This window comes from Bartonella sp. ML69XJBT (assembly GCF_028618515.1).
In the GTDB taxonomy this organism is placed as follows: Bacteria; Pseudomonadota; Alphaproteobacteria; order Rhizobiales; family Rhizobiaceae; genus Bartonella.
The window spans coordinates 1-86,464 of record NZ_JAQITB010000008.1; the positions used below are offsets into that span (position 1 = coordinate 1).

The 86,464-nt window shown below is 37.5% G+C and carries 68 protein-coding genes, 5 tRNA genes and 3 pseudogenes; 39 read left to right on the forward strand and 37 right to left on the reverse strand.

The window, feature by feature from the left end; genetic code table 11:
- The coding region (locus PVV68_RS04010; protein WP_273782676.1) for an integrase family protein at positions 1-766 on the reverse strand (766 nt) is incomplete at its 3' end.
- 735 nt (positions 767-1,501) lie between these two features.
- A complete protein-coding gene (gene recG, locus PVV68_RS04015) occupies positions 1,502-3,610 on the reverse strand; it encodes an ATP-dependent DNA helicase RecG (RefSeq protein ID WP_273720667.1) in 2,109 nt (702 codons plus the stop codon).
- 387 nt (positions 3,611-3,997) lie between these two features.
- On the opposite strand from recG, the gene dnaE reads away from it, so the two are divergent.
- Complete coding sequence (dnaE, locus tag PVV68_RS04020; RefSeq protein WP_273720668.1) at positions 3,998-7,486, forward strand: DNA polymerase III subunit alpha; 3,489 nt, start codon at positions 3,998-4,000, stop codon at positions 7,484-7,486.
- A gap of 188 nt (positions 7,487-7,674) precedes the next feature.
- Here the strand turns inward: dnaE and PVV68_RS04025 are convergent, their stop codons facing one another.
- Together PVV68_RS04025 and PVV68_RS04030 are read right to left on the reverse strand one after the other, a co-directional pair.
- Positions 7,675-8,922: an FAD-binding protein gene (locus PVV68_RS04025; RefSeq protein ID WP_273720669.1), complete on the reverse strand. Its 1,248-nt coding sequence runs from the start codon at positions 8,920-8,922 to the stop codon at positions 7,675-7,677.
- A gap of 33 nt (positions 8,923-8,955) precedes the next feature.
- Positions 8,956-9,204 (reverse strand): zinc-finger domain-containing protein, encoded by a 249-nt coding sequence (locus PVV68_RS04030; RefSeq protein WP_273720670.1) that lies wholly within the window; start codon positions 9,202-9,204, stop codon positions 8,956-8,958.
- Between the two features lie 310 nt (positions 9,205-9,514).
- Between PVV68_RS04030 and PVV68_RS04035 the strand changes: the two genes are divergently transcribed.
- The gene (locus PVV68_RS04035; RefSeq protein WP_273720671.1) at positions 9,515-11,695 is read left to right on the forward strand and encodes an RNA degradosome polyphosphate kinase; all 2,181 of its coding nucleotides are present in this window, start codon (positions 9,515-9,517) and stop codon (positions 11,693-11,695) included.
- Between the two features lie 6 nt (positions 11,696-11,701).
- The gene (gene ppx / locus PVV68_RS04040) at positions 11,702-13,213 is read left to right on the forward strand and encodes an exopolyphosphatase (RefSeq protein WP_273720672.1); all 1,512 of its coding nucleotides are present in this window, start codon (positions 11,702-11,704) and stop codon (positions 13,211-13,213) included.
- Between the two features lie 546 nt (positions 13,214-13,759).
- On the opposite strand, the gene rnd is transcribed toward ppx, so the two are convergent.
- Complete coding sequence (gene rnd / locus PVV68_RS04045; protein WP_273720673.1) at positions 13,760-14,914, reverse strand: ribonuclease D; 1,155 nt, start codon at positions 14,912-14,914, stop codon at positions 13,760-13,762.
- Positions 14,915-15,049: 135 nt separating this feature from the next.
- On the opposite strand from rnd, the gene aspS reads away from it, so the two are divergent.
- Positions 15,050-16,840: an aspartate--tRNA ligase gene (gene aspS / locus PVV68_RS04050; RefSeq protein ID WP_273720674.1), complete on the forward strand. Its 1,791-nt coding sequence runs from the start codon at positions 15,050-15,052 to the stop codon at positions 16,838-16,840.
- A gap of 993 nt (positions 16,841-17,833) precedes the next feature.
- Positions 17,834-20,083, forward strand: a complete 2,250-nt coding sequence (gene parC / locus PVV68_RS04055) for a DNA topoisomerase IV subunit A (RefSeq protein WP_273720675.1) — start codon at positions 17,834-17,836, stop codon at positions 20,081-20,083.
- A gap of 96 nt (positions 20,084-20,179) precedes the next feature.
- Here the strand turns inward: parC and PVV68_RS04060 are convergent, their stop codons facing one another.
- The 10 genes from PVV68_RS04060 to rpe form a co-directional block, all read right to left on the reverse strand.
- Positions 20,180-21,436, reverse strand: coding sequence for a multidrug effflux MFS transporter (locus PVV68_RS04060; RefSeq protein WP_273720676.1), 1,257 nt, complete (start codon positions 21,434-21,436; stop codon positions 20,180-20,182).
- 69 nt (positions 21,437-21,505) lie between these two features.
- The gene (gene grxD / locus PVV68_RS04065; RefSeq protein WP_273720677.1) at positions 21,506-21,838 is read right to left on the reverse strand and encodes a Grx4 family monothiol glutaredoxin; all 333 of its coding nucleotides are present in this window, start codon (positions 21,836-21,838) and stop codon (positions 21,506-21,508) included.
- Between the two features lie 99 nt (positions 21,839-21,937).
- Positions 21,938-22,171 carry a BolA family transcriptional regulator gene (locus tag PVV68_RS04070; protein WP_273720678.1) on the reverse strand — a complete coding sequence of 78 codons (234 nt, stop codon included), beginning with the start codon at positions 22,169-22,171 and terminating at the stop codon, positions 21,938-21,940.
- A 64-nt stretch (positions 22,172-22,235) separates the two neighbouring features.
- The gene (gene purL, locus PVV68_RS04075; RefSeq protein ID WP_273720679.1) at positions 22,236-24,446 is read right to left on the reverse strand and encodes a phosphoribosylformylglycinamidine synthase subunit PurL; all 2,211 of its coding nucleotides are present in this window, start codon (positions 24,444-24,446) and stop codon (positions 22,236-22,238) included.
- A 290-nt stretch (positions 24,447-24,736) separates the two neighbouring features.
- Positions 24,737-25,408: a phosphoribosylformylglycinamidine synthase subunit PurQ gene (gene purQ / locus PVV68_RS04080; protein ID WP_273720680.1), complete on the reverse strand. Its 672-nt coding sequence runs from the start codon at positions 25,406-25,408 to the stop codon at positions 24,737-24,739.
- A 12-nt stretch (positions 25,409-25,420) separates the two neighbouring features.
- On the reverse strand, positions 25,421-25,660 hold the full coding sequence (gene purS, locus PVV68_RS04085; RefSeq protein WP_273720681.1) for a phosphoribosylformylglycinamidine synthase subunit PurS: 240 nt from the start codon (positions 25,658-25,660) through the stop codon (positions 25,421-25,423).
- A 78-nt stretch (positions 25,661-25,738) separates the two neighbouring features.
- Positions 25,739-26,503 (reverse strand): phosphoribosylaminoimidazolesuccinocarboxamide synthase, encoded by a 765-nt coding sequence (gene purC / locus PVV68_RS04090; RefSeq protein ID WP_273720726.1) that lies wholly within the window; start codon positions 26,501-26,503, stop codon positions 25,739-25,741.
- 178 nt (positions 26,504-26,681) lie between these two features.
- A complete protein-coding gene (locus tag PVV68_RS04095; protein ID WP_273720682.1) occupies positions 26,682-27,230 on the reverse strand; it encodes an alpha/beta hydrolase in 549 nt (182 codons plus the stop codon).
- Between the two features lie 83 nt (positions 27,231-27,313).
- Positions 27,314-28,618, reverse strand: a complete 1,305-nt coding sequence (gene purB / locus PVV68_RS04100; RefSeq protein WP_273720683.1) for an adenylosuccinate lyase — start codon at positions 28,616-28,618, stop codon at positions 27,314-27,316.
- Positions 28,619-28,628: 10 nt separating this feature from the next.
- Positions 28,629-29,303 carry a ribulose-phosphate 3-epimerase gene (gene rpe, locus PVV68_RS04105; protein ID WP_273720684.1) on the reverse strand — a complete coding sequence of 225 codons (675 nt, stop codon included), beginning with the start codon at positions 29,301-29,303 and terminating at the stop codon, positions 28,629-28,631.
- 143 nt (positions 29,304-29,446) lie between these two features.
- On the opposite strand from rpe, the gene PVV68_RS04110 reads away from it, so the two are divergent.
- Together PVV68_RS04110 and dksA are read left to right on the forward strand one after the other, a co-directional pair.
- Positions 29,447-29,980, forward strand: a complete 534-nt coding sequence (locus PVV68_RS04110; protein ID WP_273720685.1) for a flavin reductase — start codon at positions 29,447-29,449, stop codon at positions 29,978-29,980.
- Between the two features lie 320 nt (positions 29,981-30,300).
- Positions 30,301-30,717 (forward strand): RNA polymerase-binding protein DksA, encoded by a 417-nt coding sequence (gene dksA / locus PVV68_RS04115; protein ID WP_273720686.1) that lies wholly within the window; start codon positions 30,301-30,303, stop codon positions 30,715-30,717.
- Between the two features lie 52 nt (positions 30,718-30,769).
- On the opposite strand, the gene PVV68_RS04120 is transcribed toward dksA, so the two are convergent.
- Positions 30,770-31,285: a flagellar biosynthetic protein FliO gene (locus PVV68_RS04120; protein ID WP_273720687.1), complete on the reverse strand. Its 516-nt coding sequence runs from the start codon at positions 31,283-31,285 to the stop codon at positions 30,770-30,772.
- A 210-nt stretch (positions 31,286-31,495) separates the two neighbouring features.
- On the opposite strand from PVV68_RS04120, the gene PVV68_RS04125 reads away from it, so the two are divergent.
- The gene (locus PVV68_RS04125; RefSeq protein WP_273720688.1) at positions 31,496-34,036 is read left to right on the forward strand and encodes an ATP-binding protein; all 2,541 of its coding nucleotides are present in this window, start codon (positions 31,496-31,498) and stop codon (positions 34,034-34,036) included.
- Between the two features lie 516 nt (positions 34,037-34,552).
- Here PVV68_RS04125 and purN read toward each other — a convergent pair.
- A complete protein-coding gene (purN, locus tag PVV68_RS04130; protein WP_273720689.1) occupies positions 34,553-35,164 on the reverse strand; it encodes a phosphoribosylglycinamide formyltransferase in 612 nt (203 codons plus the stop codon).
- On the reverse strand, positions 35,161-36,246 hold the full coding sequence (purM, locus tag PVV68_RS04135) for a phosphoribosylformylglycinamidine cyclo-ligase (RefSeq protein WP_273720690.1): 1,086 nt from the start codon (positions 36,244-36,246) through the stop codon (positions 35,161-35,163). The genes purN and purM overlap by 4 nt, the downstream gene beginning before the upstream one ends.
- Positions 36,247-36,403: 157 nt before the next feature.
- Here purM and PVV68_RS04140 point away from each other — a divergent pair, with 157 nt between their 5' ends.
- The 5 genes from PVV68_RS04140 to PVV68_RS04160 all read left to right on the forward strand — a co-directional run bounded on the left by PVV68_RS04140 (position 36,404) and on the right by PVV68_RS04160 (position 39,622).
- Complete coding sequence (locus tag PVV68_RS04140) at positions 36,404-37,615, forward strand: AI-2E family transporter (protein ID WP_273720691.1); 1,212 nt, start codon at positions 36,404-36,406, stop codon at positions 37,613-37,615.
- Positions 37,612-38,301, forward strand: a complete 690-nt coding sequence (gene hdaA, locus PVV68_RS04145; protein WP_273720692.1) for a DnaA regulatory inactivator HdaA — start codon at positions 37,612-37,614, stop codon at positions 38,299-38,301. The genes PVV68_RS04140 and hdaA overlap by 4 nt, the downstream gene beginning before the upstream one ends.
- Positions 38,302-39,036: 735 nt before the next feature.
- Positions 39,037-39,113: transfer RNA gene (locus tag PVV68_RS04150), tRNA-Pro, on the forward strand.
- A gap of 87 nt (positions 39,114-39,200) precedes the next feature.
- Positions 39,201-39,506, forward strand: coding sequence for an ETC complex I subunit (locus tag PVV68_RS04155; protein WP_273720693.1), 306 nt, complete (start codon positions 39,201-39,203; stop codon positions 39,504-39,506).
- Between the two features lie 39 nt (positions 39,507-39,545).
- Positions 39,546-39,622: transfer RNA gene (locus PVV68_RS04160), tRNA-Arg, on the forward strand.
- Between the two features lie 712 nt (positions 39,623-40,334).
- Here the strand turns inward: PVV68_RS04160 and PVV68_RS10700 are convergent.
- The 4 genes and pseudogenes from PVV68_RS10700 to PVV68_RS04175 all read right to left on the reverse strand — a co-directional run.
- A pseudogene (locus tag PVV68_RS10700) lies at positions 40,335-40,604 on the reverse strand (integrase arm-type DNA-binding domain-containing protein); the annotation flags it as partial.
- 727 nt (positions 40,605-41,331) lie between these two features.
- A tRNA-Val gene (locus PVV68_RS04165) sits at positions 41,332-41,406 on the reverse strand.
- Positions 41,407-41,503: 97 nt separating this feature from the next.
- On the reverse strand, positions 41,504-41,866 hold the full coding sequence (cpdR, locus tag PVV68_RS04170; protein ID WP_004858948.1) for a cell cycle two-component system response regulator CpdR: 363 nt from the start codon (positions 41,864-41,866) through the stop codon (positions 41,504-41,506).
- A 674-nt stretch (positions 41,867-42,540) separates the two neighbouring features.
- Positions 42,541-43,458, reverse strand: coding sequence for a serine aminopeptidase domain-containing protein (locus tag PVV68_RS04175; RefSeq protein WP_273720694.1), 918 nt, complete (start codon positions 43,456-43,458; stop codon positions 42,541-42,543).
- Positions 43,459-43,741: 283 nt separating this feature from the next.
- Here PVV68_RS04175 and PVV68_RS04180 point away from each other — a divergent pair, with 283 nt between their 5' ends.
- Positions 43,742-44,197: an Hsp20 family protein gene (locus PVV68_RS04180; RefSeq protein ID WP_273720695.1), complete on the forward strand. Its 456-nt coding sequence runs from the start codon at positions 43,742-43,744 to the stop codon at positions 44,195-44,197.
- 532 nt (positions 44,198-44,729) lie between these two features.
- On the opposite strand, the gene PVV68_RS04185 is transcribed toward PVV68_RS04180, so the two are convergent.
- A tRNA-Pro gene (locus PVV68_RS04185) sits at positions 44,730-44,806 on the reverse strand.
- 644 nt (positions 44,807-45,450) lie between these two features.
- On the opposite strand from PVV68_RS04185, the gene PVV68_RS04190 reads away from it, so the two are divergent.
- Positions 45,451-45,828, forward strand: a complete 378-nt coding sequence (locus PVV68_RS04190; protein ID WP_273720696.1) for an iron-sulfur cluster assembly accessory protein — start codon at positions 45,451-45,453, stop codon at positions 45,826-45,828.
- 66 nt (positions 45,829-45,894) lie between these two features.
- Here PVV68_RS04190 and mazG read toward each other — a convergent pair whose 3' ends face one another.
- The 8 genes from mazG to PVV68_RS04230 all read right to left on the reverse strand — a co-directional run bounded on the left by mazG (position 45,895) and on the right by PVV68_RS04230 (position 59,276).
- A complete protein-coding gene (gene mazG, locus PVV68_RS04195) occupies positions 45,895-46,716 on the reverse strand; it encodes a nucleoside triphosphate pyrophosphohydrolase (RefSeq protein ID WP_273720697.1) in 822 nt (273 codons plus the stop codon).
- A gap of 31 nt (positions 46,717-46,747) precedes the next feature.
- Entirely contained in the window at positions 46,748-47,677 is a 930-nt protein-coding gene (locus PVV68_RS04200) for a lipid A biosynthesis lauroyl acyltransferase (RefSeq protein WP_273720727.1), read from the reverse strand.
- Between the two features lie 6 nt (positions 47,678-47,683).
- On the reverse strand, positions 47,684-48,712 hold the full coding sequence (locus PVV68_RS04205) for a zinc-binding dehydrogenase (protein ID WP_273720698.1): 1,029 nt from the start codon (positions 48,710-48,712) through the stop codon (positions 47,684-47,686).
- A gap of 68 nt (positions 48,713-48,780) precedes the next feature.
- Positions 48,781-50,055, reverse strand: coding sequence for a beta-ketoacyl-ACP synthase (locus PVV68_RS04210; protein WP_273720699.1), 1,275 nt, complete (start codon positions 50,053-50,055; stop codon positions 48,781-48,783).
- 14 nt (positions 50,056-50,069) lie between these two features.
- Positions 50,070-51,245, reverse strand: a complete 1,176-nt coding sequence (locus tag PVV68_RS04215; protein WP_273782677.1) for a beta-ketoacyl-ACP synthase — start codon at positions 51,243-51,245, stop codon at positions 50,070-50,072.
- A 10-nt stretch (positions 51,246-51,255) separates the two neighbouring features.
- A complete protein-coding gene (locus PVV68_RS04220; protein ID WP_273720701.1) occupies positions 51,256-51,540 on the reverse strand; it encodes an acyl carrier protein in 285 nt (94 codons plus the stop codon).
- Between the two features lie 203 nt (positions 51,541-51,743).
- The gene (locus PVV68_RS04225; RefSeq protein ID WP_273720702.1) at positions 51,744-54,062 is read right to left on the reverse strand and encodes an NADP-dependent malic enzyme; all 2,319 of its coding nucleotides are present in this window, start codon (positions 54,060-54,062) and stop codon (positions 51,744-51,746) included.
- 651 nt (positions 54,063-54,713) lie between these two features.
- Entirely contained in the window at positions 54,714-59,276 is a 4,563-nt protein-coding gene (locus PVV68_RS04230; protein ID WP_273720703.1) for a hypothetical protein, read from the reverse strand.
- 706 nt (positions 59,277-59,982) lie between these two features.
- Between PVV68_RS04230 and hfq the strand changes: the two genes are divergently transcribed.
- The 4 genes from hfq to PVV68_RS04250 all read left to right on the forward strand — a co-directional run bounded on the left by hfq (position 59,983) and on the right by PVV68_RS04250 (position 64,746).
- The gene (hfq, locus tag PVV68_RS04235; RefSeq protein ID WP_208440568.1) at positions 59,983-60,222 is read left to right on the forward strand and encodes an RNA chaperone Hfq; all 240 of its coding nucleotides are present in this window, start codon (positions 59,983-59,985) and stop codon (positions 60,220-60,222) included.
- A 52-nt stretch (positions 60,223-60,274) separates the two neighbouring features.
- Entirely contained in the window at positions 60,275-61,618 is a 1,344-nt protein-coding gene (gene hflX, locus PVV68_RS04240) for a GTPase HflX (RefSeq protein ID WP_273720704.1), read from the forward strand.
- Between the two features lie 141 nt (positions 61,619-61,759).
- Positions 61,760-63,535, forward strand: coding sequence for a hypothetical protein (locus PVV68_RS04245; RefSeq protein ID WP_273720705.1), 1,776 nt, complete (start codon positions 61,760-61,762; stop codon positions 63,533-63,535).
- A gap of 134 nt (positions 63,536-63,669) precedes the next feature.
- Positions 63,670-64,746: a COX15/CtaA family protein gene (locus tag PVV68_RS04250; protein ID WP_275064928.1), complete on the forward strand. Its 1,077-nt coding sequence runs from the start codon at positions 63,670-63,672 to the stop codon at positions 64,744-64,746.
- A gap of 20 nt (positions 64,747-64,766) precedes the next feature.
- On the opposite strand, the gene argC is transcribed toward PVV68_RS04250, so the two are convergent.
- Entirely contained in the window at positions 64,767-65,702 is a 936-nt protein-coding gene (gene argC / locus PVV68_RS04255) for an N-acetyl-gamma-glutamyl-phosphate reductase (protein WP_273720707.1), read from the reverse strand.
- Positions 65,703-66,019: 317 nt separating this feature from the next.
- Between argC and glyA the strand changes: the two genes are divergently transcribed.
- The 6 genes from glyA to nusB are packed head-to-tail and all read left to right on the forward strand — an operon-like array spanning position 66,020 to position 70,554.
- Positions 66,020-67,333 carry a serine hydroxymethyltransferase gene (gene glyA, locus PVV68_RS04260; RefSeq protein ID WP_273720708.1) on the forward strand — a complete coding sequence of 438 codons (1,314 nt, stop codon included), beginning with the start codon at positions 66,020-66,022 and terminating at the stop codon, positions 67,331-67,333.
- Between the two features lie 13 nt (positions 67,334-67,346).
- Positions 67,347-67,829 carry a transcriptional regulator NrdR gene (nrdR, locus tag PVV68_RS04265; RefSeq protein WP_273720709.1) on the forward strand — a complete coding sequence of 161 codons (483 nt, stop codon included), beginning with the start codon at positions 67,347-67,349 and terminating at the stop codon, positions 67,827-67,829.
- Complete coding sequence (ribD, locus tag PVV68_RS04270) at positions 67,822-68,949, forward strand: bifunctional diaminohydroxyphosphoribosylaminopyrimidine deaminase/5-amino-6-(5-phosphoribosylamino)uracil reductase RibD (RefSeq protein WP_273720710.1); 1,128 nt, start codon at positions 67,822-67,824, stop codon at positions 68,947-68,949. Before nrdR ends, ribD begins: the two co-directional genes overlap by 8 nt.
- Entirely contained in the window at positions 68,931-69,566 is a 636-nt protein-coding gene (locus PVV68_RS04275) for a riboflavin synthase (protein ID WP_273720711.1), read from the forward strand. The genes ribD and PVV68_RS04275 overlap by 19 nt, the downstream gene beginning before the upstream one ends.
- A 56-nt stretch (positions 69,567-69,622) precedes the next feature.
- Positions 69,623-70,081 carry a 6,7-dimethyl-8-ribityllumazine synthase gene (locus tag PVV68_RS04280; RefSeq protein ID WP_273720712.1) on the forward strand — a complete coding sequence of 153 codons (459 nt, stop codon included), beginning with the start codon at positions 69,623-69,625 and terminating at the stop codon, positions 70,079-70,081.
- A gap of 2 nt (positions 70,082-70,083) precedes the next feature.
- Positions 70,084-70,554: a transcription antitermination factor NusB gene (gene nusB, locus PVV68_RS04285; protein WP_273720713.1), complete on the forward strand. Its 471-nt coding sequence runs from the start codon at positions 70,084-70,086 to the stop codon at positions 70,552-70,554.
- Between the two features lie 52 nt (positions 70,555-70,606).
- On the opposite strand, the gene PVV68_RS04290 is transcribed toward nusB, so the two are convergent.
- Positions 70,607-71,086 carry an outer membrane protein assembly factor BamE gene (locus PVV68_RS04290; RefSeq protein ID WP_273720728.1) on the reverse strand — a complete coding sequence of 160 codons (480 nt, stop codon included), beginning with the start codon at positions 71,084-71,086 and terminating at the stop codon, positions 70,607-70,609.
- Between the two features lie 218 nt (positions 71,087-71,304).
- Here PVV68_RS04290 and PVV68_RS04295 point away from each other — a divergent pair, with 218 nt between their 5' ends.
- The 5 genes from PVV68_RS04295 (at position 71,305) to PVV68_RS04315 (ending at position 75,191) form a co-directional block, all read left to right on the forward strand.
- Entirely contained in the window at positions 71,305-71,862 is a 558-nt protein-coding gene (locus PVV68_RS04295; RefSeq protein WP_273720714.1) for a DUF177 domain-containing protein, read from the forward strand.
- A gap of 127 nt (positions 71,863-71,989) precedes the next feature.
- Positions 71,990-73,072, forward strand: a complete 1,083-nt coding sequence (plsX, locus tag PVV68_RS04300; protein WP_273720715.1) for a phosphate acyltransferase PlsX — start codon at positions 71,990-71,992, stop codon at positions 73,070-73,072.
- Positions 73,073-73,108: 36 nt separating this feature from the next.
- Entirely contained in the window at positions 73,109-74,083 is a 975-nt protein-coding gene (locus PVV68_RS04305; RefSeq protein ID WP_273720716.1) for a beta-ketoacyl-ACP synthase III, read from the forward strand.
- Positions 74,084-74,161: 78 nt separating this feature from the next.
- A complete protein-coding gene (locus tag PVV68_RS04310; RefSeq protein ID WP_273720717.1) occupies positions 74,162-74,482 on the forward strand; it encodes an integration host factor subunit alpha in 321 nt (106 codons plus the stop codon).
- A 205-nt stretch (positions 74,483-74,687) separates the two neighbouring features.
- Entirely contained in the window at positions 74,688-75,191 is a 504-nt protein-coding gene (locus PVV68_RS04315; RefSeq protein WP_273720718.1) for a MerR family transcriptional regulator, read from the forward strand.
- 45 nt (positions 75,192-75,236) lie between these two features.
- On the opposite strand, the gene thrS is transcribed toward PVV68_RS04315, so the two are convergent.
- From thrS to PVV68_RS04330, 3 genes are all read right to left on the reverse strand, one after another.
- Complete coding sequence (thrS, locus tag PVV68_RS04320) at positions 75,237-77,213, reverse strand: threonine--tRNA ligase (RefSeq protein WP_273720719.1); 1,977 nt, start codon at positions 77,211-77,213, stop codon at positions 75,237-75,239.
- Positions 77,214-77,331: 118 nt separating this feature from the next.
- Positions 77,332-77,685: a membrane protein insertion efficiency factor YidD gene (gene yidD / locus PVV68_RS04325; protein WP_273720720.1), complete on the reverse strand. Its 354-nt coding sequence runs from the start codon at positions 77,683-77,685 to the stop codon at positions 77,332-77,334.
- Positions 77,686-78,114 (reverse strand): iron-sulfur cluster assembly scaffold protein, encoded by a 429-nt coding sequence (locus tag PVV68_RS04330; RefSeq protein ID WP_273720721.1) that lies wholly within the window; start codon positions 78,112-78,114, stop codon positions 77,686-77,688.
- Between the two features lie 125 nt (positions 78,115-78,239).
- On the opposite strand from PVV68_RS04330, the gene folE reads away from it, so the two are divergent.
- The 6 genes from folE to PVV68_RS04360 all read left to right on the forward strand — a co-directional run bounded on the left by folE (position 78,240) and on the right by PVV68_RS04360 (position 84,809).
- Complete coding sequence (folE, locus tag PVV68_RS04335; RefSeq protein ID WP_273720722.1) at positions 78,240-78,863, forward strand: GTP cyclohydrolase I FolE; 624 nt, start codon at positions 78,240-78,242, stop codon at positions 78,861-78,863.
- Between the two features lie 135 nt (positions 78,864-78,998).
- A tRNA-Leu gene (locus tag PVV68_RS04340) sits at positions 78,999-79,083 on the forward strand.
- A 568-nt stretch (positions 79,084-79,651) separates the two neighbouring features.
- Positions 79,652-80,872: an alpha/beta hydrolase gene (locus tag PVV68_RS04345; RefSeq protein ID WP_404978433.1), complete on the forward strand. Its 1,221-nt coding sequence runs from the start codon at positions 79,652-79,654 to the stop codon at positions 80,870-80,872.
- A 109-nt stretch (positions 80,873-80,981) separates the two neighbouring features.
- Positions 80,982-81,500 (forward strand): hypothetical protein, encoded by a 519-nt coding sequence (locus PVV68_RS04350; protein WP_273720723.1) that lies wholly within the window; start codon positions 80,982-80,984, stop codon positions 81,498-81,500.
- Positions 81,501-81,852: 352 nt separating this feature from the next.
- Positions 81,853-82,533, forward strand: a complete 681-nt coding sequence (locus PVV68_RS04355) for a nitroreductase (protein ID WP_273720724.1) — start codon at positions 81,853-81,855, stop codon at positions 82,531-82,533.
- Between the two features lie 878 nt (positions 82,534-83,411).
- Positions 83,412-84,809, forward strand: a complete 1,398-nt coding sequence (locus PVV68_RS04360; protein ID WP_273720725.1) for an L-serine ammonia-lyase — start codon at positions 83,412-83,414, stop codon at positions 84,807-84,809.
- Positions 84,810-85,030: 221 nt separating this feature from the next.
- Here PVV68_RS04360 and PVV68_RS04365 read toward each other — a convergent pair.
- Positions 85,031-85,298: pseudogene (locus PVV68_RS04365) on the reverse strand (helicase-related protein); the annotation flags it as partial.
- Between the two features lie 4 nt (positions 85,299-85,302).
- Here PVV68_RS04365 and PVV68_RS04370 point away from each other — a divergent pair.
- From PVV68_RS04370 to PVV68_RS04380, 3 genes and pseudogenes are all read left to right on the forward strand, one after another.
- Positions 85,303-85,608: pseudogene (locus PVV68_RS04370) on the forward strand (hypothetical protein); the annotation flags it as partial.
- Positions 85,605-86,198 (forward strand): baseplate assembly protein, encoded by a 594-nt coding sequence (locus tag PVV68_RS04375; RefSeq protein ID WP_273782679.1) that lies wholly within the window; start codon positions 85,605-85,607, stop codon positions 86,196-86,198. The pseudogene PVV68_RS04370 and the gene PVV68_RS04375, both read left to right, overlap by 4 nt.
- Before the next feature lie 12 nt (positions 86,199-86,210).
- Entirely contained in the window at positions 86,211-86,411 is a 201-nt protein-coding gene (locus PVV68_RS04380; RefSeq protein ID WP_273722071.1) for a hypothetical protein, read from the forward strand.
- The last annotated feature ends 53 nt before the right edge of the window (positions 86,412-86,464 follow it).

The following is an 86,464-nucleotide window of genomic DNA, read 5'->3' on the forward strand; positions in this document are numbered from 1 at the left end:
CATCTTCAATTTGATCTTCACGAATATGACGCAAAGGAAAAGTACGAACGCCTGTAAGGATAAGCAAGCGCAAGGCTAGTTGTGTTATAGCTGTTTTTTGACAAAGCGTTTTATAAAAAGCCGGCACATCTTTCCAATCCATGGCTGGTATATTTTGTGTTTTATGGAGTTGTTTACCTAAAAGAGCACGTGCTTTTTCTGTTGCTTGTAAATCAACATCCAACCCTAATGCAGCCGCATGTTTGAGACACATATTGAGACGAATAAGAGCTCTATTAGCTGTTGCTGCTTTTGTATGCCAAATGGGAGCAAGGGTATTGCGTATCTCTATTTGCGTAATCTCTGAAACCGGTAAACAGCCTAATTTTGGTAGAATATAAAGGCGTAAAGGCGAAAACCAATGTCCATTTTTACCATCCCCTTTTAATTCAGCTTTACGGCTTTCAAAAGCATCTAGTGCAATATCTTTTAAATAATGAAGATTGCTTATTGCCTCACGCTTTTGTTTATCGCGTTCTTGAATAGGGTCACGACCCTCATGCAAAACAGAACGCCATTGATTTGCTAATTCACGGGCTTTTTTTAAAGAAACATTTCGCAACGCTCCCAAGCCCATTTCACGGCGGCGCCCATGAAGGGTATAACGATAAATCCATTGAGCACCTCCATCTTTACGCTTATGAAGTAACAAGCCGGCCCCATCATTATATTTGCCAGCCCCCAATGTTGCGACAGATCTTGCATTAAGACGGTTCATAAGAGCCATTTTTAGTCCTTTCTTATACAGTTTTTACCCACACGCCAGCCCCGCTTGTGACATGCAAGCAAGTGATTTTGATTAATGCAACAAAAACAGATTTGAAATGAGAGAATCTTAGGTTATTCGAGGGTCTCATTCAATATGAATAATGCTAAATTATCATTATAAATCAATGCCTTGTATGAAGGAAAATCGAATACCGTCATACTCTTTGCTCTTTTCTAGCTCCCAATATAGCGAAATTTTTGGCAGCTAAAGCGGTTCATAAAAGATATTTTTAGTGCTTTCTTGTGACAATTTTCATTCACATGCCAGTTCCGCTTGTGATGTGTAAGAAGGTGGTTTTGATTGCTTTTATATCAACGGGTTTGAAAGGGGAAAATGACAGTATTCGGGGCTCTCATTCGATATGGTGAAACCATAAACTATCATTATAAATCAGTATATTATACATTTAATAAGGATATTGAATACAGAAATATTTTTTGGCATGTCAGAAGAGGGATCAGATGTGTGAATAGGAAAATGTAGAAGGATATGCCTCTTATGAACTGTCTTCATGCGGATGCAGTAGAATCTTGGATGTGGGGAAAGAGAGTTTGGTTTGTGTGATTTCATAATTTTAAGGATAGCGACGAGAGTTTTTCAGTATACTTTATTTGGCGAAGGTCGTGGGAGAACAAACTGGGAAGAGAGCTTTTGAATAAATTTTTTCATTTTGATTGAATGACTTTTTTATCATTATCCTGCTCGTAAGAGACGTGTAGCATCATCTCGTCCGAAAAGATAAAGCAGCAAACGTAAAGCTTGTCCTCGCTCTGAAGACAGATGAGGATCACGTTGCAGGAATAAACGCGCATCTCTTCTCGCTATTGATAAAAGATCACTATGTACGGAAAGATTTGCTATGTGAAACTCAGGCATACCAGATTGTCGTGTACCTAAAAGTTCTCCTTCTCCTCGCAGGCGCCAGTCTTCTTCAGCGATTTTAAAACCATCTTCGGTACCACGTATAATATTAAGGCGTGTTGCAGCCGTTTTTGTTAAGGGATCTTTGTAGAGCAAAATACAGGAGGATTTTTTTTCTCCCCTTCCGACACGTCCACGCAATTGATGTAGTTGTGAAAGACCAAAATGTTCAGCATGTTCGATGACGATGATTGAAGCATCTGGAATATCTACGCCTACTTCAATGACTGTTGTTGCAACTAAGATATTGATATTTCCGCATTTAAAGGATGTCATGGCTGCTTCTTTTTCATCCGTTGACATTTTGCCGTGGATCATACCAACACGTGTTCCAAATCGCTCTTGGAGAATAGCAAAACGGCTTTCAATAGAAGTAAGCTCTAGAGCGGTTGATTCTTCTACTAAAGGACAAATCCAATAGAGCTTTTCTCCTTTTTCTAGTGCAAGAGTAATTCGTTCTATGAGTTCATCAATACGTTTTAGAGAAAGTGTTGCTGTTGTAATGGGTTGGCGTCCCACTGGCTTTTCTGTGAGCTTTGAAACATCCATATCTCCAAAAGCTGTTAAGACGAGCGTGCGTGGAATTGGGGTAGCAGTCATGACCAGCATATCAGGTTTATGGCCTTTTGCTGTTAAAGCAAGACGTTGCTGTACACCAAAACGGTGTTGTTCATCGATGATGCTCAGGGAAAGATTATGATAGGAAACACTCTCTTGTATGAGGGCATGCGTTCCAATGATAAAAGAAGCTTGGCCTGAGTGAATAGTGTTCAAAATATTTGTGCGGACTTTTCCTTTTTCTCGTCCTGTTAAAAGAACTGTTTGTAAACCAATCTTTTCGGCAAGAGGCGCAATTGTTGCAAAATGTTGTCTTGCAAGAACTTCTGTTGGGGACATTAAAGCTGATTGTCCTGAATTCTCAGCAATTTGTGCCATTGCCATCAGTGCTACGACGGTTTTTCCTGCGCCTACATCTCCTTGAAGTAGCCTTAACATTGGCTCTGCTGAAGCAAGATCATTGGAAATGTCATGTATCGCTTTTGTTTGTCCATTTGTCAGTTGAAAGGGAAGGGATTGCAGCAATTTTTTCGTGTAAATCCCTGTTGATGGTCGAGATGTTCCGACAAGAGACTTGGTTTTCAAACGCACGAGTCCAAGAGCCAGTTGACAGGCGAGTAATTCATCATAGGCAAGGCGTTTGCGTGCTGCACTCTCTAGGGCTAAATCATTGGGATCGATAGGTGTATGAATACGGTGTAAAGCAACAGAAAAAGAGCAAAATTTTTGCTGCTTTTTGATGTTTTCTTCTATCCATTCTGGTAAGAGAGGAAGAGAGTCAAGGGCATGTTGTATGATACGCCTTAGTGTTTTTGCCGATAGTCCAGCGGTAGAAGGGTAAACGGGTTCTATCAGGGGGATTTGATGTGATTGTTCGCTTGCTATGATATAATCGGGATGGATCATTGAAAGTTGTCCGTTAAAACGCTCAACTTTTCCTGATATAATGGCTTTTTTTCCTTCTGGTAGTTGTTTTTTCAACCAAAAAGGCTTGGCATGAAAAAAGACTAAACTCATTTTTCCTGTTGGATCATGTGCAATAACCCGATAGGGTAATCGGTTACGACCCATTGGTGGTGGCTGATGCTGATCAATAACAATTTCGAGTGTAACGGTATCTCCTTCTTGTGCAGCAGCGATGCTGGGACGCATTCTGCGATCTATAACGGAATAAGGCATTAATTGAAGAAGATCAATGAGGCTCGGCTCGTGTTGCGTGGGATTAGTGTTTAAGACTTTTGCTAGTAAGCTATAGACTTTAGGTGTAACCCCAGGAAGGGTACGAATAGAATTAAAAAGGGGAGTAATAAGGCTTGAAAGCATAAGCAAATTTACCTTGCTCTTTTTGTTTTTTCTAGTGCTTTAAAAGAGCTTTTTGGGGATAAGTCATCGAAGAGAAAGGTCGTTTATTTACATTTTGAACTTTAAGCAAAAAACTTTATCTTTGAATATATAAAATAAAAAAATGAGAGTTATTATTCATAATATTCTATCCGATTTTTTCCTTTTTATTTTTGTCTGTTTATTTGCTGTGAATAGAGATATTTTCTTGATGAAAGTCTTTTATAAATAGCAATAAAGTTGCAATATCTTGCTCGTATACAGAGGGATGAACTTATAAATTTAAAGATGAGTAAGTTGGAGTATTCTCTATTATAAAGCAGATAAGGGTGCAATTTGACATTTATTTTAGAGTAGGAAACTGTGAGAGTGATAAAAGATAAAAGTAAAATACGAGATGAAAAAAAATCTCTTCCTCGCTTTATTCATTTGAGAGTGCACTCTGCTTATTCACTTCTTGAAGGGGCTTTGAAAATCCCACAAATTATTCAACATGCCATTTCAGATCATGCTCCAGCGGTTGCTATTACCGATACAAATAATTTATTTGGTGCTTTGGAATTTTCGCAATATTGTTTTTCTCACGGGATACAACCTATTATTGGCTGTCAGCTTGCCGTTGATTTTGCTGATGAAGATGATAATGTGTGTTTTTCTCAAGGGCGTCATCCTACTCATTTCTGCTCTGTTGTTTTGTTAGCGGCTAGCAAGATCGGTTATGCTCATTTAGTTCATCTTGTTAGTCGTGCTTATCTTGATAAGTGCGATAGTGATTCTCCTCATATTAAAATTGATTGGTTGTTGTCGCATAGTGAAGGAATCATTGCTTTAACGGGAGGCAAGGGGGGGCCTATTAATTTCTCTTTGGCAGAAGGGAAAAAAGAACGTGCTGCTGAACGCTTAATTTCTTTAAAAAAAATTTTTGATGATCGTCTTTATGTAGAATTACAGCGGCATGGCTCTTTTGATCAACAAGTAGAAGCTGCATTGATTGAGTTGGCGTATCAATATGAAATTCCTCTTGTTGCAACCAACGAAGCTTTTTTTATGAATAAAGAAGGTTATGAAGCCCATGATGCACTGATGGCCGTTGCAGAAGGACAAATTGTCTCTAATCCAGAGCGTAAACGTGTGACACCAGATCATTATTTGAAATCACAAGATGAAATGGTGGCACTGTTTTCTGATCTTCCAGAAGCTCTGGAGAACAGTGTTGAAATTGCCTTGCGTTGCCATATTGCTACGCCAGTCCGAAAACCTATTTTGCCTCGTTTTATAGAAAAGTCTGTTGATTCAAACTGTACTTTAGAAGTAGAAGATAGTGAATTGTTAAGTCAAGCTAAAGCTGGTTTAAAAATGCGCCTTGAGACAATTGGATTGGCTGAAGGATATACTGTTACAGATTATGAGCAGCGGCTTGATTATGAAGTGTCCATTATTACACGTATGCAATTTTCAGGCTACTTTCTTATCGTTTCAGATTTTATAAAATGGGCAAAAGCGCATGATATTCCTGTTGGTCCAGGGCGTGGTTCTGGTGCTGGTTCACTGGTTGCTTATGCGTTGACTATTACTGATGTTGATCCATTGCGTTTTTCTCTTCTCTTTGAACGCTTTCTTAATCCTGATCGTGTGTCTATGCCGGATTTTGATATCGATTTTTGTCAAGAGCGGCGTGAAGAGGTGATTCAGTATGTTCAAAAAAAATATGGTCGTGATCAAGTTGCGCAAATTATTACCTTTGGTAAATTGCAAGCACGTGCGGTGTTGCGTGATATTGGGCGTGTTTTAGAAGTACCTTATCGTCAGGTGGATTATCTTACAAAACTTGTTCCTGCTACGCCTGGGAGTCAGGTTGAATTGGCTGATGCTATCAAGGATGAACCTAAATTTGAGGAAGAAAAGAAAAAAGATCCCCTCATAGGACGTGCATTAGATATCGCGCTTCAGTTGGAGGGGCTTTATCGTCATGCATCAACCCATGCAGCAGGGATTGTTATCGGTGATCGTCCACTTTTAGAACTTGTTCCAATGTATCGTGATCCTCGTTCCGATATGCCCGTGACACAATTTAACATGAAATATGTTGAACAGGCAGGGCTCGTCAAATTTGATTTCCTTGGATTAAAAACCCTTACTGTTTTGAAAATGGCGGTAGATTTTGTTGCACGAAAGGCTATCAAAATAGATTTGTCGAATATCCCTCTCAATGATGAAGCGACCTATGCTATGATGGCACGTGGTGAAACGGTTGGTGTGTTTCAAGTGGAAAGTGCAGGTATGCGTAAAGCACTGATTGGGATGAGGCCTGATCGTATTGAAGATATTATTGCTCTTGTTGCGCTTTATCGTCCTGGTCCAATGGAGAATATTCCAACCTATAATGCACGCAAACACGGGGAAGAGGAAATTGCTTCCATTCATCCTAAAATAGATCATCTCATTAAAGAAACACAAGGTGTTATTGTCTATCAGGAGCAAGTGATGCAGATTGCTCAGGTGCTTGCTGGTTATTCGCTTGGGGAAGCGGATTTATTACGTCGTGCTATGGGTAAAAAAATTCATAAAGAAATGCAACAACAGCGGACGCGCTTTGTGAATGGAGCTATCGCTGGTGGTGTTGATAAAGATCAAGCTGATATTATTTTTGATCTTTTAGCAAAATTTGCTGATTACGGTTTTAATAAGTCGCATGCCGCTGCTTATGCAATCGTTTCTTATCAGACAGCTTATATGAAAGCGCATCACCCCGTTGAGTTTTTAGCTGCTTCAATGACATATGATATGACAAATACGGATAAGTTAAATGATTTTCGTCGTGAAGCATTAAGGTTGGGTATTAAAGTTATTGCACCTTGTGTGCAAACGTCACATCGTGTTTTTGAAGTTGGTGATAACTGTATCTATTATTCTCTTGCTGCCATTAAAGGTGTAGGCGAAGCGGTTGTTGATCATATTGTTGCTTGTCGGGGAAATAAACCTTTTAAGGATTTGGAAGATTTTTGCGAGCGTATTGATCCGCGTATTGTTAATAAGCGTGCGATGGAAAGTTTGATTTGTGCTGGCGCTTTTGATTGCTTTCATATTGCACGGGAAGTTTTATTGGCAAGTCTTGGAACGCTTCATGCACGTGCGCTTCGTATTCTCGAAAACAATTCTAGTGGACAGATTGATATATTTGGCATTTCGGGTGGATTAAAAGAGCCGTTAATTTTATCGCAAACCTCTCCTTGGTTACCAGATGAAAAACTTCATCGAGAATTCCAAGCAATAGGTTTTTACTTTTCTGCGCATCCTCTAGATGAGTATCAGGCTATTCTTGCTAAAAAACGCGTTCAAACTTGGCTTCATTTTGCCAATGCCGTAAAAGGGGGGGCAACTGCTGCTAGACTTGCTGGAACTGTCGTAGCAAAACAAGTGCGTAAAACAAAGTCTGGTAAAAAAATGGGAATTATTCATTTTTCTGATACGAGTGGACAGTATGAAACAGTTCTCTTTTCTGACGCACTTGCGGATTATGAAGAAATACTAGAGCCTGGGAAATCTTTTATCATCACAGTGAGTGCGGAAAATCGCTCTGAAGGTGTTAGTTTGCGTCTTGAGACGGTCCAATCTTTGGAAAAGGAAGCGTTGCAGAATCATAAAATGATGCGTCTCTTTATAAAGAGCGTTGATATGCTTGCGCAAATTGAGCAAAATTTAAATCCTCATGGGAATGGAGAAGTTGGACTCGTCCTTATTCAGGAGGATGGATTACGGGAGGTCGAAATTGCGCTCCCAAAACGATACAAGGTTAATTCACATATAGCAAGTGCTATGAAATCAATTCAGGGGATTATCGCTGTGGAGTTGACTTAAATCAAGAGTTGTAAGATGAGGACTTATTGTACATTATGTTTGACGTGATTGGTGGTGGGGAATTTTACTTTAAACCAGATTGGAAACTTTGAAAATTCTTGTTTTTATTTTTGATAAATGATGTTGGGTTCCTAGCATCATAAAGTGAATAAAATATTTCTTGTATCTCTCAAGTTATTAAAGGTATTTTATAAGTTCTTATCATATATTTTTATGGCATTCATCGCATCATACATATAAAGCCAATTAAGCTGAGAGATGGTATTCTCTGGTGTACGAATTTTCATAATAAAATTACGTGCAATTGCCATAGGACCCGTTGCGTGATAAACTATTTTATTGAAATCTCCACGTTTTTTTACTGCTCTTATGCGGGTTGTTCGTATTTTTTCATAAAGCGAAAGAGCTTTTTTTAATGACAGATTTTTAAGAGAGAGCGTTTCTGCTAATGTGGCGGCATCTTCTATTGCCATAGCAGCACCTTGTGCGGCAAAGGGAAGAGCTGCATGTGCACTATCACCAACAAAAACTTGTCGCTCTAAGCCTAGAAAACGGTGTTTTTTCATATGAAAGAGGGGCCAATAGGTCCATTCATCAATATGGTCAAAGATTTGCAAAATTTGTCCATGCCAATTTTGAAAAAGAAATTTCAAATGTTCTTTATTTCCTTTATGCGCCCATCCTTCTTTGGGATTGTTTCCATTTGTAATGGCTACAAAATTAAACAGTTTTGCTGATGGTTGAATGGGATAGACAACAAGATGATTTTGAGGTCCCATCCAAGCTATGATTGCTTTCACATTTTGCAATAAAGAGCGAAAGTCTTTAGGAAGATTTTCAATTTCTGTTGTTGCACGCCAAGCAATAAAGCCACTGAAATCTGCTGTTTCATGAAAAGGAGCCAATTTTCGTAATGTGGACCAAACTCCATCGCATCCGATAAGGAGCGATGTTGAATAAAACTGGTATGCTCCTGTCTTATTTGATGTATCTGTTTTGATTGTTTTTATGTTCATGCTGCTTATCGTTTGGGTCGTCGATAGAAAAGATTCGCCTGTTTTGTATTTAATAAAAGGATTTTTCATAACAGCGTTGTGTAAAACTTTTTGTAAGGCGGCACGATGAATCGTAATATAAGGGAATTTCCAGTATTTCTCTGATAAATTGATCAGATCAACACGCAATCGCGTTTTTAAAGAGACTCCATCTCTTAACTCAAGAAAGCGTGGTATTGTACCCATTTCTATGAGCTTATTAAGAATTCCCCAATGAGAAAGTATACAGGTTGCATTTGGAGTAAGCTGAATACCAGCTCCCACAACATCACGCTGTTGACACTTTTCAATAACTATCGTTTCTATTCCTTTATGGGCGAGTGCTAAAGCAGTGCTTAAACCTGCAATTCCACCTCCAATGATGATTGGTGATTGGTCCATAAGCCTCGTCATATTGAAAAAGCAGAAAATGTATTATAATGAATTGCTTGGATGATATAAACATCCTGGTGGATTTGTTTGATTGTATGATAGCGAGGAAATATAACGATAAAGGGTTGAACAATAAGGGCAAATTTTCTCATCAGCCGCTCCCATGTCAATAAAAATATGAGGGTGATCAAAGGGTTGTGTCGCTCCCACACACATAAATTCTTTTACACCAATTTCGATTGTTTTATATCCAAGATCATTTTGGAAATGGGGAATGTTGTGATCAGCCATGGTGTCAAGCTCCGGATAAATTGTTTCATCAGGTATGATTGGGATTTTTTTATTTCATGCATGAGTTTGTAATAAAGCTTATGATAATGCAAGGTGCTTTTTAAAATAAACTCACTATCTTGTATGTTCGTGAGCTCATCACTCTGTTTTTTAGCATTTTACGTACAGGAAGAGTCTCAAATGTTTAAAATATTCAATGGAAATCACATGAGAAAAATAGATCGTTAAACAGTAATATATTATAAAGTGTTCAGTAATATATTTAATTATGAAAATTTTAGAAAGTATAAAGTAAGTTTAGCTAAAGTATATGGGACAGAGGGTGGAAGACCAGATTTCTTTATCGGATATAACAATGAAAAATCCGATGCGGTTTATTAATAGAGAATTTTCATGGTTACAATTTAATACGCGTGTATTGATGGAGGCCACTAATACAAGGCATCCTTTATTAGAACGGCTACAATTTCTTTCCATTTCCGCAGCAAATCTTAATGAGTTTTTTATGGTTCGTGTTGCTGGTCTTGCTGCTCAAATTCGTGCTGGCGTGACAGTGTGCAGTGCAGATGGGCGCACACCGCAGGAACAGCTTGATCTTGTGTTAGCTGAGATTTCACATTTGCAGACTCAGCAATTACGAGAATTACGTGTTTTACGTCATGAATTAAAACAGAATGATATCGAAATTATTTGTCCTGAGGAACTTTCAGGAATTGAAAAATCATGGCTTGAAAAATATTTTCTTGACATAATTTTTCCTGTTCTTGAACCTTTGTTTGTTGATTCTGTTCACTCTTTTCCGTTTATTCCTAATTTAGGGCTTTCTCTTGCTTTGCAATTGTCTGGGGGGGCTGCTCAACAGGCAATTATAGCGTTGTTACCACTGCCAATGGCTTTAAGGCGTTTTATTCTTCTCCCTCAAAAAGACAGTCATTTTCGTTTTATTGTCTGTGAAGATGTTCTTCGTCTTTTCATAAATTATGTATTTCCTGATCATAAAGTGGACGGAATTGGTATATTTAAAGTGATTCGCGATAGTGATATTGAAGTAGAAGAAAAGGCTGAAGATCTTGTTCATTTTTTTGAAACTGCTCTTAAAAGGCGCCGTCGTGGGCAGGTTATTCGAATTGAATTTGATACGAAAACACCAAAGAATTTACGCCAGTTTATAAGCCGTGCTCTTGCTGTTCCTGATAATTGGATCAGTGTTCTTGATGGATTTTTGGCGCTTAATATGGTTTCAGAGATTGTTTCTATTCCACGTAATGACCTAAAATTTATTCCTTATCATTCTCGTTTCCCTGAATGTATTCGTAAGCATAAGGGTGACTGTTTTGCAGCTATTCGTGAAAGTGATATCGTACTTCATCATCCTTATGAATCCTTTGATGTTGTTGTACAATTTTTACATCAAGCCGCTTACGATCCTGATGTTGTGGAAATCAAACAGACTCTTTATCGTACATCGAATGATAGCCCAATTGTCAGTGCTTTAATTAAGGCTGCTGAACAGGGGAAATCAGTGACTGCTTTGGTAGAACTTAAAGCACGTTTTGATGAGGAAGCGAATATTCGTTGGGCGCGTGATCTTGAGCGCGCAGGTGTACAAGTTGTTTTTGGTTTTATTGCCTTGAAAACACATGCTAAAATGTCACTGATAACGAGGCGTGAAGATAAACGTCTTTGCTCTTACGTTCATCTTGGTACGGGAAATTATCATCCTATTAATGCTAAAGTTTATACCGATCTTTCTTTTTTTACCAAAGATGATGATACTGCACGTGATGTTGCGTTATTGTTTCATTATATTGCTCAGTATGAGCGCCCAAATGAGGTTATGAAGATTGCTTTTTCACCCTTAACATTGCGCAATCGTATTTTGGAGCATATTGAAGGGGAAATTACTCATGCGCGGCAGGGGCGGTTTGCTGCTATTTGGATGAAAGTCAATGCATTGGTTGACCCGGAAATTATCGATGCTTTATATCGTGCTAGTCAAGCGGGTGTACAGATCGATTTGGTGGTGCGTGGTATATGTTGTTTGCGTCCTAGTATTCCAGGAATTTCAGATAATATTCGTGCAAAGTCAATTGTAGGGCGCTTTCTTGAACATAGTCGTATTTTTTGTTTTGGTAATGGTGAAGATTTACCCAATGAGAACGCACTTGTTTATTTAGGATCTGCTGATATGATGCCTCGTAATCTGGATTATCGTATTGAAATATTGGTTCCAGTTTTCAATAAAACGGTTCGTAAGCAAATTCTTTTACAAATTATGTTAGCTAATATTATTGATAATCAACAAAGTTTTGATATACTCTATAATGGAAAATCAAGGCGTATAATACCGCAAAGAGGTGAAAGTCCGTTTAATGCACAGGAGTATTTTATGGCCAATGCAGGTTCTGCGGGCTGGAAAAGTTCTTTTGAGTCTTCTGCTTCATCTTTGATGGCGTTGCATCGGCAACAAGCCGAAATACATAAAGACTGAAATCCAATGACATATATAAATGCTCAGGGACGGTTAAAAGGATGTAAACCTGTTGCTGTTATCGATATTGGCTCAAATTCTGTTCGACTCGTTATTTATGAGGGTCTTGTTCGTTCGCCAACGGTTTTATTTAATGAAAAAGTTCTCTGTGGTCTTGGGCAAGGTGTTGCAAAAACTGGATTTTTAGAAGAAAATTCCATAAAAATGGCGTTGCAAACACTGAAACGTTTTCGTGCGCTTTGTCAACAGATTGGAGCAGATGAGGTCTATACACTCGCAACAGCAGCAGCGCGAGAAGCAAAAAACGGATCAGTCTTTATTCAAAATGCTGAAGATATCTTGCAAAATAAAATATATCTTCTTTCAGGAAGTGAAGAAGCTGTTTATTCAGCATATGGGGTGATTTCTACTTTTTACAAACCTAAGGGTATTTCTGGAGATCTTGGTGGTGGAAGTTTGGAGCTTATTGATATTGATGACTCTGAGGTAGGAGAGGGCGTAACACTGCCCTTAGGTGGTTTACGCCTACAGTATATGTCTAATAATGATATTGCTGTTGCTGCAAAAATTGCCCATGAGCAGTTTGGTAAATCTGCTGTCGTTTGTAAAGGCAGGGCACGTTGTTTTTATGCTGTTGGAGGGACTTGGCGTAATTTGGCAAAGCTCCATATGGCAACCAAACATTATCGGTTGCCTGTTATGCATGGCTATGAAGTTGATGCAGCTGAAATGGAAGATTTTCTACGTTTTGTTGTGCGTGGCAGCATTGATAATATGCAAGGAATTACAGCTGTTTCAAAAAATCGTCGTCAGCTTTTATCTTATGGGGCGATCATTCTTGTTGAACTTATTCAATGTATGGGGGTAAAAAAAATAGTTTTTTCTGGAGCTGGTGTTCGTGAAGGCTTTCTTTATTCACGATTGCCACAAAAAATTCGTGCTTCAGATCCGCTCATTGCAGCATGCACGGAAATGGCTATTTTACGGGCTCGTTCACCAAAGCAGGCAGAAGAACTCATTGATTTTACGACAAGCGCTTTTAAAGCTTTTGGGATTCTCGAGACTGAAAATGAATGCCGTTATCGCAAGGCTGCGTGTCTTCTTGCGGATATTGGTTGGCGTATCCATCCAGATTATAGGGGTAATGAGGCGGCCAATCGAATAGCACTAGGATCATATCCGGGGATTTCTCATGAGGGGCGTGCTTATGCTGCGCTCGCTGTTTTTTTTCGCAATACAGGTTCATTAATTGATGAGGAATCCCTTCCTATTTTTCAACTTGCAACTAAAAATCTCGTTGATAAAGCAAGAATTCTTGGTGAAATTATGCGGATTGCTTATCTTTTTAGTGCGTCTACTGCAGGAATTTTACCTCATTTATCGTGGCAAAAAAAGACAGATCACGTTGTTTTATATATTCCCAGGCGTTATGCTGATTTATTAGGAGAACGTCCTTTCAATCATTTAAAGAAGTTATCAAAAATAATAAACCAGCCTCTTTGTTTTGAAACATTCTGATTCTTTTCTATTATTTGTAGAAATTCATTGCTCTATTATTACTTATGAGGGGGCTATGCAAATTTATTTTTTGTTGTTGTGTCACGGTTGCTATAGGATATTCATAATATGAGGATATGAGATATTATGCTTCCACATTTTTTTGCGCTAAACTCATATTTCCGCAAACGAATCCGCTATTATTAGAGGAAAGTTTTTCCGTTATTCGATTAGGGGGCTTGTTTTTTCATCGTCATTTTGAGCAAGCATTGATCAAATTTAAGTTTTTAAATTATAAGTTTTTTTACCGTATTTGTATTGGTCATAAAGCACATTCTAAATTGACGCGGGAATATGGATAATGAGGCAGATTTTTCCGGAATAAAAGTACTTAAAATTTATTTAGAGCTTTTATTTTTTCAAATACAATTTGCTTAGCGGAGTGAGATTACACAATTCCTCTTTTTTGATTCTCACTTCATGTATTATACTCAAAATAAATATACTCTTTTCAAAAATTTTATTGCACCCATTTTAGAATGCAAATGGTGAAAAATCTTTTGTAAATTAGAGTTGTTTGATGTTTATTTTTCCACTGTCAAAATAAAATCCTATCTGGCCTTTTAGCATTTGTTCGGCTTTTTTACCAAATATTTCATAGCGCCAACCATTCATAGCGGGAATATTTTTCTTGATACATCCATTAGCGATTTTTTCTAAATCATTGGTAGTGGCAATAACTTTGGGTGCAATGTCATTTTCGTTGGCAACGTGCTTTAATAACACTTTAAGAAGGTCGATAACGGCAGTTGATGTCTCATTGAGTGGATTATATTTAGGAAGGGGAGGTAAAGTCGCAAGATCAACTTCTAAGCCTTCATTTACAGCTTGTATGAGTGTTTGTGCGATTGAAAATTTATCCCAGTTTTTGTTCAGACTGCGCAAGCGTTTCAGGGCAGTTTCATCTGTTGGCTGTTGAATTGCTATTTCAATTAAGCACTCATCTTTCATGATATGACGGCGTGGAATATTATATTTGCGTGCTTTACGTTCACGCCAAGCAGCTATTTTTTGTAATACGGCAAGTTCACGTGTTTTTTTGATTTTGCCTTTTACTTTTTTCCATGCCTCATCTTCTGGCATATCATAGGTTTTAGGTGCTAAAAGGATTGCTATTTCATCATCCATCCAGTGGGTGCGTTTGTTTTTTTCTAGCTGTTTTTTTAATAAGAGATAAACATCTCTAAGATAGGTGACATCGGCAAGTGCATAGAGCAGCTGTTTTTCCGAAAGAGGGCGGTAGCTCCAGTCTGTAAAACGAGATGATTTATCAATGTGATGCCCAGTGCAACGTTGTACAATCTGGTCATAGGAGATAGAATCACCAAAACCACAAATTGATCCTGCTATTTGTGTATCAAAGAGAGGGGAGGGAATGATGCCTCCAAGATGATAAATGGTCTCAATGTCTTGACGTGCTGCATGAAACACTTTAACAATTTTTTTATCCTTCATGAGATCAAAAAATGGTTGTAAATCAATATCTTGTGACATTGGATCAATGAGAGCTGTTGTGTCTGGTGAGGCAAGCTGAATGAGACACAGTTGGGGCCAAAAAGTTGTTTCACGAATAAATTCAGTGTCGACTGTTACAAAATCTGAGGTACGCAGAATAGAAAGTGCAATTTCAAGATCTTTGGTTTGTGTAATAAGATTCATCATCACTCTATTATAACGAGAGAAATTAAATTTGTCTTTTCTTGACTTTTTTTTTGAGTCTTTATCCTCATATCTTGACAAATGGTTATGAAAAGGACTTTGTAGCCCATGTGAAAATTATATCAAAGGCAAAAAACTATGCACCGTTATCGCAGTCATAATTGCGCTGCTCTTCGTAAATGTGATGTAGGGACAAAGGTTCGTCTTTCGGGATGGGTTCATCGTGTTCGTGATCATGGCGGAATCCTTTTTGTAGATTTACGTGATCATTTTGGAATCACGCAGATTGTTGCTGATCCTGCTTCGCCAGCTTTTAAAATTATTGAGAGCGTACGTTCTGAATGGGTCATTCGTGTAGATGGGGAAGTATGTGCACGTGCTGATGAGGTCGTTAATACATCTCTTCCAACAGGCGAAATTGAAATTTTTGCCAAAGAGGTTGAAATTCTTTCAAAGTCTGATGAGCTTCCTTTACCTGTTTTTGGCGAACCTGATTATCCAGAAGATATCCGCTTGAAGTATCGTTTTCTTGATTTACGTCGTGAAACTATGCACAAAAATATTATGCGTCGCACTGAAATTATTGCTGCTATTAGACGCTCTATGCAAGAGACTGGTTTTACAGAATTTACAACACCGCTTTTGACGGCTTCATCACCGGAAGGAGCACGTGATTTTTTGGTGCCAAGTCGTATTCATCAGGGAAAGTTTTATGCATTGCCACAAGCTCCTCAACAATACAAACAATTGTTGATGATGTCGGGTTTTGATCGTTATTTTCAAATTGCTCCCTGTTTTAGAGATGAAGATCCCCGTGCTGATCGTCTTCCTGGAGAATTTTATCAATTAGATCTTGAAATGAGTTTTGTTGAACAAGAGGATATTTTTGTAACAATGGAACCTATTATGCGCTCTCTTTTTGAAGAGTTTGCAGATGGAAAGTCTGTAACACAAAACTTTCCTCGTATTTCTTATGATGAAGCAATGCGAAAATATGGTTCGGATAAGCCTGATTTACGTAATCCGATTATTATGGAGGATGTCTCACAGCATTTTTATGATTCTGGCTTTAAAGTTTTTGCGCATATTTTAGCAAATGATAAAAATGCACGAGTGTGGGCTATTCCAGCTAAAACGGGTGGAAGTCGTGCTTTTTGTGATCGTATGAATGGCTGGGCACAAGGTGAGGGACAGCCTGGGCTTGGTTATATTTTCTGGCGTGAAGAGCAAGGAAAGTTTGAAGGGGCTGGTCCTATTGCCAAAAATATTGGCGAGCAAAGAACTGAAGCACTTCGTATGCAGCTTGGACTTGAAAGTGGTGATGCCTGTTTTTTTGTGGCAGGAGATCCCAAGAAATTTGCATCTTTTGCCGGTGCAGCACGCACAAGAGTAGGGGAAGAATTAGATCTTGTTGATCTAGATTCTTTCTCTTTAGCATGGATTGTTGATTTTCCATTTTTTGAATGGAATGAAGATGAGAAAAAGCTTGATTTTGCACATAATCCTTTTTCTATGCCGCAAGGAGGAGAGAATGCTCTTGACTGTCAAGATCCTCTCACGCTTAAAGCATTTCAGTATGATCTTGTTTGTAATGGTTATGAGATTGCATCGGGTGGAATTCGTAATCATTCACCAGAAATGATGCTTAAAGTTTTTAATCTTGTTGGTCTTTCCAAAGAGGTGGTAGAAGATCGTTTTGGTGCTCTTTATCGTGCATTTCATTATGGAGCTCCACCACATGGTGGTATGGCGGCTGGTATTGATCGTATTATTATGCTTTTACAAGGCGTTAAAAATTTACGTGAGGTTGCTTTATTTCCTATGAATCAACAAGCGTTTGATCTTTTGATGGGGGCGCCGTCTGATGTTTCTTCTGCACAATTACGTGATTTAGGGATACGAATGGCTCCTGTTAACAAAAATAGTTAATGAATTGGTTTTGGGTTTTTAGCAGTTTTCTCTCTACAGTGAAGTTTTAAGATTTTTAGTTCATGTGTATATGTTGTTTATAAAGCTTAGGTTTATACTGCATTTGCATTTTTTTACATTGTAGAAAAGGGCAGTTATTTTAGTGTTTAATAAGCATAATGCGATGCTATTAAGCATCGCATTATGCTTAAAATTCCGTACAGTCCGTAATAGAAACGAGATATTATTTTTGTCCGATTGTTTTCCAAAACAGTATTATTTGAGATCACGATATAAGGTAGCTAATGCTTTATACATTGAGTTTCTTTGTTAGCAATAGAGATAAATATTCAAGGTGGGGTTTGCTCTTAGAGTCTATGAAGAGAATTGCATGGAGGACAGCCAAGGGAAATTTGCTAAAAAAGCAGAATTGTTGACCAAAACGGTGTGCATAGTAATCTTTGTTTTTAGAGCAGTAAGAGGTCAAGCATATTCAATAGCTATAATGTTTTAGAGCTTAGTAACAAGCCGGTACTATCGCTGTTTCCTAGAGATTTCCAATATTGCGACAGCTCTTGTCCCTGAGAGGGTTTATAAGAGGCATTTTTTTACAATTTTTATCCACATGCTCATCCCACGTGTCATTTGCAAAAGGATGTTTTTATTGATTCATCTTGAATAGATTTTAAATGAGAAAATCTTACTATATTTTGATTTTCTTATTTTGTTATCAAAACAGTGAATTATCATTATAAATTAATGCGTTGTAGGTATTGTTAGACTTTCAGAAAAAATTAGGCTGAATGTATTCAGGATTTCTGTATGGCTTTTTAGACAAAGTTTAGAGTATGCATATAACTTTTTCAATTTGATATAATTTTCTGTTCATGTTTTAATCGTCCTGTTTATTTTTATATAGTCGATTTTCAATAACAATAGTCGGCTCATAAAAGATTACACTCAAAATCTTATGGAATAATTGCTCATTATTTTGGGAATTGTTGTCCTTATATTATGTCTGATAAAATGAATTTACCTTTTGATAAAGAACATATTGAACCAATAGAATTACGTTCTGCTTTACAAGAGCGTTATTTAGCTTATGCGCTTTCTACTATTATGCACCGCGCGTTACCTGATGTCCGTGATGGTTTAAAACCGGTGCATCGGCGAATTGTCCATGCTATGCGTTTACTCAAGCTTAATCCAGGGCAGTCTTATGCTAAATGTGCACGGATTGTTGGTGATGTGATGGGAAAATTTCACCCCCATGGTGATGCCTCTATTTATGATGCATTGGTGCGTTTGGCTCAGAGTTTTGCTGTTCGTTATCCATTGGTGGATGGACAAGGCAATTTTGGTAATATTGATGGTGATAATGCTGCTGCTATGCGTTATACGGAAGCGCGTATGACTGAAGTGGCTGCGTTGCTGCTTGAGGGGATTAATGAAAATGCTATTGATTTTCGTTTAACCTATAATGAAGAAGATGAAGAACCAGTTGTTTTACCTGGAGCTTTTCCTAATCTTTTAGCAAATGGTTCATCAGGCATTGCTGTTGGTATGGCAACATCTATTCCACCCCATAATGTTGCTGAGCTTTGTGATGCAGCCCTCCATTTGATTGCATATCCCGATGTAAATGATGAGGAATTAAATCGCTTTGTTCTTGGTCCTGATTTTCCAACAGGTGGTATTTTAGTTGAGCCTAAAAAGAGTATTGAGGAATCTTATCGTGTTGGACGTGGATTTTTTCGCTTGCGTTCACGTTGGCATCAGGAAACTGGCAGTCGTGGTTCTTATGTGATTGTTGTGACCGAAATTCCCTACCAAGTTCAAAAGTCACGCCTTATTGAAAAAACAGCAGAATTGCTCCTTGCACGACGCTTACCAATGCTTGAAGATATTCAAGATGAATCGGCAGAAGATATCCGCATAGTGCTTATTCCTAAAAATCGTACTGTTGATCCTGAACTCCTTATGGAGTCTCTTTTCAAATTGACTGATTTTGAAGTAAGATTTCCTCTTAATTTGAATGTTTTATCTTCTGGAAAAATACCCAATGTTCTTTCTCTGCGTGAAAGTTTACAGCAATGGCTCCAACATCGCCAAGAAGTGCTTGTTCGCCGTTCTCATTATAGGCTTGATCAAATTGATTGCCGATTAGAAATTCTTCATGGATATCTCATCGCATATTTAAATCTTGATGAGGTGATTCAGATTATTCGTGAAGAGGATGAACCAAAAAAGAAGTTCATCGACCGTTTTCAATTAACAGAAAATCAAGCTGAGGCTATTCTTAATATGCGTTTGCGTTCTTTACGTAAGCTTGAAGAATTTGAAATTCGTAAGGAATTTGAAAATTTGCGTGCTGAAAAAGAAAAACTGCAGAATTTGTTAGCCTCTCGTGTAAAGCAGTGGAAAGTGATTTCAGAGGAAATCATAAAGGTTCGTAAAATTTTTGGTCCTGATACTCTTTTGGGAAAAAGACGTACGACATTTGAGGAGGCACCAAAGCATGATATTGATGATATTCACCAAGCGATGATCGAAAAAGAACCAGTTACGATTGTAATTTCTGAGAAGGGCTGGATGCGTGCTTTAAAAGGACATTTAAGTGATTATAATGCGCTTTCATTCAAAGAAGGGGATTGTTTGAAGTTAGCTTTTCCAGCATTCACTACAGATAAAATTATTGTAGTAAGTACGGGGGGAAAGTTTTTTGCTATTGCTGCAAATACTTTACCTGGAGGAAGGGGGCATGGTGAACCCATTCGCCTTTTAGTTGATATGGATGATGAGCACGATGTTTTGACAGCTTTTGTCTATCATGCACAGGATAAATTGCTTTTAATTTCATCTCATGGAAATGGTTTTATTGTATCTGCAACCGAAGTGATTGCTAATACACGAAAAGGCAAGCAAATTATGAATGCAAGGGCTTCTGATAAAGTAAGGCTTTGTATTCCAGTAAAAGGTGATCATGTTGCAATAGTTGGTGAAAACCGTAAAATGCTTATTTTTGCCATTGAACAAATACCAGAAATGAGTCGTGGTAAAGGTGTTCGTCTGCAACGTTACAAAGAGGGCGGTATTGTTGATGCCAAAACCTTTCATTTATCAGAAGGGCTAAGTTGGCAAGATACAGCTGAGCGCTGTTTTAACCGTCAAGCTGATGACCTTATTGAGTGGATGGGAATGCGTGCTGGAGTGGGGCGTTTGGTTCCCAAAGGATTTCCAAAATCAGGAAAATTTACGAATTGAATTGTTGATCTGATTTATAAATTATAGACCGTTAAAAAGAACAACTGTATGATTTTCTTTGAGTAAGAGTATTGTGAACCTTTTTTTGAGTTGCTTCTATTCGTTAGGATTATGGTGATATTGCCTAAAAAGATATCCACGTTCAGCCCATAGAACAAGAAATATGGCGATGATGCTGAGAAAGAAAAATGCTGCTGAATTGGGTATTGTTGTTTCATCAAATTGTTGTGCAATAAAAAAGCCAAGACTGGTGGCGATAGATGTCTGAAGAAAACCAGATACGGAAGATGCTGTCCCAGCAATTTCCCCTACAGATTCGAGAGCAAGTGTATTGAAATTAGCCATAATGCCGCCACAGGCAAACATCAATATACAAAACAGCAGCATGTAAAAAGGAAAAGGGATAACACCATCTGTTAAGAGTGAGCCAATAAACCAAATACATGAGGTGATACAAAAGAGCAAAAGCATGGTGTGTGCGATACGTCGCATGCCAAGACGTCCAACCAATTGAGAATTAAAGAATGATGATAGAGCTTGAAAAGCCGCACCAACAGCAAAGGCAATTGGAAACCAGAGTCCTAGATTGTAAATTCCTTCATATGTTTGCTGCGATGTATTAACAGCGGTAAAAATACAACCTAAAACAATAGAAGTTGCTAGTGTGTAGCAAAGTGTGGTGCGATTGGTTATGACGACCCATAAGTTATGTTTGACCGAAGAAAAAGAAAGAGAACGTTGTCTATAAAGAGTTTCAGGCAAGCGTAGTTGAATCCAAATCATCAGTCCAAAACCAATAATTGCCATAAAGATAAAGATAATTTGCCAGTTTCCAAACAATAAAATGAATTGTCCTGTTGCTGGTCCAATCATGGGTGCAATAAGAAAAACCATCATAACGATAGACATAACTTCTGCCATTTTTCGACCACTGTAAAGATCGCGTACAACAGAAACAGTAAGGACGCGCATAGCAGCACCTCCTATACCTTGCAAGATACGTAAAATAAGCAATAGAGAAAAGTTGGATACAAAAGCACAACCAATCGCTGTAACGGCATAAAATGCAAGACCAAGGAGAATAAGTTTACGACGTCCATAACGATCACTTATCGGACCAAAAAATATTTGTGTGATGCCATAACTTATAAGATAACTAGAAATGATATAATGTTGATCATTTTCATTGAGAACATGTAAGCTGTTCAAAATATCAGGCATGGCTGGAAGCATAATGTCAACAGCTATAGAATTGATAGCCATGAGTGCTCCAATAAGAAGAACAAATTCTTTATAGCCAATTCTTTTTCTAATCGCATCACGGTGCGTTTGTTCGTCAATTAAATATGACATAAGGCATCCTTGAAATAACAATTTCTACCGACCACAGCTCTTTTTAAGAGGCTGAAAAATGAAAGATACCTATGATTTATTACAAGGAATATTTTTCTCTTTTAACAGTTCTTGCAATTCATTATTTTGAAACATTTCTTTCACAATATCACAACCACCAACAAACTCACCTTTGATATAGAGTTGTGGAATTGTTGGCCAATTTGAGTAGTCTTTAATTCCTTGACGCAATTCATGAGAAGTTAAGATATTGATCCCTTTATAATCTAATCCTAAATAATCAAGGATTTGAACAACCTGTCCTGAGAATCCGCATTGCGGAGCATTGGGGGTTCCCTTCATGAATAAAACGACGTCATTTTCTTTAATTTCGTTGTCAATAAAATCATGAACAGTGCTCATCTTTATTCCTCAATATTGCAGATTTTGTAAATGTATGTTGTACATTCATGATATTTTCTACTCGTATTGAGTGAATGAATGCAAGAAGAATTTTTAAAATCATTTGGGAATATTCGTTTGCAGCATTAACGCATGAAGATCATTTCCCATATTGCCTTTAAGAGCATCATAGACCATTTTATGTTGCTGGACACGGCTTTTCCCGCGAAAACTTTCAGAAGTCACCTCAGCAGCGTAATGCTCTCCATCGCCAGCCAGATCACGAATTATCACAGTTGCATCGGGAATACCTTCGCGAATAAGTGTTTCAATCGCATGGGCACTCATTGCCATGATTATTCTCCTTTATTTATTCTTTGTCAGAATCGCATTAAGTCAAGTAGAGACGAAGAACTTTTTATTCCTCGCCCATGAATTGCGGAAACCAACTTTCATAAGCTTGTGTAAGTTTGTCTATGGAAAGTGCTAATATCCCCTCTATGTCAAGAGAATCACCCTCAACTCGACCAAGTTCCGTTAAAGAAACTGCGTTTGTTTGTGCGAGTTCTTTAAGATCGCTGAGGGCATGAGATTTGACGCTTAAAAGATAACGCGCTTGGTCTTCTGCAAAAAGCTCTGCATGAGATGGTTGCTTGTTGCTTAATTTGACTTTTATTCCTTTCTCAGCTTTTATGACCATTTCTGCAAGAGCAATGGCTAATCCACCATCAGAAATATCATGAGCGGCATTTACAAAACCATGATGAATGACATCTCGAACAAATTGTCCATGCTTTTTTTCAAGCTGTAAATCTACCTGAGGTGGTGCACCTGTCTCAATATTTAAAATATTACGTGCATAGATTGATTGACCTAAATGAGAGCCGCATGCTCCAATCAAAACAATAGTATCTCCATTTTGCATACCACTGATTGTTACCATTTTAGACCAGTCAGCAAGAAGGCCGACACCAGCAATTGTTGGGGTAGGAAGAATTGCTTCTCCATTGGTTTCATTATAAAGAGAAACATTTCCTGAAACGATAGGGAAGTCGAGGATTCTACAAGCTTCCCCTATACCTTTAATGGCAAAAACCAATTGTCCCATAATTTCAGGTTTTTCAGGATTACCAAAATTGAGATTATCTGTAGCGGCTAATGGTGTTGCACCTGTCGTGCTGATATTTCGCCAGCATTCTGCGACGGCTTGTTTTCCTCCTTCATAAGGATCAGCTTCACAATAGCGAGGTGTTACATCAGAAGAAAAAGCAAGAGCACGTTTGTCATGACTGCTTACACGAATGACTCCAGCATCACCTCCTGGACGAACAAGCGTATTTCCTTGAATAAGTGTATCATATTGTTCATAAACCCATCGCCTTGAACTTTGATCAGCAGAATTCAATAATGAGAGAAGTGCATCTCCCAAATTTTCAACCTTCTCAATTTCTTCTACTTTAAGAAGTGGCTTTTTTACGGGTTCACTCCAAGGACGATCATAAACAGGCGCTTCATTCCCAAGTTCCTTGATGGGAAGATTGACGACTTCCTCTCCTTGATGAAAGACACGGAAACGTAAATCATCGGTTGTTTTTCCAATAATGGAAAAATGAAGTCCCCATTTATGAAAAATTGCTGCGGCTTGCTTTTCTAGCTCTGGTTTCAATATCATGAGCATGCGTTCCTGGCTTTCAGAAAGCATCATTTCATAGGCTGTCATGTTTTCTTCACGAACAGGAACTTTATCAAGATTAAGCTGTATCCCTAAATCTCCTTTTGCTCCCATTTCAACCGCAGAAGATGTTAAACCTGCTGCACCCATATCTTGAATAGCAACGACAGCTCTCAGTTCCATGAGTTCTAAGCAAGCTTCAAGAAGGCATTTTTCTGTAAAAGGATCACCTACTTGGACTGTTGGGCGTTTTTCACTCATTGAATCGTCAAATTCGGCAGAAGCCATTGTTGCTCCACCAACACCATCACGTCCTGTTTTTGCCCCAAGATAAACAACAGGAAGTCCTACTCCTTGGGCTTTGGAATAAAAAAGAGAGTTGGTCTTTGCAATACCAGCGACAAAGGCATTTACAAGGATATTGCCATTATAGCGCTTGTCAAAATTGACTTCTCCACCAACGGTTGGGACGCCAAAAGCATTACTATAACCACCTATTCCAGAAACAACACCAGAAACAAGGTGGCGTGTTCGAGGATGACTTGGAGCCCCAAATCGCAAGGCATTCATAGCTGCAACAGGACGTGCACCCATGGTAAAGACATCACGCAAAATACCACCAACACCCGTTGCTGCACCTTGATAAGGTTCAATATAGGAGGGATGGTTATGGCTTTCCATTTTGAAAACAACGCATTGCCCCTCACCAATATCAACGACACCAGCATTTTCACCAGGTCCTTGAATGACACATTTTCCTTCTGTTGGAAGTGTTTTAAGCCATTTTTTGGATGATTTGTAGGAACAATGTTCGTTCCACATTGCCGAAAAAATTCCCAGCTCAGTAAAGGTTGGCTCTCTACCAATTAAGGTCAGGATATGTTGATATTCATTATCTTTTAGACCGTGTTGGACAATGAGTTCTGGCGTAATGGCTCTGTTATTGCAAGGATTCATGAATTTTTATCCGTCAAATTGATCAAGATTTAGCATCTTTATTATTTTAAATCTAGCAGCTTAGGTCATCAAGGGGCTTATCGTTTGATAAGGCAGTGGTCTATAGATCCTAAACGAAAATGCTTGTTATTGTCTCTTGTTATTAAGGTCTTTTGAATAAATCTTTGTGTGTTTTTAAAGTACACTCCGTTGTGTTTGTAAAAATATTTTATTGGTAAATTTGTCGTGTGGGAAAATGATACAGATTTTTGACTTTAACACAGTGAGGCAGCATAAAATCTTCTTTGTTATTATCCATTGGTCAATTCTAAAGCACTTTGGAAAAGCAAACGACCATCAGTACCACCATGTGCGGGTTCAATAAAATTTTCAGGATGAGGCATCATACCAAGAATATTACCAGCCTTATTGACGATACCAGCAATGTCCTTTATCGAACCGTTAGGATTTGTATTTTCTGCATAGCGAAAAACAATTTGCTCATCGTCTTCCATTTGTTTTAATGTCTCACTGTCGACAAAATAATTTCCATCGTGATGTGCAACAGGACAACGAATAATTTGCCCTTTGGAATAATAGCGAGAAAATTTTGTATTGGCATTTACCACTTCAAGCTTTATTTCACGACAAACAAATTTCAATGAGGTGTTACGCATTAAAGTGCCAGGTAATAAACCAGCTTCCAATAAAATTTGAAATCCATTACATATGCCAATAATTGTAACACCTTTTTTTGCTTTCTCACGCACAGCTTGTAAAACGGGGGTTCTTGCACCGATAGCTCCACATCTTAAATAGTCCCCATAAGAAAAACCACCAGGAATAACAATGATATCTACATCCGGAATTGTTGTTTCTGTTTGCCAAATTTTTAACGGTTCGATTCCTGTTATATGGCGTAGTGCTGCAACCATATCCCCATCGCGATTTAATCCAGGTAATTGAATAATAGCAGTTTTCATGAAGTGTCCCACTTACAGAAGCTCTATAGTGCAGTCTTCAATGACGGTATTTGCCAGTAACTCTTTACACATTTCTTCAAGTTTTTGCGTTGCAGTTTCAGAAGGCTGATCATCGAGCACAACATCAAAAACTTTTCCTTGGCGAACGGAATGAATGCCTTTGAACGCTAAACTTTTTAAAGCACCTACAATTGCTTCTCCTTGTGGGTCAAGGACACTGTTTTTTAAAGTCACTGTAACACGTGCTTTCATTTTTTATCTCCTGTCGCTAAAGTTCCTCTTCTTAAAGAGGTTCATTTGCTAATATTAAAGGAAGGTGATTTCATGTCACTATTTTACTAATACTGGACCAGTTGGTCGTGGAGGTTCATTCTCATTGATAATGCCAAGGCGTTTTGCCACTTCTTGATAAGCGTTAATAAGCCCACCCATATCACGCCGAAAACGATCTTTATCCATTTTTTCTCGCGTTTGCATATCCCATAACCTTGCAGAATCAGGAGAGATTTCATCAGCAAGAACAATACGCATTGTTTCATCTTCCCATAGGCGTCCAAATTCCATTTTGAAATCAATGAGCTGAATGTTAACACCTGCAAAAAGCCCGGAAAGAAAATCATTAATACGAATCGAAAGTTGCATAATATCTTCTATTTCTTGGGGAACAGCCCATCCAAAGGCAGTGATATGCTCTTCCGTTACCATTGGATCATCAAGAGAATCATTTTTATAGTAAAATTCAATAATGGATTGCGAAAGGGCAGTTCCTTCTTCCAGCCCCAAACGCTTGGCAAGAGAACCAGCAGCAACGTTACGAACAACAACTTCCAATGGAATAATTTCAACGGCTTTAATGAGCTGTTCGCGCATATTTATGCGTTTAATAAAATGGGTCGGGATACCCAAACGGCTAAGATGACTAAAGATATGTTCCGAAATACGGTTATTTAAAACCCCTTTTCCGTCGATAATTTCATGTTTTTTTGCATTAAAGGCAGTTGCGTCATCTTTAAAAAATTGAATATAGGTCCCTGGTTCAGGTCCTTCATATAAAATTTTGGCCTTGCCTTCATAAATACGGTGGCGACGATTCATCATGATTCTCTATTGATTTGAGAGGTTTCTAATAACACTGATAAGTAATACTATCCTAATTGTCAGAAATTCTCAATGATTGCTATAGCACTTCTTATATTTTTTGTCATTGGGACTTTGAGCAAAGAGTCATGAAACTACAAATATAGAGAGCGTGAAGGCACTTATCTCTCTTTCATTAAATTTTTGCAAGAAAATGAGAGAGAACCATAAGTCCTTCAGGCCAAGGTCCATGTCCAGATTCTGCATTAATGTGGCCAGATTGCCCAGCATCAACAAACAGTGCACCCCAATCATTCGCAAGTTTTTCTGCTACTGAAAATTGACAAAATTCATCGTTGCGGCTGGCTATAATGACAGAGGGGAATGGTAATTTTTTACTATGATAGGGACCAAATGTCATAAAATGTTTGGGGCGGATGTTTTCATTGTTTACATCTGGAGGTGCAACAAAAAAGGCGCCACAAACTTTTTCTGCGTTTTGTTTCGTTGCATGAATAGCTGTAGGTACGCCTAATGAGTGGGCAATAATCACAACAGGTTTTTGTGCTTGTGCAATGGCGCTTTTAACCTCATGAACCCATTCTTCACAAACAGGTTTCGACCAATGGGTTTGTTGAACGCAGCGGGCTGTAGACAATTTTTTTTCCCATCGTGTTTGCCAATGATCAGGACCAGACCCTTTGTAGCCAGGAACAATAAGAATATCGAGTTGATTTGCTTTCATTAATTGCTTCTTTCATTACCACAGCTTTTGTTTCATAAGGCAAGGACAACATGCTTGTTGCTTGTGTACAATATATGCTTTTGTCATTTTCCAAAAACGCGTTGAAAAATCGTGTTGATATGTTTGGTGTGGTAGGAAAGATCAAATTTTTCACGAAGTTCTGCTTCACTTAAAGCTTTTGTAACATCTTTGTCATGGAGTAATTCTTCTAAAAAATCTTTTCCTTGTTCCCACACCTTCATCGCATTGCGTTGTACAATTCGGTAAGAATCTTCACGACTCATTCCAGCTTGCGTGAGTGCTAAAAGCACTCGTTGTGAATGAACAAGCCCTCGGAATTTGTTGAGATTTTTTTGCATATTTTCTGGATAGACAATTAAATTTTCAATAACAGATGTGAGTCGAGCAAGAGCAAAATCAAGGGTAATGGTAGCATCAGGGCCAATATAGCGCTCAACAGATGAATGGGAAATATCTCGTTCATGCCAAAGTGCTACATTTTCCATGGCAGGTATTGCAAAGGCACGTACCATACGCGCTAATCCAGTAAGATTTTCGGTTAAAACTGGATTACGCTTATGGGGCATAGCCGATGAGCCTTTTTGTCCAGGTGAAAAATATTCTTCTGCTTCCAAAACTTCTGTTCGTTGTAGATGACGTATTTCTATAGCTAATCTTTCAATGGATGATGCAATAACACCAAGCGTTGCAAAGAACATGGCGTGACGATCGCGTGGTATAACTTGGGTGGAAACGGGTTCAGGATGCAGTCCCAATGCTTTTGCCACATGTTCTTCAACGCGTGGGTCAATATTTGCAAAAGTGCCTACGGCACCTGAAATAGCGCAAGTGGAAATTTCTTCTCGTGCGGCAAGAAGGCGTTTGCGACACCGAGAAAATTCAGCGTATGCAAGAGCGAATTTGACACCAAATGTTATTGGTTCAGCATGAATACCGTGACTGCGTCCAATGGTAATTGTTTCTTTATGTTCAAAAGCACGTTTTTTTAATGCTTCAAGAAGTTGGTCTATGTCTTTTAGCAAAATATTACTGGCACGCATCAGTTGTATATTAAGCGTTGTATCTAGAATATCTGATGAGGTCATACCTTGATGAATGAAACGTGCTTCTGGGCCAATAAATTCAGCTAAGTGGGTTAGAAATGCTATAACATCGTGCTTGGTGATGTCCTCAATTTCATTAATGCGATTGACATCAAATTCGGCGGCTTTTCCTTTTTCCCAAATAATGTTTGCGGCTTCTTGTGGAATAATACCCAGTTTTGCTAGCGCATCACAGGCATGTGCTTCAATTTCAAACCAAATACGATACTTTGTTTGTGGTGACCAAATTGTTACCATTTCAGGGCGGGAATAACGTGTTATCATGACTTTTTCCTTATTGTGAGTGAATTGCGGCTTGGCGCAGTGCATTAATACGGGTTTTGTAAAGCGCTTTGTTGCCTTCTTTATAAATTGCAGAGCCTGCGACAAATACATTTGCGCCCGCTTTCGCAGTTATCCCAATTGTATCAACAGTGATACCACCATCAACTTCAAGATCAATAGGTCTGTTTGCAATCATGCTTTTAATGCGTTTGATTTTATCTTTCATTTCTGGAATAAACTTCTGTCCTCCAAAACCAGGATTGACTGTCATGATGAGGATAAGATCTAATTGATCAAGCAAATACTCAACTATATGTTCTGGCGTGCTTGGATTGAGAGCAATTCCTGCTTTTTTCCCCATTGCTTTAATTGTTTGCAGCGAACGGTGAAGATGGGGAGTTGTTTCAGCGTGAATGGTTATAATATCTGAGCCAGCCTTTGCAAAAGCTTCTAAATAAGGATCTACAGGTGTGATCATCAAGTGGACGTCAAATATTGCTTTGGTTAATGGGCGGAGAACCTTGACGATATCTGGGCCAAAAGTGATATTAGGAACAAAGTGGCCATCCATGATATCAAGATGAAGCCAATCTGCTCCAGCATCAATAACATCAAGTACTTCTTGACCAAGTTTGGAGAAATCACAGGCCAAGAGCGAAGGTGAAATGAGGTGAGAATGGGGCATGAAGATCTCCTTGATAGGCTGTTTTTATCATGTTGTTTTGTATACTAAAATATCTTTTGTGCTATGACGTAAAAGAAAAATACATGTCATGAATTTTTTATGGAAAAATTATTGGGAATTTAAAAGCTGTATAAGTGAAGGATATGTCAAACCATACAACACGTTTAATGCCTAAACTTCAACATAATATTACTGTTTCTTCGCAAGAATATCGAGATGCTATGAGTCATTTTGCAGGAGCTGTGCATATTGTGACCACAAATGGTATGAGAGGAAGACGCGGGGTAACGGTTTCAGCGTGTTGTTCTTTATCTGATGATCCTCCAACTATTCTTGTTTGTCTTATGCGGCATAACTTCAAGAATCGATTGTTTATGGAGAATGGGAACTTTTGTGTGAATAGTTTAGCGGGTAAACATCGTCCACTAGCGGATATTTTTTCTAGGCGTTGCAATATTACACAAAAAGAACGTTTTGATATCGCACAATGGAAGACGTTGCTAACTGGCGCACCTAGTCTTTCAGATGCTTTAGCGTCTTTTGATTGTCGTTTAATTTGTTGGCATGAACATGCAACCCATTGTGTTTTGATTGGTGAAGTTGTTGCGATCAGCCTTAATCAAGAAAAAGACGCTTTGATGTATTTGAATCGTAAATATCACACTCTATCTTTGTAAAGTTTTTTGTTTTTTACATATTGAGACAATTGATTGTTAATATATTTAAGGTTTAGCGAAATCATTGGATAAAGATGAGTTTACATGACACTGAATATCTACATTATTTATGGTTTATAGGCATGGCTAAAAAGATGGATAGAAGAGCCCTGAACAACTGGTTATGTTGAGAAAATATATTTTATGCAAAAAAGTTGTGGAAACATACTCCGTGGCTTTAAACACATTTTTAAGTAGATGGAAAAAGAATTTTACACTTGTGTTGCGTGGTGTTGCACAATATAGAGTCCGCACATACCATATATGGAGGTTTTTATGGCATGAGCGAAGAGATTGATCATCAATATCGCCCTAGTGAAGATGAGCCTTTTATGAATGAGCGACAAAAGGCATATTTTCGTGCTAAATTAGTTTCTTGGAAAAATGATATATTAAGAGAAGCGCGTGAGACTTTAGAAAATTTGCAAGAAGAGAATGTTGCTCAACCTGATTTGACCGATAGAGCGTCTAGCGAAACTGATCGTACAATTGAATTACGTGCTCGTGATCGTCAGAGGAAACTCATTTCAAAAATAGATGCTGCTTTGGAGCGCATTGATAATGGAACTTACGGTTTTTGTGAGGAAACTGGCGAGCCTATTAGTATAAAGCGTCTTGAAGCCCGACCAATTGCAGTTTTATCGTTGGAAGCACAAGAGCGCCATGAACGACGAGAAAGAGTTTATCGCGATGATTAAAATCGATTACAATGTTTGCCAAATGAAACTCTTAGTGCTGGAATTGAGCATTTCATTTGTTTTGAGGGGGGATAAATAAAGATGGTTCGTGCCGTCCTTCGATTTCGGCGGTGATTGCTGAATCTTCTACATGTTGCTTCATAAAAGAAGCAGTGTTGTTGCTTTGCACGTGTTCTCTTTTATCTAAAGATCTTTGTTCTGTGGACATGTTGCTCAGATTGGTTTTTTTTATCGATAATGTTGGCTGTGTGTCTTCCTTTTTTATGAGAGACGTACTGTTTATGTTGGCTTCTACAACAATGTCTGTAAGTCCGCCAATAAGAAGCAAATGCTCTTTATTATCACAACGTACCAAAACAAGACGACGTGTACGATCTATAACAACTGTTTCGCAGAGAGTTAATCGCGGTGGACGCTTATTTCTATGGATACTAAGCCTCTTTCTCTTTAAACGGCTTAAAAACAGGATGAGCATAGCAATAGCTATGCATGTTATGACGCAAAACACAAAGCTTGTGATTATGTTAGCGGTGGTTGTACCTATTTGGTTTGATAACCAGATAACCATAAAACTTCTCCCATTTTAGAATGGAAATATTATTTTTATTGAGACAGCTTTGTAAATATACCCTAAAGAGAGTTTCTTAATAATATAAGAAAAAATCTTTTAACATTGAGTGATTTGTTTTGAGGGGATATTATCATAGTATATACTTTATAACAACGGTTATAGAGGCAATTTATCGCTAAGCAATAGCGATAATCAAGGCAAAGTGAGATGGATAAAGGTTTTGAGAATAGTGAAAGATCATTATCTTCTTCTGGATATCGAGGAGGTGTGATTCTTGGTATTGTTTTTATAATAGCTTTTCTCTTCATTTGGGGTGTTGTCGGTCTTTTTTATCCACAGAGCTTTTTGCAAAAGATTGGAATGGCGTTTTTTTGGGCTTTGGCAGCTATAGGGGGAGCTGCACTTGTTTTGAGTGGAATAGGGATTTTAAAGTATAATGCCGTGCAACTGCACGATGAATGTGATCTTAATATTTTTAATAATAGCGATGACGCAATTATCGTCTCTGATTTATCTGGTTTTGTTTATTATTCTAATCAAAATTACCGAAAAATTCTTACCTATAACCCTCAGTCTTCTTGTTATGTGGTTATCGCTGATCTTCCAGGAGCAGGTGCATTGGCGTATCGCTTAAAGGTTGCTGCGTGTAATCATCTTGCCGCGCAAGAAGAGTTAAGAGTTGAACAAGCGATTTTTGCTCATTCTACGCAAAAAAGGGCTAATTGGTATAATATCTCTGTTCAACCGATCACAAAGCAGGGAAAAAAGCTTTTATTTTGGCGTATTGCTGATATTTCGCATTTGCAGGAATATCGTGAAGTTTTTTTCTCTCATCTTCAAGAAGCTATCAATCATTTAGATCAAGCACCTGTTGGTTTTTTATCCGTTAATGCACAAGGAATAGTTCTTTACGCAAATGCGCTTTTTGCTGAGTGGTTTTCAATTGATTTAGCAAATTTTTCTGTCGGTCAATATAGTTTTGATCAGTTATTGAACAGTGTTGGAGAAAAAATTACATGGAGTGATATTTGTTTGCAAAACAACAAATATCAAAGTTCAGGATACTCTTTGCCTTATAGGTTTTCATTATGTTGTAATACACAGAGCAGTGTTAAGAAAATATTGAATTGTTTTATGTGCGTTTCTTCTCTTTCAGAGGATGAGACCATTTATCGTATTGTGATCATTCCACAGCAAAAACAAAGGCAAGAGAATGATGATCAATTGAAATTACCTAGTGTTTTTGTGGAGTATTTTAATGCAAGTCCCTTTGCAATAGTGGTGGTGGATCAAAAAGGTCAATGGGTTCACATGAATAATACATTTTCATCATTGATGGGATGTACAGACAAAACTCTCAATCTTTATAATGTGATATCTCGTCGCGATCATACACTGTTAGAACGTGCATTTCAGAAAATGACCACAAATAAAAATGATACAGTTCTAGAGACCGTTTTGGAAAATAATGAAGAACGCCATTTGCGTCTTCATATTATGCCTATAAAGTCGTATTATGATGACCTTTTACAGGATTTTGTCATTATCTCTGTTATAGAAACAACAGAACACAAAACACTTGAAGATAGAATGATGCAAAGTCAGAAAATGCAAGCTGTTGGGCAATTGGCTGGCGGTATTGCGCATGACTTTAATAACGTTTTAACAGCAATTTTGATGTCTTGTGATCTTCTTTTAAATACGCACCGTAGTTCTGATCCTGCCCATGCGGATCTTATCAATATTAAAAATAATGCTAATCGTGCAGCAGCACTTGTACAACAATTACTCGCTTTTTCTAGAAAGCAAACACTTCGACCTGAAGAAGTTGATTTTACAGACTTTTTATCAGATATTCGCAATCTTATTTTACCTCTTTTGGGCAATAATATTCAATTAAAAATTATTCATGGAAGAGATTTATGGAGCGTTGAAGTCGATCAAGCATCTTTCCAGCGTGTGATTATGAATTTGGTTATTAATGCACGTGATGCTATGCCCAATGGAGGTGTGGTTACGATTGCAACAAATAATATTACAAAACAACAGAGTGCTGAATTCGACCATGTTGGTTGTGAAATTGGTGAGTATGTGCAATTGACTATTTCAGATACAGGGACCGGTATATCATCTGCTGTACAAGAAAAAATGTTTGAACCATTTTTTACAACAAAAGAAGTGGGAAAAGGAACTGGGCTTGGTTTATCAATGGTTTATGGAATTATCAAGCAGACAGGTGGTTATATTTATTGTGAGAGTAGAGAGGGTGAAGGAGCAACATTTCATATTTTTCTTCCTCGTTATATTCCTTATAAGAGTGGAAAAATTTCTCCACAGATTGAAAAAGCTGAAGAGCAAGAAAAAAATACAGATTTAACAGGATCTGCAACTGTTTTGTTGGTTGAAGATGAAGATGCTGTCAGAATGGGAGGAGTAAGAGCGCTGCAAATGAGAGGATATACTGTTTTAGAGGCAGCAAGTGGAGTGGAAGCCCTCGCCATTCTTGAGGAAAATAACGGAAAAATTGATATTATTGTTTCTGATGTGGTGATGCCAGAAATGGATGGTCCAACTTTGCTCAAGGAAGCACGTAAAAATTATCCTTATATCAAATTTCTTTTTGTTTCTGGATATGCAAAAGATGCATTTGCTAAAAATCTTCCTCAAGACGCTATTTTTGGTTTTTTATCTAAACCATTTACACTCAAACAATTAGCTTTAACAGTTAAAGAAACACTTGCACAATAAAATGAAAAGTTATGCAATAGAGAAATTATCTTATTATACGGTAGAACATTGTTGTTTAAGGAGGATGGAATAGGATAAGGGATGTAAAAGTTTATACATTAGGTGTTTTCGTAAGTCATAGAAAAGAATATTAAAGTGGGAGGTATTCCGTAGCACCTATGGAGTTAAGGGCATGAAGTGATCAGTCGTGGGGAGCTGCAAAAAGAATCTAGATCGTTTATAGACTGTTGCGGTTCAGAATCAGCGTTCTTTAGAGTGGGGAGAGGGAAGTTATTTTAAGATTCTTTAGGTAAAAATTGGCAAATCCTGAAAAGATAAACATGGGCGTAAAATTATTAAAGAGAATAAATAGCAGTTATTTTGGGTCCCTTTAGCCATTAAAAAAAGATCATAGATCTCGCATGAAAATTATTCGTGGAGAAAATGGTTTTTCTTATGTTGAAATATCGTAGATTCAAAATAGGATAATTGATGATAAATTTTAACTGTAATACTGGGAAACACTAAACGGCATATTCAAAAGGATAAAAGTTGTTGCTGGGTATTTACAGTTTTGTTTTTCCCTTCAATGAAGCTTTTTAAAGCCTGCGGATAGAGGATATGCTCTGCTTTAAGAACTCTCTGCGCTAAGCTTTCAGCAGTATCATTTGGGCAGACTGGAACGGCCGCTTGAGCAAGAATTTTTCCTGCATCCATGTCTTCTGTAACAAGATGAATAGTGCAACCAGTGATTTTAACACCTGCTTGTAAAACTCTTTCATGTGTATTTAAACCTTTAAATGAAGGTAAAAGAGAAGGGTGAATGTTTAAAATTCGCCCTTCATAAAGTTTTACGAAACGTGATGAGATGAGGCGCATATAACCTGCAAAGCAGAGTAGATCCGGCTTATATTGAGCGAGAACTATGAAGATAGCTTCTTCATGGGCTTCTTTTGTTGGATAGCTTTTGCGATCAACAACATGAACAGGTAGGTTATGATGATAAGCTTTTTCAATGCCAGCAGCATGAGGATTATCACAAATAATTGCAACGATTTCAGCAGGGTATTTTTTTTGTTTACAGGCATTGGCAAGGGCAACCATATTAGATCCGTTGCCAGAAATAAAAATAACAATTCGTTTTTTCATAAGTAAAGCACACCCTTGTAGAGTATTCCTTTATCTTGACGTTTTGTTAAAACGCCAAGGTTGGTAACGGTTTCTCCTTGCATTTCAAGTTCTTGCGTAATTTTCTCAACTGCTTGTTGCGCTACAATAACAATCATGCCAATGCCGCAATTGAATGTTCGTAGCATTTCTGTTTTTTCTATTTTACCTTGTTTGGCAATCCATGAGAAGACGGAGGGGACATGAATGTTAGAGAGATTGATTTCAGCGCAGAGAGAAGATGGAAGTACCCGTGGGATATTTTCAGGAAAGCCACCACCGGTGATATGTGCAAGAGCTTTTATCCCTTGGTAATTTCGCATAATAGAAAGAAGTGATTTTACATAAATGCGTGTTGGTGTGAGGAATGCTCTACCAAGGCTCATTTGAGGATTAAACGGGGCTGGATCTTCCCATTTGAGAGGGCTCTGTTGAACGATTCGCCTGACAAGAGAAAAGCCGTTGGAATGAACTCCAGATGCGTTAAGACCTAAAATGATATCACCTTCTGTAAGGTCTTTTGAAGGGAGTAATGCGCCACGTTCACATGCTCCTACAGCAAAACCAGCTAAATCATAATCTCCTTGTGCATACATACCTGGCATTTCTGCAGTCTCTCCCCCAATAAGGGCTGCTCCTGCTTGTTTACATCCTTCAGCAATACCGGAAATGATTGTAGCACCTTGTTCAGGATCAAGCTTCCCTGTTGCGAAATAATCGAGAAAAAAGAGAGGTTCAGCACCTTGTACGAGTAAATCATTCACACACATAGCGACAAGATCAATTCCCACAGTATCATGGATACCTGCTTCAATGGCAATTTTTAATTTTGTTCCCACACCATCATTGGCAGCTACAAGAATGGGATCTGTGAAGCCTGCTGCTTTTAAATCAAAAAGTCCACCAAAACCACCAATTTCTCCATCGGCTCCTGTGCGTTTTGTTGCACGTATGAAGGGTTTAATTTTTTCTACCATAGCATTGCCCGCATCAATGTTCACACCGGCTTTTGCGTAGGTAAGACCACAGTTGGATTTATCATTTATGATATCTTGATTGCTCATTGGAGCCTTCCTTATGAAAAATCAGGTTTTAATGTTATGCAATGCCATGATAGAGTGATCTCTGCAAGAGATATTGATAAGAAAAGAAGCAACTTTACTTGTAGCTTATGGTGAAGAAGTTTATAATCTTTGTGGAGAGTTTTTTTTAGGATATTTTATGAGCAAGATATCAGATAATCACGGACAATCTTCTTGGCAGCTTATGAAAAAAAAAGTGCGTGAGAATGGTTCTGGTGACCGTTATAAGACTTATGTACCAGCTTATACTCAAATACCGTTACCCAATAATATGAAGAAACAAATTTTTTTCTGGCTTGGTACACTGTTTTTTTTCATTCTTTTTATGTTTGTTTTTGGATCCATTTTGCTTCCTTTTGTAGCAGGAATTGTGTTGGCTTATTTTCTTAATCCCATTGTTCAATTGCTTGAAAAATTTGGTATTCGTCGTGCTTTTGGCACTATCCTCATTACTGTGTTAATTCTTGTTGTTTTTGTTGCTGCTTTAGTTATTTTGATTCCTATTATCAGTTGGCAAATACAACAATTTGTGAGTAATGGTTTACCCGTTTATATTAATCGTATTCAAACTTTTTTTGTTGAACACGATTTTGATTGGGTTAGGCGCTATTTTGGGAGTGATCCAAATGAATTACAGAGTAATATTAAAGGACTTTTAGGCAAAAGTTCTGATTTTATTACCTCTCTCTTAAATTCACTTTTAAAGTCAGGAAAATCTATCGTTAATCTTGTCAGCCTATTTGTCGTGGCACCTGTCGTGACGTTTTATATGCTCTTAGATTGGCCCCGTATGGTTGCAACAATTGATTCGTTGATACCGCGCGATCATCTTGAAACCGTTCGTAGTATTTTTTATGAAATGGATAGAGCTATCGCTGGTTTTGTTCGTGGACAAGGAACAGTTTGTCTCATATTAGGAGGATATTATGCTATTGGTCTGACTATCACGGGACTCAATTTTGCTCTTTTGATTGGTATGTTTATTGGTCTTATCAGCTTTGTTCCTTATATTGGTACAATGAGTGGTTTTATACTTTCTGTTGGTGTTGCCTGGGTTCAATTCTATCCAAATAATTGGGGGGGGATTGTCGTTGTTGTGGTTCTCTTTTTAATTGGTCAATTTGTCGAAGGCTACATTCTCCAACCAAAACTTGTGGGGTCATCCGTGGGATTACATCCAGTGTGGTTAATGTTTGCACTTTTTGCTTTTTCTTCACTTTTTGGTTTTACTGGTATGCTCGTTGCTGTTCCTGCGGCAGCGGCTGTTGCTGTTTTAGTTCGTTTTGCTCTTCATACGTATCTTAATTCTCAGATGTATTCGCGAAGTGAAAATTCGGAGCTGCTAGAATGAATGGGCGTGAAACGCAATTACCTTTAAACTTTCCTTACAATCCGATTTTTCGATTCGATGATTTAGTGGTGACTGAAAGCAATCGTATGGCTTTTCAGCTTATTGATCATTGGCCAAATTGGGCTTTCCCTATTGCAGTTTTGGTTGGACAAGAAGGATCTGGAAAAACGCACTTTTCTAACGTATGGCAGCAAAAAACGAATGCTTTAAGTGTTCATCGCAATGAAATTGATCAAGCTGTGGCTATGGCTTCTTTAGGACGAGCATGTTTAATTGAAGATATTGATGCGGGGGAAATTAGTGAGACAGGACTCTTTCATTTGATGAATAGTGTTAAGCAAGCAAATCTTGATAAACGTCAGGCTACTTTGTTGATAACTGCTCGTACAGTACCATCAGCATGGGATTTAAAGTTAAATGATTTAAAAAGTCGTCTTAATTCAGTTGTATTGGTTGCTATTAATCAACCTGATGACGCATTGTTAACAGCTGTTGCTTTCAAACTTTTTTCGGATAAGCAGATTATTGTTCATCCAGATGCTGTTTCTTATCTTGTAAGCCGTTGTGAACGTTCTATATTTGCATTGAAGCGTGTTATTGATTCGGTTGATTGGTTAACATTACAACGAAAGCGCAAAGTAACGCGTGCTATCATTAGTGAAGTTCTTAACATTGAAATTCAATAAATGTTTTTTAATATGGCTCAAACTATTCAATAAAAGTGCTGCTGTTCTATTGTTTTGCTATTGTCGTAAATAGAAATGTGGTTCTTTAAGTGTTTGCTTTTTTGACAGCTGTCTAAAGTTAATAAAGTAGTGTATTTTTGTTTATCTGTTTCTCGCATGATAGTATTTTTTATGAGCTTTTTTGTCGTTTGCACAAATATGTTCAGCATTTGAAAATAATTTTACAAACGAATCTTTTTTTTATAATGAAAGTTTTATAATTTAAGAAAGATATTTATTTTTTAATTTAGGTATTGGTATTGTTAGAAAAACATAGAATTGAAAAAACAAAAGTAATCAGGTGAGAGAGTAATAACAGGAGATTTTCAATTTTTTTATGATTCGTTCTGAATCCTCTATGAAAAAAGCTAGAATTTTATAGTTTTTTGTGATGCTAAATGAGCGCATGAGGATCGTATTTATGAGATGTTTCTGATGTCATGGAAATCATTTTTGAAATGATATAATATTTAAAGTTTTTATAGAGAATTGCGTTATTTGTTAACCTCAATTAACTTCCTTGCTTGATGGATATTGTTTTTTTATTTCTGTCAATGAATCTTTCAAATAAGAGAAAAAAACTAAAAAAGTGCTTTCTTGTAGAGAAATACAATAAAATTTTTTAAAAAATGTGTTTTTCTCTTGCACTTCTGTCGTGAAAATTTTAGGGAAGATGCATCAAATGAATATAAATGGCGGAGCGTAGCGCAGCCTGGTAGCGCACCTGATTTGGGATCAGGGGGTCGTAGGTTCGAATCCTATCGCTCCGACCATATTTGATTTTATGTGAGGGAATGCTACAATCGGTGTGTGGTGAGAAATTATCATTCAAGTGTTATGTAGTCTAAAGGAAAGTAACTATGATTGCGCGTATTTATAGTCCTGCAAAGACGGCTATGCAGTCAGGTAGAAGGAATACTGGTTTTTGGATTTTGCAATATGAGCCATCACAGGCAAAAATGCTTGAACCTCTTATGGGGTATACGTCAACCTCTGATATAAGCAGTCAGATAAAAATCCATTTTAAGAGCAAGGAAGAGGCGATTGCTTTTGCAGACAAAAATGCTATTCCTTATCGTGTAGAGAGAACGCATAGATCGATTCGGCGTGTTGTTTCTTATTCTGATAATTTTCGTAGTGATAGGCAACAACCTTGGACGCATTGAGTTTAAGGATGTTGTTTCTAATGGAGAGAATAATCAGTTGGTCCCGTAGCTCAGCTGGATAGAGCAACGGCCTTCTAAGCCGTGGGTCACAGGTTCGAATCCTGTCGGGATCACCATGCTTAGATAATATCAATAGCTTATACAAAAGTTCGGGAGTTTATGTTCTTTTAATTCTATGAACTTGTTTTTCTATATACTCCGAACCTTTTGAAAGTTTTTTATTGGTTCTACTGCTAAGTGTTCTCTATTGACTGTTTTAGTATAAAGTTGATGCTAATCTGTTGTTTTGTCTAGCTAAAAAGTGCTTTAAGTTGTGATACGGTAGATTTCCTGTATAGGTTGTGAGCAGGTGTTTCTGCTTATTTTCTCAAATCCATGTGCTGATTTATTGATTCCTGCTTGATTTATACGCTGCACGAAACAGCTTGCTAAAACTCTCTTTGACAGGTTTGTTTCTACCTTTCCCAAAAATGAATATTTTATCACTTAGGGAGCAACTTAAAGGTTTCCTGCTCATTCTGCTAAAATAGGAAGAAAAACATCTGTTTTAAATTGGCTTTTTCTATCTTGAGATGAATGATCTGGATCTTTGATAACTTTTTAGTTTATCCTAACTGTATCATCGTGGCAAAATATATAAAGCACGTCAATTCAAATACGCGCATACGGGTACCTAACTGTCCAGTAACAGGGCAATATTGGTTGATATCTTCTTCTGATCATAGCATGAAATTTTTTTGTTTTCAGAAAGGGGAGGCGGTTTATATTCAAGGCAAAATTTCTGTTTAAAAGAGTATTATCAAATGCTTAATTAAAAAGATTTTTTTAATAATGAAGATTGCGCATTGTTTCACACTTTTTTTTCACGTTCTTTAATGGGGAATGCCTCTCATGCAAAACAGAACGCCACCCAGTTGTACAATCACGAGCTTTTTTAAAAGAAGTATCTTTTAAGGCACCCAAGCCCATTTCACGACGGTACCCGTGAATAGTATAACGTTAAACCCATTGGGACTTCTCATCTTTAAGCTTATGAAGTAACAAGCCGGCACCATTATACTATTTTCCAGCCTCCCATGTTGCTACAGCCCTTGTCACCTAAGACTCTTCATAAGAGCCGTTTTTAGTTCTTTCTTGTACAATTTTTAACCACACACTTATCCCGCTTGTGATGTGTAAGCGAGTGATTTTGATTGTTTCAACATGGGAAAGGCTTGAAATGAGAGAATCTTATGGTATCCAAGTTTCTAATTTAATAATGAATAACACTAAATTCTCATTATAAGTCAATGCCTTGTTAAGCTGTTACAAGATCTCTTTAAAGTAGAGAAAAGGGGAATATAATGTTATCATATTCCTTATTGGAACAGAGCAAAAATATTTTTATTTCTTTCGATCAGAATTCTCAGATTAAATGAGAGCAAAAAGCCATTCTTACTTGAGAGCTTTTGTTGTTATCAAAACAAAAAGAAATTCTGATTCGTTATAGTTATTTATCGATAATAAAAGATATCTTTCTTAAAAGATTTGCTGACTATTAACTTCAGCAAAACAGGTTGCATTAGGCAATAGCAATATTTTGAGAAGAAAAGAAAATACTTATGGTAAAATTTTTATAATAAAATTCTCTGATTTATTTAGCGGCAAAATTGTTGGTATGTTGGTTAGAACGTTGCATAATGTCTCATAATAGGATTGAATAAAATGCAAAGAATTATCGGAAAAAGTTGTCAAAAAGGACGCACTTTGCAGAGGCGTATGGGGAAATCCTATTCCCATAGTTTTATTTAGGTATCCAATAGCTTATCTACGATATAAAATTAAATGGTGGGCGTGACAGGGATTGAACCTGTGACCCCTACGATGTCAACGTAGTGCTCTCCCGCTGAGCTACACGCCCATTTAATGATGTTGCATACACCACATAGAATTACAAACGTCAATGTCTAATTTAATTTTCTATTTAATCAGACACGAATAATTTGAAAAAATACCCTTTAAGCCGCGATCAGTATTTTTTCAACCTCATTCACGAGTTCACGCAAATGAAACGGTTTAGAAAGTACTTTTGCATCAGGAGGAGCATCGCTATTTGAATTGAGTGCAACTGCTGCAAATCCTGTAATAAACATTACGCGTAAATCAGGATCAATTTCAGTAGCACGTCGTGCTAGTTCAATTCCATCCATTTCTGGCATTACAATATCAGTAAGGAGAAGGGAAAAGGGTTCTTCTTGTAAACGTTCATATGCGCTAGCACCATTATCGAAATCAGCGACTTCGTAGCCTGCACGCTCTAAAGCTTTTGCTAGAAAGCGGCGCATATCGTTATCATCTTCTGCAAGCAGGATTCGTTTCATGATTATGTTCCAATGGCTCCATTCGTCAGAGTTTTTTGCTACACCAATTATATAATAGAGAGTATTTATAAAAAAGATGATAAAATGCTCATAATTGGAATGAATGGCAAAATGGTTAATTCTTATATTCTTGTCAAGAATATAGTATATTGGTTGTGAGTTGGTTAAATTCGAAATGTATGTGGCATTGAAATAAAAAAGTCGAGTCTAAATATCTTAAATGCGATTAATTGTAATTTATTCTCCTTTTTCATGCTTAATCATAGCTTACTTCAGGGATTTATGTGAGTATTCACTCTATAAATATATATGGTAAATTCAAAGAAGTGTTATATTAATTTGTGGCGTTTAAGTATGAGAAGTTATACGATAAGGTAGAATTCTTATATTTATTTTTCAGTGGTCTTTATAGAGAGATATATTAGAAAAATAGCTTAATATTATATCAAACATTTTATTAAATGTTTTTATTATTTGTAAGTTTAAAATTTTGCATAATTATTAAATTTTATATCTCAAATAATCGCTTGTTTTTTACGTTTAAAGTTTAAATATTGAACTTTAAATTGTATAAATGAAGACTTATAGAAAATTCCGTAACATGCTCATATTTTCACATTGAAAATCAGCATATTCTAACCTCTGACATCAAATTATGGTTTTATTAAGAAATGTTATTTCATAGATATATCCGCGGAAATAAATGCATCAAATGCAGCCCAAAACTGTTTTTTGTAATTTTCTTCATACATGATTGTATCAAGTTCAGCACCTGTAATGGTGATACTGTCTGTTAAACGTGTCTGTTGACATAATTGTCGCACCTCAATGTTGTTGGTAATATTGTTTTGATTGGCGAGGATAAACAGTATTGGAATTTTTAAATGCTCATGAAGGATATTTTTTTTCATAGAATCAATTGCATTAAGTACTGATGCCATCCATTGGGATGTTGGAGGATTGATAGAGGGGAAAGGTGTTTTATGAGCGTGCCCCAATTGTCTATTTTTTTGTTTTGTTTGTTTGAATTTTTTCCCACCTTTAGCTGGTAAAAAGCCAAGACCTATATCAGAAAGAAATTGTGTTAATTTATGTTGAAAGCCATTTGTTTTGTTGCCCAAAGGAGCAAAGAGGGGAGAAATGCAAAGCATTTTATTAAACTGAGGGTTAAGAAGATCCAATCCACTTAGTGCTATCAAACTACCTATACCATAGGTTAGCATATAGTAAGGTGGTGGACAGTTAGGGTATACAATTTGTTTAAGAAATTCATCTAAGTCATTTATATCATTGTTAATATCAAAATAATGATGTCGTTTTTGTTTTCTTGTATTAAGTGGTGATTTTTCTCGACCAAACCAATCAAATATTGCCGTATGAAAATCACGTTTAGACAGTTCATTCATTAATAAAAAATATTCTTCTAAAGTATTTGCATAGCTTTCGAGAATAACGACTGTTCCCTTAGATTTTTCTCTTTCAGGATATGTTAGAGCAAAACGAATTTTGCGATTTGTGGCTATTTTAAGGTAGCTATGATAGATATTGGGAGGGGTAGAATTCCAGTTTGTAGGATAAAGAGGTGTTTCCAATTGATATCCTTTGCAGTGTATTTTTGTAACTTAGTACAAAATGAGATAACGAGAGGATTTGAATATTTATGTAATGATGAAGATGAGTTAGGCAAACAATTATATTGCTTTTTATGTATTTTTATAAACTTAAATTACAATACCGTTGAAATATTATAGAACGACTACCAGATAAATAGTGCAGTCGCCATAATGGGACTGTGGGTTCATGAGAAAGTTGGCCATTTGGAAACTTTGTGAGCCAATTTATAAATTATAGTCGCTCTAAAGGAGGGCAATATTTATGCGTCAAGTAGATTTTTCACCATTTTATCGTTCCACAGTAGGTTTTGATCATCTTTTTAACTGGTTTGATTCTAGGACACAACCTGATGATGTCTCTTCCTATCCACCCTATAACATTGAGCGTTTAACCGAAGATTCTTATAGAATTTCTATGGCTGTTGCGGGTTTTTCTCAAGATGAAATCGATATCGAAACGCATTGTAACCAGCTGATTATTAAGGGTGAAAGAAAACCTGAAGATGTTGATAAAGAACGTGAGTTCCTTTATCGAGGTATTGCTTCACGTGCTTTTGAGCGGCGTTTTCATTTGGCGGATCATGTTAAAGTTATCGGAGCAGAACTTGGCGATGGTCTTCTTCATATTCAGCTTAAAAGAGAAATGCCTGCTGAGCTAAAACCTAAAAAAATAACTGTGCAGACATCATCATCCGTCACGCAAAATGATAACACCTAGTAGACCTAAAGTGCATTTAGCTGAGAAAGCTAAATGATTATAAATTCCTTCAAATAACAAAGTAACGCGAGGCTTTTGTCTCGCGTTTTTAATGTTCTTTATTAAAAGAAAGACTTTTTCCTCAATTTAGGATAATCCTCCTATTATATATCACTGTAAATTGAGGAAAGAGAGTAGATTTTTAAACTTCATCTCTGCATAATGAAAGAGTAATTTAATTCACAAAAGAGGCATATGCTGTATTTGTAGATGGCTTACTGTGTTTAAATGAGAGAAGAAAAATTTATTAGAAAAAAGTGATAATTTATTGTTTTCATAATTATTTTTCACCATAAAGTGAGAATTTTTTAAGCAGGGTTTAACATCTAAAAATCGAAAAAAGGATAAAGTGGTAAAACCAAGATCTGCTAAAAAAGTGAGGGAAATCTTTGAAAAAATGAAATTGCTATAAATTCGCTATCAAAATATGCCAAACGAGATGATACGCCACAAATAAACCCACTCTGTATTGACTTGAAAGTTTCTCAAAAAATGGTCGGAGCGGCGGGATTTGAACCCACGACCCCTTGACCCCCAGTCAAGTGCGCTACCAAGCTGCGCTACGCTCCGAATTGTGTAAAACGACTAAACGACTGTCTCTTTAAAGGCAAGAGAAAAGTAAAAAAAATAAAATCTAAAATACTCTTGCTCTTAAAAAAAACTTACATTCGTAAAGCGAAATTTTGTATTTCAATAGTTTTTTGTTCATGAAAATAGATCATTAAGTTGTTCAATTTTTAGTTTCATTGATTTTATGGTTGTTATATATACATATGTAGTGAATTATTTTACGCCTTTTGTGGAGATATAAGGTAAATTTCCCTATGCATATAAACATATTCATTTTTTAGGACTTCATAGAGATGGGAGCAAGGATGATAGCTTTTTAAGGCTTTTGTTTGTTCATCAGGAATTAAAAAAAAGATAACCATTTTTATAAATGCAATGGTAAATGCGTGAGATTGAAGAATTTTTTCTTTATTTTTGATTTTATAAAATAAGTATTTTGTATGAGATATAAGGATTATAAAATAGAAATCTCAGATTGCATAATCACAAATCCAAATTGTTGAATATGAAGCTTTTATTCCGATGAGAAAAGATCAAAATATTTAAATGGTAAATTGTTGTTTTATTTCTCATATAGCAAGATAAGTAAAATATCGGAAATAAAACATTTTAAATGTCTTTATTGAGCAAGAAAAGAGTAAATAATGAGCCGTTTTTCGGTAATAAGTTTAACGGAAGCTGCAGTAGGTCGTGTTAAAGCGATTATGGATACAAAAGATGCGCGGGGTATTCTGATTGGCATCAAGAAAGGTGGTTGTGCAGGTATGGAATATACCATTACTCTTGTAAAAGAAGAGAGATTAGATGCAGATGTTGTCGAAGTAAATGGAGCTCGTGTTTTTATAGCACATGATGCTGTGTTATTTTTATTAGGAACGCAGGTAGACTATGAAGTGACAACACTTCGTTCTGGGTTTATATTTAAAAACCCTAATCAAGTTTCAGCATGTGGGTGCGGTGAATCGGTAGAACTCCGTCCTGCTTTGCAAAATCAGTTAAATGAAACATATAAAATCAATTGAGCACTGTAAGATTTCATCGAGGGATTCAAGCGATCATTTTGTAGGTTTGTGAAATCTGATCTTTTTTTATCTCTCCATTTTCGCCTTATTCCAAAGATCTTCCATTTCATTCAAGGCTGTTTCAGCCAATGTTTTAGATCGCATGGATAAGCTTTCTTCAATATAGGCAAAACGATTGCGAAATTTTGTATTTGTTTTTTTTAATGCTTGTTGTGAATCAATATTGAGGTGGTGTGCAAGATTCAGCAGAACAAAATAAAGATCACCGAATTCTGCTTCTATATCTGATATTTTATCATCTCTGATTGCTTCTTTGAGTTCATTGAGTTCTTCTTCGATTTTTGCAAAAATCTTATGATTCTCATGCCAATCAAAGCCCACTTTTGCAGCCTCTTTTTGTAAGGCGAGCGCTTCTTGATCTGCTGGCTGAATCTTTTTTACTTTTGCAAGAATGCTTTTCGTCACATCCTCTGATATATTTGCTTCTTCGCTGCCTTTTTTCTGTTCAGCCCATTCTATTTTTTTAATATGTTCCCATTCTTCTGCTATACCCCCCCGTTTTCTTTGTTCTGCATTACCAAAAACATGAGGATGACGGCGAATCATTTTTTTGGTGATTGCGTAAACAACATCTTCAAAAGTAAAGCTTCCTTCTTCTTGAGCGATTGTAGCATGATAGACAACCTGTAAAAGAAGATCACCAAGCTCTTCGCAAAGGTCTGTTCGGTTTTTTCGTTCAATGGCATCGATAACCTCATAAACTTCTTCAAGCATATAGGGTATGAGAGATTCGAATGTTTGTTTTATATTCCAGACACATCCGCTCTCACGATTTCGTAATGCTGTAACAATTGCTATAAGATCATTAATATCTTTTGAGGCGATCATTTATGCCTCTCCTATAAGGCTTATGGATATATCAATCATCCCAACGTCTGTGTAACCACGTCCATTGTCCTGGATATTCACGTATCCAACTTTCAACAATATCATTTAATTTTTGCGTGGAAGCAGCTATATCAATTTCATTTTTTTCATCAAGCGGGAGTTTTACACGTTCATATAATTCTAAACGGTGACGCCCTCCAGAAAGACGGATACAACGCGCTGGATAAATATCACAATTATATTGACGTGCAAGTTTTATAATTAAAGGATTGGTTTTAAGTGGCCTATTAAAAAATGTTCCTAAAATACCACGGCGAAATTTTTGATCAACAAGCATACCAACGTTTTTACCCTCTGCTAACTTGGCTGCTAATGCCCAAGCTGCACCAGCTTTGGATGGAACAAGATGCCCCATGGACGTTTTCCGAGCTTTAAGAACCCGTTTGGCAATATAGGGATTATTGGGTGGTCTAAATAACACTGTCACATTAAGATCAAAACTTTGCGCGCATATAGGAAGGAGTTCGAAATTTCCGGTATGTGCTGTGAAAAAAATATGCGGTTTTTTTTCATTTTTTAATCGTTGAAATATTTCAATACCTTTAACTTCAATAAAACCTGGTTGGTCTGCATGAGGATCAAAATCAAAAATTTTATCAAGAAAAATATATTCAGCCAAAAAACATCCTATATTCTCCCACATTTCCATTGCAATTGCTTGGAGTTCTGCATCGGTTTTTTCTGGATACGCAGCTCTAAGATTTGCAAGAGCGATTTGATGACGATGTAGAAAGGGACCAAATGTTTTTGCCAGCCAAGAAAAGAAAGAAACTCCAATGTTGACCGGAAAATATTTTAAAAGAGATAGAGAACCAATAAGGAAATATCCCCATAAAAAATAAAACAATTTTTTTGCTATTATTTTAATATGATAAATAATTTTTTTAATATAAAATTTCATCATAACTTAATCGATTTTAAGAATAATTTTACCAAAAACATCACGGCTCTCCATGCGTTTTAAAGCTGTATCAATTTCATCAAATCCAACAATTGTATCAATGACAGGATGTACAATGCCTTGGGCCATTTTTTGCATGGCGTTTTGCATATTTTCTATACGACAACCAAATGAACCGAATATTTTCAGTTGTTGCTGGAATAGATGCATAAGATTGAGTGGTGCTGTAACTCCAGAAGTAGAACCACAAGTTACCAAGCGTGCTCCTCGCTTCATACACAACAGAGAACCGCTCCATGTATCGGCTCCCACATGTTCAAAAACAACATCAACTCCTTGTTTTTTGGTTAATTTGCGTACAACCCCTTCAAAACGATCTTTACGGTAGTTAATAACATAATCTGCACCAAGCGATTGTGCTTTTGTTATTTTTTCATCAGAACCTACAGTCGTGATAACTGTGCATCCTTTCTGTTTGGCGAGTTGAATGGCTGCTGAGCCAATACCAGAACCACCAGCCTGTATCAGAATTGTTTCGCCTTCCTGTAGTTTTGCATTATCAAAAAGCATATGTTCTACAGTGCCAAAAGTAATGGGAGCAACAGCTGCTTGCTGCGCATCACACTTTGCAGGAGCAGGAACCAATAGGCGTGCTGGCAAATTAACAAGTTCACAAGCAAATCCATCAAGATGAAAACCGTAGACGCCTTTTACATGACTGCAAAGATTATCACGTCCTTCACGACAAGCTTGGCATATTCCGCAGGTTTGTGCACCATAAATTGAGACAATCTGTCCAAGTTGCAAATTTTTAACATTACTTCCCAGTTGAGTCACTTCACCAGAAGCTTCTGCACCAATTATGAGTGGCATTTTTCTTTTAGCAAAAGCCATACCACGCCAGCCCCATACATCAATATGATTAAGAGCAACGGCTTTTATACGGACTGTTACTTCATCGGGAGGGGGAGGTGGTGGTGGAGCAATATTGGTGAGTTCAAGCTGGCGCTCATTTAAGAGTTGCAGTGCACGCATTATTATCCCTCTTTAATGTATTAAGGCTACGAGATTAGTATGATCAAGTTTGATCAATGTTGAAAAGATTATCCTTTATAGGCTGTGATAACAAGACTGGTATTTTGACCGCCAAATCCAAAGGAGTTTGACAAAACCGCATTGACACAAGCTTTACGACTATAATTTGGAACAACATCTAAAGGGATAGCAGGGTCAGGATCATCATAATTGATTGTAGGGGGAAGGATCCCTGATTGAATTGTTAAAAGCGAAAAAATAGCCTCTATGGCGCCAGCTGCAGTTAATGTGTGACCAATCATTGATTTATTAGAAGAGACTGGAATATGCTTCAAACCATCTCCAAAGACTGTTGATAATGCAAGATATTCCATCTTTTCATTTTCGGGTGTTGAAGTTCCATGCGCATTGATATAGTCAATTTCATTGATAGTTATTTTTGCATCATTTAAAGCTTTGCGAACGGCTTCAATTGCTGGAGATGCATTGGGTTTTGAACGTGTACGGTGAAAATCATCGGCTGTTTCTCCACAGCCGGCTAGAAGCCCTAAAATTGTCGCATTGCGATTTAGTGCACTTTCGAGAGATTCAAGAACAAGAGCACCTGCCCCTTCTGCCATAACAAAACCATCGCGGTCACGGCTGAAAGGTTTTGCTGCTTTTTCTGCAGGATCATTCTGGGTTGAAAGAGCAGATAATAATGAAAAACGAATAAGAGATTCTGCTGAAACTGAACCATCTGTAGCGATAGTGAGTGCACGATTCGTTTCTCCCCTTCGAATAGCTTCAACACCTAATTGAATTGCCGTTGCACCAGATGCGCAAGCAGTAGAAAGTGTGACAGGAAGTCCTTTTGTACCAAATTTTTTTTGCAGTTTTTCTGCAATTGCCCCAAATTGTGTGGCTTCGAAAAGTGTCTCATAGAGGTTATGGCGGCAGACTTTAAGAAGATGTGCATAAGAAGGTTCCTCAATAGATATCTCTTTTTGATCAAGAGCAAAGCGTGCTGTCCAGTCAAGCTCAACAGGGGGAGCAGCTAGAAATAATGGTCCATTAAAATTTGTTTTATCAAGGTCTGCTTGTTCTAAAGCTTCTTCTGCAGCAAGATCAGCAAGCCTTTCAGAAAGAGCTGAAGCACCAAGTGTACTTTCTTTAAGAAAGTCAACTGTTCCAGCAATATAGGTATTTAATCCTTTAATAGGAAAACGTGTTATTTTATGGATACCACTCATACCGCTTGTTAATTTTTGCCAATTTTCCTGCTTACCTTGTCCCAGTGATGTTATAATTCCTGCTCCAGTTATTGCCACAAGTGGACGTCCAAAATAATCATTATATTTCACTATAGAAATTCTCCTCAGGCAGCAGTTAGGCGGACTATGCCTTCAGCTCTTTTAATGCCAATGGTTGTAACAAATGCTTCATGTACTTCTTTGAAAAAAGGCTTTTCATGTGTACTTAATGTCGGGAAACTGCGTCTTTTGTCAACAGCAACTGCAGAAAGTGCAAGTGCTAAAAGCAATTGCGCTTCCCGCATATAACCAAATAATGTTGTAATACCACGGTAAAATATATCACTAGTCTCGAAAGCATTTTGTTCTGCTTTGGTTACTTCATGAGATCCTGAGGCAGAGGAAATGGCGAAAGCAGATTTCGCTTCCATCGTTTCTAACATTGATACAATTGTTTCTTCAAGTGAGATTTTTGTTCTATCTGTTTGATCCGTGATGATCTGGCTAATTTCAGCATAAGCATGTGCATTACGCTTTCTTGCTTGTTCACCATTTTCAAGGACGAGAAAGATGCCACCAGAACCTGTTATAACACCGCCACCAGGATAATTTCTACGATCCCATACCGGTGCCCACTCGTTTTGTGTTAAGAGACCTCCAAGTTCATGGGCCAATAACATATCATAACTTTGTGCATTATAAGAACTTCCTACCAGTGCATGGGTGCTTTGTCCTGATCGAATACGAGCAACAGCGATTTGAAGTGCAGACAGTCCACTGCCTTCTTCTCCCATAAAAGTACGAGAAGAACCCGTTACTTTATGAACAATCGAAATATTTCCAGCCAAAAGATTTGAGAGTTGTGCTAAAAATAAAGTTGGACGAAGTTCAGTCGAAAGAAGCAAATTTAACATAGAAGCATGATCAGCTGTTGTACGTGCTTGGGAGAGAATTTGTGTATCAACGGCAATATCACGCTCTCCTCCACTTGCTGCGACGATCATATCCATTGTTGATGTTAATTGTTCATTATTTTTCATGCCCGCGTCATCAAGAGCAAGACCTGCCGCATAGGTACCAAGACGTTGCCATGTGCCCATTTGCCGTTGATCACTTTTTTTGGGAATTTGTAAAGTCCAATCAATTTCAGGCAATGTATGGACAGGGTAGGGAGCAAAAGTTGTATAATCAAGATTTGGTGGGTGTGTTGGATCATTCAAGAGTTTCCAATGATGATCAACTCCTTCACCCAGAGAGCTTATAAGTCCTATACCGGTGATAAATACAGCTTGGTGATGCATAGTAAAAGCATTACTCCGTCTCTTTTAAGGCAACGAGTTCATCGATTTTTGCACAAAGATTTTTAAGAACAAAATATTCTTCTGTTGCCACAGCACCTTCGTTGACTTCCTGTGTCCATTGTTCTAGAGGGACTTTAATTCCAAAAGCTTTATCGATAGCAAAAACAATATCCAGAAAATCAAGGCTATCGATTCCCAAATCATCAATTGTATGGCTTTCAGGTGTGATTATGCTGCGATCAATTTCACTGATTTCTGCAATAATATCAGCAACTTTGTCAAACGTAGAGGACAATGCACAATTCCTTATTATAGAGTTGATAAATTCAAAAGATACTTAACGCATTTCTTCTAGCCTTTTTTACCTTTTAAAAAAAGACTTAATCTTAGAATATAGCTGTCTTTTTCATAGGGCAAATAGATTTGCAAATGCATAAAATTTTACACGTCAAGGTTTAAAAAACTTTAAATTTTTATTATGAGTTTAGTTATTTCCATTTACCTTGCACTCGTTTTTTTTCTATTGGCAGCAAGAACGGCAAGAGCTGTCATATTGACAACTCCTCGTGAAGTTACTGAGGGAGTTAAGATATGTGCAGGACGTGAGGCTCCTATCAAAATAGGGCCAACATGAAGTGCATTGGTGAGATTTTTTACAAGATTAAGTGTTATATTAGCGGCATCAAGTGTTGGAAAGACAAGCAAATTAGCTTCTCCTTTAAGGCGTGAATCAGGAAAAACACGATCACGAAAAACTGTAGAAAGTGCAGCATCGCCGTGCATTTCTCCATCGGCTTCTAAATCGGGATATAATTTGCTAAGGATTTCGGTTGCACGACGCATTTTGTGTGCACTTTCTGTATTTTTTGAACCAAAGTTCGAGTGTGATAATAATGCTGCTTTTGGTGTTATACCAAATGCTTCAATTTCTTGTGCTGCTAATACTGTCATTTCTGCTATTTCTTCTGCAGAAGGATCTTCATTGACGTAAGTATCCGTTAAAAAAAGAGTACGACGTGGAGAAATAAGTAAACTCACAGCAGAAAAATGACGAACATTGGCATCTAGTCCAATAACTTGTTCAATAAGTTCAAGATGACGCTCAAAACGCCCTTCTAAGCCGCAAATCATTGCATCAGCTTCTTCACGCATCACAGCAAGGGCTGCAATTGCTGTTGTTGATGTTCTAACAATTGTTTTTGCAACTTCAGGTGAAACGCCACGTCTTCCTGTATAACGAAGAAATAAATTAACATAATCACGAAAACGTGGATCATTTTCCGGATTTGTAAGTTCAAAATCTATGCCGGGGCGAATTCTTAGACCAAAGCGTTTTAATCTTGTCTCTACAACACGAGGGCGGCCAATAAGAAGAGGAATTGCTGTTTGTTCTTCAAGCACAATTTGTGCGGCTCGAAGTACACGCTCATCTTCACCATTGGCATAAATGACGCGTTTACGTTTTGCTGTTTTTGCTGCCGCAAAAACAGGCTTCATTGTTAATCCAGAACGAAATACAAATCGATTGAGAGTATCATAATAGGCTTCCATATTCTCAATAGGCCGAATCGCTACGCCAGTTTCCATTGCGGCTTTAGCAACTGCAGGCGCAATGCGTAGTATTAAGCGCGGATCGAAGGGGGAGGGGATGAGATAGTCTGGACCAAAACTGGGTGGTTTCTTTGAATATGCACGTGCTGCAATATCTGAAGTCTCTTCACGAGCAAGAGCTGCGATTGCGTGAACTGCGGCCATTTTCATTTCTTCATTAATTGCGGTCGCACTCACATCTAATGCACCACGGAAAATATAGGGAAAACAAAGAACATTATTGACTTGGTTGGGATAATCAGAACGCCCTGTACAGATCATTGCATCTGGCCTTATAGAACGCGCTTCTTCTGGCATAATTTCTGGTATTGGATTGGCAAGTGCTAAAATGAGTGGATTTGGAGCCATTTTTTTTAAATATTCAGGTTTTAAAACACCTCCCGCTGAAACGCCTAGAAAAATATCTGCATTATCAATTATTTCAGATAATGTTCGTGCATTTGTTTTTTGTGCATAATTGACTTTCCAGCGATCCATGAGTGTCTTGCGACCTTCATAAACAACTCCTTCTAAATCGCTAAGCCAAATATTTTCAACTTTTGCTCCAAGACGAACCAAAAGATTAATGCAAGCTAAAGCTGCCGCACCAGCACCAGAAGAAACTATTTTTGCATTTTCAATTTTTTTTCCTGAAAGATTTAAGGCATTTAATACGGCCGCAGAAACAATAATGGCAGTTCCATGTTGGTCATCATGGAAAACGGGAATATTCATTCGAGAGCGAAGCTTTTCTTCGATTTCAAAACATTCCGGAGCTTTGATATCTTCAAGATTAATACCACCAAATGTAGGTTCTAAAGCAGAGACTGTCTCTACCATTTGTTCCATCGTGGGAGCATCGATTTCAATATCAAAAACGTCAATATTGGCAAATTTTTTAAATAAAACAGCTTTTCCTTCCATAACGGGCTTTGAGGCGAGCGGACCAATATTACCCAATCCAAGAACAGCCGTTCCATTGGATATAACAGCGACTAAATTAGAACGAGAAGTATATTGTGCAGCAAGATTGGGATCTTTATGAATTGCAAGACATGGCGCTGCAACCCCTGGAGAATAAGCAAGAGCTAGATCACGCTGATTATCAAGAGGTGTTGTTGCTTGTATTTCCAATTTCCCAGGTTTGGGATGTTGGTGATAAAAAAGTGCGGCACTGTCAAGTTCAGCTTTTTGTAAACTGAAGTCACTATTTCGTTCTTTAGACATTTTTGCGGTATCCAAGTTAGTGTATGTTTATATGAAATGTTCCATCTACGATAAGTTTCTTGCACTGATAGATCCTAATTTTCCTGAATATAAAAATGCATGAACAAATTTTCCCAGATCGATCAATTTAATATTTCTTTGTACTCGCGCTTATTAAACAATTTCATTGATATCAGCACAATAAATCTTCTCCCCTTAACAAAATTCGCAGAAGTTCCTCAGTTAAAAAAACGAATAAAATATTACGTGTGGTTACATTACCAAGCAGTTATTTTTTTTGCAATGCTGGCTTGAGAAGAATAGAAGGGAGTGGTTTATTCATTGAGCTGGATTGTCATAAACATATGCTTTATTAACGTTTTTATAAGTGAGGATAGGATTTACAGACGATTATTGTCTTGCGAAAAAAGTGAAGTAATAAAAGGGGTAATAAAAGAAGTAGGAGGACTTATGCTTGTCCTATTGTGGTGCTTATCCTATTGTGTTGTGCTGTTTTTATAGGGGAATTACTTTAAATATATAGGTAATCTAATATCAATCATATACTCAACCTTTGGTACACAACGTTACAAATGTGTTACAAGACGGAGAACAATCACAACAACGAAAAAAGAAAAAGTGGAAAAAACATTTTTCCACTTTTATTGCTGGCTATTGAATGCGCCCACTTGCATGAGCAAGCATAGTATAGACTTTTCCAGTATCCGATATCAGGTATTTCCGAATTGCGTTGGAAGAACCAGAACTCCGTGACACATCATGTAATAGCTTTTCAAAATCCATAATATATTGATTAACTGAATGTTTAAAACCCATATCACTCATATGTTTTTTCTTAATCATTTCAAATATCTTTTTCCCATTTGAAGTATAAAGGCGTTCTGTCACGATGTTTTTTTGTCCACGGCGATAATGATCCCATAGCTCAACAACAGCATTATGGTTCATGGCTTGTACTATACCCGCTGCTAAAGAATTAAGAGATTCATTTGCAGAACGTGTTTTTGTTTGTAGCGGTGCAAAAACGGTATCATCATGCATCTCATCATACCAAGTTTCTTCACGTGAAGCTCTTTCTAAGAGATTCGATACCCATTTATTTTGCCGCTTTTTGCTTTGGTTTTGTTGCAAAACAGGTTTAGGCGGCACTATCTTTTTAACCACTTCAGAAGAAATACTCTCACTCCTCTTAAGTGTTGATGATGAAGGAAGCGCCGACATTATCTGTTCACTGGCATTTTTTTGATTATTCTTTTGTATAACGTTTACGAGATCTTTTAATGCTGTAATTTGTTCATTCAGAGCTGTGCGAATTGTTTGTGTTGTTTCTTTTGTCTTTTCTGGAAGCTTTTGAACATTCTCATTAATATCATTATTAATTTTTGAAAGTTCTAAACGAACTTCATCAGCGGAGCGACGTATATCTTTTGCTGCTCCTGAAAAACGTACTGAAGCTTCATTAATAAGCTGATTGAGTGATTGTTGGAGTGAATGGGTGGAGTGACGCGCATTGTTATCTGTGCGTTCTAATGCTAAGTTGAGAACGTTTTCATAATGTACAATCAATTGATTGATTTCATTAGATTTCGCAACAAGCGCATTGCTTAATGCAGAGAGCATGTTGTGTTTTTCTTCAAGGGTTGCACCAAGTGAATTTTCGGACTGCTCGAGAACATGAATCGTTTCAGAAAGTGTTTTAGCATGTTCCCCAAAACGATTTGTTATATGACTAATCTGTTCAAATGTATTTTGTGAAAGCCCTTGCAGAACCTCCACATTGTTATGGAGCGCTTGATTTGAGGCTGATAACTGCTCTGCCACTTGGTTTGTATTGCGGAAAAAATGATTCGCAGCCGCATTAAATTGACCATCAATATTTTGAACTGCTGATAATAAAATATTATTATTTTCGTGGAAGCTGTAAATTGATTGATTCAATTGTGCAACGATCGATGAGACATTATTGACAAGATCATCCTTCAGAGCAGTTACTGTTTGAAGTGTTTCAGTGTTGGTTTGTGCCAAGCTATTCACGAAAGACTCATTGTGTGCATAGATCCTTTGTTCAGCATCTTGTGTTGAAAGGGAGAGCTGTTCACTCAGATGTTGTGTCAAACAACCAATTGATTCCGTTGTATTTTGCGCTGCTTGATTTAAATTGCTTGTTAGTTCTGTGATTTTTCCAACATGTTCTGAAATTTGGGTAGCTGTTTGATTTTTTGCGTCTTCCAAACGATCACTTACATCAGAAAGCTGCGATCCTAAATTATTTTTCAGATTTTGCATGGAGTGATGAAGAACATTGCAGCGCTCATTGAGGACTTGTTCAATTTCTGTTGTTGAAGTGTGAATGGTTTCATTCAACAATGCTTGCGCATTATGACTGGCTGTTGTGAAGGCTTCAATCGTATGAGCTGTTTGCTCAGACAGGACGGATAAAACTTTTTCACTGGTATCATAAACTGTTTGTTTAACGTTTGATACAATGCGGTTACCAGATTCTGAGAGAATATTTTCTGCTTTTGTGGTAACGTCCTCTACAGATAAAAGTATCTGTTCACTTGTAGAAGAAAGAATATCGGAGGCTTCTACAACTTTATCACGCAAACTACTTGCAACTGTGTTAACGGAATCTTCCAATGTAATCCGTATATTATCAACACTTGTTTCGAGAGCTTGTTGAATTGCTTGACTTTGTTCATTATTAAGGATCATAGATGTTTGCAATGAATCAGAGCGCTTTTCAAGGACAGATGTTTGCATCTCTATAGTTTCACATACTTGTCCAAGCTTTTCTGAAAATGCTTCTTCTAAGCTAATTGCACGCTCAAAGATTTGGCGGGTATGATTTTCCAAACTCTCATCGAGGGTTTCTATACGTGTTTCAAGGGCTTCAAAGAATGTTCCGTTAGATTGAGAGAGAGTATTCTTCAGAATTTCAGCATGTCCTTCAAGATTTTTGATATGTCCTTGAACAGTTTCGGTAATGTTTCTATTATTAGCAGCAATTGCATCTTCAACGAGACCTATTTGCTGTTTTAATGCGGCATCAACATGTATGTCACTTTTGGCAATGAGATTATGAATGGTTTCCATCCGTTGTTCAAGTATACGTGTTTGATCTGCAAGAACTTCGTTAAGAGAAAAACTGTTAATCGCCAAAGAATCACGAAGCGCATCGGCACGTATATCAATATTTCTAGCTTGTGCTTCTAAAGCATCTCTCGTTGTATTACAGCTTTGAGCAATGACTTTTTGTAGTTTTTCTGTGCATTGGACGATATTTGCAACATGATTTTCTGCTTGATGATCAACAATTTGAACATTATCAATCAAAATCTTTTCAAGACTTGAAGTATTTTGTGCTAGGGCATCAATTTGAGTTCTTAATGTATCGGCAATTTTATTCTTTTCACTGTCGAGCATGTTTGCCATGAGAGATCTTTGATCAGAAAGTTGCAATTTGAAGTCTTGTGAACACTCTTGTATGATATCAACAATAGCATTATCGATATGTTGAACTTCTTCTTTTAGTGTCTCTTTGCTTTTGTCGATTGCAGAAAGAATAGTTTCCCGTCCACTTGTAAAGGCTTCGGTGATATCAGACGTTCTTTCTTGAAGATTCGCATTAATTTGCAAGACATGTGATTCCAAGAAATGACCAAGTTTTTCAGCATTATCTTCTAGATCTTGACTGCGCGCTATGAAGGATTCAATGATGGAATTGCTGTGCTCTTTAAGAGAAAGATCAACATTTGCTAAACGATTTTCAAAAGCGTCAATTGCTTCTGAAGTTACGTTATCAAATTTAGCAGAGAGTTTGTATGCTTTCTCATCGAGCTGTATAACTTTGTCATCAAAATTCTGTAGAAACTGATTATTGCGATTAATAATGGATTCATCGAGTGCTTTAAATTTTTCATCAACACTGTAGAGAGTTTGCTCTGTTGCTGCTTGTATATGCGTTGCAATTTTAGCAATATGCATTTCAGCTTTAGCAGCAGTTTCATGAAAAGTTTTCTCTATTTGTTTTTCATTATTATCAAAACGTTCTGAGAAACTATCAAAATTTTTCCCTAATTCGTGAAAAAACTCCGAGTTTTTTTGCTGGATTTGCATTGTGGTTTGATTAAATTTTTCAACGAGTTGATTTGTTACACCATCACCGGCATAGGAAAGTTTTTCAACAAGATCTTCTCCTTGTTTTTGTAGAGTCTGGGAAAGAGTTTGCGCAAGCTTTTCAACATTGGTTACAATCTTGGAGGTAACTAAGCCAAATTCATCACTCAGTTGCTCTTGTGTTCCCTTAATTGTTGACTGAACTCGGTCAGCATGATTTAAGATAGCTATGCGTTCATTGCTCAATTCTTTGATGAGAGTATGAATGCGCGACTCATTTTCAGCATAAGCTTGTTCCAGATTATGAACTTCTCCTTGTATGATCGCTTCAAGCTCAACAGCACGCCCAAGGGTACGTTCAATTCCCTCGTTCATAGCCGAGACTTCTTCACGAATGGTCTGCCCTATAGCAAGAGCTTGTTTTTCAGAGATATGCTGTGGTTCACTGAGACGTTGTGCAGCATTGGTCATGAGAAGAGCAATATTATGCAATTCATTCGAGCGTTTTGTTAATTGAGCAAATCCCCAAGATATAAGAATAGGAATTACTGTTCCAGCTGCTATAGCTAGTCCTGTTGGGGATGTAACAAAAGTAGTAATATTCGATAAGGAATTGAGTCCAGCAGGAGCTAGCTTATGAGCAATAACAGCACCTCCTGTTGCCCATAAAGCACTAAGTGCTGTTGTACACCAATAGATTCGAGAGGGAGAACGCTGCTTTAATAATTCATAATTTAAAGGGGTTGTTATATCATCATTAGCAGGAAAAAGTTGTGTGGATAATAATCTGTTATGAACCGTTCCACCTGAAAGTTCAGATCCAGATTTGGAAGCAAAAAGCTGTTCAACAACGGATTCATCAATAACAGCACTATCATGAATATTGGAGAGAAGAGTCGAAGTACCATTTTCAGCGAAAACTTCTTCTTCTGCCATCGCAATCTTTTGAATGAGCTCATCTACATTAATGACATTATCAGAATTATTGGATGATATTGTTTCAATTTCCGCATTAGCAAAATCAAAGTCCATAGCTTTTGAGAGAGCTTCTTCAACTTCAATTTCAAATGTTTGTAACTTGGTTCTGCGTGCCATACTCGCCTCGTACTCTTACAGACCGAAAAAGGATACTTCCTTTTTCAGATATTCCGATATACTAGCTGTTAATTATTTAGAAAGGAATACGCTCCAAGAAAATTTTTAAAAACTTATCAAGATTAAAGTTAACGCAGTACATTAACTTGTGCAAAAATATTACAAAGATCAATAAAAACAACATATTATTTGTTTTTTAAAAAATAAAATACTGTTTACAACTTTCAATTTATAAGTAGAATTATAAACTCGTTGTATTTGTGTTAGTGGCAATATAATGACCGTTGTACACAATATGGTTAAAAAAGTCTGCTGTTGCAGGTACATTTGTGATATGTACCTATTGTTTTTTTCGATAAGAATTAACGAATCATGCTCTCATTCTGATAATTTCTGTTGATTCTAACGAGAAAAACGCACTATTTTGAAATACACATAATTTAGAGTATAGGATATGCATAATGTTGCGAGATGTAAAATTAAGAGTTTATCTTTTCACGGTATAAAAACGTAAACGTTTGGAAATCGCGTATTTTCTAATGTTTTTATAGGTTGTTGCACTCCTTACCTTAAAGGGCTGTTTTTTCTTGATAGGAAAAGTGTCTTTTGCTAATTTTTGAAGTTGCTGCGTTGACAATTCGATATTTTTCAGTCGATATGCGTGCATGGGTATTCTGATGCAATTCGAGATAAAGGTGTAAGAATAATGGCAGAACGATCACAACACCTACAAGATGTATTTTTAAATACGGTACGCAAGCAAAAAATTTCTCTTACAATTTTTCTTGTAAATGGTGTTAAGCTAACGGGTATTGTAACTTCGTTTGATAATTTTTGTGTTCTTCTACGTCGTGATGGGCATGCGCAATTGGTCTATAAGCATGCTATTTCTACAATTATGCCCGGACAATCCGTGCAGATGTTTGAGGGGGAAAACTCTGAATAAACAAGTCACTTCACTTTGAAATCTCTTATCCCATTCCCATGTTTAAATTGTCATGATAAATGAAAATAAGAGATTTGGGGGATTTCCTTCGCGAATTGAAAAAAAAGTCCGCGCTGTTGTTTTGGTGCCGATTTGCCAAGAAAATGAAAGTAAAAATACTGCAAGTGGATGTTCAGTATCTTCTCGGCTTAAGGAGGCTTTGGGGCTCGCGCGTGCTATAAGGTTGGAAGTTGTTTATTATGAGACGGTTAATATTGTTACACTTCGTCCAGCGACTTTGTTTGGAAAGGGTAAAGTAGAGGCGCTTGCCCAATATATAAGTGAATATTCTATTGAACTTGCGATTGTAGATTATTCTTTAACGCCCGTGCAGCAGCGTAATTTAGAAAAATTATGGCATTGTAAAGTTATTGATAGAACGGCTCTCATTCTTGAAATTTTTGGAGAGCGTGCGCGGACAAAAGAAGGTGTTCTACAAGTTGAATTAGCGCATTTATCTTATCAAAAAAGCAGGCTGGTGCGTAGTTGGACACACTTGGAAAGGCAACGTGGTGGCCGTGGCTTTTTAGGGGGACCTGGTGAAACGCAGATTGAAGAAGATAGGCGTCGTTTGCAAGAGAAAATTGTTCGTATCCGTCGCGAATTAGAAACAGTTATGAAAACACGTGCGCTTCATAGAGCGAAAAGAAAAAAAACACCCCATCCTGTTGTTGCTTTAGTTGGATATACCAATACAGGAAAATCAACGCTTTTTAATCATTTAAGTGGTGCAGATGTCTTGGCAAAGAATATGTTGTTTGCAACACTGGATCCAGCTTTGCGCAAAGTTATTCTTCCCCATGGACAAACTATTCTTTTGTCTGATACGGTAGGCTTTATTTCTAACTTACCAACGCATTTGATTGCAGCTTTTAAAGCAACCCTTGAAGAAGTGGTTGAAGCTGATCTCATTCTTCATGTGAGAGATATGTCTGATTTTGATCATCGTGTGCATGCTCAGGATGTTTTGAGAGTACTTTCAAGTCTTGGTATTGATATTGATGATACGGAACGTATCATAGAAGTTTGGAACAAAATTGATATCCTGGATGAACAAGCATTAAATGTCTTGCAAACAAATGCAAAAACACGATTAAATCCTGCGGTAATGGTATCAGCGCTCATGGGCGATGGATTGGGTCAATTATTGACAGCAATTGAAAAGCGGATTTTTGGAGAAATGCAAAAGGTTGAATGTCTTTTAAGACCTCATCAAATGTCGCTTATTGATTGGTTTTATGAAAATTCTGGTGAGATTATGCAAGAAGGGCATGATGATGGTTCTGTTACCATTAGAGCAGTACTTACCTGTGAAGCAAAAAAACGCTTAGATTACATCAAACAAAATCTGAACTAAAGTTTTTGTAGATATTCTTGAATATTTTTTCTTAAATTTTATGGTTTTCTTATCGCAAAATAATATGAATTCAAGTTAAGAGGATAGTTACTACTTTCTCTTAAATAAAAATCATGAAGTATTTTGCTGGTTGAAAGAAAGATGATTCTTAAGTGCGATAAAAAACTGTTGGTACGTACAGTATTGCAAAACATTTTGGTTGTTTTGTTATTAGCAGTGCTCTGTACATCTTTGATTTGGGTATATTATTTTGTTCAGCCACGGATTTATCGGGCAACCTTAACATTTTCAGTATCGGATTCTATTGGGAAGCCTTTGCCAATTGATAAACAAAATAATGTTATCGCTTTTCTTCTGTCACAGCCCATAGTTTTAAACGATTCACGCTTACAGAGTCTTTCTTTAGGGAGCTCTCAAAAGAAAGATTTTCGTGAAAATATCCGTTTGTTGCGCAATGGTAATTTCTTTGATCTTATTTTTGAAGCAGAAACACTTGAAGCTGCTCAACACGGATTAGAGATTTGGTTTTCGGCATTTTCAAAAGCAATCATACAACAGCAACAAAAATTATTGTTAATAGAACAACAAACTTCTCAACACTATGATAAGACTAAAATTTTGGACATAATGCATGGATTCCGTTCATCTGTTGATTCTTTCATTTATCACAATATAAAACAAACAGAACTTCATGATCTTTCTGTGCAATTAATGGAAGCGACTTTAAAGCGTATTCATTTAACGAGTTTGAATTCTACTATTAATATGGCGCGGGAGAATGGACAGTCTTTATTGTCGTTATCGTTTATTGCAGGGAATTCAATGATTTCTGCATTGGAAGCTAAGCGTGATCTTTTGGAAACGCAAAGAGCGCATATGGTTGCACAATTAGGCTGGACACATCCTCAAATAAAAGCAATGACTGCAGAATTAGAGGCGGTTTCTCAGCAATTAGAAAATAAAATTTTGCAAATTGTTCACCAATTTCACTCCGATGAGATTCTTGCAACAGAATTCGAAAAACAACTTAAAAAAAGGATGAGCTTTTTTGTAAAAGATCAATCCCAATCTTTGAATCAAATGTTTAATGAGCTCGAAAATAAAATAAGAGCAGTGGTAGATGCGCAAAACAAAGAGATGAATAAGAATTCTTCTCTTTTGCACAACACAAAGATTCATATAGTTGTACCAACAACGTTAACAGCAATTCCTTTTATGGATCTTTATGGGAAGAATGTTCTTATCAGTGTCTTTACAAGTTTGATTACTCTTTTGGGAGGGGCATTGTTATTTCGTCAATGTTCTGCAACAAGGAGAGATAAAGTAAAAGAAAATGATTTTAAAAGTGATGAGAGCGTTTTCATATCTGAAAGAATAGAAGAACTTGAATCTTTTGTTACAATAGAGGGATTATCAAATTTTTTGAAGCGTCGCACTTCGGTGATTATTTCAATCATTGGACCAGAAGCTGCACGAACAGCAGCAAAGCTCTCTCTTCATCTTATCAAAGAGCGCAAAACCATTTTGTTGGTGGATATTTCTGGTCAACAAATAGAGAAAGTCATTGGTCCACATAGAGGATTGAGCGATATTTTAACAGGAAATGCTCAGTTGCGGGATGTGATTTATCGTGATTATGACACGGGCATTGATATTCTTCCACAAGGATTAACGAGTGCTGTGTCTGCACAAGATTTTTTAGATGGTATTCCGAAGCTCTTACAAGAATTTAAAAAGGATTATGATTTTATTATTTTAGAGATGGAGAGTGAACCTCAATATGGAGTTGAACAATTTGCGAGGCTAACAGACTATTATATCTGTAGTATTGCTCTTAATGAACAAGATTGGATACGAAAAATGGTGAGACAGTTTCCGAAGACTGTTTACCGTGTGGTTGCCTCATATCTATCATAGAATATGAATTGCATGTTATCGTGCTACCCTTGTTTTATACTAAAGTTGTAGTACATAATTTAAAAGAGTTGTGATTTGTTATGTTTAAGTTTTTTAATGAGTTGTAATTGGAGAGAGACGTGGGGCAATCAGAGATGACCATAAAGAGTTTGAATGAGAGCGTTTTGACACCATTGCAGAAAAAAAATAGAACACAAATTCGCCTGTGGCTTTATTCTATTTTATTACTTTGTTTGGCAATTGTTTTAGTGGGGGGAGCTACCCGCTTAACGGGATCAGGGTTGTCGATAACTGAGTGGAAGCCAATTCACGGTGTCATTCCACCCATTGGTGAGGAGCAATGGCAAGAAGAGTTTTTAAAATATCAACAGATAGCACAATATAAGTTGCTTAATCGCGATATGACGTTAAATGCGTTTAAGGTGATTTTCTGGTGGGAATGGGCACACCGCGTTTTAGGGCGTCTTGTTGGCGTTGTTGCTTTATTCGGTTTAATTTGGTTTTGGGCGATCAAGCGTATTGAAAAAAAGATCTTACTTCAACTTACCATTGTTCCCATTCTTATTGCATTTCAAGGATTCATTGGTTGGTGGATGGTTGCTTCAGGTATTGGCCAAAGTAATTTGACCAGCGTGAGCCAATATCGTTTAGCGTTTCATCTTATAACAGCTTGTTTTGTTATTATTTTTGTTACTTATTTATCACGAGGGCTCGCGGAATATTCAGAAAAACCAGCAGGTCAAAGGATACAATATTTTGCGGGGTGGCTTGTTGTTTTCATTTTGATCGAAATTTACTTGGGTGCTTTGGTTGCAGGACTTCATGCTGGAAAAGTTTATAATACGTGGCCCCTTATGGATGGTCAGATTATTCCTGATGGATTGTTGCAACATACTCCTGTTTGGCGCAATTTTTTCGAAAATCCCTTAACAGTTCAATTTGTCCATCGTTTTTTTGCTTATTTTTTATTTGTTGCAGCCGTTATTCATGTTCTATATTTACGGAAAAGTGTGCCAAATTCAACACATTCTCGTCGTGCATTTTTTGTATGTATTATGATTGTTATTCAAGCATTTTTGGGTATTCTTACCTTGCTCCATGAAGTGCCCCTAAGCTTAGGACTTATCCATCAAAGCGTTGCGTTAGCAGTTTTGTGTTTTTCAGTTGCCCATTGGCGTGCAACAAAAGGAGCGTATCGCACTGTTGAATAAAGCGATGTATCGAGAAAAGTCTAGATTCTTGACAGCATTAAGTCGAGATTTTGAACAGCAGCTGCGGCTGCACCTTTTCCTAAATTATCGAAGAGGGCACAGAGATTGAAGATACCTTCGCGTTCATTGCCAAACACGAACAGTTTCATCTTGTCTGTATGTGCTAAATATTCTGGATTGAGTTTAGTGAGAGCATCTGTTTCTTCTTGTGATGCGATTGTTATAACATTTTGCCCATCGTAATGGTTTTCAAAAATTTCTCGTAGATCAGAACAACTGGCTGATTTTGTAAGTAAATGGCGGTAGAGTGGAATATTTACAATCATTCCTTGCGGAAAACGACCAACGCTTGGTATAAAAATAGGTGTTTGGCTCATTTGTCCATAGAGTTTAATTTCAGGGACATGTTTGTGTTCAAGATTGAGACCATAAATAAAATAATTTTCTCGAACGTCATTTTGTTGAAATTGGTTTTCCATTTGTGCAATTAATTGTTTTCCTCCACCGGTATAACCGGATATTGCGTTAATTGATATCGGGTAAGAAGCATCTAACAAGCCAGCTTCACGCAGTGGTCGAATCAAGCTAATTGCACCGGTAGGGTAACATCCAGGATTGGTCACGTAATGTGCTGCTTGAATGCGTTTTTTTTGTCCCGCGGTCATTTCAGGAAAACCATAGACCCAATCTGGTGCAATACGGTGCGCTGTTGAGCTATCAATGATTCTAATTTTTTTATTATTTTTAAGCCAGTTAACTGTTTCACGTGCAGTATTATCTGGAAGACATAAAATAGCAATGTCAGTTTGATTAAGACAGTCACGCCGAATATCAATATTATGTCGATCTGTATGCGCAAGAGAGAGTAATTTAAAATCCGAACGCTCCGCTAGTCGTTTTTGTATTTGTAATCCGGTTGTGCCATGTTCACCATCAATAAAAACTTTTGTTGCCATTCTCTTTGCCTGAAATGAATTTTTTCTGCCATATTTAGCGTATTATATTATAAATGATTACTAACTAAATTCTTACGTTTCTTGAATTTATAAATCGTTTTGCTTGTAAAACAATGCGACCAGTAAGAGTGTGTGAGGAAAAGCTTAATATTCATGTAGTGTTATTTTCGTGAGGGAAATGTTTTTCGTTTATATATTAAAGGAATAAAATAAAGTTTGCACACTTTTAGAGTGAAAGTTATTTAAAATATTTGGTTTGCGTAATCTGCTGTGTTATCGTTTAGTAAATTTATTTTTTAATGCTAGGAATGTGTTTTATGATTCAGCAAGAGAATGACATACAAAAGCGCTTTTTTAATGATAATTTACAAACTGTCGATTCTGCAATCTTCGATGCAATTAGGGGGGAGTTTGAGCGTCAACAACATGAAATTGAGCTGATAGCTTCAGAGAATATTGTTTCAAGGGCGGTTCTTGAAGCACAAGGGTCAGTTTTAACAAATAAATATGCAGAAGGTTATCCAAGAAAACGCTATTATGGGGGATGTCAGTTTGTTGATATTGTTGAAGATTTAGCAATTGAACGAGCAAAACAGCTTTTTGGTGCTGCTTTTGCGAATGTCCAGCCTAATTCTGGTAGCCAAATGAATCAAGCTGTCTTTTTAGCTTTACTCCAGCCTGGTGATACATTTATGGGATTGGATTTAAATGCTGGTGGTCATTTGACACACGGTTCATCTGTCAATATGTCTGGAAAATGGTTTGATGTTGTTTCCTATGGCGTGCGTCAAGAAGATCAAATTCTTGATATGGAGGAAGTTGAATGCCTTGCAAAAAAACATAAGCCTAAGCTTATTATTGCAGGTGGTTCGTCTTATCCTCGTCTATGGGATTGGAAACGGTTCCGTGAAATAGCAGATGAGATCGGTGCTTATTTTCTCGTTGATATGTCACATATTGCGGGTCTGGTTGCTGGTGGTGTTCATCCTTCACCTGTTCCCTATGCACATATTGTAACAACGACAACACATAAGTCGTTACGTGGTCCACGGGGTGGTTTGATCTTAACAAATGATGAAGCTTTAGCCAAAAAAATTAATTCAGCGATTTTCCCTGGTCTTCAAGGTGGTCCTTTAATGCATGTGATTGCGGCTAAAGCTGTTGCATTTGCGGAGGCTTTGCAGCCTTCTTTTAAGCGTTACAGTGCTGATGTTGTTACCAATGCTAAAACTTTAGCAAAAACATTAGAGAATAATGGTTTTAATATTGTTTCTGGTGGTACGGACAATCATTTATTATTGGTTGATTTGCGTTCTAAAAATGTGACAGGAAAACGTGCTGAATTGGCTTTAGGACGAGCACATATTACTTGTAATAAAAATGGTATTCCTTTTGATCCTGAAACACCATCGATAACTTCAGGAATTCGTTTGGGATCACCTGCTGCGACAACGCGTGGTTTTGCAGAAAAAGAATTTATTCAAGTTGGTAACCTGATTTCAGAAGTTCTTGATGGTCTTGGGACAGCAAAAAGCGATGAAGATAATAGTGTCATTGAAATGGCTGTTAGGGAAAAGGTGAAAGATATAACGAATCAATTTCCTCTTTACTCTTATCTTAGCACTTGTTAAGGATACACAACAGATGCGCTGTCCTTACTGCCAATATGAGGATACACAAGTCAAAGATTCGCGTCCAGCTGAAGAAGGCGCTGTTATTCGTCGTCGGCGTGTGTGTTCCGTTTGTGGCGGTCGTTTTACAACTTTTGAACGCGTTCAGCTGCGTGAGCTCTTAGTTTCTAAAAAAAGTGGACGATGCGAACCATTTGATCGTGATAAGTTAATGCGATCAGTTGATATAGCTGTACGGAAACGGAATATTGATCCTGATCATATTGAACGAGCGATTTCTGGTATTGTACGTCAACTCGAGAGTTTGGGGGAACCAGAAATCGCTTCGGAAAAAATTGGGCATCTTGTGATGGAGGCATTGAAAAGAATTGATGATATTGCCTATATCCGCTTTGCTTCTGTCTATCGGGATTTTCGTAATGCAAGTGATTTTCACGATGTTATAGACGAGTTATCAAAGAGTGTAACGGATACAGAATTTTGTTTTGATGAATAAAAAAGTGCAAGATGAGCGGTTTATGGCGGCAGCTATCCGTTTGGCAGAGCGTCATGTCGGTCTTACTGGTGAGAATCCTTCGGTTGGTACATTGATTGTGCAAAACGATAATGATGCGGGAGCATATATTGTTGGTTATGGTGTAACAGCTATAGAAGGAAGGCCTCATGCTGAAGTGCAGGCTTTGCGTATGGCAGGTTCTTTAGCACGTGGAGCTACTGTTTATGTTACTTTGGAGCCTTGTTCGCATTATGGAAAAACTTCGCCATGTGTAAATGCGCTTATTGATTCAGGGGTTTCTCGGGTTGTTATTGCTCTTACTGACTTAGATAAGCGCGTTGATGGTCGTGGTATTGCTCTTTTACGTACGGCTGGTATTGAGGTTGTTGAAGGTGTTTTGGCTGAAGAGGCTTTTGAAGCATTGTGCACACATTGGTGTATAAGGAAGATGCAACGTTGTGCTGTTACTCTGAAAATGGCAATTTCTGCTGATAATGGTGTGGGAAAAAAAGGGCAGGGGAGAATCAAAATTAGTGGAATGATTTCTCACACGCATACGCATATTCTGCGTGCTCAAAATAATGCTATTCTTGTTGGTATTGGTACTATATTAGCAGATGATCCACAATTGAATTGTCGTTTGCCAGGGATGGAGATGCGTTCGCCCATACGTATTATTTTGGATACAGATTTATCTGTCCCCCTTGATGCAAAAATTGTGCAAACGGCAAAAAGAATTCCTACATGGATTATTTGTGATATGAATCTTGCCAAGGAAAGCAAAAAAACTGCACTAGAGAAATCAGGTGTATTGGTGTATTCGGTAGAAATAAAAAATGGTTGCATGCAACCCCTTGCGATTTTACAGCTCCTGTATCAGCGTGGAATTCATAGTGTTTTACTTGAGGGGGGGGTAAAGACAGGGGAAAAGTTTTTAAATGCTGGTTGTGTGGATCATGTAATATGCTTTTATGCACCCATTATTTTAGGACAAAACCGTATTGAAGCGCCTCATTTTGGAAATTATCTCTCACAGTTTCATGAAGTTGAGACAAGAATGTTTGGAAATGACCGTTTTTATAAATGGAGACGTAAAACATTATGTTCACAGGGATTATAACGGACATCGGTTGTATTGAAGATGTGCAATCTTTAAAGCAGGGCTTGCGTTTAAAGATTTCTACACACTATGATCTAGAAAGCTTAAAAATTGGTGCATCAATTGCTTGTTCAGGAATTTGTCTAACTATTGTTGAGAGAGGATCAAAACACGCTCATATCAGTTGGTTTGCTGTGGAGGCATGGGAAGAAGCGTTGCGTTTGACAAATCTTGCAGGATGGACAAAAGGAACTTGTATTAATCTAGAACGTTCACTCAAATTGGGTGATGAAATGGGGGGACATTTGGTTTTTGGGCATATTGATGGACTCGCTCTCATTATTGATCAGAAAAATGAAGGAGATGCAGTTCGTTTTTTCTTAAAAGTTCCAACACGGTTTACGCCCTTTATTGTAAATAAGGGATCTATTGCACTTAATGGAACCTCGTTGACTGTTAATTGTATCGAGGATTGTCTTTTTGATGTTCTTATTATTCGTCATACGCTTGAAATGACCACTTGGGGACAAGCTAAAGTTGGAGATCAGGTCAACTTAGAAATTGATCAGTTTGCTCGTTATGCTGCAAAATTCTCTGATTTTAAAATGAAAGATAAACAAGCTAAAAGTTACTTATAGTTTTTAGACTTTATAATTTTATGCGCATTGATTCATTCTTCTGGTAGAATTTGGTTATGATAAAAGAACTCCATAAAAAATCGCACCTCTTAATTGTTGAAGCGCGTTTTTATGAGGGGATTTCTGATGCACTTTTGAGAGGTGCAGTGAATGCTTTGCAAAGAGCTGAAGCAAGCTATGATGTTGTAACGGTTCCAGGAGCATTAGAAATACCAAGTGCAATAGCTTTTGCGGAAAAAAGTAATAAGGTATTTTACGATGGTTATGTGGCACTTGGTTGTATTATTCGGGGTGAAACATATCATTTTGAAATTGTTGCTAATGATTCTTGCCGCGCTTTGATGGATTTAACTGTTCATAAACTGTTGGCTATTGGAAATGGTATTTTGACTGTTGAGAATGAAGAACAAGCATGGGCGCGTGCGAGGCAGGATGAAAAAAATAAAGGTGGTTTTGCTGCTCAAGCTGCTTTATGTATGATCGCTCTAAAAAAGAGATTTGGAGATAATCAGTAAATATGTCTGAGAAGAAAAGAGGAGATTCTCCCCGTTTAGCGAATAAACGTGGAGCAGCAAGGCTTGCTGCCGTTCAAGCACTTTATCAAATGGATATAGTCGGTTCTGGTGTAATGGAAACTGCTGCTGAATATGAGGCTTATCGTCTAGGAAAAGATATTGATGGAGATCAGTATCTTGATGCTGATTTTCAATGGTTTTTGGCTATTATTACTGGTGTTGTAAAGAATCAAAAGCAGCTTGACCCTATGCTTCATCAGCAGCTTTCTGCAGAGTGGTCACTTTCACGTCTTGATTCTATATTACGCGCAATTTTACGTGCGGGTTTGTGGGAGTTGATTAATCGCCAAGACGTACCTGTTGCTGTTGTTATGGACGAATATGTAGATATAGCAAAGGCATTTTTTGAAGGCGATGAGCCAAAACTTGTCAATGCAGTTCTTGACAGCATGGCAAAAAAAGTCCGCACTTAAAAAATATGCTACAACCCTGATTTTATCAGGGTTGTATACAGATTGTTATAACTTAATTATGGACAGGTAAATTTGCTGGACCTTTTATAATTTGAATTAAAAAAGGCTGCTCTTTTGTCGCTGTTGGTGTAGTTTGTGTAATAAAATCAAAAACTTGACCGTCTTTTAGACCATAATTGGCTACCTTAGTAACCTGATTATTTTTGTTGAAGTAAATGGCCAAAACTTTACGATCAATAATTTTTGTTTTCATAAATTGCATCCCACGGTAGCGTGTTTGTGAGATATAATAAAAGACCTCATTGTCATATTTTGTTTTTAGTGATGGTGTTCCTAGCGTGAGCAAAACTTGCTCTTGGCTTGATCCAATGGCAATAGAGTTAAGAGCATTTTTATCAAGAACGTAACCTTCTTGATATATTTGGCTTGTCCCTGAGGAATCAAGAATACTACAACCCGCAATTGCTACCATGCTTGCTATTGACAGACCAATCCATAATTTACGTTTGATCAAGTCTACTCTCTGGGGCATTTGAAACAATGGTATCTCCCTTTTACATTTAGACATATTACAAGAAGGCAACCTCAAGTTTTTTCTCATTTTAGCTTCATCTGCCATAGCCTACATTGAGTTTCCCTGTTATAAGGCAAATTATGCCATACAGAGTTTCTTTAGAAAAGAAAAAAATGAATGAAATGTGTTTTGGCTCAATAAAAGCGCAATATATTTTTCCTATTCGGGAGTTGCCAATGAATGTGCAAAATATTCCTCAAATGACATTTGCGTTGGCTTATCCAGTATCAGTACGCTCTCTACCTGCAAAAGGTATAAGGGTTCATATTTGTGCAAACCAACGAGAATGTGCGCATTTAGCTAAAAATCATGCTCTCGTTGAAGTAAAATCTTGTGAGGGAAAATTCCATATTTTTCCGTGGAAAAAACGCGGGGTACGTATAAAAGGTCTATTGCAGGCACGTATCATACAATTATGTGTTATCACTTTAGAGCCACTAGAGAATATTCTCCATGAAAATATTGAGGTTGTTTTTGTTCCGGAAGATTCAAATTTGTTGAAACCTAAAATCTTGGAAGATACAGGGGAATTGTTTTTAGATGCGGAGGGACAAGATACGCCAGAAGTGTTTTATGGCGATAAAATTGATATTGGTGCTATCATGGAGGAATTTTTGGAGTTGTCTATTAATCATTATCCCCGCAAAGAGGGAGTCAAGATGCGTATAATTGAAAATGGAGAAAAATCTGAACAAAAATTATCACCATTTTCTGTTTTGAAAAGTTGGAAATGATTGTAAAAATATAAAAAAGTTATTTATTGCGAAGCTATTTTCGCAGGCTATGTTTTTTTGTTGTTCCAATAGTAAAAAATTGTGATAGGCATTTGAAATACGTAAATGAGATGTAGGATATGCAAGCGTGATTAGAATTTCTGTGGATGTCATGGGCGGTGATTATGGTCCGGAAGCAACTATTGCAGGAGCAGCAATTGTACAAAAACATTTGCCAGATGTTTATTTTCTATTTTATGGCGTAGAAGAAGTTGTTAAGCCAGTTTTAAAAAAATACCCTTGTTTAACCTCTGTGTCACAGTTCTGTCCTACAGAAAGCTATACACGTATGGATGAGAAACCAAGTCAAGCACTTCGCAATGGACGTGGTAAATCATCAATGTGGTATGCAATTGAAGCGGTAAAAAATGGCGAAGCTGATGCTTGTATTTCTGCTGGCAATACTGGCGCACTCATGGCAATGTCTTATTTTTGTTTAAAAATGATGGCGGAAGCTGAACGTCCAGGAATTGCGGGTATTTGGCCAACACTGCGTAGTGAGAGTATCGTTTTAGATATTGGTGCTACAATTGGTGCATCTGCTAGCCAGTTGGTTGATTTGGCAGTTATGGGAGCCGGTATGTTTCGTGCTCTATATCATACCGAAAAACCAACCGTTGGGCTTTTAAATGTGGGGGTTGAAGAGGTAAAAGGTCTTCATGAAATTAAAAAAGCTGGAATGATCTTGCGTGATGTGCAATTAGAGGGGTTAGAGTATAAAGGATTTGTTGAAGGTAATGATATTGGAAAGGGAACAGTAGATGTTGTTGTAACAGAAGGATTTTCTGGTAATATTGCTTTGAAAACGGCAGAGGGGACTGCGCGACAAATAGCAGAAATCTTAAATTCCGCACTGCGGAGTTCTCTTTTAGCATCTCTTGGTTATTTTTTATCGCGGGGCGCTTTTCGTACACTGAAGAATAAAATGGATCCTGATAGGGTGAATGGTGGTGTGCTTTTAGGTTTGAATGGTGTCGTCATAAAAAGTCATGGTAGCGCTAATGCTAACGGTTTTGCATCTGCTATCCGTGTTGGTTATGAAATGGTCCATAATGAACTGTTGAAAAAAATAACTGCTGATTTACGATGGTTCCATGAAAATAAAGAAACACTTTTTGATCAAGAAAATGAAGCGATAATGAATGGGGGGGATTATGATAAGCTTTTATAATACAATTAGAAAGTATCAAGAAAAGGTTAGGGACGAATGATTCGATCCATTGTGCGTGGTGTAGGAAGTGCCTTGCCTCAAGACAGCTTATCAAATGATGAGATTGCAAAATTTGTTGAAACATCGGATGCATGGATTGTTCAGCGTACGGGAATACGCCAACGTTATCTTGCCAATGAAAATGAAACAACTGTTTCTTTAGGAGTTGAAGCTGCGCAAGCAGCACTTCTTAATGCTGGTTTAACAATAAAAGATATTGATTGTATTATTTTAGCGACTTCAACCCCGAATCGTACCTTTCCTGCTTCGGCTGTTGAAATTCAGCATGCCTTGGGAATGCGTCATGGATTTGCTTTTGATATTCAAGCTGTTTGCTCCGGTTTTATTTTTGCTTTAACAACAGGAGATGCTTATTTACGCTGTGGTGCTGCCAAAAGAATTTTAGTTATCGGATCTGACACATTTTCTCGAATTTTAGATTGGAAAGATCGCACGACATGTGTTTTATTCGGTGATGGTGCAGGTGCTGCTATTTTGGAAGCATACAAATGTGAGGAGGGGAGTGCTTTTGATCGTGGCATATTGTCTACGAGATTACGCTCTGATGGTGCGTATATGGATAAGCTGTATGTTGATGGTGGTCCTTCAACAACACAAACAACAGGTTATTTGCGCATGGAAGGACGAGAAGTTTTTAAATATGCAGTTGGTATGATAACGGATGTAGTTGATGACTGTTTTGCGGCGGCTGGTGTGGATGCTTCACAATTAGATTGGTTTGTACCTCATCAAGCCAATAAGCGTATTATTGAAGCATCAGCTAAAAAATTGGGAATTGCCATAGATAAAGTGGTGATTACTGTTGATCAACACGGTAATACATCCGCAGCATCAGTGCCACTGGCTTTAAAAACGGCGGTTGATGATGGAAGAATTAAAAAAGGAGATCTCATCATGTTAGAAGCTATGGGAGGTGGGTTTACATGGGGAGCAATTCTTATTCGTTGGTAGATTATAGTCGCTTGACCATATTTGAATAAAACGTATAAGTCACTTTTTAATTTTTAATATTTGAAATAGGTGGTTATAATGACAAGTAAGACAGTAACGCGTGCAGATTTAGCGAGCGTAGTTTGTAGAAGGGTGGGCTTGTCACACACTGAATCAGCAGCTTTGGTTGAATTGGTTCTAGATGAAATTTGCAATTCATTGGTAAGAGGTGAGGCAGTTAAATTATCTTCTTTTGCAACCTTTCAAGTTCGCAGTAAAAATGAGCGCGTTGGACGCAATCCCAAAACTGGTATTGAAGCTCCTATCTCTCCGCGACGTGTGGTGACATTTAAGGCCGCAAATATACTTAAACAAAGAATTCTTGATTCGCATCGCGCAAGACAACCAAGCAAAAAATGATATCGCATAACTAAATGCTATTACAATATTTAATATTTGTTAAAAAAACTGTATAAAATCGAGTGTTGCATTTTTGTTTAAAAAGGCTTTTTAGTTTAAATGTCATCAAGTGTGGTCCTATTTTTGACTAATCTTGTTGAGAGATTAAGAATTGATTGAGTCTTTCATGAAATCATTCGTAATATTTTAGATAAGGTGTTGCAAAATGGATAAGAGCTCCGATGCTTTTCGCACAATTAGCGAAGTGGCTGAGTTGTTGGAGCTTCCTCAGCATGTGTTAAGATTCTGGGAAACACGTTTTAGGCAGATTAAACCAATGAAACGTGGCGGGGGAAGGCGGTATTACCGTCCAGCTGATGTTGATTTGCTCAATGGTATTAAACAGTTACTCTATGATCAGGGTTATACGATAAAAGGTGTACAGCGCCTTTTAAAGGAAAATGGTGTTGCTTTTGTTACTGCATTTGGTAATGGAAATCTTGATGCTATGAGTATTGTAATAGAAAAAAAACATGCGGGACAAGCTTTTGAAACTGTCAACAATAAGCCTAAAAAGTCTGCTTTTGGGCTTTTAAGTTTTATGAAGAATGAAGGCGAAGCATCGATAGGTTCTGTTAATGCATATAAAGATAAGACTGATAAAGCGTTATTGCAAGAAACACTGTTTGAATTGATTGAATGCAAACGCGTGCTTGATAGAGCACGATAACGACGCTTCTCTCTCTTTATAATTTCTTCTATATTTTTGTGTTGTTTAGGCGTTTATTAAACGGCGCAAATCTGGTGGTGTTGCTTCATCTGTGAGTTGCTTCATCGCTGCTTCTATAGATAAAAGAGTTTGTTCTGTACTTCCTAAGCGACGCATGTTTACACTATTCGTTTCAGATTCACGTTTTCCACAAACCAAAATCACAGGAACTTTTTGTAAAGAATGTTCACGTATTTTATAGTTAATTTTTTCATTACGAAGGTCTGATGTTGCAGAAAGTCCAACAGCTTTAAGTTTTGCTGTTATTTTTTGTGCATATTCATTTGCTTCTGATGTAATTGTTGCCACAACGACTTGTTCAGGTGCAAGCCACAGAGGTATATGTCCAGCAAAATTTTCGATTAATATACCAAGAAAACGTTCCATTGAGCCAAAAATAGCACGATGAATCATAACAGGTTGATGCTTTTCTGAATCTTTATCAATATAAAATGCTCCAAAACGTTCAGGAAGATTAAAGTCTATTTGTGTTGTGCCACATTGCCATTCACGACCGATAGCGTCCTTTAATGTATATTCAAATTTTGGACCGTAAAATGCACCTTCGCCTGGTAAGATGCTTGTTTTGATTTGTCCCGCAAATTTTGTTTCAATTGTTTGAAGAACGGATTTCATGATACTCTCCGCATGATCCCACAATGCGTCAGAACCAACCCGTTTTTCGGGGCGTGTAGAAAGCTTAAGGCTAATTTCTTTAAAACCAAAATCAGCATAAGTTGATAAAATTAAATCATTAATACTCAGGCACTCCTCAGCGAGTTGCTCATCTGTACAAAAAATATGCGCATCATCTTGTGTAAAGCTGCGTACACGCATAAGTCCATGGAGAGAGCCAGAAGGTTCATAACGATGAACAACACCAAATTCAGCCAATCTGATAGGCAAATCGCGGTAAGACTTTAAACCATGTTTAAAAATCTGTACGTGACCAGGACAATTCATTGGTTTGAGAGCGTAAATATATTCATTATCCCAATCCTCAGCGGCTGGAATCACTTTGAACATATTTTCTTTATACCATCCCCAATGACCAGATATTTCCCAAAGTGATCTATCGAGAACTTGTGGTGCATTAACTTCAGCATATTGATGATCATCAAGACGTCTTCGCATATAGTTGATCAAATTCTGGAACATTTTCCAGCCTTTTTTGTGCCAAAAAATCATGCCTGGTCCTTCTTCTTGAAAATGAAATAAGTCCATTTCACGTCCCAAGCGGCGATGATCGCGTTTTTCAGCTTCTTCTAGCATGTGGAGGTAGGCTTTTAAGTCATTTTCGTTGGCAAATGCCGTGCCATAAATTCTTGTTAGCATTGGGTTATTGGCATCTCCACGCCAATAAGCACCTGCAACTTTCATCAATTTGAAGGCATTGCCAATTTGTCCAGTAGATTGCATGTGTGGTCCACGGCAAAGATCAAACCAATCACCTTGATAATAGATTTTTAAATCTTGATTTGCGGGAATGCTATCGATAAGCTCAACTTTATAGAGTTCGCCTTTTTCAGAAAAAATCTCGTGCGCTTTTTCACGAGACCAAATTTCTTTTCTAAAAGGTTTATTACGTTGGATAATTTCACGCATTTTCTTTTCAATAACGGTGAGATCCTCCAATGTAAAAGGTTGTTGGCGTGCAAAATCATAATAAAAACCATTTTCAATAACAGGACCAATAGTCACTTGTGTTTCAGGAAAAAGCTCTTGTACTGCTTCAGCTAAAACATGTGCACAATCATGACGTATGAGTTCAAGAGCACGGGGATCTTCTCGAGTAATAATTTCTATTTGACCAGTTTGTTCTAGTGGATCCGATAGATCTCGAGTGATGCCATTAAGGCTATAGGCGACTGCTTTTTTTGCAAGTGATTTAGAAATGGATTCTGCCAATTCTAGACCTGTCATTTTGGCGGGATAATTACGTTTTGAACCATCAGGAAAAGAAAGAGAAACAGAGCAAGACATAAAATACCCCTTTAAGCCAATTCCGCTAACGATTGCGGATGGTTTTGTAAAAAAATAGTTATCATTTATTAAAATCTATAGCCTATTTTTTATCAATACGTATAAAAAAAGAAAAGAATTATTTATTGTGTTTTTTATAAATTTTCCAGTAACGCCAAGGTTTATAAAAACAATAGGGACTTTCAAGAGAGGTAGGGACTGGATCAAATCCATGGGTTCCAAATGGACCACAACGTATAATACGAAAAAGCCCCATCCACGCACCAACCCATAGCCCATGGCGTGCGATTGCTTCATACGTATATTCTGAACAGGTTGGTGCGTGACGACACTGATTTCCTATGAGACTGGAAAGTGTTATTTGATAGAAACGTATCAAGAAAATACCCAATAATCGCCCCGGTGTTTTCTTCCAAGGGCCCGTATAATTTCGCTTTTGTTTCCTTTTTTGTTGAAGCTGTGATTTAAGCATTTATTTTTCTTCAATTTGTTTAATACAATCCACAATAGCATCAAAGGGAAGCATTGTTGAGGCATGACGTACTTTATAGTCTTTAAGAGGCTGTAAACAAGAAAAGGCTTCAAAGGGAGCTTGTGGAGGGGGACCATCTTGGGTTAACATCTGACAGATAATTTGATGTAACATTTTCAGATTTTGCGTTGTTTGTCCTATGATATGAGATGCTAAAAGCGAAGCTGAAGCTTGTCCTAACACACATGCATGCACTTCGTGGGCAAAATCGGTAACGATATCATTTGCTACTTTTAAGTCTACAGTGATTGTTGAACCGCAAAGGCGTGCACACTTTTTTGACGTTGCATCCGGATTGTAAAGACGCCCAATTCTACTTATATGTGCAGCATGTCCAAGTATTTCATCACTATAGATATTGTTAATCATGCGCTATTACCAAAATGTTTGAGAGTCGTGATTGTTTAAGCTTTTCATTCGCTTATATAGAGATTATACAAAATGAAATAGATAGTTAGCAAATGTTTTGTGTAAGGCAAGCTTGGAGTTTTTAAATGCATAATGTTGTTAAAGGAGGTACGAGAGAGCTATTTTTATCCGAAGAGAAGCGTCCAAGCTTTGAAGAGGTAGAAGAAGCGATTCGTACATTGCTCTTGTGGATAGGAGAAAATCCAAATCGAGAAGGACTTTTAGATACTCCAAGACGTGTAGCTAAAGCGTATCGCGAACTTTTTATGGGTTATAGCAAATCGGTTGAAGAAATTTTAGATACCGTTTTTGAAGAGGTTTCAGGATACAATGATGCAATAATCGTGAAGAACATCCCTTTTTATTCGCATTGTGAGCACCATATGATCCCAATTGTTGGAAAAGCTCATATCGGTTATCTTCCTGATAAAAAAGTTGTTGGACTTTCAAAAATTGCGCGTGTTGTAGATATTTTTTCTCGTCGTTTACAGACTCAAGAATCTATGACAGCTCAAATAACTAATGCTTTAGCGCTGCATCTGCAGCCACATGGTGTTGCGGTATTGATTGAGGCGGAGCACATGTGCATGGCCATGCGAGGAATTCAAAAGCAAGGGGCAACAACGATTACCACATGTTTTCGTGGTTGTTATGAAAATGATCAGGCTATACAGGCTAACTTTATGATGATGGTGCAAAGATCACAGTAAAGCCTACATTCTTATGATTTATATTGGGTTATAAACTGTTTGAGTAAAATAAATTATGGGAAAGCGAAAATAGGCTTGTACCTTGCTTTGTGATTTGTTAAAGCCAGGAAACTAAAATATTTTTCTTCACCATGTGCGGTCGTGGCGGAATTGGTAGACGCGCAGCGTTGAGGTCGCTGTGGGGCAACCCGTGGAAGTTCGAGTCTTCTCGACCGCACCACTTATAGATTTTCTACAATATCATTTGATATCGTTGTTTATCTTGTTTCCTTACTAACTAATTGTTTTTATTGATTTTTTATTCCATTGTTTATATTTTCTATACGATTTTGATATCTAATGATATGCGCACAAAAGTGCAATTCGAAAGGTGATTCAAAAGGTAATTAGAAAAACAAGAACACGTGATAGATTATCTGCATTATCTGTAAAAAACTTGCCTAAAGACAAATAATACTGATGGGACTAGACTATGGCTTATAATAATAGCACCATTTAAGTTTTCTGTGTCGGGGGTGAGTTTTTTTTAATATTTAACAAGCAGGACTTCTCTCCATCAAAATTACCCAATATGTACAGATAATCTTCACAAAGTTATGCTAAAATAGAGAAAAGCTTTATAAACCATCAATGCACCTCTGCATCATCAACGTGAAACCATGCAATGTAGTGGGGTTTTCTTTTTGTATCATTTTAGTGTATCCTTAGTAATGGTTTTATTTCAGATTGATAAAAAATTTGTGTTTTTCTGCAAAATTTGAAATGTTAAATCTTTTAAAGAGGACAGAGTGGTGTTAGTGAGAGACGCAGTATTTTTTAAGTATTTAGCATTTTTTATTTGCATATCTTTATTAACAGCATGTAGCGATTCACGTGCTGTGCTTTGGCATGGGGTACATGCAACGCCCTCTATGGTTGCAGTGCAACGAGAAGTTGAAGGCAGAGTAATTCCTCCCAAAGCTATTATTCCGGTGTATGTTGCAACAAGTCGTATGATGCAAAATAGCTATTCTCAACCTTATGGATCAGAGCGGTCAAATAAAGTACACTACAATCGTGTTGACGTAGGAATCCCTCAAAAACATATGAAGGGGCTTGTTGAAATAAATTCTTATAAACCTACACACGATAAGTATTTTGCAGCAGTGGCATTACAAAAATACGATAACAAAGAACAATTTAAACAGCAATTAAATGCCGCTTTAGCAAAAAAGCCAAAAGGAAAAAGAGAAATTTTTCTTTTTATTCATGGTTATAATAACAATTTTGCGGATGGTACATTTCGTACTGCTCAGTTTACATATGATTATTCTTTAAATGTTGTCACTGTACATTATTCGTGGCCTTCTGCTGGATCAGTCCCTCTTTATATCTATGACCGTGATAGCGCCAATTTTGCTCGTGATGGACTCATAGAGCTTTTAACACTCATTAGCGAAACCAATGCAGATCAAATTTCTGTTATTGCACATTCTATGGGCAATTTCGTTATCATGGAAGCGTTTAGAACTTTAGCATTACAGGGAAAATATAAACCTATTCGTCGTATTACAAGTTTTTTAATGGCAGCGCCAGACATTGATATTGATGTGTTCGAACGCCAGCTTAATGATATTAAGAAATTACCTCAACCAACCGCTATTTTGGTATCTCGTGCGGATAAAGCACTCGCTGTTTCAGGGCGTCTTACTGGTGGTCATCATCGTGTAGGAGATGGTTCAGATATTGAGATGTTGCGTAAAAATGGTATAGCTGTTCTTGACTTTTCTCATGTTGATGGTGGAGCGCACAATGTTTTCGCGTCCTCGCCGACATTGATGGCGCTTTCTCGAGAAGGGTCTTTGGCTTCAACAATTATGCAGGGTACAGAGTTGTCACCAAGTCAAGCACTTCTTGCTGATAGTAGTAGTGTATTGGAGAAAACAACACATCTTATCTTTTATACACCTGTACGCTTATTATCCCCATTAACTCCACATATGGGCGGGCAAAGAATGGGGAGGCGCTAAAGATAAATGAATTGCGAATAAGTTTTTTAGCACTTTCTTTAGAATGGTTTTATAAAATAAAAAATGAATAGCGGGATGAATGTAAACACCAGTCATGAGGTGCGTGGTGATGGTGGCACGAAAGCGCTATGTTAATACGCCTACACTCGTTGATTATTTATCTCATTCCGCAGTGAAGTTATTAGATATTCATGCCATGCTTTTGAAGGTGAGAGAAGGTCATATGGGGGAAAAACCAAATTTATTGCGTCAAATTGATTCTACTAAAAAACAGTTGGATGAGATAAGCCATGCTCTCATTTTAGAATATCGAAAACGCCAAGAAAATGAGCGCTTTTTAAAACAAATTTTGCTATCAATTTCTGATCAGCTTTTTGCGCTTAATAGTGGTTTCAAGGAAACTGGACGCCTTTTCTTTCAAGAGATGAGAATGTTGCAATCTCAAATGCAATGTTTTTATGAGGGGCAGGAAAAGCAGCATTTATTAAATAGCCAAGAATCCTTTTGTTCTCCATCAAAAATTGATGAAGTGATTCAGCAGTTACAAAAAGCACGAAAAAAACTCATTGTTGAAAGCCCTCATCTTTTTGAGAAAGAATATTCAAGCTCAGAAAAAAAGATTTTTTGAACAAAACATGTCAATATAACATGTTTTTAAGTTTATAGAAAATAATGCAATCAAAAAAGCATAGCTCTTTTAAGAAAAACAGCCGATTCTTACTCTAAATTTTTTATAATAAAATTTTCTGATTCCTTTAGTCATAAATTCATTGGATCGTTTGCTAGCACCTTGAATGTTTTTTTCAAAAGGGCTTAGAAGAGTTCAATTATGAGAAAAATAGGCAAAAAAGAACGCGTTAAGTGTATTGAAAAATTTTCTTCTCTTACTTTTATTTAGATATCCTTTACATTTAAAATGCTCATTACAGTGTAAGTTGTGGCAATAAAAGAGCATGCTATTTCCAGAGAAAGTAAAAACAATGACAGATAGTTCTCCTATTGATATCTTTCAATCCATTCTATCACGGAAGTCGATTCGCGCTTTTACTAACCAACCAGTTTTTCAGGAAACAATTGAAGAAATTTTAAAATTGGCGGCACGTGCACCATCTGGAACGAATCTTCAGCCATGGCAAGTCATTGTTCTTACAGGGGAAGTATTACAGAAGTTAGGAGAAGAACTTTCACGCTTGGTACTTTCCGGGATAGAAGGAGAGCGTGAATATCACTATTATCCACGTCAATGGCGTGAACCTTATCTTTCAAGGCGTCGAAAAATTGGCTTGGATCTTTATAAGAGCCTTGGAATTCAAAAAGGTGAGCAGGAAAAAATGCTTCACCAAAAAGCGCGTAATTTTTCATTTTTTGGGGCACCTGTAGGACTTTTATTTACAATGGATCATGATATGGAAATGGGAAGCTGGCTTGATTTGGGTATGTTTATGCAGACTCTTATGTTAGCGGCACGTGGATTTGGATTAGATACTTGTCCTCAAGCTGCTTTTGCTGATTATCATAAACAAATTCGTACATTTTTATCTGTTCCTCCTGAGCGGCATATTATTTGTGGTATGGCACTTGGCTATCGTGATACGAGTGCTCCAGAAAATAATTTTGAGACTGAACGCGAACCAATCGAGAACTTTGTACGTTTTGTTTAGTTGGAAGAGAAGATAAAGTGATAAAGATGAAAAATAATTTTTAGCTTTTTTACGGCTTTCAAAAGTATCTAAAGCCATGTCTTTTCGGTAATGGAGATGACGTATTGCTTCCTGCTTTTGTTTCTCATGTAAAACAAAACGCCATTGTGTTGCAAATTCATTGCGTTTTTTAAAGAGACATTTTTTCAATGTACACGGGGACTATCTTATGGTTGCTGTTTGTAAATGGTATCGTGGTAAATCTCTTAAACACCATTATCTTTACGCTTATGAAGCAGTAAGCTAGTCTTATCCGTATTTTTTGCTAGCTTCCGATCTAGTCCTATAGCTCTTGCATTTAAAGCGTTCATAAGGGGCGTTTTATTTCTTTTTACTACACGCTAACTCTGCTTTTGAGGTGCAAGCAAATGATTTTCATTGATACAATATACAAAAGATTTGAAATGAGAGAATCGTACAATTTTCGAGCATCTTATTTAACAGACAAAATGATGAATTATTGTTATAAGTCAATTTATTATATAACTTTTTTCATAGAAATTATTTTTTAATGTAAGTACGCGTAAATTTTAAAGAACTTCAGCATTATAAAAATATTTTAGTGGGAAGTTCTCATTCTTATGTAATTTTCATATTGCATCTTAACATTTATTTTACTACGCTTGAAACATTAAGAGAATGATTGTTGTAAAATCATTGTCTATTTTAAGGGGTATCTATGGAAAACGCTTTAGAAAGTAAGTGTTGGGTTGTAGCAAGAAGAGCAACATTCATATTTGTTGCTGTCATTTTTTTAGTTTATCTCGCAATTTGATTTTAAATAGGACAAATGCGATAAAAGGCATAATTTAAACTCTATGTAGTTTGGGGGGTGGGGTGTGTTTTTATCTGTTTTTGAGCTTTTTAAAATTGGTATTGGCCCTTCCAGTTCACATACGATGGGGCCAATGACAGCGGCTAATATGTTTTTGCAAGAGATTCTTGTGCGAAGTCTTTCTCGACCATTTGATGTTGCAGTTTCTCGTATACGTGTTTGTCTTTATGGTTCTTTGGCTTTTACAGGAATTGGTCATGCTACAGATAGAGCTATTATCTTAGGGCTTTTGGGAGAAAAAGCTTCAACTGTTGATCCTGATTCTATGGAAAATCTGTTAGAAAAGGTTACACGTGAAAAAGAGGTGCGGCCAGAAGGGCATCCTGTTTATCAGTTTAATTGGCAAGAAGATCTTATTTTTGAACGCACAAAAGTTCTCCCTGGACATACTAATGGTCTTGCCTTTGAAGGGCTTGATGCTCATGGAAATGTTCTCTTGCAGCAGATTTATTATTCTATCGGTGGTGGTTTTGTCGTAACTGAGGACGAGTTAAGCCATTTAAATGGTAATATGCAATCGGAAATATCTGAAGTGCCATATCCTTTTGATTCTGCCTGTAAAATGTTATCAATGGCAGAAAAATCAGGATTTTCAATTGCTGAAATGAAGCGTATAAACGAAGAGACGAGGATGGAGCGTTCTACTCTTAATAGTGGGCTTGATGACATTTTTTCAGCTATGACAAATTGTATTGATAGAGGTCTTTCACAAGAAGGTGAGTTGCCAGGTGGATTGCATGTTTTAAGACGTGCTAAAAAGCTGCACGAAACACTTTTGGAAAATCGAAAGAAAAATCGCAATGACCCACTTTGGGCAAATGATTGGCTTTCGGTATATGCCATAGCAGTGAATGAGGAAAATGCGGCTGGTGGTCGTGTTGTTACAGCACCGACGAATGGGGCAGCTGGTGTTGTCCCTGCAGTTTTGCGTTATTACCTTCAATTTTATGACGATTCAGATCGAGAAGGAATACATAATTTTTTATTGACTGCAGCAGCTATTGGTGGTGTCATCAAGCATAATGCTTCTATTTCTGGTGCAGAAGTGGGATGTCAAGGGGAAGTTGGTACGGCATCTTCAATGGCAGCAGCAGGATTAACAGCGGCATTGGGGGGAACGCCAGCTCAAATTGAAAATGCAGCCGAAATTGCACTTGAACATCATTTGGGAATGACCTGTGATCCCGTTGCAGGTCTTGTACAGGTTCCTTGTATTGAGCGCAACGCAATGGGGGCTGTTAAAGCTGTGACAGCTTCTTCTCTTGCTTTACATGGTAATGGGGAACATTTTGTTTCTCTTGATGCTTGTATAGAAACAATGCGCCAGACAGGTCATGACATGAGTGAACGTTATAAGGAAACGAGTAAAGCTGGACTTGCAGTCAATGCAATATCTTGTTAAGTGCACAATGGAGATTAAATCTTGGAGATATTGGGTCTTGTGAACTCTTTATAGAGTGTTCGCTTATGACGGTACAAGTTGATACCCCCTTTATATTTGGCTTGCAGTATGCAAGAAAATGTTTTTTATTAATTCGGTCTAGATAGGTTTGGAATAAGAGAGTTTTTGTATTCGGAGCTCTCATGTAGATTATAAAACGATAAATTATTTTTATAAAGATGTATTGTAGGAACATCTATCCCCTCAGAAAGACATCTTACATTGGTAAGCACACAGCAGACATGCTCCCCCGCATCTTCCTTTAACCAATCAAGGGCTTCATTGCGTTGCTTGGCAGCTTTGTGTTCCATCAATATGCGCAAAGGTACACTGAAGAGGCGGGGTCTCTTTATAGAGCTTATGAAGATCTAATAATTCTTCCTGCATGCCTTTAGAATTGAATGTGTCACGGATACGTTCAGAGGTCTTGATATCTTTACAAAAAGCCAAAGGTGCTAATCTTCATTTAGGGGCTTTTATTATCACCACAGGTAAAGAGCGGGATGTTTCCAGTTGGCTTTTGGCAGAAGCGATAGGGGTTTTATGCCATAGCGGACAATTGTGGGGGTTAACGCATTTGAGCGCCCCGCGGGATGTGTCAATTGACCCCATTATTTCTGCGGCGATTAAGCAGCGCGGTGTATCGATAAGCGTGGTGGAATGGCACCAAGATTTGCATCAGTTGGGACAGGATATTTTTTGTGATGAAGGACAACTCAAAGGTGGTTTGATTTCATGTGACAATGAGGTGTGTTCATGAATGATGCGCATTTGTTGGGCGAGACCTTTCGGCAAATCATGAAGCGCCTTGATGCGCTTGAACGCTGTCTTGCCAACCAGCACATGATGGGGCGGGTGGCGCAAATTGATGGGCATAGGGTGCGGGTGAAGCTTTCTTGTGAAGGTGCCAATGGACAAGCGGTTTTATCGCCTTGGCTACAGGCGCAAGAAGCTGCTGGTGCTGTTTCAAGCAATATGCCTTTAAACATTGGTGATCCAGTGCGCTTATTAAATCCCCATGGCGAAATTGGCTCTGCGTCTCTGGTTGTACGCGATAGCTATAGTGAGGATGCACAAAATCCAGCACGCTCTTTCCAAGAGCTTGCGCTTTGTTATGCGGGGGGCGCACTGCGAATGACTAAAGATGAACTTATTCTCTCCCATGGGGAAAACGAAGTCCGTTTGAGTGCACAAGGGCTCATGCTTTGTCATCAATCAACCCGTGTTGAATTAACGGACTGCGTGCAGATTCAAGCAGAAGATTTACAGCACAATCAAAAATCGGTTGGAGCAAGCCACAAACATGGTGGGGTCAAAATGGGTCCCTCCACAACCTCTAGCCCTCTTTAAAGGAGTTTTATGATGCGTGAGAATACTTATGTTATTTTAACCAATGCCGATTTTGTTGCAGGACAGCGTTCACCGGGGAAGGGTGAGGAAATTCGTTTAAGTGAAGAGGCAGCAAAATATCCGCTTCTTCTTGGTCAGATTGCTGAAAAACCAGCACCTGTTGTTTCTGCCCCCCCAACGGTTTCTACCACAAAGACAACAAAGGGGGCTTAAAGCATGCGGTGCGGGATGAGCGAAAAGGATGGCTCTCTCTTATATGGCTTTGA

Bases quoted from the DNA above. Each gene is read 5' to 3' on its own strand.
- recG (WP_273720667.1), bottom strand. From the start codon at position 3,610: ATGCTTTCAAGCCTTATTACTCCCCTTTTTAATTCTATTCGTACCCTT.
- PVV68_RS04025 (WP_273720669.1), bottom strand. From the start codon at position 8,922: ATGGACCAATCACCAATCATCATTGGAGGTGGAATTGCAGGTTTAAGC.
- PVV68_RS04030 (WP_273720670.1), bottom strand. From the start codon at position 9,204: ATGGCTGATCACAACATTCCCCATTTCCAAAATGATCTTGGATATAAA.
- PVV68_RS04035 (WP_273720671.1), top strand. From the start codon at position 9,515: ATGGGACAGAGGGTGGAAGACCAGATTTCTTTATCGGATATAACAATG.
- ppx (WP_273720672.1), top strand. From the start codon at position 11,702: ATGACATATATAAATGCTCAGGGACGGTTAAAAGGATGTAAACCTGTT.
- rnd (WP_273720673.1), bottom strand. From the start codon at position 14,914: ATGATGAATCTTATTACACAAACCAAAGATCTTGAAATTGCACTTTCT.
- aspS (WP_273720674.1), top strand. From the start codon at position 15,050: ATGCACCGTTATCGCAGTCATAATTGCGCTGCTCTTCGTAAATGTGAT.
- parC (WP_273720675.1), top strand. From the start codon at position 17,834: ATGTCTGATAAAATGAATTTACCTTTTGATAAAGAACATATTGAACCA.
- PVV68_RS04060 (WP_273720676.1), bottom strand. From the start codon at position 21,436: ATGTCATATTTAATTGACGAACAAACGCACCGTGATGCGATTAGAAAA.
- grxD (WP_273720677.1), bottom strand. From the start codon at position 21,838: ATGAGCACTGTTCATGATTTTATTGACAACGAAATTAAAGAAAATGAC.
- PVV68_RS04070 (WP_273720678.1), bottom strand. From the start codon at position 22,171: ATGGCAATGAGTGCCCATGCGATTGAAACACTTATTCGCGAAGGTATT.
- purL (WP_273720679.1), bottom strand. From the start codon at position 24,446: ATGAATCCTTGCAATAACAGAGCCATTACGCCAGAACTCATTGTCCAA.
- purQ (WP_273720680.1), bottom strand. From the start codon at position 25,408: ATGAAAACTGCTATTATTCAATTACCTGGATTAAATCGCGATGGGGAT.
- purS (WP_273720681.1), bottom strand. From the start codon at position 25,660: ATGAAAGCACGTGTTACAGTGACTTTAAAAAACAGTGTCCTTGACCCA.
- purC (WP_273720726.1), bottom strand. From the start codon at position 26,503: ATGAATCGTCGCCACCGTATTTATGAAGGCAAGGCCAAAATTTTATAT.
- PVV68_RS04095 (WP_273720682.1), bottom strand. From the start codon at position 27,230: ATGAAAGCAAATCAACTCGATATTCTTATTGTTCCTGGCTACAAAGGG.
- purB (WP_273720683.1), bottom strand. From the start codon at position 28,618: ATGATAACACGTTATTCCCGCCCTGAAATGGTAACAATTTGGTCACCA.
- rpe (WP_273720684.1), bottom strand. From the start codon at position 29,303: ATGCCCCATTCTCACCTCATTTCACCTTCGCTCTTGGCCTGTGATTTC.
- PVV68_RS04110 (WP_273720685.1), top strand. From the start codon at position 29,447: ATGTCAAACCATACAACACGTTTAATGCCTAAACTTCAACATAATATT.
- dksA (WP_273720686.1), top strand. From the start codon at position 30,301: ATGAGCGAAGAGATTGATCATCAATATCGCCCTAGTGAAGATGAGCCT.
- PVV68_RS04120 (WP_273720687.1), bottom strand. From the start codon at position 31,285: ATGGTTATCTGGTTATCAAACCAAATAGGTACAACCACCGCTAACATA.
- PVV68_RS04125 (WP_273720688.1), top strand. From the start codon at position 31,496: ATGGATAAAGGTTTTGAGAATAGTGAAAGATCATTATCTTCTTCTGGA.
- purN (WP_273720689.1), bottom strand. From the start codon at position 35,164: ATGAAAAAACGAATTGTTATTTTTATTTCTGGCAACGGATCTAATATG.
- purM (WP_273720690.1), bottom strand. From the start codon at position 36,246: ATGAGCAATCAAGATATCATAAATGATAAATCCAACTGTGGTCTTACC.
- PVV68_RS04140 (WP_273720691.1), top strand. From the start codon at position 36,404: ATGAGCAAGATATCAGATAATCACGGACAATCTTCTTGGCAGCTTATG.
- hdaA (WP_273720692.1), top strand. From the start codon at position 37,612: ATGAATGGGCGTGAAACGCAATTACCTTTAAACTTTCCTTACAATCCG.
- PVV68_RS04155 (WP_273720693.1), top strand. From the start codon at position 39,201: ATGATTGCGCGTATTTATAGTCCTGCAAAGACGGCTATGCAGTCAGGT.
- cpdR (WP_004858948.1), bottom strand. From the start codon at position 41,866: ATGAAACGAATCCTGCTTGCAGAAGATGATAACGATATGCGCCGCTTT.
- PVV68_RS04180 (WP_273720695.1), top strand. From the start codon at position 43,742: ATGCGTCAAGTAGATTTTTCACCATTTTATCGTTCCACAGTAGGTTTT.
- PVV68_RS04190 (WP_273720696.1), top strand. From the start codon at position 45,451: ATGAGCCGTTTTTCGGTAATAAGTTTAACGGAAGCTGCAGTAGGTCGT.
- mazG (WP_273720697.1), bottom strand. From the start codon at position 46,716: ATGATCGCCTCAAAAGATATTAATGATCTTATAGCAATTGTTACAGCA.
- PVV68_RS04200 (WP_273720727.1), bottom strand. From the start codon at position 47,677: ATGAAATTTTATATTAAAAAAATTATTTATCATATTAAAATAATAGCA.
- PVV68_RS04205 (WP_273720698.1), bottom strand. From the start codon at position 48,712: ATGCGTGCACTGCAACTCTTAAATGAGCGCCAGCTTGAACTCACCAAT.
- PVV68_RS04215 (WP_273782677.1), bottom strand. From the start codon at position 51,245: ATGCATCACCAAGCTGTATTTATCACCGGTATAGGACTTATAAGCTCT.
- PVV68_RS04225 (WP_273720702.1), bottom strand. From the start codon at position 54,062: ATGTCTAAAGAACGAAATAGTGACTTCAGTTTACAAAAAGCTGAACTT.
- PVV68_RS04230 (WP_273720703.1), bottom strand. From the start codon at position 59,276: ATGGCACGCAGAACCAAGTTACAAACATTTGAAATTGAAGTTGAAGAA.
- hfq (WP_208440568.1), top strand. From the start codon at position 59,983: ATGGCAGAACGATCACAACACCTACAAGATGTATTTTTAAATACGGTA.
- hflX (WP_273720704.1), top strand. From the start codon at position 60,275: ATGATAAATGAAAATAAGAGATTTGGGGGATTTCCTTCGCGAATTGAA.
- PVV68_RS04245 (WP_273720705.1), top strand. From the start codon at position 61,760: ATGATTCTTAAGTGCGATAAAAAACTGTTGGTACGTACAGTATTGCAA.
- PVV68_RS04250 (WP_275064928.1), top strand. From the start codon at position 63,670: ATGACCATAAAGAGTTTGAATGAGAGCGTTTTGACACCATTGCAGAAA.
- argC (WP_273720707.1), bottom strand. From the start codon at position 65,702: ATGGCAACAAAAGTTTTTATTGATGGTGAACATGGCACAACCGGATTA.
- glyA (WP_273720708.1), top strand. From the start codon at position 66,020: ATGATTCAGCAAGAGAATGACATACAAAAGCGCTTTTTTAATGATAAT.
- nrdR (WP_273720709.1), top strand. From the start codon at position 67,347: ATGCGCTGTCCTTACTGCCAATATGAGGATACACAAGTCAAAGATTCG.
- ribD (WP_273720710.1), top strand. From the start codon at position 67,822: ATGAATAAAAAAGTGCAAGATGAGCGGTTTATGGCGGCAGCTATCCGT.
- PVV68_RS04275 (WP_273720711.1), top strand. From the start codon at position 68,931: ATGTTCACAGGGATTATAACGGACATCGGTTGTATTGAAGATGTGCAA.
- PVV68_RS04280 (WP_273720712.1), top strand. From the start codon at position 69,623: ATGATAAAAGAACTCCATAAAAAATCGCACCTCTTAATTGTTGAAGCG.
- nusB (WP_273720713.1), top strand. From the start codon at position 70,084: ATGTCTGAGAAGAAAAGAGGAGATTCTCCCCGTTTAGCGAATAAACGT.
- PVV68_RS04290 (WP_273720728.1), bottom strand. From the start codon at position 71,086: ATGCCCCAGAGAGTAGACTTGATCAAACGTAAATTATGGATTGGTCTG.
- PVV68_RS04295 (WP_273720714.1), top strand. From the start codon at position 71,305: ATGAATGTGCAAAATATTCCTCAAATGACATTTGCGTTGGCTTATCCA.
- PVV68_RS04305 (WP_273720716.1), top strand. From the start codon at position 73,109: ATGATTCGATCCATTGTGCGTGGTGTAGGAAGTGCCTTGCCTCAAGAC.
- PVV68_RS04310 (WP_273720717.1), top strand. From the start codon at position 74,162: ATGACAAGTAAGACAGTAACGCGTGCAGATTTAGCGAGCGTAGTTTGT.
- PVV68_RS04315 (WP_273720718.1), top strand. From the start codon at position 74,688: ATGGATAAGAGCTCCGATGCTTTTCGCACAATTAGCGAAGTGGCTGAG.
- thrS (WP_273720719.1), bottom strand. From the start codon at position 77,213: ATGTCTTGCTCTGTTTCTCTTTCTTTTCCTGATGGTTCAAAACGTAAT.
- yidD (WP_273720720.1), bottom strand. From the start codon at position 77,685: ATGCTTAAATCACAGCTTCAACAAAAAAGGAAACAAAAGCGAAATTAT.
- PVV68_RS04330 (WP_273720721.1), bottom strand. From the start codon at position 78,114: ATGATTAACAATATCTATAGTGATGAAATACTTGGACATGCTGCACAT.
- folE (WP_273720722.1), top strand. From the start codon at position 78,240: ATGCATAATGTTGTTAAAGGAGGTACGAGAGAGCTATTTTTATCCGAA.
- PVV68_RS04350 (WP_273720723.1), top strand. From the start codon at position 80,982: ATGGTGGCACGAAAGCGCTATGTTAATACGCCTACACTCGTTGATTAT.
- PVV68_RS04355 (WP_273720724.1), top strand. From the start codon at position 81,853: ATGACAGATAGTTCTCCTATTGATATCTTTCAATCCATTCTATCACGG.
- PVV68_RS04375 (WP_273782679.1), top strand. From the start codon at position 85,605: ATGAATGATGCGCATTTGTTGGGCGAGACCTTTCGGCAAATCATGAAG.
- PVV68_RS04380 (WP_273722071.1), top strand. From the start codon at position 86,211: ATGCGTGAGAATACTTATGTTATTTTAACCAATGCCGATTTTGTTGCA.